Raw genomic sequence first — 113,680 nt, 5'->3', positions numbered from 1 at the left:
CTGGACCAGCGCGTGGGCCAGGAACTGGCGGAGCTGGGCATGCCCACCATGCAGTTCACCAGCCAGCTTGATACCCGGAACCAGGAGCCCAGCCCGGCAGGCAACGAAGACATCGAATTCCTGATCAGTGCCAACCCCGGCCAGCCCGCACGCCCCCTGGCCAAAGTGGCATCCGGTGGCGAGCTGTCCCGCATCAGCCTGGCCATCCAGGTAGTAGTGGCCCAAACCTCCACCACACCCACCCTGGTGTTCGATGAGGTGGACGTAGGCATTGGCGGCGGCACGGCGGAAGTCGTGGGTCGGCTGCTGCGCTCACTGGGGGAAAGTGGTCAGATCATCTGCGTGACCCACCTGCCCCAGGTGGCGGCGCAAAGCCACCAGCACCTGTTTGTCAGCAAGTTCACCGAAGCGGATACCACCTTCTCGAAGATCGAAACACTGAATGATCAGGGCCGTATCAGCGAAGTGGCCAGGATGCTGGGTGGCGTGGATATGACCGAGCAGACTCTGGCCCACGCCCGCGAGATGTACACCAAGGGGCAAGCGACCCACCATTGAACTGAACGTTGATTTTCAAGTTGCTCTCATCGACTCCCTTCTCACCAGAGAGCTTTTCGAGCGCCGCCCCGGCGCTCTTTTTTTGGCAGGATTCTGAACAGACGAAGGGATGGGCAGCGGTCACGGGTTGCGACCGCTACAGGGCAGGCTGGCGTATCAGGACTTCTTGATCGGCTTAACGTAGAGGATCAGGCTATGGTCCACGATTTCATAGCCGTGCTCTTCCGCGATCTTTTTCTGACGCTCTTCAATCACCTCGTCCACGAACTCGATGACTTCACCAGTCTGGGTACAGACCATGTGGTCATGGTGATCGTCCCCGGCCATTTCAAAGACCGCGTGGCCACCCTCAAAGTTATGACGCAGCACCAGTCCCGCTGCCTCAAACTGGGTCAGCACCCGGTAAACCGTCGCGAGCCCAACGTCGTCACCCTGGTCCAGCAACTTCTTGTAGACATCCTCAGCGCTCAGGTGGTGCTCTTCCGACGTCTCCAGGATATTGAAGATCTTCACTCGTGGCAGAGTGACTTTCAGGCCCACCTTGCGCAGTTCGGCGTTTTCAGATGACATAATGCTCTTCGCTCTTTGGTGTGTTCAGTGCTTCCGGTATTATACCGCCATATTTTGACTCATAAACCGTTTCATTTCCGGCTATAAGGACTTCTGTTCCTGATGCACCCGATCCGTAAAGTTGTACCCATCCTCCTGCTGACCCTGCTTGCCGGCTGCGTATTTCCCGGCGTCTACAAGATCAATGTCCAGCAGGGCAATATCGTCACCGACGAGGAAATCGCCCAGCTTGAACCGGGCATGTCACGCTCCCAGGTGCATTCCGCCCTTGGCACTCCCCTGACCCTGAATGCTGCGGACACGTCCGTCGAGTATTACATCTATACGTTCCAGGAGGCTGGTGGAAAAATACGGAAACAGAAAGTGACCGTCCACTATGACGACGATAGGTTCACCCGCCTTGACAAGGAAATGCTTGAGGACCTACCTGCCTACTGACAGCGACAACCTCAGCCTTCTTTCTTCTTACGGGCCCGGTTCATCCGGGCCTGCTTGGGATCGATCCTGAGCGGCCGATAGAGCTCGATACGATCGCCTTCCCGCAGTATATGCCCGGCTGGCGTTTTTACCACCTTGCCGAAGATCCCCATATCCACCGCCTCGGGATCAAGGCCTGGAAACAGGTCTTCAATTCCGGAACGGCGAACGGCATCCAGCATGGTCGCCCCTTCCTCCACCTTCACCGGCACGATCTCCTGGCGCTCCGGCGTTGCATAAGCCACTTCCACCCACATCAGCGACTCACCACCTCAGCGTAGACTTCGTTCGCCCGACGGCAAAATGCCTCCACCATGCTATTGGCAGCCTGGTTGAATACCGGACCGAAGGTCATCCGGGACAGGGACCCGGAAAACTCGAAGTCCAGTTGCAGGGTAACCTTACAGGCCTGACTGTCGAGGGGTGTGAAGTACCAGTTCCCCTTAAGGTTCCGGAACGGTCCGTCCACCAGGGACATCTCGATACGTTCCGGCGAGGCAAGCTCATTGCGGGTGGTCAGGCGATGCCGGATGCCACCCTTGGCCACGTCGATGGAGGCCAGGACCTGGGAGTCAGTGCGTTCATGCACTTGGGCTCCGGCGCACCAGGGCAGGAAATCCGGATAACTGACAATATCGTCAACCAGCGTAAACATACGCTCTGCCGAGTGCATCACCAGGGCACTCTTGTCTATCTGATGGGCCATGAAAACTGAGAATCCTGTGGGTTGGTTCAAGCGCCAATCATATCCGATTTGGCCGGATTTTTCGGCCCACCTCCATCAGAAATCGGCGGCCCGGCCAGGCCCGCGGGAACGCTGGTCACCGGCGCCGGAATCGCCAGCCCCGCTCTCCGAACCGGATGTTACGTCATGGGTCGACTGCGCACACCAGCTCAGATCGGCGCGCTCGCACACCGGATGCAGCGACGCCGCGGAATAGCTCAGCCCCACCGCCACCACGACTAACGGCAGCAGGTAGCGCAAGGCAAGGTGCCAGAGTCGGGCCAGCCATTCATGGGGCGCCCCCAACAGCTCGGCCAAGTAACCGACTGGTGCCAGCCAGCCCAGGAATACGGCCAGGGCGGCGGCCACAAAGGGTATCAACAGACCGCTGGTGATCAATTCGATCCAGCGGAAAGGCGTCAGCCCCGCAAACTGGACGTCAGACCAGATATTGAATGAAAACAGCGTGATCAGCCCCAGCAACCAGGCAAACACCAGCACCAGTAGCACTGATGCCGGACGGGGCGACACCAGCCACTCCCGCAACCAGGCAACAACTGCCTCCACCAGAACAAGGGCCGATGTCCAGGCCACCAGCAGGATCACGGCAAACACCGCCGTTGAAAGGAGCTGGTGGTACTCGAAACCACCCAGCCCCACAGGCAACGCAATGAAAACCAGCCCGAAGCCACGGGCATCACTGACATCCACCATCGACTGGGCGATGGCGTAGACGACAACGCCCGCCATAACACCCACCGCGGTATCCAGCAACGCCACCATGAATACAGATCGCTTCAGCGGCGCCCCCGGGGCCATCAACGCCCCCAGTACCGCCCAGACGCCGAGACCAATTCCCAGCGTATAGAAGGCATGGGACAGGGCAAACCACACACTCCGGAAGCCCACATCCTGCCAGCGGAATCCCACGACCGCCTCCAGGGAGCCGCTCGCCAGGCCCTGCCACTGACTCCAGCCCACCAGCAGCATCAGCAGGATCAGAACGACGGGCACGACCAGCCGGAAGGCGCGCTCAACCGACACCTGTCGTACTGCAACCACACCGACCAGGGCAATAAAAAAGAGGTGCCACGCCATGAAACCGCGATACTCGTGGGGATTCTCCACCAGCTGACCCAGCAGGCCGGTCATGGAAGCCGGCGTGGCGTCCGCGAACCAGCCCAAAGCCCCATAGAACACATAGGCAAGGCAGATGGAGCCAATAACCAGCGTAATGGACAACACCAGGAACCCGGAGAGCACGCTGATCCGGCCAACCCACCGCCAGCGGGGTGAAAGCCTGCGGGCCTTGGCCTCGGCCCCCATGGCAAGTGACATGTTATGGCGGGAGTGGCGCCCCAGGGCACTTTCCGCCAGCACCAGCGGCAGGGTCACCACCAGCAGGAACAACAGGTACATGAGGACGAAATAGCCGCCTCCGAACTGACTGGCCAGCCACGGAAAGTGCCAGAGGTTGCCCAGCCCGATCGTGGCTGCAGCGGCGCTCCAGAAAAACGTACTGCGCCCGGCCCATAGGCCCAGGGTGGCATTGGTCGATGGTGTCGGCATTCGATTCCCTGTTCAGAATGGATTCTCGATTGTAACTGATATCCGCCCCGGCTCGCCCGGCTGGTGACCCGATATCGGGACCTGGGTTACAATCCGCCTCTTGTCTGCGCCTGGACCAATCCCCATTAACAGACACCGAATGTCCAACGGATAGATTCAATGAGCAAAAAGAAACCGGCCAACTCCGGGGGCACCATTGCCCTCAACAAGAAAGCCCGGCACGAGTATCACATTGAAGAACGCCTGGAGGCGGGCGTCCAGTTACTGGGCTGGGAGGTCAAGTCCCTGCGTGCCGGCAAGGGCCAGATTACCGAGGCCTACGTGCTGTTCAGGGAGGGCGAAGCCTTCCTGTTCAACGCGCAGATCACCCCGCTTGATACGGCCTCCACCCATGTGATTGCGGACCCGACCCGCAACCGTAAGCTGCTGCTGCACGCCAAGGAAATCGCCAGGCTGATGGGCAAGGTCAATCAGACCGGCCACACCTGTGTGCCCCTGGCCCTTTACTGGAAAAAGAACAAGGTGAAGTGCGAAATCGCGCTGGTGAAAGGCAAGAAAATGTTCGACAAGCGGGCCACCGAGAAGGAACGCGACTGGAACCGGCAGAAGCAGCGCATCCTGCGCGAGCACAACACCGGCTGAGGTCGACGCATAAAAGCCTTGAAGTAGGCCGGACTGGCCCCATATACTTACCTGCAAGGGGACGACATGGCTTCGACGCCGGTGGCGAACCCTTGGGTGCATGTCGAGATGGCAGCGAATCTCGTTAATCCAAAGCTGCAAGCAATAGTCGCAAACGACGACAACTACGCACTGGCGGCGTAAGCCGCCGGTCGTCCTGACCCGGGTGCCTGTAAACGGGTATTTCAGGACGTCATAGCTTAACAGGCTGCTCCTTTGACCAGAGCTCACTGGTTAAAGGCTAAGATCCAAAGAGCTCGCCCCCTGCACCCTGACCTTCGGGTCGCTTGGGGTTAAACGAATAGAAGGACACTAAACATGTAGAGCTCAAGGCAGAGTACTGGCGGACGCGGGTTCAATTCCCGCCGTCTCCACCAAACAACCGCAAGAAAGCCCCTGATTTCAGGGGCTTTTTTGTTCATACCCCTGCCAGTATTAAGACACACCCACAACTTTTCGCCTCCCTGACGGCCTGCGCCAGCAGCTCCGGACGTGTGTCATCCAGGCACGCAGATCACCCCAACCAAAACACTTCGTTAACGAACTGTTTCAAGAAAATCCACTCCTTGCCGATAAGGTGTGCACTATAGTATTGCGAGCCCAAGAACAACATCAGGAGTAACCCCTTGAAACGCATGCTTTCCCTGTCATGGCGGCAGAAGTTCTGGCTGTTGATTGCGGCCACGTTTATCGGACTGGTGCTGGTTGCGCTGGCGGCCCTGCGTGGTCTGGATCAGGTGTCGGAGTCCTATGAGGCCCGGGCCACCGCGAACGCCTATGAGAACGCCTCCCTCACGCTCTGGAGCGAGTGGCTGAAGGTGGAAAACCTCAGTTCCTCACTGGATGCCGATGAGGTCGGGACCTATCAACAACTACTGGACGCACTGGGAGAACAGTCCAGCCAGTTGGTGTCGCTGACGGACAACATCGCCGATGACAGCATCCAGTCGACCGCCCGGCAGATCAGGGAGCGGATTACCGGCTATGTGGAACTTCGCCGAGACTGGCTTGAACAACGCCAGACCCTTGGGCTGAGTTCATCGGAAGGCATCCGGGGAGAACTGGCCAAGGCCATGGACGAGGGGCTCCGGGAAATCAGCATCTCGATCATGAACGATGATATCGAGCTGGCAATGACTACCTACGCGGACTATCTGAACAACTTCACCCCGGAATCCGCAGAGCAGACCCACAAGGCCATTGAGGGGATGCGGAAGGTTATTGCCGACATGGACTGGGAAGAGAACGACCTGGGGCTGGCCGTAAAGACGTTCGCGACAGCGTTCGAACGCGCCGAAACCCAGATCAACGCGATCCTCGACACCGAGCAACAGCTTGCCACCCTCGGTGGCGACCTGGAGGCCGTGATCGAACAGCAGAACCAGTCCCTGGAAAGCGGCCTCGTCGCCCAGACCACCGCCAGGGCGGAGCAGGCCCGCCAGGCGTCGGCGTGGCTGATCGTGATTGTTTCGGTCGTGGTCCTGGTGATCTTGGTGGTCACACTCACCCAGGCGTCCCGCACGCTGGTGAGTCGTCTGCGTGATGCCGCCGGACTGCTGTCACAGGTGGCCGCCGGTGACCTGAGCCAGCGCCTGCGTGTGGGGAGCAACCCCAATGATGAGTTCAATGCCCTGGGCAGTGCCTCCAACCAGATGGTGGACGATGTGTCCGGCGTCATCCAGGAGGTGCTCGACGGTAATCGCGACCTGTCCCGCTTGCAGGAAGAACTGCAACAACTGGTGAACCAGATGAGCGCCAGCAGCGAACAGGTGGAGGCCCAGACCGAGCAGGCCGCCGCCGCTGTGCAGGAAATCTCCCACACCGCGTCCGACATCGCCAAACTGACCAACACGGTCAACCAGTCCACCCAGGACGCCAACGAGGCCGCCCAGCATGGCGCCCAGGTGGTTCGCAACAATGGCGAGGTGATGCAGGACCTGTCCAGCAAGATCCGCCAGACCCACGGCCAGGTGGAAAGCCTGAGCAAGACCGGCGAGAAGGTGAACACCATTGTGGACACCATCAACGGGCTGGCCGAGCAGACCAACCTGCTGGCCCTCAATGCCGCGATCGAGGCGGCACGGGCGGGCGAAGCCGGCCGTGGCTTCTCGGTGGTCGCCGACGAGGTGCGCTCCCTGGCGGAGAAGACCGTGTCCGCCACCAGTGGCATCGCCGATATCGTCGACGCCCTGAACCGGGAAACCCGTGAAATCACCACCCTGATGGAGCAGGGCCTGAAGCAGGCCAGTGCCGGTGAAGAAGGCGCGGGTGAGGCGGTATCGGTGATCGAGCGCATCACCCAGTCCATCCAGTCCCTGGCCGGCGATATGGAGCAGGTGGTCACGTCCGTGGAAGGCATCTCCAGCACCACGGAGGAGATTGCCCAGAAAGTGGAGCATATTCACGGCCATACCCTGGAATCCCGCTCGGTCCGGGGTCACCTCGCCAACCATGCCCAGGCACTGGGACAGTGCTCCGATGGCCTGAACCAGGCGTCTTCGGGATTCAGGGTGTCCTGAGCCCGTTCCGGATCAGGGGACGGTTCAGACCGGCCCCTGATTCGCCTGCAACACCTCTCCACCAACCCTGTCTGCTCCCCAGCTACGATGGACCAGGGCAGTGATCCGTTCGATCTCTTCCGCTGATACCGCCTCGGGGTTTCCCCGTTCCAGGGGATCGAAATGGAAGATATACAAGCGGGAGGCAAAGGCCTCGAATAGCAGCGATGCTTCCCCGAAGCGTTCGCCGTTACCGGCGGTGCTGACGATGATATCATCGCCCCAGTTCTGGCCACTGTCATTGTTGGGGTTGAAGAAATAGATCCGCATCCGGTCCTGCTGATCCAGGGCCACCCGCAGGATGGTGATGGCATGCCAGCCAATAAAGCGGGCGGCGCTGTCGGTCACGGCGATGCCCGCCGGTTGCGGATGGATCAGCGGCTGGTTGCCGTTGTAGTAGGGGTGATAACTCACGTAGAAGTGGCGCAGGAACCCCTCCAGATCGTCCAGCTGACCAGTGTCCACATCCACGTTGATCCGGAACCCCCGGCCCGACCACCAGCCGTGGAACTCGGGGTTGACCCAGCGATGGGGGTCTCCCTCACGATCTGCACATAACCGCCCCATCTCGGCGTAGATGCGATCCAGGTGTGGCACCACCAGCAGGGAGACCGGATCCAGGTCCAGCGTGATCTCCTGTGCCACACCAGCCCCGCTCAGACGGGAAGACACCGGCTGACCTTCGAAGTGCATGATGATCTCGTCGTCCCGTGCCGCCCAGGCCACCATCTGCAACAGGTAGTCCGGATCGTTGTAGGCCCACATGGACAATGCCCGCGCCGACTGGCAGGTCGGGTTGTTGCCCTGCCCTACCCCCAGCGGCTGTCCCAGCATGGATAACACGCCCTGGATCAGCCAGGCCCGGGGATCCGGAGCCTCACCGTAGGCCAGACCGATCCGCTCACGGCTATAGGGGGACAGCGGAAGCTGCACCTGGCGCCACAGCGCCGGCGCCACCGGAGGCTGGTACAGGATACCCCGCTCCAGCGTCAACGCCAGCCCGTACAGCCCCTGGCAGGTCTGGGGGTAGATGCCCTGGTCGACCATGGCGTGTACCAGTTCCTGATAGCACAGCAGGCAATCACGCCCCGTACTGGAAAGCCCCAGGGCCTCGGACAGCAGCGACGGCGCATGTTCCTGCAGGTAGCGGACAAGCTCGCCATGGTAGGGGGATACCAGGCCGGTATCGTGCATAGCCCGGGCGCAACCGGTGGCCTCGCTCTGCAGGGCGACGCTGTCCATGGCGGCAAGCCGCTCCCGGTACACCTCAATGCCGGGATCCTCCCGGCAGGCCTGGGTCGGGCCGAACAGGCTGCTGATCAGCCGCTCGGCGCCCTGGCCACTGCTGCCGAGGTCGATATCCGGGTTATTACGGCAGACGGCGATCTGGGTAATCATCTGGTGCACACCCGCCACCTGGATCGGGCGCTGGTTCAGTACCCGCCAGATCTCGTCGATCAGGCGATCGATAATGTGCTCGTAACCAATACGATCCGCCAGGTGACGGATAACGCCACGACTGATGGTAGCCAGCCGGCCCTGCTGCTCCCGCTCGGCCTCCGTGGGCATCCCGAACAGGAGCTCAAGGTTGATGGCCAGTACCTGGGCCAGGTAGTGGTGAGCCTGTTCCATAGACAGATGGGGATGCTGATAGTCTCCCTTGGCAATAGCCAGCAGCCGTAGCTCGCTGAGGGCTTCGATCACCACGGTTTCCATTTGCGGACTGCGCAGGGAATGCGTGGTCAGGGACGGGAGCAGGATCTGGGGCTCGGCCCAGTCCGACCCCTCGAACACCCCACAACGCTCGATCACCCCGGCCCGGACCTCCACCGCTGCACAGCCGCCCTCCACCATCAGCACCTGGCGGGCGCTGTCAATCAGTTGAGGCATCTTCGACAGGCGTGAAAAGGCCGGACTGGCGGACACCCGTTCTATGGCATCGTCCAGGCGCCGGACCCTGACCATCAGCTTCTGTTCGATATTATTTCCCGACGCCTGTTCGTTGTTATTGGTCAAACCCGAAATCCTTAGGGCATTCTGCCCTGTACCAGTAATTCAGGTTGATTATACATAGAAGTCCAGTTCCTCCTGATGTTTCAGAAGGTCCCTCATGCGATAGGGGTCGTCCCCGAAGAAATAGACCAGCCCCCAATGGGTCCCGAAGGCAGTACGCTTGGTCACCGTTTCCTCCAGCGGAGAAGTCAGTTCGTGGGACTCGAAATACTCGTGATCCTCGGTTTCCTCCGGCATTTCCAGCTTGCTGACCACCCGACGGCGTGGATAGACGCCAAAGCAACCGGCGTACCCCTTCGCATCCACCACCTCTTTCGGGAAGAAGGCCTTGACCTCCTCTTCCGTGGTTTTCGGGTCAAACGTCATGATCAGGGCCTGGTAGGCGTTGAAACCATAGGCCCGCTCCAGCAGCTCAAACACCTTGAAGCCCGGCGGCCGGTAGGCCACCTCCCCAAAGTACATGGTGCTGTCGCTGGTCACGAAATACTCGGGGTGAATAAAACCAAAATCGATATCAAAGGTCTTGATCAGTTTTTCGATCTCGCCCCTGATCTGGTCCCGGTATTTCTCCAGATCCGGTGTGGCCGGCACAAAGACGGAATAACCCAGGGTCACGTACTCGGAGATATTCAGGAAGGCGATCTTGCCCTTGTGGATCCAGGCCTCGACGGCAAACTCCCAGCCGTCCAGGTGGGATTCCATCAGCACCGGAAATTCCTCCTCGGGGATGGTATCCACTTCATCAGGCGTCCGGATCACCCGGTGGCCCAGGCAACCGGCCTTGTCAAAAGCCTTCAGGTGGATCGGGTCGTTGGGGTCGCCATCCAGCTTCAGCAGGGTCTGATTCACCCGCTTGAGGAAACGGATAACGTCTCCCCGGTCGTGGGCTTCCTCAAAGATGCCTACCCGGATGCCCCCGAGCTGGGCCCGTCGCTTCATTAGGGCCTTGTCCCGCAGCAGCATGGCCTGACCAAACAGGCGGGGCTTGTCCATCAGCACCGAGTTGATGGCACCGGCCCACTCCACCGTTTCCTCGAACAACGGAATGGCCACGTCTACCCCCATTTCCTGCAGGGTTTGTGCTATCTCCACCGAACGGTCATTGAGCCGCTCGAAGTTCCAGGGTAGGTAGGGAATATCGTGTTCCTTGCAATAGGCCTCTGCCCAGTCCGGCGCAACAACCACATAACGACGGTCGAAGGACTCAGCCGCTTCCACGGCATTCAGGCTCCAGCCCAGAAAGGCCACGAAACCCTTGTCGGGATTAAAGTTCGATTTGCGCTCACTCATAACGGATTCCAGTCATTTGGGAAATAACGCCTTTATCAGGATAGACCAGAATTGGCCGTCCCACTTGGCTGATGAACGGCAGAAATCGGAAAAAACAAAGACTTATCATACAACTAGCCCAGAAAGTTAAAAAACAGACTGGTTGGCTATAAAAACGTGGGGTGGATAACGGAAGGAGATATGGCGGCAAGGAGATGGATTGGCCCGGGCCGGCAAATCACCGACCCGGCACCGGACGAACGGTCAGTTTTCCCTTAGACGGAGGGTGTTCAGGGTACGCTCGCGCACACGGGTGAGCAGTTCCTCGTCGTCCACCAGGGACTGGCCGTAGGAGGGTATCAACTCCCGCAGGCGCGCCTGCCATTCCTCGGTCTGGACCCGCTCGGAGAAACAGCGGTGTATCACATCCAGCATCGCGTGGGCTGCGGTGGATGCGCCGGGAGAAGCCCCCAGCAGGGCCGCCAGGGTGCCATCCTTCGCGGCAACGATCTCGGTACCAAACTCCAGCTTACCGCCGCCGTCCTGGGTGCGCTTGATGATCTGCACCCGCTGGCCGGCGTCCTGCAGCTTCCAGTCCTCCTCCCGGGCATCCGGGAAGAAATTGCGCAGGGACGCCACACGGTCGCCATGGGACTGGAACACCTCGCCGATCAGGTAACGGGTCAGGTCCATATTGGTCCGGCTTACTGACAGCATGGGTCGCAGGTTGGTGGGTTTGACCGAGCCGAACAGGTCGAATACCGATCCCTTCTTCAGGAAGCGGGTGGTAAAGCCGGCAAACGGGCCAAACAGCAGTGCCGGTTCGCCATTGATAATACGCGTGTCCAGGTGAGGCACCGACATGGGAGGCGCACCGATGGGAGCCTTGCCGTAAACCTTCGCCCGATGCTGCTCGACGATATCGGGCTTCTGGCAGACCAGCCACTGGCCGCTGACCGGGAAGCCGCCGTAACCCTTGGCTTCGTCGATATCGGATTTCTGTAGCATGGGCAGGGCCCCGCCACCGGCCCCCAGGAACACGAAACCGGCCTCAACCTTCTTCTGTTCACCGGTCTTCTGGTCCTTCAGCTCCACCTTCCAACGCCCGTTCTTGCGCTTGCGAAGGTCGGTGACGGGGCTGCTGAGCATCAGCTCGAAATTAGGGGTGCTCTCCAGGTACGTCACCATGCTCCGGGTCAGGGAACCAAAGTCCACATCGGCACCATGGCCAATGCGAGTGGCTGCCACCTTCTGCATGGGGTCCCGGTTCTTGACCACCAGGGGCATCCACTGCTGGAGCACTTCCGGGGACTCGGTATATTCCATTTCGCGGAACAGGTGGTGGGCCTTGAGCTTTTCGTGGCGGCGCTTGAGGAAGCTGACGCCGTCGTCACCCCAGACAAAGCTCATATGCGGTGTGCGATTGATGAAGGACTTGGGATCCTGGAGTATCCCCTGCTCCACCAGCCAGGACCAGAGTTGGAGGGAAACCTCGAAGGAGGCATTGATGGTCAGTGCCCGGTCGATGGCCACATCACCGTCTTCGCCTTCAGGGGTGTAGTTCAGCTCACAGTAGCCGGCGTGGCCGGTCCCTGCATTATTCCATCCGTCTGTGCTCTCATGGGCTACGTGATCGAGACGTTCAACCATGACGATGTCCAGGGACGGATCAAGCTGCCTGAGCATCATGCCGAGAGTGGCGCTCATGACGCCACCGCCGACCAGCACTACGTCTGCCTGTCTTACAGCCATTTGCTAGTCACCTTAGCGAGTTGTCGAACCTGTCGGGGCCGCCACGATCAGCAGCGGTTCCCTGAAAAGGAGGTCATTATCCCCTTTTTGGGGAGGATAACAAAATACTGAGCATGACAATCATTTGCATAACGACAGACATGCCCTTGGGAATTCCGGTGTTGGCGCTATCATCCGTACTAATACGTACGGAGTCATCGCAACTTTAGTCGGATGGTCTGGGAAAACGCCAGACCCCGCCATAGGGGATTACCCCGGTGCTTACGTTTGACGCACTTTTGCGGTAACGTCTGCCACCAGTAACTACGACCGCAATAACCAGCCCGTTCAGTGGAATAGGAGTCTGCGCGGCAGAAAGTCCCGCCGCTGCGATCGCCCCACTTTGGCCCCTTTTGAGCGCTCATTTTCGTTACATAGAACCACTATGCGCCTCAAATGACCGTCAAAATGGCCTCAAAGTGGGACGATCTCGCCTGGCGCGATTTCCACCGCGCAGACTCCTAGGCGTGCTGAGCTTTCAACACAGGGAATATTGATGCTGCTTGCCTTGCTCGCTATTGTCGCAGGCCTTGTCCTGCTGGTCTGGAGCGCGGACCGATTCGTGGAAGGGGCCGCTGCCACGGCCGCCCACCTGGGCATGTCACCACTGCTGATCGGCATGGTGGTCATCGGGTTCGGCACCTCCGCCCCGGAACTGGCCGTATCAGCCATTGCCGCCACCGACGGCAACCCCGGGCTGGCACTGGGCAACGCCTACGGTTCCAACATTACCAATATCGCCCTGATTGTCGGCCTGGTCGCCCTGGTCAGCCCGATCGAGGTTCACTCGCAGATACTCCGCAAGGAACTCCCCATCCTGATCGGCATCACCCTGCTTGCCGGCTGGCAGCTCCTGGACGGCCAGCTCACCCGGCTGGATGGCTGGGTACTGCTGGCGGTCTTCGCGGTGATCATGGGGTGGTCCATCGTCCAGGGCATCAAGGGCAAGGGCGACCCCCTCGGAGGCGAGGCCGAAACGGAGCTGGCCGCCCACCCCATGCCCCTGCCAAGGGCCCTGATGTGGCTGGTCATCGGGCTGATACTGTTGCTGGTGAGCTCGCGCATGCTGGTGTGGGGAGCGGTCTACGTGGCCCAGTCCCTTGGTGTCAGTGACCTGATCATCGGCCTGACCATTGTCGCCATCGGCACCTCGTTGCCGGAACTGGCTGCCGGCATTGCCTCCGTGCGCAAGAAAGAGCACGACCTGATCCTGGGCAACATCCTCGGCTCCGGGATCTTCAACACCCTAGCCGTCGTGGGAATAGCCGCCACCATTGAGCCCATGGCCGCAGAACCGGTGGTCCTCTACCGCGACTGGTCGGTGATGATGGCGGTCACGGTGGCGCTGTTCCTGATGGGGTACGGTGCCCTGGGCAGCCGGCGCATTATCCTGCGCTGGGAGGGGGCGGTGCTGATGGCGGCCTATATCGGTTACACCGGTTACCTGGCCTCCACCGTTGTCAGTGCGGCAAGGGCCACCGGGCTGCCGCCCCTGTAGCATCCCGTCGGGGCACTAGCAGGCCTCACCGTCACCCAGCAGGTCTTCAAGCTGGTTGCGGACCCGGGCCATCAGTTCCGGTAGCTGCTCCTTGGTCATCCCCGAGGTATCGATCGGTGTGCCGACCCGTACCTCCACCGGCTGGCCCAGGTTAATCTTCCAGCTTCGGGCCTGCAGGACCCGGTGGATGCCGCAGATCGCCATGGGCACGATCACCGCCTCGGTATCCAGCGCCAGGTGGAAGCATCCTTTCTTGAATGGCTTCAGGCGGGCGTCCGATGAACGGGTGCCTTCCGGCGCCGCCCACAGCACGATGCCACTCTCCATCATTGTCCTGGCCCTCGCCAGGTCCTGGACGGCTCGATTGCGCTGGTGGCGGTCAATGGAGGGAAACTCCGCTGCCCGCATGGCCGGTCCCAGCAGTGGAATACTGAAGAGTTCCTTCTTGGCCAGCATGCGAACCGAGCCTGGCATGGACACGAACGTTACCGGAATATCGTAGTGGCTGGCATGGGTGCTCATGATCATGTAGCGCCGCCCGTCACCGAACTCAGGCACCTCCCCCCGAACCGTCAGGCTGGCCCGGACCATGTGCAGCAGGGTGGCCGACCAGCCACGGGTATAGGCGTCCACCGTCTCCCGATCCAGCCGGCGAACGGCGGCGCGTCCCAGAACCAGCAGGCAGTAAAGGGCGGTCAGCCCGAAGGAACCGAGGATAACCGCGACACGGCGCAGGAGGGTGGCGGATTCAGTAAGGGGGTTGGATCTGAGTCGGATCATGACGGTTCCGGTGGCCGGGCTCCCTGGGTCCATGCTGAAAGGGCGGTGATTATAGCTCGCGGAAGCAACCGGGAGGCAAACCAGAACTGTTTATTCTTTGACCGCCCGCATAAATCGCACTAGACGTAATGATACCCGCCGTCCCATGGCCCTCCTTGGTTGACAGCTCTGGCGGATAACACAACATGGATTAAGGAACTGATCATGGATACCCAACGCTTCCCAGCCCCTTCTACCCTGGCACCCAGTGAGCAAATGGACAGCGGTCGACGACGGTTCCTGCTCGGAAGTGCTGGAGCCCTCGCGTCGGTACCGCTACTGGGCCTGATACCGATAGCCCGGGCCGATGAACCCAGGAGCCTGCCTGACTACGCCGCCTGGAAAGACCGCAGTGCATTGATTGTGCACAGCACCAACACCATGGAAACCCATCGGGATGCCATTGGCGCTGGCGTGGTAACTCCTTCTGACCGGTTATTCGTCAGGAACAACCTGCCCTCTCCCCCTGAGGATATCGTGACCAATGCGGACGCGTGGGAGGTGACCTTTGACGGCGTTCGCAACCCCCGCAGCCTCACCCTGGCCGAACTCAGGCAGATCGGCGTGGAGTCGGTGACCACGGTACTGCAGTGTTCCGGCAACGGACGCGCATTCTTTCCCCACGGCGCAGGCGGCACCCAGTGGAGCGTCGGGGCCGCAGGATGCGTGGTCTGGACGGGCGTTCCCCTGCGGGATGTGGTGCGCGAACTGGGTGGTGTCGAGGACGGCATGGCCTTCATCACCTGCACCGGCGGCGAAGAACTGCCCGCAGGCCTGGACCCGAAAACCGTGGTGGTGGAGCGCTCCGTACCCACCCGCGCGCTGGAGACCGCCATCCTGGCCTGGGGCCTGAACGACGAGCCCCTACCCATCACCCACGGAGGCCCGCTCCGCATGGTGGTGCCCGGCTACTACGGCGTCAACAACGTCAAATACGTCAAACGTGTGGCCTTCACCCCGGAAGAAACCGACGCCAAGATCCAGGCATCCGGCTACCGTATCCGCGACGTCGGCCAATCCGGCTCACCCGAGCAACCGTCCATGTGGGAGATGAACGTCAAGTCCTGGATAACCAGCCCCCTGGAATCCACCCACAAGGGTCGTAACCTGATCTACGGGGTGGCACTGGGTGGTTCGGAAGCCGTCGACAACGTGGAGGTTTCCATCAACGGGGGCAAGGACTGGCAACAGGCGCGCTTCGTGGGGCCGGATCTTGGCCCTTACGCCTGGCGCCCTTTCGTGTTAGCCGCCAACCTGGCTCCCGGTGAGGTCAGGATGGTCAGCAGGGCCACTTCCGTCAGTGGCACCACACAGCCGGAAGGACGAACCGATAACGAACGGGGTTATGGACACAACGGCTGGTCGGACCACGGAGTCACGGTACGGGTCGGCTGATATGAGCACCCGCCCGATCATGCTGCTGGCTGCTGTCATGCTGGCGGCATCGGCCCAGGCTGACCCATTGGCATCTCAGGGACGGGAGGTGTTCATCGAACAGGCCCAGCCCAGTTGCACCCTGTGTCACACGCTGGCCAATGCCGGGGCCAGCGGGACAATCGGACCGGACCTGGATAAGCTGGTCCCGTCCGAACAGCAGGTGAAAGCCGCTGTCAGCAGTGGCGTCGGGGTAATGCCGGCCTATGGGGACTCATTGACCAGCGAACAGATAACCGCTGTTGCCCGCTACGTGTCCAGCGTATCCGGCAAGTAGCCGTATTCGCTCACTCCGGGCGGAATTCCATGGCCACGGAATTGAGGCAGTAGCGCTGCCCGGTCGGGGGCGGGCCATCCGGAAACACATGGCCCAGGTGACTGTCGCAGCGGGGGCAGCGGATTTCGGTACGGGTCATGCCCAGACTGTTGTCCTCCAGGTAGCGGATATGATCCGCATCGAAAGGCTCGAAAAAACTGGGCCAGCCAGTGCCGGAATCGAACTTGGAGCGGGAGCTGAACAGCGGCAGGTCGCACAGACGGCAGTGGTAGACGCCGTTCTGCTTGTTATCCAGCAGGGTGCCGCAGAACGCCCTTTCCGTGCCGTGGTCCAGCAGGACGGAGCGTTCCTCTTCGGTCAGGTCGGCGGCGCGACGGTCAATCTGCCCGGGGGACAGGGGGGTCAGGTCGTATCCTGAAGCGGATGTGGTCATAGGTTCACCTCTGTTGGCAAGCCGGATGGCACCCCACCCTAGTCCAGGCTGCCGGATCAGGCCTGCTTGAGCCTGTCCGGGAAGACTTCCCTGACCTTCCTGAGCTTGGGTGCAGCCACCGCCATGATATAGGGCTGCTGGGGGTGCTTGCCGGCAAAGTTCTGATGATAGTCTTCCGCCGGGTAGAACCGGTCCAGCGGTTCCAGGGTCGTGGCCACCGGATCGGGGTACACGCCTGCCTCATCAATCCGGCGAATATAGTCCTCGGCGACCCGCTTTTCCTCCGGCGACGAGAAGAAAATGGCCGAGCGGTACTGGGGACCCCGGTCATTGCCCTGGCGATTCAACTGGGTCGGATCATGTGCCACGGAGAAAAAGACCCGTAACAACTCACCGTAGCTGATCACTGCCGGATCGTACTGGATTTTCACCGCTTCCGCATGTCCGGTCCTGCCGGTGCAGACCGCCTCGTAGTTGGCGGAGTCGGCGTCGCCACCGGCATAACCCGAGACAACGCCCTGAACCCCATCCAGGGCGAGGAAGACGGCCTCCACGCACCAGAAGCAGCCACCGGCGAACACCGTCGTGGCCAGGCCGTTGTCCGGCGATGGCAGGTCATGCTCAGGAACCGGGAAACGGCTCCTCGGAATGGTCAAGCCTGGAACGCTACAGGTCGTACTCATTGCCTGCTTCCTCCTATGCTCAGGGCCTTCGACAGCATGCCCTGTTCCGGGTTCCCGGGACGGGACTTGCTGCGCACCTCAGGTGACCATTCTGTAACCTTTATAGCCTTATGGCCAGTCTTATTACAGGGGTTGTGACCCGGTCGCGATCCTGCCTGACACCTGAACCACAATCCGCCACCTAAAACAGTACCACACCCGCCAATGCGCTGACCGGCGCAAGTATCCAGACCGGCACCCTGGCAATGGCCAATGCCCACCAGGTTGCCAGTATAAAGGCGACCCCCGCCGGTGAATGCACCGCGGACGTCCACACCGGATCGAACAGGGTCGCCAGCAGCAGGCCCACCACGCCAGCGTTGACGCCAGCCAGCACCGAGCGGGCCGTGTCATGGTGGCGCAGCCACTGCCACAGGGGCAACCCGGCAAACACCAGCAACACCCCCGGCAGGAACACCGCCAGCAGGGCCACAATAGCACCCCAAACACCGCCATTGACGCCCCCCAGGAAGGCGGAAAACGTAAACAGTGGCCCCGGCACCGCCTGCGCCACACCGTAGCCCGCCAGGAAGGTATCGGCAGGCACCTGACCGGAGGCGACAAAGCCTTCCTGCAACCAGGGCAGGACCACATGCCCGCCGCCAAACACCAGCGCCCCCGAGCGGTACATCTCGGCCGCCAGCCAGCCCGTGGAGCCCGGTTGCGATGGCAGGAACGACGCCAGCAGGAACAGACCGAACAGAACCACAAACACCATCGGATGCCGCCCCCTGACCGGCAGCGACAGGGAGGCCTGCTGCTGGCCCGATGGCACCCGAAGCACCCACCCCACCAGCCCCGCCATCGCCAGCGCCACCACCTGCATGGCCGCCGATCCCGCCACCAGCAGGACAATGGCCACCACCAACGCCAGACCCTGGCGCTTCCGATCCGGGCACAGTTTCCCGCCCATCTGCCACACCGCCTGGGCTACCACGGCAACCACAAACAGTTTCAGGCCGGCGACCCAGCCACCCTCGGCGGCATCCGGCCAGACCCCAAGCCCGAAGGCGAACATGGCCATCAGGATGGCTGACGGCAGGGTGAATGCCAGCCAGGCGGCCAGCGCTCCGACGTAGTGCCCCCTCAGAAACCCGATGGCGAGCCCCACCTGGCTGGACGCTGGTCCGGGCAGCAACTGGCAGAGGGCCACCAGTTCGGCATAGGCGCTCTCGCTCAGCCATTGCCGACGGCGGACAAACTCGTCGTGAAAGTAGCCCAGGTGAGCCGCTGGGCCACCGAAGGACGTCAGGCCAAGGCGAAGGAACACCAGGAACACGTCCCGGAATGTGGACATCACGTCAGTAGACCTCCTGCGATAATTCACGTTACGGTGAAGGCAACTCACATTGTCGGTTTATGGCTCAGGAACCATACTGTTTTCGAGACTCCTGTGAAACCGACGGAACCGGGCACTGATCCATGACTGCACAGGCTCCTGCCCCCACTGATGACGATCTACTGCGATACCGCCTCAGCCTCCGCCTGGGGCCGGTACACGCCCGCCAGCGGCTCAGCATAGAACAGGAGGCCGAACAGCGGGTGACTGGTCGCGACCGCCGCTCCTTCCATCTGGAAAACCTCTACTCCGCCCACGGTTTTATCCGTACCTGCCTCAAGCTATCCGGGTTGCTGGGGCGGGGGCAGAGCAACAGCCGTCGCCTGACCACCGTGGAGCACCCGTTCCGGATCGCCTCGCTGCCCGACGCCTTCGAGGGATTCCGCATTCTTCACCTCACCGATCTCCACGTGGATATGGACCCGGAGAACCTGGACGCGGTGCTCCGGCAGATCGAACCACTGGAGTATGACCTGTGTGTATTGACCGGTGATTACAGGAAGCTGACCTGGGGACCGGTCGATGCCGCCCTGGAGGGCATGGCACGACTGCGGGACGTCATCCGGGGCGAGGCCCTGGCCGTGCTGGGCAACCATGACAGCATTCGCATGGTGCCCGGTCTGGAGGACATGGGGTTCCGCCTGCTACTGAACGAACATCACTGCATTAGCAGGGGCGGCCAGTCCCTGTTCGTTGCGGGCGTGGACGATCCCCACTACTACAAGGTCCACAACCTGCAGCGGGCCGGCGATAACATTCCCGAAGGCGCCGTGTCGCTGCTACTCAGCCACAGCCCGGAGATCTGGCGCGAAGCCGCCCATGCCGGCTATGACGTGTTCCTCTGCGGCCACACCCACGGCGGCCAGATCTGCCTTCCCGGCGGCATCCCGGTCACCCTGGATGCCAACTGTCCCCGCGCCCTGGGCCGGGGCTACTGGCGGCATAACGGCATGCAGGGCTACACCTCCCCCGGCGCCGGTACCTCAGTGGTCAACGTCCGCCTGAACTGCCCCCCCGAGGTGACCATCCATGAGCTGACACGGGGACCGGAGTAACGCCGCTATCAAGGCTCTCAGTGGCTCCCGAAGGGCATCACGCAGTAGGTCAGCGAATTACTCAAACGGGGCACTAGTGCGGTCGCTTGCGGATACCCAGCCGAAACAGCAGCGGCGAGGACAGCATGTTTCCGGCCACGAACAGCAACACCACCCCGGTCGCCTGCCAGGCTGGCAGGTCCAGGGAGCCCCACGCATAGGCCACCGGCAGCACCGACTCCGGCAACTGGTCCAGGCCCGAGGCACGGGCACTGGCTTCAAGCCCCATACGGCGCTTGATAAAACTGCTCAGCAGGTCCCCCCCCAGGGCCAGGGCAGCGAAGATGGCCCCAAAGGCCAGGCCCAGCCCCACCACCGGGGCAAACGCCGTGCAAGTCACGAAACCGGCCGCCAGCCCCCGCCAGGTCTTGCTGGCGCCGAACACCGGCTGGCCGTCCCGCCACCGGCGACCACCATCCACGGCACCGGAGAAACGACGGCCCAACAGTCGGGCGGCCACCACGGGCGAGCCATTGGCGAGGATCAACAATACCAGTAACCAGACAATGATCATCCGCCGACGTTCTCCCTTGTCGTTGTTTTCCGGGCCTAAGAGTCCTGGTGTGCCGTTTGGTTAACTCGCTGGCCCTCTCGGCCCCCGAGAGCCTTGAGAGCCTTGAGAGCAAGGTACGGCACACTAGAGGCCGCCCTTGGTCAGCGCCAGCGGGTTGAGCAGCTTTTCCAGCCGTTCCCGGCTCAGGCCGCTCTTCTCCTCGGCCACATCCATGATCGACCGTCCGCTGGCGTAGGCCTCCTTGGCGATCTCCGCGGCCTTCGCATAACCGATCTCCGGATTCAGCGCCGTTACCAGCACCGGATTCCGGCCCACGGCTTCATCCAGGGTTTCCTCGTTCACGGTAAAGCCGGCGATCACCCTGTCCCCCAGTAGTTTTGCGCTGCTGGCCAGCAACCGGCTCATGTCCAGCAGGTTGGCGCCCACCAGGGGCAACATCACGTTGAGCTGGAAGTTGCCGGACTGGCCGGCAATGGCAACCGCGCTGTCCAGCCCCATGACCTGGGCCGCCACCATGGCCACGGACTCCGGAATCACCGGATTGACCTTGCCCGGCATGATGGAACTGCCGGGCTGGAGTGCCGGCAGGCTGATTTCTGCCAGGCCGTGGATGGGGCCGCTGTTCATCCAGCGCAGGTCGTTGGCGATCTTCATCAGCACAATGGCCATGCCCCGCAACTGGGACGACAGGTGCACCGGCGCGTCGACGGCGCTCTGGCCCACGAACTTGTGCTCCATTTCCCGGAACCGGAAGCCGGTGAGGTCATGCATGATCCTGACGAATTCCCCGGCAAAGCGGGTATCGGCATTCACGCCGGTACCCACGGCGGTTCCCCCCTGGGGCACGGGTAGCAGGTCTTCGCCACAGTGTTCCAGGCGTCGGCTGACCCCTTCCAGCTGTTCCCGCCAGGTTCTCAGTTCCTGCCCCAGGGTGACCGGCATGGCGTCCATCAGGTGGGTACGCCCCGTCTTGACCTGGCCTTTGAGCAGGTTTTCCCGCTCATAGATGCAGCCTTCCAGGTGGGTCAGCGCCGGCAGCACCTGGTTCTGGAGTGCCTTGACGGCAGCCACGTGGATCGCCGTGGGAATAACGTCGTTGGAACTCTGGCTCATGTTGACGTGATCGTTGGGGTTCACCGCCAGCTCTTCAGTACTGGCCAGGTTAGCGATCACCTCATTGACATTCATATTGGTGCTGGTGCCGGACCCCGTCTGGTAACGGTCCACCGGGAACTGGTCCTCGAATCCCCCCTCGAGAATGCGGTCACAGGCGCCAACGATGGCCCGGTGACGATCGTCATCCAGGTGCTTGAGCCGGTGATTGGCCTCGGCCGCCGCCTTCTTGACCAGCACCACGGCCTCGATGAAGCCAGGGGGCATCGGCTGACCGCTGACCGGAAAGTTATCCACCGCCCGCTGGGTCTGTGCCCCCCAGAGGGCGTCGGCCGGTACCTGGACATCCCCCAGGCTGTCTCGTTCGACCCGTGTATCACTCATGCCGTTACCTCCTGTTGTCGCTGGTTTCCAACGGAATCCCTGAAGAAATCCTGGAGCGCCAGGCACTGCTCCCGGATACCCTCCCCGGGGCCAGGACTTTTGCAGGGATTCACCTACTGTTTAGTTGTAGGGGGACCGGAGAGCAATAACAACCATCCAGGATTATCCATCCGTCAAAGGGAGGGATGCTCAGTCAGCTTTTCCAGTTCGTCCAGACACCGGTCCAGGAAAAGGTCCGGGTCGGTCAGTACCGCTTCGTCCGCCACCACCCCGAACTGCACATTGCCGGCATAGCTGACGATACTCACTCCCAGCCCGATCTCCCCCGCCTGGGGCACCCAGAACATCTGCTCCCGCACCCGGTGGCCGGCCAGGTAGCGGGGCTCGCGGGTACCAGGCACGTTGGAGACCACGGCGCTGGCCTTGCGGAAGAACAGTTCGGAAATAGGCTGACGCAGGGGTGCCGGCAGCAATGACGCAAGGCCACTCAACCCCCATGCAATAACAGGTTGCCAGGTCCGCTTGAGGCGGCGTGTCTCGTGCTTGATGCGCCAGAGCCGCTCCAGGGCAAAGCCGCCATCCACCGGCAGGGGCACGAAGATGGTGCCAAAGTAGTTGCCGGGCATATGTTTTGCCGGCCTCAGGGCCTCCGGCAAGGCCCGGCGTATATCCACCGGCACTGCGGCGTGGACCACGGCCTGGTTAAGTTGTCGCTCCGGAACCGCCATGGCATCACGCATGGCCGCAGTCACACAGGCCAGCAGGACATCGTTGACACTGCAGCCATAACGGCGGGCCAGGGTCAGGAAACGCCTCGCCGACACCGGGGCAGACCAGCGGCAATGGCGGCGCCCCAGCAGGGGGCGCTTGAGGCCGGATGGGGTATCCTCCGGCTCGGTGACCATACCGCTCATCTCGTTCAGTGCCCGCAGACCGGCCATCGCGCCCTGCTCCAGGGCCCCGGCCTGATGGAACTCCGGCAGCTCGCCATCCTGCCGCCCGCCCGGCACACCCTCTCCCGTTCCCGAAGCCTTGCCCCACCAGCCTCTGAGGCCAGAGGAAACAGCGTCCCGGCAGGCCTGCATTACCTGGGGCCACCGGCGGGCGCTTTGATATTCCTGGCTTCCGAACGATTCGGGGCGCCCATCGGGGGATCGTGTGCAGATGCTGTCGAAAACATCCAGCAACGACATGCCATCGCCGTAGCAGTGGTGGATGCGGAACAGCAGCGCTGCCCCGCCTTCGGCGTTGGGCACCAGCCAGAAAGCCCAGCGCGGCCGGTTGCGGCGTAACGGCTGGTTCAACCGAGCGGACACCCACTGCTGCAGCCGGGCCTCATCCATGGCCTCGGGCACATGCACCAGGTGGTTGACCAGGTCGAAGTGCCGGTCACGCTCCCAGCACCAGCCACAGGCCTTCTCCACCGGCATCATGCGGAAGCGCTCCCAGGTCAGCCAGTAACGCTGCAGGAAGGCCCGCAGTTCGGTAAACGAGAGACCATCGACACGCATCAGCACCGTGATGGTCAACGGATTCTGCGGACTCTCCAGATTCAGCCACGCCGCGTCCATCGGCAGTAATCGCAGCGGCTCCCTGTCGTTGGCGGCGTCACTCAAGGTGTCGGGTCCCGGGTTGCCTGATCATTGTCATGATCATTGTGGTAAAGGTGTGAAAACACTGATCCGGCATTGTGACAGAGGCGAAAAACCTGCTCCACTCCCGATCATGGGAAATGCAGTACTGATATAGATTACGTCATGACAGGCAAGTCATCGTATACTCTGGAGCAGGGCGCCATAAGCCAGCCAGTGTGGCCCCGGAGGTGGCACATGAAAGCAAGCCATATACGCAAACTCATCAAGCCCATCGACATTGCCTATTCGGAAATGTTCTCCGGGCAGGTCTATCGCATCGGCCAGGGTGCGGTGTCGGTGCGCAACCATAGTGGCGAGGCCCTGCATACGGTCATCGGCGTTCACGGCTACCTGGAAAACCACTGCTACTTCACCCAGATCTACGATGCGCCCACCACCGAACTGATCCTGCTTACCTGCAGCAACTACCACATTCCGGTCAACGGCGTGACACCGGAGGACGCCGGCTGGCAGTCGGAGATCAACGAACTCGCCGGCACCATCGCCTACGACGCGGAACTGCTGATCCAGGCCATGGAGATTCTGCCCTCCTCCGACCACGTCCGGGTCCACGGCCACTCCCGCGGCGGGGCGGTGATCCTGGAGGCAGCCCGCCGGCGACCCGACCTGTTCCGCAACGTGGAGCTGCTGCTGGAAGCCCCGGCCCTGCCCCAGGGCCGCACCCACGCGCTGGTCACCATGATGCTGGAACCGGTCAGCCACGGCATGTGGCCCTGGCTGATCCGTCTGATCAACAGCGCGCCCTCTTCCGTCTATGGGCAGACCTTCTTCGGTCGCATGAATCCCCGCAAGAAAACCCTCCTCAGCAAACTGTTCTCGTCCACCCGCGACCATCTCACTATCGTGCGCAACCTGGAGGACGTACTGGACTGGATGGAGAGGACGCCCACGGACATCTACCGGAACATCAGCCACGGCATCTTCCTGATTCCCGGCACCGACCGGATCCTGGACAAGTCCGCCATGCTGGAAAGCGCCCGGGCCTGCGCCGCCATGACCATCCAGGAAACCGACGCCCCCAGTCACTTTATCGCCCTGGATGACCAGTCCCTGATCCCGGCACTGGATCACCCGCCGGGAAGTCCGGACGCAGGCCAGTCCGGCACAGCTTAGTGTCACCTGAGCCCTTCAGACGATGATGCGGTCCAGCTCGTTGTGGATCTCTTCCTCGACCCGCCCCTTGAAGGGCCTCAGCATAATGCCGAGTTCCAGGTGAACATGCAGCTCGCTGGGAGAGATATCCAGGTGCCCCTTGACCCCTGAGCGGTGAAACCTCAGCAGGTCGCCGTCCCACTCGTACTGCACGTCAAACTTCCGGGACAGGTCCCGGGCCAGGGATTCAGCCGCCTCACGGGCATGTTCCTGGTCCATGGAATGACTGCGGCGAACATCAATAGCAGACATGAACGATTTCCCTCTGAAAGTTGATTTGTCTCCAGTTTATGGGCAGCGACACGTCCAGACCAGCCTCCGATGATACATATTGCGGCAAAAAACTTTAGACTTGCCCGGAGGTTCCCTAGAATAGGGTCGCTTACGCCCGCCAAAACCGGACTCACGGGTCCGTCGGCGGGTTGCCCAGCGCCCCGATGCGACATTCCACAGGACGCCCCCATGAGCGAACAGCAGTCAGCCCCGGCTTCACATCAGAACCGCCCCGCCCAGGACGACACTACCGACTTCGGCTTCCGCAAGGTGGCCAAAAGCCAGAAAGCGGGCCAGGTGGCCGAGGTCTTCCACTCCGTGGCGAGCAAGTACGACCTGATGAACGACCTGATGTCCATGGGCATCCACCGCCTGTGGAAGCGCTTCACCATCGAACTCAGCGGCGTGCGCCCCGGCCACCAGGTGCTGGACATTGCCGGCGGCACCGGCGACCTGACCATGAAGTTCTCAGACCTGGTGGGCACCAATGGCAAGGTGGTATTGGCGGACATCAACGCCTCCATGCTGGAAGTGGGCCGTGACCGCCTGCTGGACCGGGGCTACGCCGGCAATATCGAATACGTACAGGCGGACGCTGAGCACCTGCCGTTTCCGGACAATACGTTCAACGTGGTCAGCATTGCCTTCGGCCTGCGCAACGTGACCGACAAGGACCAGGCCCTGCGGGACATGGCGCGCGCGCTGAAGCCCGGCGGCAAGGTGATGGTGCTGGAGTTTTCCAAACCCACCAATCCTCTGCTCAGCAAGGCCTACGACACCTACTCATTCAGCGCCCTGCCCCTGATGGGCCAGTTATTTGCGGGTGATTCGGAGAGCTATCGTTACCTGGCGGAGTCCATCCGCATGCACCCGGATCAGGATACCCTCAAGGGTATGATGGAGTCCGCCGGCCTGGTGAACTGCCGCTACTACAACATGACCGGCGGCATTGTGGCCCTGCACGTGGGAACCAAACCCTGATGTCACGGATTCCCACCCTGCACGCGGCCATCACCGGCACGCTTGAGCTGGCGCTGAACCGGGCCCTGGAACTGGACCCGCCCGGTCGCCGCGACCTGCTGCGTGCGCTGACCGGCCCGGTGTGTTTCGAGGTCAGCGAGCCGGTGGCCATGGCCATCTGCCTGCAGGGCACCCGTCGCGGGGTACGGGTATCGGGTCTGCGCCCGGACGATCCGGCTCTGGTGATCCGTGGCCGCCCGCTGGCCATGGCCGCCCTTGCCCTGGGCGATGACCAGGCCATCAGCGACGGTCGCCTGACCGTGGAAGGCGATACCGGCCTTGCCCACCAGTTCCAGCAGGCCCTGGCGCAACTGGCGCCGGACTGGGAGGCGGCCCTGGCCCGCTATACCGGCGACATCCCCGCCCACTTCATCGGTCGTCGAATTCGCGGCAGTGTTCGCTGGAGCCGCCAGGCCATGGCCTCGGTCACCGCCAGCCTGGAGGAGTATATCCACGAGGAAACCGGCACCCTGCCCGGTCGGCGTGAACTGGAGCCCACCTTCGAGGAGATCGACCAGCTCAACCTGCGCACCGAACGCCTGACCGCCCGCATTGAGCGGCTGGAGGCCCAAACCACCGGCGAGTCCGGATCGGAGACGCCGTGACTCGATTGCAACGCCTGTTCCGCATCGCCTGGGTTTTCTGCAAATACCGGCTGGACACCTTCCTGCCCATCGCCGAGCTGCCCGCCCCCCTGAAGCTGTTCTTCCTGTTCGCCCCCTGGCACCTGTTCCCCAAGGGCAAGCTGGATCGCGGTGACCGGCTGCGGCTGGCCCTGGAGGAACTGGGGCCGGTGTTCGTCAAGTTCGGCCAGATCCTCTCCACCCGGCGTGACCTGCTGCCGGATGACATGGCCGAATCCCTGCGCCGGCTGCAGGACAACGTACCGCCCTTCCCCAGTGACGCCGCGCGGGCCATTATCGAGGAATCCCTGGGGCAGCCGGTGGACGAGCTGTTTGCCGAATTCACCCGGGACCCCATGGCCTCCGCCTCCGTGGCCCAGGTGCATGCCGCCACCATGCCCGACGGCCGCCGCGTGGTGGTCAAGGTCATCCGCCCCGGCATCGAGCGGGTGATCCAGCAGGACCTGGCGCTGATGTACCTGATGGCACGGCTGCTGGAGCGGTATTGGTCCGAGGGCCGGCGCCTGCGCCCGGTAGACGTGGTGGAGGACTACGAGAACACCATCCACGACGAACTGGACCTGCAACGGGAAGCCGCCAACGCCAGCCAGCTGCGCCGCAACTTCGAAGGTTCGCCGCTGATCTACATCCCCACCATCGACTGGGACTACACCAGCCAGCGAGTGCTGGTGATGGAGCGGGTGTCGGGCATTCCCATCGCCGACATCAAGGCTCTGAACGCCGCCGGGGTGGATATGAAGGTGCTGGCCGAAAAGGGCGTGGAGATCTTCTTCACCCAGGTTTTCCGGGACAGCTTCTTCCACGCCGATATGCACCCGGGCAATATCTTCGTGGACGCCAGCAATCCGGCGGATCCCCGTTACATTGCCATTGATTTCGGCATCGTCGGCACCCTGGCGCCGGACGACCTCAGTTACCTGGCCCGCAACCTGCTGGCCTTCTTCCGCCGCGACTACCGGCAGGTGGCGGAACTGCATATCCAGTCCGGCTGGGTGCCGCCGGAAACCCGGGTCAATGAGTTCGAGGCCGCCATTCGCACCGTCTGCGAGCCCATTTTCGAGCGCCCCCTGAAGGACATTTCCTTCGGCCACTTCCTGCTACGCCTGTTCCAGACCGCGCGGCGCTTCAATATGGAAGTACAGCCGCAACTGGTATTGCTACAGAAAACCCTGTTGAATGTGGAGGGCCTCGGCCGCCAGCTGTACCCGGACCTGGACCTGTGGAGCACCGCCCAGCCGTTCCTGGAGACCTGGATGAAACGCCGTATCGGCCCCAGCGGCCTGTTCCAGACCCTGCAGTCACGACTGCCATCATGGCTGGAACAGTCTCCGGAGATGCCGCAACTGGTGCACGATACCCTGGTGCAGCTACGCAATTCCGGCAACCAGCCGGGGGCAAAACAGGATACACTGGCAGCCATCAGGGCCGGACAACGCCGTGCCGATCGCCGCTGGCGCCGCCTGGCTCTCGCGGCGGCCCTGGTAGCCGGCGCCTGGCTGGGCGTTCAGGGTGAACTGGAGCCCCTGGCCCGGGACATGCCCTGGTATGGCTGGGCCATGCTGGCCGGCGCCACCTGGCTGGTTGCCAGGGGCAGTCGCTAACCCAACAGACAAACCGTGTCATAAATATGCAAGAATCAACCTCTACCGTGTCCGGCACCGACTGGCTCGACAGCATCCGCTGGAATGCCGACGGCCTGGTTCCCGCCATCGCCCAGGACGCCGAGACCGGCGACATCCTGATGATGGCGTGGATGAACCGGGAATCCCTGGAACTCACCGCCCGGGAACAGCAGGCCATCTACTGGTCCCGCTCCCGGGGCAAGCTCTGGCGCAAGGGCGAGAGTTCCGGGCACGAGCAGCGTGTCAGGGAGATCCGAGTGGACTGCGACGACGACGTTATCCTGCTGAAAGTGGAACAGCGGGGCGGAATCGCCTGCCACACCGGACGTCGCAGCTGTTTCTACCGGGCGCTGGAAGACGGTAGCTGGGTCACCAAAGATCCGGTACTGAAGGACCCGGACGCCATCTACGGAGAGGGAGGCCATCACCATGAGTGACATACTGTCGCAACTCGCCCGCGTTCTGGAGGCCCGCAAGGCCGCCGACCCGGACAGTTCCTATGTGGCCAGCCTGCACGCCAAGGGTCTGAACAAGATCCTCGAGAAGGTGGGCGAGGAATGCACCGAGACGCTGATTGCCGCCAAGGATGCCGAGAACTCGGACAAGACCGACGACCTGGTCTACGAAACCGCCGACCTTTGGTTCCACACTCTGGTTATGCTGTCACGGTTTGGTCTTGGACCGGATGATATTCTTGAAGAATTGGGCCGTCGCTTCGACCTCTCGGGGCTGGAGGAAAAGGCAGCCCGCAACAAACCATAGCCGTCAACTGGACGAGGCACCCCTGGTGTCCGCGTCTCCCTCCATGGGTGTTCGGTTAACGCCAGGGTTGGCGTACAATAACATCAGGTAAGTAAACCAAAGGGGTCCTGAGAGATGGGAATTAGTATCTGGCAACTTCTGATTGTTCTGGGCATTGTGATCCTCCTGTTCGGAACCAAGAAGCTGCGCAATATCGGCACAGATCTGGGTGGTGCTATCCGGGGCTTCAAGAAGTCTATGAGCGACGAGGAAAGCCAGCAGGACAAGGACAAGACCGATGGGGACTCCATCGAGAATCAGGAAAAGTCCACGGTCCAGGAATCCAGCACCGAAAAGACCGAAGAAAAGACCCATAGCTGAGTCGCCCCCACATGTTCGATATCGGCTTTATTGAGCTGGTGATCTGTGCCGTCATCGCTCTGCTGGTCCTGGGACCGGAACGCCTGCCCTCGGCGGCCCGCACCGCCGGCCGCTGGGTGGGTGGTGCCCGGCGCATGGTCACCCAGTTCACCTCGGAACTGGACCGGGAGCTCAAGGCCGACGAACTGCGCAAGGAATTGCGCAAGGCCGGGGATATCGGCCTGGAAGACGTGGAGAAGAGTGTTCGCGGCGCGCTGGATGAAGCCAAACAGTACGAGGACATGATCCTCTCCGACGGCGACACCCGCAAGGCCAGACCCGCCCCGGCCACTCGCCGGGTTGCCGGTGAGCAGGAGAACACATCGGAGCCACCCGAACAGGGTGACCAGCCCCCGCCGGAAGATCCGACTCAGGGCGCCGACCATAGCCAACCCGATGACCATGAGAACCACCGGGATGACGACCGCCAGCGGTTCCGGGACTGGGAACCGCCGGAAAAACCCGGCTATGACCCCCACGCCATGATCCGCAAGGGCAGCCAGACCGCTGACACCACCGAAACCAGCGTCTCCGGTGCCCCGGAGACGCCCAAGGATAAACCGGAACGCGATTCATGAGTTCAGCTTCCCCGGGCAACCCTCCTCCCGAGCAGCAGGAAATGCCCCTGATCGAGCATCTGCTGGAGCTCCGCAACCGCCTGCTGAAGATGGTACTGGCGGTGCTGGTGTGCTTCGCGGTGATGTTCCCGTTCCGCAACGAGCTCTACCTGATCATGGCCGGCCCGCTGATGGAGCTGCTGCCGGTGGGCCAGAGCATGATTGCCACCGACATCACCGCCACCTTCTTCGCCCCCATGAAGCTCGCCCTGGTGCTGTCGGTGTTCGTGGCAATACCGGTCATCCTCTACCAGTTGTGGAGCTTTATCGCACCGGGGCTGTACGCCCATGAGAAGAAACTTGCCTTCCCGCTGCTGTTCTCCTCGATACTGCTCTTCTACCTGGGGGCGATATTCGCCTACTACGTGGTGTTTCCCCTGGTGTTCGGGTTCTTCACGGCCATTGGCCCGGAAGGCATCGTGGAACTGCCGGACATCACCAGTTACCTGAACTTCGTGCTGAAGATGTTCTTTGCCTTCGGGGTTGCCTTCGAAATTCCCATTGCCACCGTGCTGATGATCCTGTCCGGCGCCACCACTCCCCAGGACCTGGCGGCCAAGCGCCCCTACGTGGTGGTAGGGTGCTTTATCATTGGCATGCTGCTGACGCCCCCTGACCTGATCTCCCAGACCCTGCTGGCCGTGCCCATGTGGCTGCTGTTCGAGATTGGGGTGCTGTGTGGTCGCCTGGCAATCCGCCACCGGCCCGACGACGGCTATCCCGAAGACCTATGAACCTGGCCCTGCTGTCGCCACAGGACCTGCTGGACGACAATCACGCAAAACTCACGGGCCGGCGTCGGGATCACCTGGTCTCGGTACTCCGTGCCGGCGAGGGTGACACCCTGCCGGTCGGGCTGGAAGACGGCCCCATGGGCACCGGCACGGTGACCCGCCTGACTGATACCGTCGCGGAACTCCACCTGGAACTGGACCGGTCGCCGCCCTCCCCCCTGCCACTGACACTGGTCCTCGCCATGCCCCGCCCCAAGATGTTCCGCCGTGTCCTGCAGACGGTTGCGGCCCTGGGCGTGAAGGACATCTGGCTGATCAACAGCTACAAGGTGGAGAAGAGCTTCTGGCAGACACCCTGGCTACAACCGGAGCACCTGCGGGAGAACCTGACCCTGGGCCTGGAGCAGGCCATGGATACCCGCATGCCCCGGGTCACCATCCGCCAGCTTTTCAAACCCTTCGTGGAAGACGAGCTGCCGTCACTGCTGCAGGACCGGCCCGGCCTGGTGGCCCACCCGGGTACGAACACCCCGTGCCCGACGCATATCCGGAACCCGGCCACCCTCTGCATCGGCCCCGAAGGCGGCTTCATTCCCTACGAAGTGGACAAACTGGTGGAAGCCGGATGTCAGTCGGTCCATCTGGGGCCCCGCATCCTCAGGGTGGAGACCGCAGTACCCGTGCTGATCAGCCGACTTTACGATCTCTGCGGGTAAAGCCGCCAGCCCGCCATGCCAGCATGACCAGAGCGGGTGCAATCAGTAGCAGAGCGAGCAGCGGTTGCCCCGGGCTGGTCTCCAGCAGCCAGCCACCGGCCAGGGTCCCGATGATGTACCCCAGGGTATGGGTGCTGGTCAGCCTGCCCGCCACCTCGCCCTGTGCATCGGGATGGCACTGGCGTAGCAGACTGCCATACCAGGGCGTTAGCACCGCCGCCCCAAAGGCCAGCGCCGCAATACCGCCAAACATCGCCGACAGATTCTGAGCGTAGGCCAGCAGGGTTCCGCCCACAAGAAGGGAACTCCCCCAGATGGCCCCCAGTATCGGACTTCCCCGGACCCGCGAATGAACCAGGGGCCCGAACACAAGCCCGATCAAGGAAGCCAGGATCAGTGCCGCTGCCGTCAGGGAAGCACCGACTTCCGCAGAGACGCCCGCCAAAGCCGTGAGCCGGGGCCCCAGTACAAACTGAACAGCCCCCACCGCCACCGTCAGCACCAGCGCCATCAGATAGTAGGGCCACCCGGCCCGCCACGGCGGACGGCGATCACCACCGGAATCGCCCCCAGCCGCAAACTCACCCTCCGGTTGCTGCCCCCTCTGCCAGCGAAGGCCGGACACCAGTAGCAAGGCCAACACACCGGTCAGCGTAAGTACCGTCATCATGCCCAGCCAGACCGCCAGTGCGATCAGGGTCGGGCCAGCCAGACGCCCCGCATGAACCGACATCTGCAGACGGGACAGGCGATAGCTCCATTCCCCGGGATCGGCATCCGCCACCGCCAGCCGCTGGGCCGCGGGGAAAACGCCTCCTGCGCCAATGCCATGGGCCAACCGGGCTACCAGCAAACAGCCAAGGCCAATCGCTCCCTGCAGGCCGGCCCCAAGCGCCAGCAAAAACAGCCCGAAGCCAGCCAGCACCATCGCAGAGGCAATAAGGGACACCCGTTGGGCGCCCCTTCGATCCACCAACTGCCCCCATAGCGGGGCCCCCAGAAGAACCGGAATCATGCCGGCTGACAGGATCATCGACCAGAGTCCGGCGGAAAGTCCCGTACGCTCAATCAACCACGGCAGGGCGGCCACCATGGCCGACTGCAGCACCCCCATCATCAATACCGGGCCCCAGGCCTCCCTTCCCCGAATCGTCATCCTGTTCAGATTTCCTGATCTGCGTCACACGAAATGTAATTGCGAATCATTATTATTTATTTTACAGTTATTTGCAATTCGCCGACAAAGGATATTGCCATGATTCCAGTGATGGAAGCGTTAGACCCGTCAGTGAACGCCTATTTCAATGCCCTGTTGCGGGAAACCGGCCCCTGGCCATGGCACCCCGTACCAGGCCACTACTCGATCACCCATGACATAACCGGGGAAATCCTGCTGATTCCCTGCCGGTTTCACAGTCGGGGTGGCCGGCACCTGCTGGGACCGGACCTCTGGCTTGATCGGGGTGACGGCCTGCACCGGATGAACTTTCTGGCGGCCGTGGAATGGACCCTGTCGCTGCCCGAGATCGTCAGCCAGTCATCGGTGCAGGATCGGGAGAATCTGCTTAAGCGCGTGCGAAACAGTCATGACAACCTCCAGCTTGCCGTAGCCTATCGCTCCACATATCAGGCCCCGGCGGGGCTGGCGCCACAGACTTTTATCGACTCGGAGCAGGCCCTGATCAATGGGCACTCCATCCACCCCTGCCCCAAGGACCGCGGCAACATGACGGCTGAAGAAGCCGCCGCCTTTGCCCCGGAATTCACCGGTCGGTTTCCACTGATCTGGTACAGCGTGGCCCGTGACCAGCTGCAATGTCATGGATCCGCGCTCACCTCCCTGTCCGGCGCCATTGAGACACTGCTGCAGCAGGAGTCTCCCACCGTGCGACAGGCTGCGGAGGCCGCTGCCGCAACTGGCCATACCGTGCTCCCCTGCCATCCGTTCCAGCACCGTCACTGGCAGGCCCATCCTGAGTTGCGGGAACTGCAGTCAACGGGACGGCTGCGCCGGCTGGGCATGGGGGCCAGCCGATGGCGAGCCACGTCGTCATTGCGGGCAATCTGGGCGGAAGATCAGGACTGGATGCTGAAGTTTTCCCTGTCCGTGCGCCTCACCAATTCCCTGAGGCACCTGCAGCCCCGGGAAGCCGTCCGCGGGCCGGGACTGGCCGACCTGCTGACCACCACACCGGCCCGGGACTGGCTGAATCGTCACCGGAATTTCCGCATTCTCAATGAACCGGTGACCGTCGCCATCCGCGACCGCCAGGGGCAGCCACTGGCCGAAAGCACGGTGGTCTTCCGCGACAATCCGTTCCGCAACCAAACCGGCCATAATTGTGAGCTACTGGCGTCACTCCTTCAGGACGCACCGGAAACAGGACTTTCACGCCTGGCCACCTGCCTTCGGGCCCGGAGCGCCAGCGAGACAGACGCGGCTGACTGGTTCCACGCCTACCTGGAGCTGGCGGTCAAGCCACTACTGGACGCCCAGAGCAACCTGGGACTGCTGTTCGGGGCCCACCAGCAAAACCTGATCCTGCGGCTGGACGACCATTTCCAGCCGGTGTCCGCCTGGTTCCGGGACTGCCAGGGCACCGGCTTCTCTTCCCTGGCCCACCACCGCTTCGGCCCCGGGCTGGCAACATCGATACAGGCGGGGGAGAACGAGCTGCCTGAGACCCTGGGCGTGCGGCTGTTCTGCTATTACCTGTTCATCAACAGCACCTTCAATGTCATCACCTCGCTGGCAGCCGCCGGGCTGTGTCCGGAAAACCGGCTATGGCACCAACTGCGGCAATGGCTGCAGCAACAACTCAGGCAGGAACCGGCAGACACCAGCGCCTTCCGCTACCTGCTGGGCAGCCCGTCACTGTATGCCAAGAACAACTTTCTGTGCTCCCTGCGAGCCCTGAACGAGAACACCCTCGAGGATCTCGAATCCATCTATCACCCCATGCCCAACCCATTGCGGATTGAACAGCCAGAGACACACAAGGACAGCAACCACCATGAAACACTTGTCTCCCATTGAACTGACACCGTCATCGGACCACCAGCAGTTACAGATCACCCTGGACCGTGAGCATTGGCAGACGAAACGGCAGAGCAGCCCCGCCGGCGAACGTCTGCTGGAGTGGGAGGGACCGACCCTCGACCCGACCACCAGCCAGCGCCTGCTCGATACCCTTTTCCACAAACTGGATACGTCACGGATCGAACTGGGGAAGAGCGCCTGCGAAGCCTTTGACACCCGCCATCCCGCCTGGGAGCACACGGCGGACGGCACCGCCATTGAGCGAGCCGCCTTCTACCAGATCCGCGAGCACTGGCTGGATCCCGGACTGTGGCCGGTCATGCCCGAGATCTCCGTGCAGACAGACCAAGTGCGCCATCCCCGTCGTCCGTCGGTGGGCGACCAGATCCTTTACCGCCGGTTTGCGCCAACTTCGGGAAAAACCATCACGCTACGCCAGGCGACGGTGTCCCAGGATGGCGAACGTTTTCACCGCTGGCAGAACGATCCCCGGGCGGCCAGGTTCTGGGAGTACCCCTGGAGTCGCGAGCGGCTGGACGCGATGCTGGAGGACCGCCGGGCCGACCCGCACTCGCTGCCGCTGATCCTTGAAGCCGATGGTGAGGCTGTTGGCTATTTCGAAACCTACTACGTGCCGGAAGACCGACTGGGCCCCTACTGCAATGCCGGTCCTTTCGATCAGGGCATGCATGTACTGATCGGCGAACGGCGGTTCCTCGGTGAAGGCCTGACCAACTTGTGGCTCAACACCGTCAGCCACTTCCTGTTTCTGTCGGAACCACGAACCCGCTGCCTGTGGGGCGAGCCAAGGTCGGATAACCGGGCGATGCTGCGCTATCTCCGGACCACCACCTGGGAAAACCATGGTGAGTTCGACTTTCCCCACAAGCGCTCGGCGCTGTTGTGCAATCCCCGCCACCGGTTCTTCACCGACACCCGACTGTAAACCAACAGGAATGACCGAGATGGAACATGCCAACCACTGGCAACTCGTCAACCAGCGGCTGATGGCCCGGATACTGGCTGAATGCAGCTATGAAGGGCTGATTACGCCTCAGCACAAGGGCCAGGACCGGTTCGAGCTGGACACCGGCGAGCACCGTTATCAGTTCCAGGCGCGCCGGACACCCTGGGACTTCCTGTGGATACGCCCGCAGACCCTGCTCCGCAACGGTTTTCCCAGCAGTGACGCCATCCAGCTTGTGCTGGACTGCCGCCAGGCCTTTGCCATGGGCGATATCACCCTGGGTAACTTCATCGAGGAACTGAACAATACCCTCGCCGGTGATCTGCTTCGCCAGCGGGCCTTGGCGGGCCGGACAGCCGCACAACTCCTCGACCTGCCACCCGTCAGGCTGGAGACGCTGCTGGACGGCCACCCGAAAGTACTGGCCAACCGCGGTCGCCTTGGCTGGGGCATGGATGACCTGCACCGTTACAGCCCGGAGGCCAGCCAACCGGTAAGCCTGCACTGGCTGGCCGCGCACCGGGCCACCGGGTTAAGGGTTTATGGTCAACCTGCCCCCGAGCAGTGCCTGACGACCGACGACCGGGAGGAACTGGCACCCTACCTGCAGTCCCGGGACTGGCAACTGGTACCGGTTCATCCCTGGCAATGGCAGCACCATATCCAGCCGCAGTATGCCGCCATGCTGGAGGGCGGCAACCTGGTGAATCTGGGCCCCCGGGGGCACCATTATCTGCCCCAGCAGTCGATCCGCACCCTGTCGGATCTCGATGCCCCCGGAGCCTGCGACCTGAAACTGTCGCTGACCATCCTGAACACCTCCTGCTACCGGGGTATTCCGCCGGAACCCATGGCGCTGGCACCGGAACTGTCCGCCTGGCTGGCAACCACCGCCAGCGCTGACCCGCTCCTTGCCGCCACCGGACTGACGGTGCAGCGGGAACTGGGTGGGGTGCATCTGCCCCACCCTCACCAACAGCAGGTTTCCGGCACGCCCTATCGCTACCGGGAAATGCTCGGGGCAGTATGGCGAGAGAGCCTGGCCGGCAAGACCGCCGAAGGTGAACAGGCCTGGATCTTCGCCATGCTGATGCAGACCGATGCCGACGGCACCCCCCTGGTCGCCGAGATGATCCGTCGCTCGGGCTGGTCCGTGGAACGCTGGCTGACCCGACTGTTCGACCGGGTCACCATACCGCTCTACCACCTGCTTTGTCGCTATGGCGTGGGTCTGGTGGCCCACGGCCAGAATCTGGGCGTCATCTTCCGTCAGTGGCAACCAGAACGGGTGGTGGTCAAGGATTTCCACGGAGACCTGCGCCTGATGGAGGGCGACCACCCCATGCAGGCCGGGATGCCGGACTCCCTGGCCGGCGCGCTACCACGACTGCCGGCCGCCCATCTGTTTCATGACCTGTATACCGGTCACCTGGTCACCGGTCTTCGCTTCCTGTCGCCGTTGCTTGAAGACTACCTTGGCTATCCGGAACGGGATTTCTACCGGCTACTCCACGACCGGATTGTCCAGTACCAGAAGACGTACCCGGACCTTACGCATCAGTTCCGCACATTCGACCTGTTTCGGCCCGTGATGGAACGGGTCTGCCTCAACCGCGTGCGCTTCCGGATCGGCTATGGCGACGATGCGGCCCGCCCCACCCCAACCCTCGGGCCGGAATTGCCCAACCCCCTTCACCCGACGAATCATCAGACCCTGGAGATCTGCGATGAGTAAGGATATTCTCGACCTGGCCGGCATCGGCATTGGCCCCTTCAACCTGAGCGTGGCGGCCCTGCTGGACCAGCATCAGGACGTGGACTCTGCCTTTTTTGACAGCAAGCCCCGGTTCGACTGGCACCCCGGCATGCAGTTGCCAGGGGCACGACTGCAGACCTCCTGCCTCAAGGACCTGGTCACCGGGGCGGATCCCTGCAACCCCCACAGTTTCCTGAACTATCTGGTGCAGCACCGGCGCTTCTACCCGTTCCTGAGTGCCGGGATGACGGCCATCAGCCGCCGCGAGTTCGCCGATTACCTGGACTGGGTCGCGGGTCGCCTTTCCAGTCTGCATTTCGGCCATGGCGTGGAGTCGGTGTCCTTTGAGGACGGCCTGTTCCGGCTGACTTTTGAGACGGGACAGAATCCGGTCCGTGCCCGTAACCTCTGCATTGGCACGGGCATCCGGCCTCACATTCCGCCCGCCTGCGAGGCGCTCCCATCCACCCGCAGCCTGCACTGCATCCACCTTATGCAAAAGGGCAGGGATTTCACTGGCCAGCAGGTAGCGGTAATCGGTGGCGGCCAGTCCGGTGCCGAGGTAGTACTGGGCCTGCTCGACGGTCTTTGGGGACAGCCCGCCGGCATCCGCTGGTTCTCCCGCCGTCCCAACTTCGAACCTCTGGACGAGACCCCCTTTACCAACCTGTATTTCTCCCCCGGTTACGTGGATACCTTCCGCCAGCTGCCGGAGCAGCGTCGGCGGGAGCTGGTCCACTATCAGAAGCTGGCGTCCGACGGCATTTCCCCGGACACCCTGCAGGCGCTCTATCAGCGGCTGTACGAATACCCACTGGAAAACCCCGGACACCCGTTGCCCGAGCTGTTGCCGGGGCGGTCCGTCTATGCGGTCACCGATGGCACGCCCATGAACCTGTTGACCCGCAACCGTATGGATGACCAGTTTGAAGAGTTCCAGGCTGACCAGCTGCTGCTGTGTACCGGGTTTGATCATGGCCTTCCACCCTGCCTGGCCCCCATCAAAAACCGGTTCCGCGAGGACAGCACCGGTCGTCCACGGCTGCAGCCGGCGTTCAACCTGGACTGGGACGGCCCCGATGACCGCGCCATCTATACCGTCAATCAGGGCCGCTTCAGTCACGGTATTGCCGAATCCCAGCTCAGCCTGACCAGTTGGCGCTCTGCCGTCATCGTGAACCACCTGCTTGGCCACGAGCACTATCCGGTGTCAGAAAAGGGCCTGTCCGTCCGCTGGGGCAGCAGCACACCCCAAACCACTGCACAGAACCGACAGGTTCCACGCAAAACGGCGCAAATGGGAATTGAATCATTTTGATAATCGTTTACAATTGCGCTTTATTTGCATAGGGAGAAATACTGATGGAAGTACGAACGCGTTTCTCACAAACACTGATATCACTGGCATTGGTCACCCCGCTGGCAGCCAACGCCGCCTCCCAGTCGCTGGACGAGTTGGTGGTGGTCGGCAGTCGGGCACCGGCGCAGATCAGTCAGATTCCGGGCACCGTCTGGGTGTTGGACGGCGAAGAGCTGGAACAGCAGTTCCAGTCCGGGCAGGACCTGAAGACGGTGATTGGCAAGCTGGTTCCGAGTATGGACCTGGCCCCGGAGACCCGCACCAACTATGGCCAGAACATGCGTGGTCGCAGTGTGCTGGTCATGATCGACGGTGTTTCCCTGAATGGTTCCCGGGGGCTGAGCCGTCAGTTCGACTCCATCGACCCGTTCAATATCGAGCGCATTGAAGTATTGTCCGGGGCCACCGCCATCTACGGTGGCGGCAGCACCGGCGGCATCGTCAATATCATCACCAAGAAAGGCCGTGAAGGCGACGCCCGCTTCAGTACCGAGCTGGGCGCCTCCAGCGGCTTCAACAGTACCGAGGACCGCACCTTCCGGGTCGGCCAGTCCATCGCGGGCGGCAATGACACCATCAAGGGCCGGCTGGCCATCGCCGTGCAGGACAATGGCGCCATGTACGATGGTGACGGCGACCGGGTCATGATCGACATTTCACAGACCGACCTGCAGTACAACCGAAGCGTCGACGTGCTGGGCAGCACCCAGATCCGCATTGATGATAATCAGAGCCTGGATCTGACTGCGCAGTTCTACCGGTCCCGGTATGAGGGGGATGAAGGTGTCTGGCTGGGGCCCTACGCCACGGCGATCAACAGTCCTGAGATCCGCGACGGGTTTTCCAGCGACCGGGACCCTGCGACCGAGCGCTACATGGTCAACGCCGCCTACCAGCACCGCGACTTTCTTGGCCATACCGCGTATCTCCAGGCATCCATGCGCAACGAAGAATCCAGTTTCTACCCCTATCCCTACTCTCGCGCGACGGTACCCCAGAGCTACTTCGGTGCCTCCAAGCAGGATACTCGCCAGTACCTCATCAAGGGGCTTCTGACCAAAGACCTGGGCAGCGTCAACCTGACCTACGGCATCGATCTGGACCGCGAGGACTTCTCCGCCAACCAGATGATTTTTGACAACGCGACCGCCATGCCCAGTGGCGGGCTGGTCCTTGACGAGGAATTCACGGTTGACCGTTATCCGGACTACCGGGTTGAAGGGATCGCCGCCTACTTTCAGGCCGAATGGCAGGCAACCGACCGGCTCCAGTTGAATGCCGGCATACGTCAGCGATATGCGCGCCTTGAAATGGAAGACTTTGTTGGCACTCAGCAGGCGGTTGAGTCCGGTCGTGGGCTGGTCAGCGGCGCTGACGCCATTCCCGGCGGGGAAAGCGACTACGACGTGACCCTGGTGAACGCTGGCGCCATCTACAAGCTCACCGATGACCACCAGATCTGGGCAAACTTCAGCCAGGGCTTTGAAATCCCGGATCCGGGCAAGGCAGCCGGACGGGGCAGCTACAGCCTCACGGGCGGTCGTTATGTGCTGACCGACTCCCTGAACATCGACGACAACCCGATCCCGGGCCTGGAAACCAACCAGATCGAGCTGGGCTGGCGAACCTATCAGCCGCAGTGGGACGCCCAGGTAGCCGCCTACTACACCTGGTCCGACAAGGAAGCCGAAACCAACCGGACCACCCTGACCGTCGATGTTGTGGATCGTAAGACCCGGGACTACGGGCTCGAAGGCGCATTGACCTGGTACGCTACTGATCAGTGGTCCATCGGTGGCACCGGCCATTACGTGCGCTCGGAAGTGGAAGACGACGATGGCGACTGGCAGAAGAACGTCGTTACTGCGGCCAGCCTGCCCAACGCCACCGCCTTCGTCCGCTGGCAGGACCGCCTTACCTCCGTCCGCCTGCAGGGCTCCAAGGCATTCGACATTGATGACGACGCCGGTGATGAAATCGAGGGTTACACCACCTTCGACCTGATGGCGGCACGCAACCTGCCCCTGGGCCGACTCAACTTTGCCGTGACCAATCTGCTGGACGAGCAGTACGACACCGTGTGGGGCCAGCGTGCCCAGCTGTTCTATGGCTACGAAGAACTGTTCGACTTCAAGGGCCAGGGCCGCACCTACTCCCTGACCTACTCCGTGGACTACTGATGGCATGCTGACACGCTATCGACCGGGGCCTGCACTGCGGGCCCTGGTGCTTTTCCTGTTCTGCAGCACAGGCAACGCCGGCACCGTGGTCAGCCACGATGCCGGCGAACTGCGTTTTGAGGAGCCGCCCCAGCGGATCGTGGCACTGAACTGGTGGCTGGCGGAACACCTGCTGGCACTGGGTGTAACACCGGTCGGGGTGGCAGACGCCGAGGGGTACCGGGAGTGGGTAGCACAACCGCCCCTGCCCGATAGCGTGAAATCCGTGGGTGCCAGGCAATCCCCCAATCTGGAGGCGATCCGCTCGCTGGAACCGGATCTTATCCTGGCCACCGGGCACCTGATGGCGGCGGTTCCCGCACTGGAAACCATCGCGCCGACGCTGGTGCAGACCACCTACGAGACCGAGTCCAATCCCTGGGAACGGGCCCGCGAACACCTGATCAGCCTGGGGAAAGTACTGGACCGGGAAGAACAGGCCAAAAACGTCCTACAGCAGGCCGAGCAGGAGCTGGCCGACACCCGGCGCCGGCTTGCGGACGCTGGCCTGGAAAACCAGAGCGCCTTTCTCGTCCGTTTCCTGGACGATCGCCGTCTGCGCATTCACGGCAACAACTCCATGCTCCATCAGGCCCTGGAGCAGGCCGGGCTCAACAATGCCTGGCAGCGTTCCACCAACCTATGGGGCTTCACGCCCGGCACCCTGGCAGACCTGGGCGGCCACCCTGATGCATGGCTGATCTATATCCGGCCATGGCCCGAGGCCGACCGGCAGCGGCTGCTGGCCAGCAATCTCTGGCCTTACCTGCCCATGGCCCAAAGTGGCCGTATCACCGGTGTGGGGCCGGTATGGACCTTTGGCGGCGTACTCAGTGTTCCGCTGATGGCCCGCATGCTGGCGGACCAGCTGATTGACGGCAACGGGGAGGTCAGCGAATGAGCCAGCCCATGACACGCCAACAGCCCTGGGCACGACTGACTCTACTGGTGCTGACGCTACTGGCCACCGGCCTGCTGCTCTCGCCCCTCGCCAGCCCGGACAACCTTGCCAGGCTGCCAGGGGCATTATGGCTGTCCGCATCCGCCAGTTTTGAACAGGCGGTACTGCATTACACGCAACTGCCACGACTGACCATGGCCCTGCTGACCGGGGCGGCACTTGGTTTCGCCGGTACCCTGGTACAACAGGTGCTGCGCAACCCCCTGGCCGCCCCCACCACCCTGGGCGTTGCCGCCGGCGCTCAACTGGTACTCGGCCTGGTGATGCTGCTGGCCCCTGCCCTGCTCGCCTGGCGGGAGGTGTGGGCCATGGCCGGGGGCATGGCCGCACTGTTACTGGTCCTGCTGATGGGCGCGCGGCGGGGCTTTGACCCGCTGACACTGACCCTGTGCGGCCTGATCGTCAGTCTGTATCTGGGCGCCATCAACACCGTCATCCTGCTGTTCAACCAGGAGCAACTCGCCGGACTGTTTATCTGGGGCGCTGGCGAACTCAGCCAGAACGACTGGCGCAGCACCCTGGAACTGCTACCCCGGCTGCTGGCAGTTGCCGGCGTCACTCTGCTGCTATGGCGACCGCTGCAGGCCCTGGATCTTGGTGCGGAAAGTGCCCGTTCCCTGGGACTGTCGCCGGGTGTCACACGGGTGCTGGCCCTGTCGCTGGCTGTCTACCTGACCGCACTGACGGTCAGCCATGTCGGCGTGGTGGGCTTTATTGGCCTGGCTGCGCCCGCCATTGTGCGACTGCTGGGCGCCCGCACCCTGCGTCAGCGTCTGCTGGCCAGCGCCCTTTCCGGTGCCCTGCTCTGCCTGGTGGCCGACGGCATTGCGCAACAGCTGACCATGGCCTTTGGTTACCTACTGTTCCCCACCGGCGCGGCGTCCGCATTGATCGGGGGCCCGGTTCTGCTCTGGGTACTGACCCGCACCCGCCTGATCCCCGCCCGTCCGTCTGAAACCCTGTCGGTAAGTTCAGCGCAACGGAAAACCAGGGTGCCGCTCATCGGACTGGCCGTTCTATGCCTGGCGACCCTGGCCAGCCTCACCGTCACCCTGAACCTGGGCCCCACCTGGGATGGCTGGCAATGGATCGGCCTCAGCGGGGACCCAGCAATAATGGCCATGCGACTGCCACGCATGGTCACCGCCTTGCTCGCTGGCGGCCTGCTGGCAGGCGCCGGTGTGATCGTGCAGAGACTGACCCGCAATCCCATGGCGAGCCCGGAACTGCTGGGCATCAGCACCGGTGCCGCCCTGGGCATGGTGATACTGGTGCTGACCCTGGGCACCAGCAGTCGACCGTTGCAGATCCTGGCCGGTGGACTGGGCGGCACTCTGGTGTTGCTGACGCTACTGTTACTGAGCCGACGCAACGGCTTTTCTCCCCAGCGGCTGCTGCTGGGAGGGATTGCCCTGTCAGCCTTGCTGGATGCGGGTATCCGCATGGTGCTCGCCATGGGCGATGCCCAGTCGGTCACCCTGCTGAACTGGCTGTCCGGCTCCACCTGGCTGTCCGGAGACACCGATGCGCTGGTGCTACTGGTGGTGACACCACTGCTCATGCTGCTGACACTGTTGTCGATACGGTGGCTCGACCTGCTCCCTCTGGGCGACAGCACCTCACAGTCACTGGGGTTACCGCTTGCCCCGGTACGCCTCGCGCTATTACTGCTGGCGGCCCTGATGACGGCAGCTGCCACACTGGTGGTGGGCCCCTTGTCGTTCGTTGGTCTTATGGCGCCACACCTGGCTCGACTGCTGGGCTACCAGCGAGCACTGCCACAGTTGCTGGCGGCCTTTGTGATCGGCAGTCTGCTCATGCTATGGGCGGACTGGCTGGCCCGCTCTGTCGTGTATCCCTATGAACTGCCCGCCGGCCTGGTCGCCACACTGATTGGCGGGGGCTATTTCCTGGTGCGGATGATGCGACTGCCGGCAGCCCGTTAGCCGGCCCTGACGGCGACCCGGCAACGGCGGTTATTGATAACCATTTACACTTGAATTAGTATCTGATCTTTCAAACAACAGGTCTGCTTCCATGTTCACACTGGACGCCGTCAGCTATCGGCTACCGGAGAAAACCCTTCTGCATCCCATTGATCTCACTATTGAGCATGGTCAGGTCGTGGGGCTGATCGGCCACAACGGTTCCGGCAAATCGACGTTACTGAAACTGCTGGCCCGCCAGCTACACCCCTCCGCCGGTCGGATCTTCCTGGAGGGCAAGGACCTGCATCGCTGGGGGGACCGCCCCCTGGCCAGGCAGGTCGCCTATCTGCCCCAACAACCACCGGCCACTGACGGCCTGACGGCCCGGGAACTGGTGAGTTTTGGGCGCTACCCCTGGCACGGCGCCCTGGGTCGATTCTCCCGGGAGGACCAGGAACAGGTGGAGCGGGCCATGGCCCTGACAGACACCGAACGCTTTGCCGACCGCAGCGTGGATGAGCTGTCGGGCGGCGAGCGCCAGCGTGTGTGGCTCGCCATGCTGCTGGCCCAGAACGCCCGTTACCTGCTACTGGATGAACCGACATCGGCGCTGGACGTCGCCCATCAGGTGGAGGTCCTGTCGATGGTGCGCAAACTGGGCAAGGAACTGAAAATGGGCGTGGTCGTGGTACTCCACGACATCAACATGGCCGCCAGCTACTGTGATCACCTGGTGGCACTCCACAGCGGACGACTGTTGACCGAGGGCACCCCCGACCAGTTGATGAACCAGGATACCCTGAAAGATATTTACGGCATCCCCATGTCGATCCTGGCTCACCCGAGGCAGGATGGTGCCCGCATCGCGGTGGTCTGAGCCTCGGGAAACGGTGTGACTACAGGCGCTATACCTCTTCAGGTAACCGCGCGCCCTTGGGGGGCCGGTCAATGTGGGGACAGTTCCTGCACAGGGGAAGATCGGGCAGGCGGTAGCGGATACAGCAGTGGCGTCGTTGCCGCAGGGGCTCACAGCCTTCCCCGCGTTCCACGTAACGTACCGGATTGGCCATGGGGTTGGGCCCACCATCGGGGCGTCGCTCCCGCTCAATGATCCCACGCCCATCCACGAGCATTGCCTCTGGCACGCCGCCCGCAGCCATGGTTTCAATGAGCCAGTCAAAGTAATTGGCGGCGTTGTTCCAAAGCACCCGACGTGACAGCTTGACCTGGCTGCACCAGCCCTCGATCAGCGGCTCGAAGTTGCCCTCCAGCAATTCCCGGAAACGCTCGAACGGCCCCTCCGGAGACACCTCGAAGGGGTGCCCTTCGTCTGGCAGGCGGAAGGCCTCCGGCACCCCACCTTCGCCCAGGATGACCTCGATACGGTCGAGGGCAACCGGCAACTCCCGCCCCAGCACCAGATTGGCGGCGACCACCGGCACCGTGAGTTTCACGAAGTAATACCGGGACCAGAGTGACAGCAGGGCCCGATCGTCATCACCGGACTGGGATCGTCGATACTCGGACAGCAGCCACGACAGGCCGTCGCCGGAAATCAGGTCCCTGGCCGGTATGCCCGGGCGCTGGTCCTGGCCCGGCAGAACCAGCATATCCCGATAGTATTCGAAATCCCCGATAAACAGGGGAGCAAGGGCAGGAATCGTCATGAGGTATCCGCACCGTGGTTCGTTCAGGCTCCGGCATGAACCCAGTATGAGTACCGGCAATCCTGGTGAAAACGGTTCTCATTATACGCAACACAACACAGATAACGAGGGTATCCGGCCACCGACGGTGAGGTCGATACCCCGGACAGAATCAGGCTCTCAACCGCTGGACCCCGGATATCACCGCCACCAGCACCGCCCCGGCCAGCACCCCAATCAGGCCATCAATCAACATCGGGCCCACGGTCGCCATTATGGAACCCAGGCCGGCGGTGAACTCACGGATCCATTCGTACAGTGGATGGATACCGTGCACCAGGATGCCGCCGCCCACCAGGAACATGGCGGCGGTACCGACGATGGACAGGGCTTTCATCAACCAGGGGGCGGCCCGCAGGATACCTGCCCCCATTGACTGGGAGAATGACGACTTGCGCTCTGTAAGGTGCACGCCCAGATCATCCAGTTTGACGATGGCCGCCACCAGGCCATACACGCCCACCGTCACCGCCACCGCAATTACCACCAGTACCGCCAGTTGCATTGTGATGGGCTCGGCACTCACGGTGCCCAGGGTGATGGCGATGATCTCGGCGGAGAGGATAAAGTCGGTGCGGATGGCCCCCTTGATTTTGTCCTTCTCCAGCGCCTTGAGGTCCTTCTGCGGGTCCGCCATGGCCTGTCGCAGGTCCTCACGATGGGCCTCCTCCTGTTCCCGGTGCAGCCACTTGTGGACCAGCTTCTCGAAGCCCTCATAACAGAGGAAGGCGCCCCCCAGCATCAGCAGGGGCGTGATCAGCCATGGCAGGAAATAACTGATGACCAGGGCCAGGGGTACCAGGATCACCTTGTTGATGGCCGAGCCCTTCGCCACCGCCCACACCACTGGCAGCTCCCGGGCCGGCCTGACGCCGGTCACCTGCTGGGCGTTCAGGGCCAGGTCATCCCCCAGGACACCGGCGGTTTTCTTGGCCGCCACCTTGGTCATCACCGAAACGTCGTCAAGAACGACACTGATATCATCAAGCAGGGTAAGCAGGCTGGCGCCGGCCATGGCATAGGACTCCTATTCAACAACTTCCGGGACAGTGAAAACTATCGGGCACTATATAGCGTCCCGGGACGAATGTAATGGCTTTTGCCCACGGTTACTCTGGCGAACCGGTCACAGCCCCATTGCCTGTGCGGCTACCCGGTTCTTGAGCGGAGTAGCCCGGTCCAGCCAGCGCATGCCGGTGCTGCGCAGCCATTTCAGTGGCAGTTCATCCCGGGCAAAGAGTTGTCTGAATCCTTCCATGGCGGCCATCATCGACAGGTTCTCACCCTTGCGTCGGCGCTGGTAGCGCTGGAGGAGCAGCAGGTCGCCCGGTGACTGCCCTCGCTGGAAGGCGGTTTCCAGTTCCGCCAGCAGGGCTGAGACATCGCCATACCCGAGATTGGCCCCCTGCCCCGCCAGGGGATGGATGGTGTGGGCCGCATCCCCCACCAGGGCCAGACCTGGCTGAACGTACTGCTTGCTGTGACGCTGCCGCAGGGGGAACGAGAAGCGGCGGGAGACGGCTTCCACGGGGCCCAGTCGTCCCTCCAGGGCACTGGTCAGCTCCGCCATGAAGGCATCGGCATCCAGGGCCAGCAGGCGGCGGGCCTCCGGCGTATCCTGGGACCAGACAATGGAGCAGAACCGTTCGCCCTGCTCACCCTCTTCACCAGGGTCAGGCTGCAGCGGCAGGAAGGCCAGGGGCCCGGTGGCGGTAAAACGCTGCCAGGCGGTGTGCTGGTGGGACTGCGCGGCCTGCACGGTGCAGACGATGGCTTCCTGGTCATAGTCCCACTCCCGGGTGGGCAGGCCCACCCACTGGCGGATACGGGAATGGCCACCGTCGGCGCCCACCACCAGGGAGGCGGTAAACTTCTCGCCACCGGACAGGGTCAGTTGCCAGCCTTCCCCGTCCTGTTCCAGGGCATCCACCGACTGGCCATCCAGGCAGGTAAGGTCGCAGTCCCGGACCGCCTCGAACAGGCTGCGGACCAGGTGACGGTTCTCGATGATGGTGCCCAGGGCAGGCACCCCCAGCTCGGCGGCGTCGAAACGGATGCGGCCGATGGCCTCACCGTCCCAGACATTCATGGCGATGTAGGGGCAATGGCGGGATTGCGTCGCCCGCTGCCAGGCCCCGAGGCGCTCCAGCAAGCGCTGGCTGGCCACGGAGATGGCACTGACCCGGGGCTCGAAATCATCCACCGTGCGGGCCGGTAATGGCGACTCCACCAGTTTCGCCACCGGCGCGGCTTCCACCAGCGCGACCCGCCAGCCCTGTTGAGCGGCCCCAAGGGCCAGGGCGCTTCCGGTCATGCCACCACCAACCACGACAATATCAAAATCACTCATTGCCAATGCTCCCGGTCGCGGTCCGATGGCTGCCTGGGCGTGCCCCCCGTCACCATCCCCATGGCCTGTCGGGCAAACCACTGCTTGGCACCGGGCATGATGTCCAGCCCCGCCAGTCCGGCGTTGCGGGCCGGCCCCAGGGCAGGGTAGCCGCCACCAAACAGGCGCACCAGGGAATCGGAGAACCCGATGGTCTGCCGCTGATCCGGGGCATGCTGCCGCCGGTAACGCTCCAGCACCCGCAGATCCCCCGGGGACAGGTCGTTGTCGTGGGCATACCGGAAGGCATCCACCAGCGCCATCAGCCCCCGCAGGGCCAGGTTGAACCCCTGCCCGGCCACCGGATGGAGGGCATGGGCAGCATTGCCCACCAGGGCCACACCGGGACGAATGCACTCGTTGGCGGTGGTCAGCGCCAGGGGATAATGGTGGCTCTCACCAAACCGGGTGAACCGCCCCAGGCGCCAGCCGAATACCCGCTGCAGACAGGCACAACGGCCAGCCTCGTCCAGGGCCAGCACGTCATCCAGGTCGTCCGGCGACAGGGTCCATACCAGGGCGGAGCGATGACCGTCCTCCGGACCGCCCACCTGTGGCAGCAGGGCCATGGGCCCCCGCTCGGTGAAGCGCTCCCAGGCGATGCCCTGGTGGGGCTGTTCGGTACTGACATTGGCGATCAGCGCGGACTGGCCGTAATCCTCCTGCCGGATGCCGATCCCCAGGGCCTCCCTCAAGCCGGAACGGCCTCCGTCCGCCACCACCAGGCAACGGCTGGTGAGGCCGCGTTCCTCGCCATCCTGCCGGATCGCCACGCGCACGCCGCCCCGCAGGCTGGTCACGCCCTCGGCCCGGGCCGGTGCCAGCCAGCGGATGTTCGGCTGCCGTGCCAGGGACTCCATCAGGCACAGGCCCAGCCAGCGGTTGTCGGCGACATAACCCAATGCCGGCTGCTGGTGCTCCGATGCATCCAGGCGGGTAACGCCGAAACGGCCTCTCTCGGAGACGTGGATATGCCGGATAGCCGCCGCCTGCCCACTGATGGACGACCACAGGCCCAGGCGTTCGAAGATCTGGCGGGAGCCCCAGGACAGGGCCGTGGAGCGGGCATCGTAGCTGGGCTGGTAGTCGCTGGGGGCGGGGTCACCGGACAGGGGGAAAGCCTCCACCACGGTCACGCGGTAGCCGGGCACCAGCCGGCAGATGGCCAGGGCCAGGGTCGCCCCCGCCAGTCCACCACCGGCAATCAGTATGTCCGTGTCCCACGCCTGCATGTCAGCCACCTGTCCGGGTCATTCCGCCATTAAGGCTTCCACCTCGGCGATGTTCTTGGGCACCGCGTCCGTAAGCACCTTGCAGCCCTCTTTGGTGACCACCACATCGTCCTCGATGCGCACGCCAATGCCCCGCCACTTCGGGTCCACATCCATGTTATCCGGAGCGATGTAGAGCCCCGGCTCCACGGTCATCACCATGCCCGGTTCCAGCACCCGCCAGGCGTCGCCCACCTTGTAGTCGCCCACATCGTGGACATCCATGCCCAGCCAGTGGCCGGTGCGGTGCATGAAGAAGGGGCGGTAGGCTTCCGTCTCCAGGGCCCGGGTCAGAGGCCCCTCTATGATACCCAGATCGATCAGCCCCTCGGTCAGCACTTCCAGCGCCGCCTCGTGGGGCATGTTCCAGTGGTGGCCGGGCTGCACCGCGTCGATGGCGGCGTACTGGGCCTCCAGCACCACTTCATAGATGGCCCGCTGGGCCTCGCTGAAGCGACCACTGACCGGGAAGGTACGGGTGATGTCGGAGGCGTAGCAGTCCACCTCGCAACCGGCGTCAATCAGTACCAGGTCCCCTTCCCGCAGCGGCGCACTGTTCTCGATGTAGTGCAGCACGCAGGCATTGGCGCCGCTGCCCACGATGGAGGGATAGGCGGTATTACGGGCACCGTGCTCCATGAAGGTGTGGATCAGCTCCGCCTCGAGCTGGTACTCGTAGCCCCCCTTACGGGCCCGTTTCATGGCCCGGCAGTGGGCCTCGGCACTGATTCGGCCGGCCTCGGCCATGACCTTGATTTCCTTCGGGCTCTTGTACAGGCGCAGGTCGTGGAGCAGGTGCTCCAGAGCCACGAACTCGCCGGGGGGCTGGGCACCCGCCCGCACCTTGCTGCGGATCAGCTTGACCCAGTCCATAACCCGGGCATCGAAGGCCTGGTCGCGGCCCAGGGGATAGTATACCCGGCTGCGGCCCTCGATCATCCCCGGCAGGATGTCGTCGATATCCGCGATGGGAAAAGCGTCGTCCAGCCCGTAGGTTTCAATCGCCCCTTCCGGGCCGGTAATGGAACCGTCCCACTGCTCCTTCTCCGGGTTCCGTTCACGGCAGAACAGTACCGATTCACCATGTTCGCGGCCGGGAATCAGCACCACCACGGCTTCCGGCTCATTGAAACCGGTCAGGTACTGGAAGTCACTGTCCTGCCGGAACGGGTAGAGCACATCCCGGTTGCGGGTGCGTTCCGGGGCCGCGGGCAGGATGGCAATGCTGTCCTTTGCCATCACATCCATCAGCCGGCGACGGCGCTCGGCGTGTTCACTCATCGGAATCCACGGGCTCATAGGGTCTCCTGATCATCAAACTCAGTGCAGGGTCTGGCCTGCGGAAGGTGTCGGCGGCTCCGGGGGATTGAATTCCGTGAATACGGAAATCACGCCCAGGCGGACGTACTCGGTAATGTCGATAAGCTGCACTTCCGCTGCCTCGTCACCCTCATCGGATTCTTCCACCTGACTGATGGCCACCATGTCCTCGATCAGTTCCCGGATCTCATCCGGAGCCTGACCCAGTTTCTCGCCGGCCGCCAGCGCCATGCCCTCGAGGAAGCCACGCACCCAGGCCGCCAGGGCCTGCAGGCGTTGCTCGAACGCATAGTCATCTTCCGGCAGCAGGGGCTCGAAGGCCATGTCAGAGGCCCGCAACTGGTCCAGGGTCTGCTGGTAGGCCTCGGCCATGAACTCCGGCAGTTCCGCCGGCAGGTCGTCGCCCTGTTCCAGGGTTTCCGGCGCGATGCCGATATGCTCGCATACCACTTCCAGCCATTGCTGCTGGTTCAGGCGGGCGCCGGCGGCAAGCCGGCCACAGAGTCCGCCGTGTAGCTCGGAGGGATGACTGAACGCCCGGCAGCGGGTAAACAGGTTCGCCCAGCCCTCGAAATCACCAGCGCTGGCACCGGGTTCTGCGTTGTCGGTCATGAAGTCGCTGTACCTGTCAGTTGAATGGGTCTCCAATCCTAGCATTTCCGCCGTGGCAGCGGCATATCCATCCGCCGAAAGACATCATGCTTGACCTGGCAACGGATTCAGGTAACTTACGTTATAACATATCAAAAGGAGATCAATTCCATGGCTACTCCAGGCATCTACAGAGCCTCCCTGCTCGCCCTGGCCTGCGCGGGGTTTGCTACTACCGCTACTGGTGACGAGCACGGGCACCATCAACAGGCCCATGTCCATGGCGATGCAAAACTCCAGGTCGCTGTCGATGGCCGGACCGCCGAACTGATCCTGCAATCACCGGCAGCCAACCTGCTGGGGTTCGAGCACAAGCCAAAGAACGCCGAACAGGAAGCCGCGGTCATGGAAACCCGGGAGTGGCTGACCGCGAATCCGCTGGTGCAGACCACCAGCAACGATTGCACCGTGACCGCTGGCAGCATCCATCACAAGGGGGGCGTTGAGGGTGAGCACGAGCACGAGCACGAGCACGAGCACGAGCACGAGCACGAGCACGAGCACGAGCACGAAGAAGAGGGTAACCACAGCGATTTCGAAGTCACCCAGAGAATCGAGTGCGACAGCGAACTGACCGATCCCCTGGCCACCTCCCTGATGACCCGGTTCCCCGGTATCGAACACCTGTCCGTGGACTGGCTGGGTTCCGGCGGCCAAGGGCATACCGAGCTGCACGCGGGGGAGGACGAGATCCATCTCGACCACTGACCGGGACAAACCATGGGGCGGCGTGACGGAACCTTGGATCCCGTCGCGTCGGCCCATCAGCCCTCGTAGGGCTCCACGTTCTCGCTGATAAGGGTATAGGAGGCGGCACCGATATCGTTCTCCACCGACTCCGTCTTCAGGGTGCCCTGGACCCAGACAGGTTCGTAGAGGGCGTTCAGGGTGAAGCCGGGCTTGTAGGTCACATGGATAATCTGGTTCGGCGGCGGTGGCGGCACGTGGATGCAGGCACCGTAGTAGGGCACCAGGAAGAATTCGACAATGCGCTGATCACCCACCGTCTTCAGGGGTACCACGAAGCCGGGGATCCTGGCGCGGGTGCCATCCATTTCCGGCACCACCCGACCGGTGAGGATCTCATCCGGCAATGCGGCGGGGCCACTGCCCTCATGCTCCACCTCCGGCAGGTTCTCAAGCAGTCGCAGATCCTCCTCGGGCATCAGTTCCAGCCAGTCCAGCTCGCGCCATTGTTCGTCGGCAAGGCTGGTGCTGGCGATCATCACCAACAGGCAGGCCACCAGGACCTGTTTTGTCGGCGCACGAAGGGATGTTATGGACATTGATGGTCTCCAGGTATTCGGGGAGGCACCTGACGGACGATAGCCGGGGCCGGTCACGATGATTCAGGTTATCATGCCACGACCCGAATCGGCTTCACAGACTACGACGATTACCATTTTGACGCACACTACAGCTCCCATAGCCCGATACTCCGGACATCCATCACAGGCACGATCAGACCATGGTGATTCATACGACAAACCTGAGCTGGCACTGGCCCGACCAGGGTGGCAGCCTCCACTTTCCAGACATCCGGCTGCAGGCGGGGGACCACCTGTTTATCCGCGGCCCCAGCGGCAGCGGCAAGAGCACCCTGCTCAGCCTTCTGAGCGGCCTCAACCGAGCGGTGGACGGGCACATTGAAGTCCACGGCCAGGACTTGAAACGGCTGGGCGGCGGCGCCCGGGACCGACTGCGGGCCGACTGCACCGGCGTTATCTTCCAGCAGTTCAACCTGGTGCCCTACCTCAGTGCCCTGGACAACGTCACGCTGCCATGTCGCCTCTCCACCACCCGGTGGCGGAATGCCGGACACCCCGAAGACACCGCCCGACGCCTGTTGCGGGCACTGGACCTGCCCGATGACAGCCTGGGGCGCAAACCCGCGGCCCTGAGCACCGGCCAGCAACAACGGGTGGCCGCAGCCCGGGCGCTTATCGGCGCGCCGCCACTGATCCTGGCGGACGAGCCCACCTCCGCCCTGGATACAGATAACCGCGACCGGTTTATCGACCTCCTGCTGGCACGGGCGGCCGACCATGGCACCAGCGTCGTCTTCGTCAGCCATGACCCCGGGCTTGCGGCCCACTTCCCTTATCACCTGGAGCTGGCCGCCGGCGGGGAGGTGCAGCCATGAGACTGCCCCTCGCCCTGTCACTGGCGGCCGCCAGCCTCTGGCACCGCCGCCGGGTCCTGCTGCTGGTCACCCTGACTCTGACTCTGAGTGTCACCCTGCTGCTGGGCGTGCAATACCTGCGCACCGAGGTCCGCCAGTCCTTCAACCAATCGGTGTCCGGCACCGACCTGATCATCGGCGCCCGCAGCGGAGAACTGAACCTGTTGCTCTACTCCGTGTTCCACATTGGCCATGCCACCAACAACCTGCGCTGGTCAACCTTCCAGGATCTTGAACAGGATCAGCGCATCGACTGGCTGGTCCCTCTATCGCTGGGAGACAGCTACCAGGGTTACCGGGTGGTAGGCACCGACCGGCGCTTCCTGGAACATTACCAGTACGGGGATGAACAGGCCCTGGCCATGGACGAAGGCCAATGGTTCAGCGACCTGTTCGATGTGGTGCTCGGATCCCAGGTGGCCCGCAAACTCGAACACGGTATCGGCGACGAGGTCATCCTGTCCCATGGCGGCGGACGTACCAGCTTTGTCAGCCACGACCAGCACCCGTTCCGGGTCAGCGGCGTCCTGGCGCCCACCGGCACGCCGGTGGACCGGGGCGTCTATGTCAGCCTGGAGGGACTGGAGGCCATCCATGTGGGCTGGGAGGCCGGTGTGCCCTCGCCGGGCCGGACACTGTCCGCCGATGCCGCCCGTGAGCGCGGCCTGACACCACAGACCATCACTGCGGCCCTCGCCGGCGTGGAACGACAGATCCTCACCTTCCGCATCCAACGGGATATCAACCAGATGTCAGCGGAACCCCTGTCCGCGATCCTGCCCGGTGTTGCCCTGTCACAGCTCTGGCAGGTGCTGGGCCAGTTCGAGTTCATCCTGCTGGGTATCACCACCTTCGTGGTGGTCACCAGCCTGGCGGGACTGGTCACCGTGCTACTGACCCTGCAATCCCACCGTCACCAGGAAATTGCGGTACTGAGGGCCAACGGCGCCTCCCCTGCCCTGATTGCCGGCCTTTACCTGCTGGAGTGTACCGGGCTGGCCCTGCTGGCGGCGGTGCTGGCCAGCGGCCTGTGGTACCTGGCCATGGCCATCCTCGCCCCCTGGCTGCTGGAAGTGTGGGGCGTGGCCATCGCCTTGCGGCCACCCACACTGGCGGAATGGGGCCTGCTGGCGGCGGTGCCTGTGGCCGGGCTGCTGGTGGGGCTGATACCCGCCGTCAGGGCCTGGCGAATGGGCAGCCGTCCGGGTGGATGGGGAGCCACGGAGGATATGACAAGCTAGCCCGTCGTCTCCGCCCCCTGGTGCCGGGTGATTGCCAGACGTGTGGCGCCGACTTACCAGGTTGGGACAGGAGTCACAGCAAGATGACAGACTGGCAAATTGACCCTTTCCCATCGCCCACTTATAGTGATTGCAGGCGGTCGCCACGGTGGCCAGTGTGCCGTGCGGTTAATTCGCTGATCTACTGGGCCACTGAGAGCGTTGAGAGCAAGGCGCGGTGGCGAAGGTTTGGTGGTTCCAAGTCGAGCCGGCGCAACGCGGCTATCAACGCTCTCAGTGGCTCCCGAAGGGCGCGACGCTGGGGCCTCTGGCCGGTGTTGCCAGCCCTTGATGTGGAACCACCACACCGGCGGACTGGCGCCTTGGCCAGAGGCCCCAGCGTCACGCAGTAGGTCAGCGAATTAACCGCACGGCACACTAGGGTCCTTGCCGACCCGGGCCATTACAAACCAGAGTGCCAGACCGCGAACTGTAAGACCGAAAGGGGCCGCCGGTGTCAGACGGCCCCGCCAAGTACCGGAATGTCTATGGAACAGTCAGAATTGCAGGCCATGGCGGAGAAACTGGACCGCCTGATCGAGCGCTGTCGCAAACTGGAGCAGGACAACGCTGCCATGAGGGAGCTTCAGGACGAATGGAACCGGGAACGGGCCCAGCTACTCCAGCGCAACGACCAGGCCAAGAACCGGATTGAAGCCATGATCGGCCGGCTCAGAGCCCTGGAGCACCACTGATGTCTAGATCCCCCACCACGGTTGAAGTCACCATCCTCGACAAGGACTACCTGGTTGCCTGCCCTGAGGACCAACAGGATGCCCTGCGCCGGGCCGCCCGCCACCTGGACAGCAAGATGCGGGAAATCCGCACGACGGGTAAAGTCCTGGGCACCGAGCGCATTGCAGTCATGGCCGCCCTCAACATCACCCACGAATTGCTGGAGGACAGCAATGTCTCCGGGGCTGCGGACCAGGTGCTCCGCTCGATGGACGACAAACTGGACATGGCCCTGGGCGGCTCGCACCCCGGCCCCGGGAACAGTCAAGGCACCGAGTAACCGAAAAGTCACACACGGCGGTTGCAAAGGCCCCGGCCAATGCCCGTATAATGAAGCCAACTTCCTGGGCTGTTCGCTGGTCGGATACGTCCTCGAGCCGATGCGCAACACCCAGGTGGCTACTTCAGGGCATTGTGAGCAAGTCCCCCGCGAAGGGGAAAGCCTAATGTGTCACAGCGGCCACCACCTTGAACTTTGGGTTCAAGGGCCACATCCGATAACGGCAGCCCGGGAAGCTTATTCCACCTGATCCCTGACCCATCGTGAGTCACACGTTCCAGAATCTCTCAGAATTCGAGCCGGAATCCGCCAGGGACCGTAAGGCCCTCAGACGGAACCTCCGTGACGCCAGGCGGGCGCTCAACCCCGAGCAACAGACCCTCGCCGCCATCAACCTGGCTAACGCCCTGCGCCGACACCCCAGGGTCATGGGTGCCCACAACATTGCGCTCTACCTGCCCAATGACGGCGAAATCGATCCGCGGACGTTCATGGAGCAAAGCCGTCGTCGGGGGGTTCACTTCTACCTGCCGGTCCTGCATCCCATACATTCCGGGCAACTGGCTTTCTGCCGCTATGACGACCACACACCTATGGCGCCCAACCGCTTCGGCATCCCGGAGCCGGTATTCCATCATCGCCTGATACGACCGGCCTGGTCGCTGGATGTGATCCTGATGCCCCTGGTGGGATTCGATGAACAGGGCGGGCGCCTGGGGATGGGCGGGGGATTCTATGACCGCACCCTGGCCTTTACCCGGGTGCGCCCACGGCTGCGCCCCACCCTGATCGGGCTGGCTCACGAACTGCAACGGGTAGAAAGGCTGCCGACGGAGCCCTGGGATGTGCCGCTGGATGCGGTAGTAACGGACAGAAGGATAGTCCGGACCGGCTGACTCAGCCTTCGTTGCGCGGATCCTGACTGCGCTGGGCCTGAAACCACTGGCCCTGGGAACTGATATCGGCGGGCACCGCGCGAGGCTCATCCTCCGACGCCTGGAGTGATGTTAATCCGGTCACCGCCAACCCAATGAAAAATAACAGGACGACCGTCCGAAGTGTATCCGGCCTGCGCCTCATTGCTTCTCCTCCATTGGTAACCCCTGCCGCTTGTTATTTTCGTTTAAAACGATCACTTTGCTTTCAAAAACAGCTGGATGTTGCCGTTTCCCAGAATTGACAAAAAGCGTAACACGTATCTGGCCATTTACAATTTTTTATAATTAAAATTTGTAAAGGCTATGGGCCGCCGCATTACCTTTGGTAACACGGCGTAACCCGGAGGCACCCTGGAAAGACATCCTGACAGGCGATCAGTGCCCGTTGCCCGCCCCCAGGAACAGGCGATAAGCCTCGTTGTCGGTCTCGTTGGTGTAGCTGAATCCCACCTGGTCCAGCATGGCCTCGAAGTCCGCCAACTCCCCGTCCTCCACCTGGGCCCCCATGAGGACCCGGCTGTAAGCAGCGCCGTGGTTGCGGTAGTGGAACATGGAAATGTTCCAGCGTGTTCCCAGGGACAGCAGGAACTTCAGCAGTGCGCCAGGGCGTTCGGGGAACTGGAACTGGAACACCTTCTCGTTATGCACCGACGGCGCATGACCACCCACCATATGCCGGATGTGCTGCTTGGCCAGGTCACTGTCGGTGAGGTCCATCACCTGGTAGCCGGTTTCCCGCAGACTCTGCACCAGGTCCTCGCGGCCATGGCCGCCGGCCTGGATCTGGATGCCCACGAAGATGCTGGCGGATTCCGGGTCGGAGTAGCGGTAATTGAACTCGGTGATGTTGCGCTTGTGCAGAGCGTTGATGAAAGTCTTGAACGCCCCCGGCTTCTCGGGGATGGTCACCGCCAGGATGGCCTCACGCTTCTCCCCGATCTCAGTGCGTTCGGAGATGTAGCGCAACCGGTCGAAGTTCATGTTGGCACCACTGAGGATACCCGCCAGGTTCTCCCCTTCCAGTTGTTCCCGCTCCACGTACTTCTTGATACCGGCCACGGACAGGGCCCCGGCAGGCTCGCAGATGGAACGGGTATCCTCGAAGATATCCTTGATGGCCGCGCAGATCTCGTCGGTGCTGACGGTGATCACCTCATCCACATGGTCCTTGCAGATCTCCCAGGGCGCTTCCCCGATCTGTTTCACGGCGACACCGTCGGCGAAGATGCCCACCTGGTCCAGCACCACCCGCTCACCGGCCGCCATGGCCGCCTGCAGGCAGTTGGAATCCGCCGGCTCCACCCCGATCACCCGGATCTCCGGGCGCAGGTACTTGATATAGGCCGCCATGCCGGCAATCAGGCCACCACCGCCCACGGGGATGAACACCGCATGCAGGTTATGGGAGCATTGCCACATGAGCTCCATGGCCACGGTGCCCTGGCCGGCGATCACGTCCGGGTCGTCATAGGGCGGGATATAGGTGTAACCGTGTTTGGCAATCAGTTCCTGGGCATGGGCGGCGGCCTCATCGAAGGCATCGCCCCGGAGCACCACCTTCGCGCCCCGGTCCCGCACCGACTTCACCTTGATGTCCGGTGTGGTCTGGGGCATGACGATGACCGCCTTGATGCCCAGCTTCTTCGACGCCAGCGCCACGCCCTGGGCATGGTTGCCGGCTGAGGCGCAAATCACGCCTTTTGCCTTCTGCTCATCGGAGAGCTGGGCAATCCGGTTGTAAGCACCACGAATCTTGAAGGAAAACACCGGCTGCAGGTCTTCACGCTTGAGCAGGATGTTATTGCCCAGGCGTTTGGTGAGACTGCGTGCTTCGGTCAGCGGGGATTCGATGGCCACATCGTATACCCGCGCATCAAGAATCTTTTTGATGTAGCGTTGCGGCATGGTGCTGGAGTCCAGTTCTGGGTGATTGGGCTAGTGTTCCGTCTGGGCATTGACCGCCCCGGTGTGCGAGGCAAACGCACAGTGTAGAAAGTTTGCACGGTCCGCGTCTATAACTGGGCTCCGCAGGAAGGGTATAATACGTCGTCTCGCGCCGCCCAGGCGCCTTCCTTTTACGACCAATGACGACCTAACCGGAGGCCAGCATGACGCAGGACGAACTCAAGCAGGCGGTGGCCAGGGCCGCCCTGGATCATGTTGCCCCCCGCCTGGACCGGGACAGCGTGATCGGCGTGGGCACGGGCAGCACCGCCAATTTCTTTATCGACTACCTGGCCGACATCCGCAATGACTTCGACGGCGCCGTGGCCAGTTCCGATGCCACGGCCGAACGGCTGAAGCAGCACGGCATTCCGGTGTACGACCTGAACAGCGTCAACGAGCTGGAATTCTATGTGGACGGCGCCGACGAGACCAACGATCACCTGGAACTGATCAAGGGCGGGGGCGCCGCGCTGACCCGGGAAAAAATCGTCGCCGCCGTGGCCCGGACCTTTATCTGCATTGCCGACGACTCCAAGCGAGTGGACATCCTCGGTGACTTCCCGCTGCCGGTGGAGGTGATTCCCATGGCCCGCAGCCACGTCGGTCGCGAGATCGTCAAGCTGGGCGGCGACCCTGTCTACCGGGAGGGGGTCACTACCGATAATGGCAACATCATCATCGACATCCACCACATGGACCTGTCGCGCCCCATCGAGATGGAAGAGCGCCTCAACCAGATTGTCGGCGTGGTCACCAACGGCCTGTTTGCCCGCCGGCCTGCGGACCTGCTGCTGCTTGGCACGAGCGACGGCGTGCGGACCATCGAGCGGCCGGCATAGGCCAACGTTACGGACGGGCAACTCACCCGACGTTGGTTGAGTTTCGGATGTGGCCGCTTGCCCGTATAATAGCGCGCACTTTTTCCGAGTTACTCCAATTACCGCAGAAAAGGAACCGCCATGAACTTTGATCATATCCCGGCCGGCAAGAACCCGCCCGAAGACATCTACGTGGCCATCGAGATCCCGGCCAACAGCTCGCCGGTCAAGTACGAGATCGACAAGGACATGGGCGCCGTCATGGTGGACCGCTTCATGACCGCTCCCATGTTCTACCCGGCCAACTACGGCTTCATCCCCCACACCCTGGCGGATGACGGCGACCCCCTGGACGTACTGGTAGTCACCCCGTACCCGGTGCAACCCGGCTCGGTTATCCGCTGCCGCCCGGTGGGCATCCTGAACATGGAAGACGAAGCCGGCGGCGACGCCAAGCTGGTGGCCGTTCCCCATGACAAGCTCACCAAGGCCTACACCGACATCAAGGATGTCGACGACCTGCCGCAACTGCTGCGGGACCAGATCCAGCATTTCTTCGAGAACTACAAGACCCTGGAGCCCGGCAAGTGGGTGAAGGTCCAGGACTGGGCCAACGCCGATGCCGCCCGCAAGGCCATCGAGGATTCCGTGGCCAACTACCAGGGCAAGTGATCTCGCCCTGAAACAGAAAACCGGGCTCAAGGGCCCGGTTTTTTTTGTGTCTGACGATCAGCCACGCCCTACCCCTGGGACAGCAGCTCCCGCAGATCCGAGATGGCCGAGTTGGCCCTCGCCAGGTACGCCGCCATGGTCAGGGAGTGGTTGGCCAGCACCCCGAAACCGCTGCCGTTCAGGATGACGGGGCTCCACATCTGGGCCTGGGATTCCTCCAGTTCGATAATGATCTGCCGCACGCTGGCCTGGGCATTCTTATCCATCAGCACCTTGCGGAAATCCACCTCAATGGCCCGGAAGATATGCAGCAGGGCCCAGGAGGTACCACGAGCCTCGTAGAACACGTTGTCGATCTGGGTCCAGGGAGTCTTCACATCCGCCCCCCGCTCTTCCTCTTTTAACGGGTCAAGGTCGTCGATACCGGCCAGGGCCTCGGTGACCTCCGGCTTGCCGACGCTTTCACTCAGGGTCCGTGACAGGCTGCCCAGACGGGTCTCCAGATCCGCCAGCCAGTTGTTCAGGTTATCGGCACGGGCGTAGAAGTGCGCCTCCGGGCCCTCCGGGGCGGACAGACGGTCAAGGTAGCTTTCCAGTGCCCGGATGCCACGGCGATATTCGCCCTCGGTGGAGGGCAGCGCCCAACTGTCGCTGTTGAAGTGGAACTGGGGCTCCGCCACCGTCAGGTCCGGATCTTCCGCGGACTGGCTCTGGGAGCGGCTGATGTTCTGGCGCATGGCCCGGGACAGGTCCCGGAGCTGAACCAGTACGCCGTATTCCCAGGCCGGCATATTGTCCATCCACAGCCCCGGGGGAAAGATATCGTTGGAGATGTAACCACCGGGTTTATCCAGCAGGGTCTCTGCGACCCGGATCATGGTCGCCGTGGTGGCGAAGCCGGTGACCGGCTCCCGTCCCATGTCCTGCGCCACGGTGCGGGTATGTTCACGCACGGAGAACGTATCCGGCTCACTGCTCCAGATCATGCCCAGGATGATGGTGACCAGCAGGTAGAGCAACACCACAACTGCAATAATCCTGCCGATGGGGCGGGATTTTCCGGAGCTGGCCGATGAACCCTGGTAGCCGGATCCGCTACCGGAGAAAACGGATTTGAGTCGGTTAAACATATGCGCCTGTCCTTTGCCGATAAACCGGAAGCCGGTCTCAAAGATGAATGATTTGTCAGATTTATGCAACGCCGCCAGTAGCTTAACTGGTTGGCGGATCGCCAACCGGGCCCGGCCTGCCCAGGTGATAGCCGGTGGCCCCATCAATGCCGATGGACTGGAGGACCTGCCATTCCGACTCCGTTTCCACGCCGGCGGCCAGCACCTTCACACCACGACCATGGGCGATGGTGATCACGGATTCCAGGTAGAAGCGGTTTTCATCGTGCCGATCAATACCATGGATAAAGCTGGAATCAATACGCAACGCCTGGATAGACAGATTCTTCAGGTAACTGAAGGGGATCCCCCCCACCCCGAAACGATCCACCAGCAGGCGAGCACCGGTCCGCCGTAGCTGCCGGATAAAAGTCTGGGCCTCCTGCCGATGGTAGTGCAATGCCTGTTCCGGAACACCGATCCAGAGCCGTCGCATATCGGTGCCGGCCGCCCCGGCCAGTTCCAGGATACGCTCCGGAACCCCCGGCAACACCACGGAGGAAGCTCCCAGTGAGAACCCGATTTCCACCGTGGGGTCCTCCCTCAGCCTCTGCAGTGCCCGCTGGAGCACCATCAGATCCAGCCTTCCGATCAGCCCGAAGCGCTCGGCCAGGGGCGCAAAGACATTACCACGCACCCAGTCCCGTTCGATCAGTAGACGGGAGAACACCTGATGGTATAGCGGGGAACCGGTCGCTGCGGTCATGACCGGCTGCTCCCACAACCACACTGCCTCCCGGTCCAGGGCATGTTCCAGCAATCGCCGCCAGTCTTCGGCACCGTGATGGACATCGGCACCGCTGTCCGCCAGCTCACAATGGGGCACGCCCTCGGTCTGAGCGCGCCGGAGGGCGGCATCCGCATATTCGAACAGGGTCCGCACCGAGATCCCTTCACCGGTGCCGGCCACACCACCGTGGACCGCCATTTCCACCAGGGCATCGCTGCCCTCACCGGCAAACTCGGCACAGATGGACTGCAGGGCATCCACCAGCTCCCGCCCCCAGATCAGGGCATCGGCCGGCGCCCCACCAGGAATGAAGAGGGCAAACTCGGCACCACTGCGCCGACCGGCAAAACTGCCGGCATGAATATCCACAAACTCATGCAAATCTTTCGACAGCCGCACCAACAGGGCATCGGCCTCCAGCCGCCCTGCCCTCTGGTTAAAGTCGGCAAAGCCGGTTATCTGCACCAGTATCAGCCCCCCCGGGCGGCGACCTTCCTCGGTGACAGCTTCCACCGCCAGCCGCTGGTCAAAGGCACTGCGGCTGGCCAGGCCGGTCAGGGCATCCTCGTTGTTCAGCTTGCGGAGGTGGGCAATCAGTGCCGCCTGGCCCGCAAACAGCTGCTCCAGGTCATCAGTCATCTGGTTCATGGCCCCGGTGACCTCGTTCACTTCACGGGTCGAACGGACATGGGTACGCATACGGAAATCCCGGCGACCGATAGCCCTGGCCTGTAGCTCCAGGGCCTGCAACGGACGCAACAGCCGTCCCAGCAGAAAATAGAGCACCAGTATGGCAACAACACCAATCGCCACGGAGGCCAGGGTCAGCCACTGGGTTATCCGCCACAGGTCCTGGTAGGCATTGCCCGGGTGGCCCACCACCCGCACCTCTCCCAACCACTGCCAGCCGCTCATAACGGACGCCGTACCCACCGGCCGGGGCAGATCAACGGCGCGCACGAACCACAACGGCACATCCAGATCGGTCAGGGCCTGGGAGCGGCCGGCCACCTGGCTGCCATCGTGGTCCAGAAACTCCACCACCAGGTACTCTCCACTATCGAATACCGAGTCGATCAGGGAGCTCACCGCCACGGTGTCAGTGGCATCAACGGCATTGGACAGGGACAGCCCGATGGCAGTGGCCGCATCCCGGGTCCGGCCCTCCAGTTCCTCCACCAGGTAGTGGTGGAATCGACTGAAACTGATCGACATGCTGACCACCAGCAACAGCAACACCAGGCCGCCGGTGAAGATCAGCAACAGGGTGCGCAGTGTCACGGCGCGGTCTGGACGGTTCTTTTGGCTTTCCTGCTGCATCCGTGCCATACCTTGGGCTTGGAACGTTTTAGCCACCAAATTCCCGGCCTGGATCGTACCCAGGTCTCAGGTTCACAAAGATTTACAGTTCGCTGCCTGCGTCTTCGGTTACAAACACTATAGACTGCAGCAACAGAGACATCCTGCATTCCATGGCAAAGGAGCCAGAAAAACAGGCCGATTCTTCCGCCAGGGAGGCTCGGTGCGGTTCTTTTCGGCATTCCAGAAAAATCAGGACAGACTGACAACACCATGACTGACGAGTCCCAAAAAGAAAAACTGCGCCAGCACTTCGCCCGACGGGTGACCAACCAGGCCCGGGTCGTGCTGGACACCTGGCAGAAAATCCATGCCGACCCGGCAGCCTCGGCGCCTTTCCGCGATGACCTCTATTCCGCCGCAGACAAGCTCGCGCGTTATGCCGGCCGCTTTGAAATGACCGCCTACGTGGAGGCCGGCAAGGCCATCATGAACGCCATCCGGCAATGGCCGGAGGGACAGGCGCCGGACAGCGACGCCATACAGGCCCTCCGGGAAGCGGTCATATCCCTGGAACAGAGCACCCAGCGCCGATCCGACCGCCAGAGCAGCGAACCTCCCCGGGTCTATCGCAAAACCCCGATCTACGTGGCCCTGAGCAGTAACGAGCTGGCAACCCGACTGGTCCGGCAACTGGAGTTTTTCGGCTTCCGGGCGGAGGCCTTCGACACCCCCGAAGGCCTGATGGACGCCTGTGGCCTGCACAAACCGGAAACCATCCTCATGGATATCGCCTTCGGGGGCGAGCCGGACAGCGGCCTGGCCACGGTCGAGACCCTGCAGCAGCGCCACGACACCCCCATCCCCATCATCTTCGTCAGTGATGAGGACGGCACCATCGAAACCCGCCTGCGGGCATCCCGCTGTGGCGGCGAAGAATTCTTCTACCCGGCGGTGGATCCGGGCCAACTGATCGAGAAGATCGAGACCTACACCCACAACAACGCGGTGGAACCCTACCGGGTACTGGTGCTGGACGATTCCCGGGCCCAGGCCAAGTTCATGGAAACGGTGCTCAAGAAGGCGGGCATGACCGCCCACATCATCACCGACCCGATGCAGATCATCATGGCGCTGGAAGAGTTCAACCCGGAAATCATCATCCTGGACATGTACATGCCCGGCTGCACCGGCATGGAAATCGCCCGGGTGATCCGCCAGCAGGACCGTTTCCACAGCGTTCCCATTATCTACCTGTCCGCCGAGGACGACGTCCAGAAGCAGCTCCATGCCATGAGCCTGGGGGGCGACGACTTCCTGACCAAGCCCATCGACCCCAAGCACCTGGTGGCCACTATCCACAACCGGGGACGACGGGCCCGCTCATTGCTGGCCCTGATGATTCGCGACAGCCTTACCGGCCTGTACAACCACACCCACACCCTGTACCTGCTGGAACAGGAAATCATGAAGGCGCAGCAGAAGGATCAGCCCCTGTGCTTCGCCATGATTGACGTGGACTATTTCAAGAAGGTGAACGACACCTTCGGCCACCCCATCGGCGACCGCATCCTGCGGGCGCTGTCCATGTTCCTGAAGCAGCGGCTGCGCAAGACCGACCATATCGGTCGTTACGGTGGCGAGGAGTTTGCCATCATTATGCCTGACACCCGGGAAAGCGACGCCCGTGCGGTGATCAACGATATCCGGGAACGCTTTTCGGAACTCACCCAGTCCGCGGGCGACCGGGAATTCCACGTCACCTTCAGTTGCGGGGTCGCCCACTGGCGGGGGGAAGCGGCATCCGCCTTCTGCGAACGGGCCGACCAGGCCCTGTACCAGGCCAAGGCATCAGGCCGCAACTGCGTGATCGGAGCCGAGGATTACGACACGTCACGTTCCCTCTGACCTATAGTAAGGGAGGAGGGAACCCCGGCATCGGAGTCCGTTGCGTAACCGTCATCCGCGCGCTGCGAACTGGCTGGCATTTTTCTCCTTTCGTCGATGAAACCATCGTCTTATGGACGGATCTCCCGCCAACATCGAGAATATGGCGCAAGACGCAACGAATCCTGCCCGCGGCCCGGAATTCATACGGTCGTTTGTCAAAAACTGTTGAACCAACAGCGTTCAAGACGCATTATGGGCACAAAATTCGACAAAATACGGCATTTTTACAAAACACCAGCAAGGCAAGACTGAACATGGCCACCATACTCGTTCTCCACGGGCCCAACCTGAATATGCTCGGCGTCCGCGAGCCTGACGTCTATGGTCATGAAACCCTCCAGGACATCAATGACCGGCTGCATGCCACCGCATCCGATCGTGGCCACCACCTGCTGCACCTGCAATCCAATGCCGAATATGAACTGATCGAGCGACTCCACGATGCCCGGGCAGAGGGCATCGACTACCTGATTTTTAATCCTGCGGCCTTCACCCACACCAGTGTGGCCCTGAGGGACGCGGTACTGGCCTCGGGCATTCCGTTCATCGAGGTGCACCTGTCCAACGTGCACTCCCGGGAGCCCTTCCGGCACCATTCCTTTTTTTCCGATATCGCCGACGGCGTTATCTGCGGTCTTGGCAGTCAGGGATACGACCTGGCGCTTGACGCCGCCCTGCGAAGAATCAACTCCAACTGATACCGATAAGACGGGACGTTAAACACCATGGATATTCGCAAAATCAAGAAGCTGATCGAACTCCTCGAGGAATCCGATGTTGAAGAACTGGAGATTCAGGAGGGTGACGATTCCGTTCGTATTTCCCGCCGTCGCGAGCACGCCGGTGTAACCTACGCCGCGCAACCCATGCCGGCACCCCAGCCCCAGGCAGCCGCCCCGGCGCCGCAGGCTGCGCCGGAAGCCGCGCCGGCTGAACCCGAGGCACCCAAGGGCCATGCCGTGAAATCGCCCATGGTCGGCACCTTCTACCGTGCGCCATCCCCAAGCGCTGCCGCCTTCGTTGAAGTTGGCCAGACCGTCAAGGCCGGGGATGTTGTCTGCATCGTCGAAGCCATGAAGATGATGAACCAGATCGAAGCCGACAAGAGCGGTACCGTTTCCGAGATTCTGGTGGAAAACGGTCAGCCCGTGGAATTCGACCAGCCACTGGTAATCATTTCCTGAGCAACAGGTGACACGACATCATGGCCATGATTGAAAAAGTTCTGATCGCCAACCGCGGCGAGATTGCCCTGCGGGTGCTCAGGGCCTGCAAGGAGCTGGGCATCCGGACGGTTGCCGTGCACTCCCAGGTCGACCGCGACCTGATGCATGTGCGACTGGCGGATGAGTCCGTCTGCATCGGCCCCAACAGCGCCTCCGACAGCTACCTGAACATTCCCACCATCATCAGCGCGGCGGAAGTGACCGACAGCGTCGGCATCCACCCGGGCTACGGCTTCCTGGCCGAGAACGCCGACTTCGCCGAGCAGGTGGAGAAAAGCGGCTTTACCTTTATCGGCCCCCGGGCGGACACCATCCGCCTGATGGGCAACAAGGTCTCCGCCATCAACGCGATGATAAAGGCCGGTGTGCCCACCGTACCCGGCTCCGACGGCCCCATCGACAACGACGATGAACGGACGCTACGCATCGCCCGTGAAATCGGCTACCCGGTGATTATCAAGGCCGCCTCCGGTGGTGGAGGCCGTGGCATGCAGGTGGTTCACTCCGAAGCCGCTCTGCTCAAGGGTATCCAGGTCACCCAGAGTGAGGCCAGGAACTCCTTCGGCGACGCCACCGTGTACCTGGAGAAATATCTGGAGCGCCCGCGCCACGTGGAAGTCCAGGTGCTGGCGGACACCCACGGCAATGTTATCCACCTGGGGGACCGGGACTGCTCGATGCAGCGCCGTCATCAGAAGGTTCTGGAAGAAGCCCCGGCGCCGAACATTGACCCGGAAGCCCGGGAAAAGACCCTGAAGGCCTGTGTCGACGCCTGCAAGGAAATCGGCTACGTGGGTGCCGGCACCTTCGAGTTCCTGTACCAGGACGGTGCCTTCTACTTCATCGAGATGAACACCCGGGTCCAGGTGGAGCACCCGGTCTCCGAGATGGTGACCGGTGTCGATATCGTCCGCGAGCAGCTTCGTATCGCCAGCGGTCTGCCCCTGCAATACAGCCAGGATGACATCCGCATTTCCGGTCATGCCCTGGAGTGCCGGATCAACGCCGAAGACCCGAAAACCTTCGTGCCCAGCCCCGGCAAGGTGAAGCATTTCCACGCCCCCGGCGGCAACGGCATCCGCGTGGACTCCCACCTGTACAGCGGCTACACGGTTCCGCCCTACTACGACTCCCTGGTGGCCAAGCTGATCACCTGGGGCGACGACCGGGAAATCGCCCGCCGGCGCATGAAAAATGCCCTGGACGAGCTGGTCGTGGAAGGCATCAAGACCAATCAGCCCCTGCACCGTAACCTGGTGCGGGACGGCGGCTTCAAGAGCGTGGATTTCACCATCCATTACCTCGAAAAGCTGATGCGGGACTGACATGCCCTGGATCCAACTGCAGATCCCGGCTGATCCGGATAACGCGGATCAGCTGGAAGATCTTCTCATGGAGATGGGCGCCGATGCCGTCTCCATGGAAGATGCCGCCGACCAGCCCATCTTCGAACCGGACCCGGGCACAACGCCCCTGTGGAGCGACACCCGGGTGACCGGCCTGTTCGATGCCGACCAGGATATCGAACGCATCTGTGCCGATATCCGCGATGCGTGGCACCAGCAGACCCAGCAGGAGTTACCCGGCATTGAGGTCACCCTGGTGGAGGACAAGGACTGGGAACGGGCCTGGATGGACGATTTCAAGCCTCTGAAGTTCGGCGAGCGCCTGTGGATTGTCCCCAGCTGGCATGACGCCCCCGCCCCCGATGCCGCCAACCTGCTTCTGGACCCGGGCCTGGCCTTCGGCACCGGCACCCACCCCACCACGGCCCTGTGCCTGGAGTGGCTGGACGGCGCCCGGGTGGAAGGCACGCAGGTCATCGACTATGGCTGCGGCTCCGGCATCCTGGCCCTGGCGGCCCTGTTGCTGGGTGCCGACCATGCCATTGGCGTCGACACCGATGCTCAGGCCCTGGAGGCCAGCCGCGACAACGCCCGTCGCAACCAGGTGGAAGACCGTCGTCTGGACCTGTACCTGCCAGGGGACGATCCGGACACCCGCGCGGATATCCTGCTGGCCAACATCCTCGCCGGACCACTGGTGGAACTGGCACCCACGCTGGCGGGCAAGGTCAGGCCCGGTGGCCACCTGGTACTGTCCGGCATCCTGGCCCAGCAGGCCCGCGAAGTGATGGCCGCCTACGAGCCCTGGTTTGTCATGGATGAGCCGGAACAACGCGAAGAGTGGATACGCCTCACAGGTCGCCGGATTGACGGATGACGAACGACACCCGTGTCGCTAAACTGCTGAGAGTCTGACACCTTACAGGATTTAGGGATGGCCGATACCTCCAGTCTGTTGACCCGCTGCCCGCACTGCGATACCCGCTTTCGGGTAACCGATGGACAGCTCAGTATAGCCAACGGCAGGGTGCGTTGTGGCCACTGCATGGAAGTGTTCGATGCACGCTCTCATGCCGATTCCGGCGAGGGGCCGGACACCGCTCCCGATACCGCCGAAACCCATGAGAGTTTCAGTGCCTCGGCGCCGGAAGACGACCTGATCTTCCAGGACAACCCCGAAGAAGATGCCGCCGAAGGCCACTATGCCGGCCAGAAGACCAGCTTCGCCGACGACGAGCTCAGCGACAGCTTCCGGGATGCTGGCATCCACGACGGCAGCCTGGATCCCATGGATGAGGACGAGGACAGCGAGGTGGACGAAAGCTGGGCCGAGGCCATGCTCCAGGAGGAGTTGCCCGATACCACCCCCGCTCGCACCAAATCCCGCTCCCCCGATCATGGAACCGGACCGGAAACCCCGCAGGAACCACCGACCTACCCCACACGCCCGGAAACAGAGCCGGAGCGGGGCAACCCGGCTGAGGTGCCTGACCGAGACCATCATGCCACGCCATATTCCACCGACGACCTGGAAATGACCGAGATCACCGCTGCACCACCTCCCAACGAGGCTCCGGCGGGACCGGGCCGTCAGCAGGATGGCGTTACCGGTGGCACCTTCCCGCCGCTGGATGACCTGTCACCCTATGAGCAGCTATCCCGGGAACCGGTGGCGGTGCAGCCCACCCGCGGAGGCAGCCTGCGTGGCTGGCTGTGGACCCTGGTCATCCTGGCCCTGATTGGCGGCCTGGTGTCCCAGGTGGCCTGGTTCCAGTTTGACCGCCTGGCGGCAATCCCCGAACTCCGGCCCTGGTATGAGCAGGCCTGTGAGTATGCCGGCTGCGAACTGGAACCGCTGGTGGCCATGGACCGCATCCAGAGCCGCAAGCTGGTGGTACGCACGGATCCGGAGAACCGCAGTGCCCTGCTGGTGGATGCGGTAATCATCAACCAGGCCGAATTCGAGCAGCCGTTCCCGTCCATCGCCCTGACCTTCTCCAACCTGAACGGCGACGTGGTGGCACAGAGCGTGTTTCCGCCGGAAGACTACCTGGCCGGGGACGGCACCGACCTGGAGGCCATGCCCCCGGGGACGCCGGTCCGCATCGCCATCAGCATCCGCGACCCGGGCCGGGACGCGGTTAACTATAACCTGCGCTTTGTTAACCGCCGTAACGACTCCTGAGGCAGTCTGATCCTGTACCGGTTCAGGGACAGCAGGCTGCCTGAAAGTCAACCAGACAGAACGAAAAATAATCAATTTTTTCCATGCTCCCGGCCTTCAATACCCTTGCCCCTGGCGGTATCATTGTCGCCCCCTGAATTTACCGCCCCGAACTGACCGACTCCCCGCCGGAGTCCGCCGGTGAGGTATGGTAGTTTCAGACGGAACGCTGGTAACCGACGACGGACACTGACGTATGCTGCCCACGGTGAAGATCGGGCCCTACACCCTGCCCAACTCCCTGGTGGTCGCGCCCATGGCCGGCGTGACAGACCGCCCGTTCCGGCTACTCTGCCGGCGCATGGGGGCGGGGCTGGCCGTGTCCGAGATGGTGATTGCCGACTCGTCCCTGTGGCATACTCGAAAATCGCGCCTGCGCCTGGACCATACCGGCGAGCCGGAACCCCGGTCGGTCCAGATTGCCGGCGGTGACGCCGACATGCTGGCCAACGCCGCCCGCATGAACGCCGCCCACGGCGCCCAGATCATCGACATCAACATGGGCTGCCCGGCGAAAAAGGTCTGCAACAAGGCGGCCGGCTCCGCCCTGATGCGGGACGAGGCACTGGTAAAGGAGATCCTCCACGCCGTCGTCCAGGCGGTGGAGGTTCCGGTGACCCTGAAGATGCGCACCGGCTGGGACCGGGACAACCGCAATGCCGTCACCATCGCCCGCATGGCCGAGGATGCCGGCATCCAGGCCCTGGCGGTGCATGGCCGCACGCGGGCCGATGCCTACAAGGGCGACGCCGAGTACGACACCATCGCCGAGGTGAAGTCCGCCGTGGGCATTCCGGTATTCGCCAACGGCGACATCACCTCGCCGCAGAAGGCGCAGGAGGTGCTCCGGCATACCGGTGCCGACGGCCTGCTGATCGGCCGGGCGGCCCAGGGGCGACCGTGGATCTTCCATGAGATCCACCACTTCCTGGCCACTGGCGAACCGGTAGCGCCACCGCCGCTGGATGAGGTGGAGAGCATCCTGCTGGAGCACCTGGAGCAACTGCACCAGTTCTACGGTGACCCCATGGGCGTACGCATCGCCCGCAAGCATGTGGGCTGGTACCTGCAGTCCCACGATGCCGGCAAACAGTTCAGAAAGCGTTTCAATACGCTGGAGTGTGCCCAGGCACAGTCCGACAGTATCCAACAGTATTTTGCAGCCTTACGAAATGGAGAGGTATTCGCAGCATGAGCGCTGAAACCCTGGCAAACGACAACCTGGCGTCTTCCGCCAACGACGACCAGCCCACCCTTCAGACGGTCAGCAGCACGGGCAACTCCGTGACCCTGCGTGACAGCGTTGAAGTGGCCCTGAAGAACTACTTTGCCCAACTCGACGGTGCCCCCGTCACCGAGGTCTACCAGCTGGTGCTGTCGGAAGTGGAAGCGCCCCTTCTGGAACAGGTGATGAAGTACACTCGCAACAACCAGACCAAGGCGTCCACCATGCTCGGGCTGAACCGCGGCACGCTGCGGAAGAAGCTCAAGCAGTACGGTCTGCTATAATCCGTTCGTCATCCCAAGGCCTCCCGGACATCCTTCGCGAGGCCTTTCCTGTTTCAAGAAGGCATCGAAAATGGCACACCCGTCTAGCACCCCTGTTCGTCGCGCCCTGATCAGCGTTTCCGACAAGACCGGCATTGTGGAGTTCGGTCGCAAGCTGGCCGACGCCGGCGTTGAACTCCTCTCCACCGGTGGCACCTTCCGGCTGCTGAAGGAAAACCAGGTGCCCGTCACCGAAGTCAGCGACTACACCGGCTTCCCGGAAATGATGGATGGTCGGGTCAAAACCCTGCATCCGAAGATCCACGGCGGCATCCTCGGACGCCGGGGCACCGACGACGGGGTCATGGGCGACCATGGCATCAACCCCATCGACATGGTGGTGGTCAACCTCTACCCCTTCGAGGAAACCGTCGCCAACCCGGACTGCGACCTGGCCACTGCCATCGAGAACATCGATATCGGCGGCCCCACCATGGTCCGTGCCGCCGCCAAGAACCATAACGACGTGGCCATCGTGGTCAACGCCTCCGACTACAGCCGGGTGCTGAAGGAACTGGCTGACAATGACGGCCACCTCACTCACGCCACCCGTTTCGACCTGGCGGTCAAAGCTTTTGAACATACCGCCGGTTACGACGGTGCCATCGCCAACTACCTGGGTGGACGCACACCGGACAACGACAACGCGGACTTCCCCCGCACCTTCAATGCCCAGTACGTGAAGGTCCAGGACATGCGCTACGGCGAGAACCCACATCAGCGCGCCGCGTTCTATGCCGAACGCCACCCGAAGGAAGCCTCGGTGGCCACCGCGAAACAGCTCCAGGGTAAGGCACTGTCGTTCAACAACGTCGCCGACACCGACGCCGCCCTGGAATGCGTCAAGCCCTTTGCCGACCCGGCCTGTGTTATCGTCAAGCACGCCAACCCCTGCGGCGTGGCCATCGGTGCCGACATCCGCCAGGCCTACGACCTGGCCTTTGCCACCGACCCCACCTCTGCCTTCGGCGGCATCATCGCCTTCAACCGTGAGCTGGACAGCGAAACCGCCCAGGCCATTATCGACCGCCAGTTCGTGGAAGTGATCATCGCCCCCACCATTGCCCCGGAGGCCGTGGAACTGGTGGCCGCCAAGAAGAATGTACGCCTGCTGGCCTGCGGCGAGTTCGATGGTGAACGGGCGAAAGCCATGGACTACAAGCGAGTCACCGGCGGTCTGCTGGTACAGGACCGTGACCTGGGTATGGTATCCATGGATGACGTCAAGGTGGTCACCAACCGCCAGCCCTCCGAGGACGAGCTCAATGACATGCTGTTTGCCTGGGAAGTGGCCAAGTACGTCAAGTCCAACGCCATCGTCTATGCCCGCGCCGGTCGCACCATTGGCATCGGCGCCGGCCAGATGAGCCGGGTCTACAGCGCGAAGATCGCCGGCATCAAGGCCGCAGACGAAAACCTGGAAGTGAAGGGCTCGGTGATGGCCTCTGACGCCTTCTTCCCGTTCCGGGACGGTATCGACGCCGCCGCTGCGGCGGGCATCACCGCCGTCATCCAGCCCGGCGGCTCCATGCGCGACCAGGAAGTGATCGACGCCGCCAACGAACACGGCATTGCCATGGTCTTCACCGGCATGCGTCATTTCCGCCACTAATCATTTCCGCCACACAAGGTTTCAGCCAGAGGACACAACAAGATGAATATCCTGATCATCGGCAGCGGCGGACGTGAACACGCCCTGGCCTGGAAAGCCGCCCAGTCACCGGACGCCGACCGGGTGTTCGTGGCCCCGGGCAACGCCGGCACCGCCCTGGAGCCTCGCCTGGAGAACGTCTCCATCGACGTGATGGACCTGGACGCCCTGGCGGACTTTGCCGCCACCCACGAGGTGGGCCTGACCATCGTCGGCCCGGAGGCGCCCTTGGTCGCGGGCATCGTCGACCGGTTCGAAGCCCGCAACCTGCGGGTGTTTGGGCCCACTGAAGGCGCGGCGCAACTGGAAGGCTCCAAGGCCTTCACCAAGGACTTCCTGGACCGCCAGAAGATTCCCACCGCCGCCTACGCCAACTTCACCGAGGTGGACCAGGCACTGGCCTATGTCCGTGAACAGGGCGCGCCCATCGTGATCAAGGCCGATGGCCTGGCCGCGGGTAAGGGCGTGATCGTAGCCATGACCCTGGAAGAGGCCGAAGAGGCCGTGCGCGACATGCTCGCCGGCAATGCCTTCGGCGACGCCGGCAGCCGCGTGGTGGTCGAGGAATTCCTGGATGGCGAAGAAGCCAGCTTCATTGTCATGGTGGACGGAGAGAACGTACTGCCCATGGCCACCTCCCAGGACCACAAAAGAGTGGGCGATGGTGATACCGGCCCCAACACCGGCGGCATGGGCGCCTATTCCCCGGCACCGGTGGTCACCGCCAATGTACACCAGCGCATCATGGACGAGGTGATCTATCCCACCGTTCGTGGCATGGCAGCGGAAGGGCGCCCCTACAAGGGGTTCCTGTACGCCGGCCTGATGATCGACGCTGCCGGCGCCCCCAAGGTGATCGAGTTCAACTGCCGCTTCGGCGATCCGGAAACCCAGCCCATCATGCTGCGCATGCAGTCCGACCTGGTTGAGCTGTGTAACGCCGCTATCGATGGCAGGCTTGATCAGTGCGACTCCCGTTGGGATGACCGCGCTTCCGTTGGCATTGTCCTGGCTGCGGGCGGCTACCCGGGCAGCTACAACAAGGGCGACGCCATTACCGGCCTGCCGGAGCAGGAAACCGAAGGCGAGAAGGTCTTCCACGCCGGCACCCGTATGCAGGGTGAGCAGGTGCTTACCAACGGTGGCCGCGTCCTCTGCGCCACGGCCCTGGGAGGCTCTGTCACCGAGGCCCAGCAACGTGCCTATGCACTGGCGGCCCGCATCCACTGGGACGGCGCTTTCTACCGAAAGGACATCGCCTTCCGGGCCATTGCCCGGGAATCCACCTGAAACTTGAGCCGACTCAAGGCCCGGTGGCTGCACCGGGCCGTGGTTCACGCTAGACTCGGTAGGTAAGTCACTGCCCAGTTTTCAGTCAGGACCCTTCCTTTACATGTCAGAAGCCCTCTGGATCACTTTTGCCTTTTCACTGGGCCTGCTCGTCAAGGGCATCGGCCTGCCACCCCTGGTGGGCTACCTGGCGGCCGGCTTCGTGCTCAGCGGTCTGTCGGAATTCACTCCCCTGGTGGTGGAGGACACGGACGTCCTGGCTCATATCGCACATCTGGGTGTCCTGCTGCTGCTTTTCACCGTGGGCCTCAAGCTGAAGCTCAAGTCTGTGATCAGCCCGGAAGTCATTGGTGGCAGCCTGCTGCACTTTGGTATTACCTGCACCATCTTCGCACCCGGGCTCTACTACATCGCCGGGCTCGACTGGAAAACCGCTATCCTGCTGGCCATCGCCCTGTCGTTCTCGAGCACGGTGCTCGCAGCCAAGGTACTGGAGGCAAAGCGGGAGTTAAGGGCTTTCCACGGTCGCGTCGCTATCGGCATCCTGATTATGCAGGACCTGATCGCCCTGGCAGTAATGAGCGTGGCGGCGGGCAAAACGCCCTCCGCCTGGGCATTGGTGGTGTTCGGGCTCCCCCTGCTGCGACCTTTCCTTCACCGCCTGCTGGACGTCAGCGGCCATGACGAGCTGCTGGTCCTGCTGGGGCTGCTGCTGGCGCTGGTCATCGGCGGCCTCGGCTTCGAAGCGGTCGGCCTGAGCTCGGAGCTGGGCGCGCTGATCTTTGGCGCCATGCTGGCCAGCCATCCCCGCGCCCAGGAGTTGTCCAAGTCCCTGTGGAGCGTGAAGGAGGTCTTCCTGGTGGGGTTCTTCCTGCAGATCGGCATCGCCGGCCTGCCGGATGGCACAGCCCTGGGCTATGCCCTGCTGGCCACCCTGGTGCTGCCACTCAAGGGCATCCTGTTCTTCTTCGTGTTGCTGCTGTTCCGGCTGCGCTCCCGCAGCAGCTTCCTTTCCAGCCTGGCACTGACCAACTACAGCGAGTTCGGGCTGATCGTCGCCAGCGTGGCCCTGCCGGATTGGCTGGTCCCACTGGCCATTGCCGTCTCCATCTCGTTTATTGTGTCGGCCCCGCTCAATCGCCTGGCCCACCCGATCTACGAGCGCCTGGCTCATCGCCTGACACCACTGGAGGGCAGTCGTCGCCATCCCGACGAACAACCCATTTCACTGGGTAATACCCGTTTCCTGGTGATGGGTATGGGGCGTACCGGTACCGCCGCCTATGACGAGCTGGCCCGATACGAGCCGGACGTGATGGGGCTGGACTCGGACCCGGCCAAGGCCGAAAAGCATGCGGCCGAAGGGCGCAACGTGGTGTTTTCGGACGCTGAGGATGTCACCTTCTGGGAGGGGCTGCACATGCCGAAACTGGAAGGGGTAATCCTTGCCATGAGCGATCTGGAGGGCAAGCTCATTGCCGCACGGATGCTGCGCAAGAAAGGCTTTACCGGCCATGTGGTGGCACACACCGGCTTTGTGGAGGAAGCGGAGAAGATCCGCGAGGCCGGCGCCGACGAGGCCTTCCTGACCATGAACGAGACTGGCGTGGCGCTGGCCAGTCACCTTCACGACCAGCACGGGCCGGCGGCGGAACGCGCCTCTAGTAGTAGCGCCTGACACAGCCTCTGAAATGCTGCGAACTTAGGTTAAGGGACACTAGCGAGGGGCGTACTCCAGCACATCGGAATGGAAGTCGCCTTCGGGCAACCCAGCTCCCACCAGTGCATCCATCAGGGTATAGACCATGACCGGTGAGCCGCTGGCCATGACCTGAACGTTCCGCCAGTCGAAGCCGGAACGCAGCACCGCATCCACCAACTGGTCATGGTGGCCACTCCAGTCGTTGTCCTCGTCATCCCCCACCACCGGCACAAAGGTGAAGGGCTCCCACTCCCGCTGCCAGGTTTCCGCCAGTTCCCGCAGGTACATGTCTTCTGGCCGGCGCACGCCCCAGTACAGGACCACGGGCTGGTCAAAACGGGTCTCGCGGAGGTAGTCCACCATGCTCTTGACCTGGGCAAAGCCAGTGCCGGCCGCCACGAACAGCAGGGGCTTCTCGGGGGCGGCCGCCAGGCAGGCCTTGCCGTGGGGCATCTCCACCGTCACTTCCGGCCCCTGGATCAGGGCATCGATCACCTTCTGGGCCGAGACCCACTCCGGCGTCGCCTGGATATGCAGCTCGACGGCCTGGGCCAGGGGGCTGCTGGCAATGGAAAAGTAGCAGGGATCAGTATCCGGCAGGTTGACGGAAAGATACTGGCCGGCGTGGAAGGAAAGCTCCCGGCGACGGTTCAGTTGCAGCTCCACACGATAGACATCGTGACTGATGGCACGTACATCGGCGACTTTGGCCTGAAAGGTCTTGGGCGGGTTCTGTCCAGCGGCCATAACGGCGTCTATCTCCAGTTCCAGGTCGGTGAGTGCCTTGGTGCGGCACATCATCAGGGATTCACCGACCATGATGGTCTGTTGGTTTCGGGTATTGAGGGCGCTACCCGAGAGCAGGCGAGCCTCGCAGATTTCACACACACCATTGCGGCACGAGGCGGGTACGGCAATGCCGGCCCGGGCGGCGGCGGTCAGCAAATCGTCGGCGGAATGACAGTCAAAGGACAATCCGGCGGGCTGCAGTAGCGCCTGTTTTACACCCGTGGCCATATCAGTCGGGGCGGTGACCGGGAAGTTCAATCCCCAGGCTGTCCCACTTTTCGTCCACCCGGCGCTTCACCTCGTCGTCCATGGTGATGGGCGTACCCCACTCCCGGTCGGTCTCACCGGGCCATTTGCTGGTGGCATCCAGCCCCATCTTGGACCCCAGCCCCGATACCGGCGAGGCGAAATCCAGGTAGTCGATGGGAGTGTTCTCCACCATGGTGGTGTCCCGCAGCGGGTCCATGCGGGTGGTCATGGCCCAGATCACGTCGTGCCAGTCCCGGGCGTTGACGTCGTCATCGGTCACGATCACGAACTTGGTGTACATGAACTGTCGCAGGAAGGACCACACGCCCATCATCACCCGCTTGGCGTGGCCGGGATACTGTTTTTTCATGGTCACCACCGCCAGCCGGTAAGAGCAACCTTCCGGCGGCAGGTAGAAATCGACGATTTCCGGGAACTGCTTCTGCAGGATCGGAATGAACACTTCGTTCAGCGCCACGCCCAGGATGGCCGGCTCATCCGGTGGCCGACCAGTGTAGGTGCTGTGGTAGATCGGGTCCTTGCGATGGGTGATTCGCTCCACGGTGAACACCGGGAACTGCTCCACTTCGTTGTAGTAACCGGTGTGGTCGCCGAAGGGGCCTTCCGGCGCGGTATCATCCGGATAGATAAAACCTTCCAGTACAATCTCGGCACTGGCGGGCACCTGCAGGTCACTCAGGCCGGCCTTGACCAGCTCCGTGCGCCCGCCCCGAAGCAGCCCGGCAAAGGCGTATTCCGACAGGGTGTCCGGCACCGGCGTGACCGCCCCCAGGATGGTGGCCGGATCGGCACCCAATGCCACCGCGATGGGGAAGGGTTCCCCCGGATGGGCCCGCTGCCACTCCTGGAAGTCCAGGGCGCCGCCGCGATGACTGAGCCAGCGCATGATCAGGCGGTTCCTTCCGATCACCTGCTGCCGGTAGATGCCCAGGTTCTGCCGTTCCTTGTGGGGGCCGCGGCTGATCACCAGGGGCCAGGTGATCAGCGGACCGGCATCCCCGGGCCAGCATTGCTGGACCGGAATGGTGGACAGGTCCACGTCGTCCTTGTCGATCACCACGTCCTGGCAGGGTGCGGAGCGCAGGACCTTGGGGTTCATCCGCATGACCTGCCGGAACAGGGGCAGCTTCTCGATGGCGTCCCGGAAGCCCTTGGGGGGATCCGGTTCCTTGAGGTAGGCCAGCAGTTTGCCGATGTCCCGCAGCGCGGTGACACTGTCCTGTCCCATGCCCATGGCCACCCGTTTGGGCGTGCCGAACAGGTTGCCCAGCACCGGCATGTCATAGCCCTTCGGGTTATCAAACAACAGTGCCGGACCGCCGGCCCGCAGGGTACGGTCGCAAATTTCGGTCATTTCCAGGTGGGGGTCCACCTCGGCGGAAATACGCTTCAGCTCACCCATTTGTTCCAACTGGGTGATGAAGTCTCTCAGGTCATTGTACTTCATGCCGGGCTCCGTTGGTTGCTCACCGCGATGTCAGCCGGTTCTGGTACGGTCGCGCCTGCTGATTGCGGAGTATGGAACAAGATGGGGGACGGCTTGTTCTGCAAACCTCGAGCAACTGCCTGAATACAGGTGCGCGTATAGGGCTGGTGGCCAGTGCCGGGGAGCCCCTCCCCGGACCGTTAAATTTTGCCATGGATGGCAAAACCGAGCCTACAGGGACGTACTAACGGCGTGTCCGGGGAGGGGCTCCCCGGTGCTGGCCCTTTCACAAGTTCCTGCGCCTGGAGCCCCCACACTGACCGGGATCAGCGACGCTTCATGGACTGGAAGAACTCGTCGTTGGTCTTGGTGTCCTTGAGCTTGTCCAGCAGGAACTCGATGGCGGCGGTGTCGTCGTCCATGGAATGCAGCAGCTTACGCAGGATCCAGATTCGCTGGATGTCGGCTTCGCTCATCAGCAGGTCTTCGCGGCGAGTACCGGAGCTACGGATATTGAGGGCCGGGTAAACCCGCTTCTCGGCAATCTTGCGATCCAGGTGCACCTCCATGTTACCGGTGCCCTTGAATTCCTCGTAGATCACCTCGTCCATCTTGGAACCGGTATTCACCAGCGCCGTGGCCAGGATGGTCAGGCTGCCACCCTCTTCCACGTTACGGGCAGCACCGAAGAAGCGCTTGGGCTTTTCCAGGGCGTGGGCGTCCACACCACCGGTCAGCACCTTGCCGGAGGACGGAATCACGGTGTTGTAGGCCCGGGCCAGACGGGTGATGGAGTCCAGCAGGATAACCACATCCTTCTTGTGCTCCACCAGGCGCTTGGCTTTCTCGATGACCATTTCCGCCACCTGCACATGACGGGCCGGCGGCTCGTCGAAGGTGGAGGCGATCACTTCACCACGGACGGTACGCTGCATCTCCGTCACTTCCTCCGGACGCTCGTCAATGAGCAGCACCATCACATGGCACTCGGGGTTGTTACGGGTGATGGACTGGGCAATGCCCTGCATCAGCAGCGTCTTACCGGCCTTGGGCGGGGAGACAATCAGACCGCGCTGGCCCTTGCCGATGGGGGCCACGAGATCCAGCACGCGGGACGTCAGGTCTTCGGTGCTGCCGTTGCCCGCCTCGAGCATCAGTCGCTCTTCCGGGAACAGCGGCGTCAGGTTTTCAAACAGAATCTTGTTGCGGGCGTTGTCCGGCTTGTCGAAGTTGATCTCATTGACCTTGAGCAACGCGAAGTAGCGTTCGCCGTCCTTCGGAGGCCGGATCTTGCCGGCGATGGTGTCGCCGGTACGGAGGTTGAAGCGGCGGATCTGACTCGGGGACACGTAGATGTCGTCCGGGCCCGCCAGGTAGGATGCATCAGCGGACCGGAGGAAGCCGAAGCCGTCCTGCAGGATTTCCAGTACGCCGTCGCCATATATGTCCTCGCCGCTCTTCGCATGCTTCTTCAGGATCGTGAAAATCACGTCCTGCTTGCGCGAACGGGCGAGGTTTTCCAGGCCCATTTCCTGCGCAATATCGAGCAATTCGGGCATGGACTTCTGCTTGAGTTCAGTAAGATTCATAGTTTGTTGATTTTCAGGAATGGAAGTAAGCGATAGTTGGGATGACAGGAAAGCCCCTGAACGGATTGATCAGAAAACGCTAGTAAATATTGATGCTGGCCAGATGGAGCAACCGGTAGTGATGGAATCCGGAAAAGTATTGAGGCCAGGGACAGGGAGAACAACCGTTCGCCAGGCAAACAGGATAATCGTCCAGACCCCGCACCCGTGTCAAGTGCCACCAACCAGTTTTTCAACAGTTTTTGAACTTTGGCGCCTGATTCCCGACGAATTCCCGGTGACACCCCGCGTGCCCCCTATTCCTGTTGGGGTATTCCCTTCCCTTGCCCGGCGCCAATACGGATACTGTAGTGCATCATCCTATTTGGCACATACAGACAGTTTTCGACGCGGAGATCGCCATGAGCAGCACACCCACCGGTGACCTGACCCCTCTCAATATTGCCCTGCTGACCGTATCAGACACCCGGGGCCCGGGCGAGGACACCTCCGGGCAGTACCTGGAGGATCAGTTGCTGGAGACGGGGCACCGGCTGGCGGCCCGGCGCCTGCTGCCCGACGACATCTACCTGGTACGGGCCCTGATGGCCCGCTGGATTGCCGACCCGGCGATCCATGCCATTATCATTACCGGCGGCACCGGCTTCCATGAACGCGACAGCACCCCGGAAGCGGTGGCGCCATTGCTGGACAAGACCATCGACGGCTTTGGCGAGGAGTTCCGGCGCCTGTCCCAGCAGGATATCGGCACCTCCACCATCCAGTCCCGGGCTTTCGGCGGCCTGGCCAACCACACCGTGATCTTCTGCCTGCCAGGCTCCACCGGTGCCTGTCGCACTGGCTGGGAAGGCATCCTCAGTACGCAACTGGACAGCCGCCACGGACCATGCAATTTCTCGGCACTGGTACAACGTAAGCCGGACCGCCCCCTGCACCGGGTTGACGAAAAGATCGGCGACAGGGCGCAGCACTGATGGCAGGCCAGAACCTGACGTCCCTCGACGACGCCCTGGACCACCTGATGGCCCGGGCCCGTACAGTGACGGAAACCCAGACCCTGCTCCTGCACCGGACCCTGGGCCGCGTGCTCGCTGAAGATATCACCGTGCCGGCGGATGTCCCTCCGGCGGACAACAGTGCAGTGGACGGATACGCCGTACGCGCTGCGGACCTGTCCGCGAATACGGTACTTCCCGTGTCCGCCCGGGTAGCCGCCGGGGAAGCACCCGGTGTACTGGAGCCCGATACGGCGGTGCGCATCTTTACCGGCTCGGAGATCCCGGCCGGGGCGGATTCCGTGGTGATGCAGGAGCGGACTGAGTCGAAGGATGGCGGTATCGCGATTACGGCCGAGGTAGAGACTGGCCAGAATATCCGTCGCCAGGGGCAGGACCTGTCGAAGGGAGCCATTGCCCTGAGTGCCGGCACACCGATCCGCCCGCAGGAAATGGGGCTGCTGGGGTCCATGGGTATCGGCGAGGTCACGGTACTGCGTCGCCTGAAAGTGGCGGTGTTCTCCACCGGTGATGAACTGGTGGAACCGGGCCGCCCGCTCCAACCCGGCCAGATCTACAACACCAATCGCTTCACCCTGAACGGCCTGCTGGAGGCAGCCGGCTGCGAGGTTACCCTTTGCGAAACGCTCCGGGATCGCCGGGAGGCCACCCGCGCCAGCCTGGAGGCCGCGGCGGACAAGGCCGATCTCATTATCACCAGCGGTGGCGTATCCGTGGGTGAGGAGGACCATGTCCGTGCCGTACTGGAAGAGGCCGGCGAACTGTCCCTGTGGCGGCTGGCCATCAAGCCTGGTAAGCCCCTGGCCTTCGGGACCATCGGCGGCACACCGGTACTGGGCTTGCCCGGCAATCCCGCCGCCGTACTGGTGACCTTCCTGGTGGCGGGCATGCCCTATATCCGCCGGTGCCAGGGTAACCACCGTTACCGCCCCCTGGGCGAGCCGCTGCCAGCCGCCTTCCCGGTGGATAAACCGTCCATTCGCCGGGAATTCCTGAGGGCACGAAAAGAACCGGGCGACAAGGGCGTAACCATCACCGCCTACCCCAACCAGAGTTCCGGGGTGCTCAGCTCCGCCTGCTGGGGCGATGGCCTGGCGGTGGTACCCGAGAACACCACCATTGCCACGGGTGATATCATTCACTATTACTCATTCAGCGAACTGCTCGGGTAGCACCATGGCCGACGATACCCTCACCATCCGTTTCTTTGCGCGTCTTCGGGAAGAGCTGGATACCGACTGCGAAACCCTGCCCTGCACCGGTGCCCAGACCGCCGGCGACCTGCTGGCGCAACTGGCCGGTCGAGGTGGCCCCTGGCAACAACTGGTGGATGGTCAGCCGGTGATGATTGCCGTGAACCAGACCATGGCCAACCCGCGGACCCCGGTGCACCCCGGGGACGAGGTGGCCTTCTTCCCGCCGGTGACAGGGGGCTGACCATGGGCGATGAGGTACGCGTAGGTGAAGCAGATTTTGATCCATCAGGGGAATATGCCCGACTGCGTAACAGCGGCGCCGGTACCGGCGCCATTGCCACCTTTACCGGGCTGGTGCGGGACAGCGGCGACCTGAGCGGGGTGACCGGCCTGTATCTGGAACACTACCCCGGCATGACCGAGCAGGTTATCGAAGACCTGATTCGCCAGGCACGGGAGCGGTGGAACCTGCGGTCCGTAAGGGTCATCCACCGGGTCGGCACCCTGAAACTGACGGACCAGATTGTGTTCGTGGGGGTCGCCAGCGCCCACCGGGAAGACGCCTTTGCCGCCTGCCAGTTCCTGATGGATATCCTCAAGACCAGTGCGCCCTTCTGGAAGAAGGAACTGACCGAGGAGGGTGAGCATTGGGTGGAGCAGAAGGATGCGGATGTTCAGCTTGGGGATCGTTGGTCCTCGTAGCCTTCCGACTTTGGGGGCTGATCCTGGGGCGGGGAGGCCTTTCTTCTGGGAAAAGAACTCGCGACGCTCAGACACCTTTTCCCGGCAGAAAGACCTCCCCACCCCGGGACTGGTCAACTGGCTGCTTTTCTCTGGTTTGCTGATATTGCCTTCAGCTCTCCAGTCGGTTGATGTTATCCAACAGCCTTTCCGGCCCGACCATAACCGGTCTTGCCCCTGCCGCTTCGGCAAAGACCATGACCTTTCTCTCGCCGTTTTCCAGTCTCTGCTCCAGCATCGGCACCGGGGTGACCGGGTAGACGCCGTGCAACGGATGCTGCCGATCCCCGCACTGGGCAATGACCGGTTCACCGGGATTGTTGCGATAGGCGTCCAGGAGTTGGCGGAAAAGGTCGGCGGTCACGTTGGGGGTATCGCAGGGTGACACCAGCACGGCATCGGCGCCCTCTTCCGCCGCAGCCCGCAGGCCCGCCAGCAAACCGGCCAGGGGGCCCTGCCACCGGAACGCTTCCGGGTCGCTGACCAGTTGGGGACTGTAGTGACGGTACGGTTCCAGGGACCGGTTGGCGCTAATCCATATTGGCGAGACGACCGGCGCCATGGCATCCAGCACCCAGGCCACCAGTGGACGGCCCCCCCAGTCCACCAGGCCCTTGTCGACACCACCCATACGGCGGCCTTCGCCACCGGCCAGGATCAGGCCGGCGATGCGGGGTGCGCGGTTTCCGTCAGCCATAAAAAAACCGCCCGTGAACCTGACGTCCAGGGGCGGCCTGGTGTCCGGTCCGGAAAATCCACGAATTCACCGGACGGTACACGGGGACCAGCAACCGATCAGAGGTTGCTGTCCAGGAAGGCGGCCAGTTGGCTCTTGGACAGCGCGCCCACCTTGGTGGCATCCACGTTGCCGTTCTTGAACAGCATCAGGGTGGGAATGCCCCGGATGTTGAACTTGGGCGGCGTCTGCTCGTTCTCGTCGATGTTCAGCTTGCAGACCTTGAGCTTGCCCTCATACTCCTCGGCAATTTCTTCCAGTACCGGCGCAATCATCTTGCACGGGCCACACCATTCCGCCCAGTAGTCCACCAGTACGGGGGTGTCGGCGCCCAGAACGTCCTGGTCAAAGGAATCGTCGGTTACGTTTACGATATTTCCGCTCATTGCTGTTTCCTGTGCTTTCATCGGGCTCCCACCAGCCAGGGGAAGGACTCGGCCCGATGCTCTGGATCTTTTGACGGTGGCAACACCGCCGCGAATAAAACGTTGGCTGTTATGAAATGACGTTGCTCATTACTTTACGCGATTTCTCCTCCACCTGTGAAGCTCTGGCAAGCGTATAGGTATGAGTCACTACCCGTTACTGACAGGCCCGTCGCGTTTCGCTTATAGTACCGGCAGCGACGTTCCACGGGCAATGCCGACTAGTGTCCCGTCTGGGTAATTCGTTAACCTACTGAGCCACTGAGGCTAACGAATTACCCAGACGGGACACTAAACAGGCTGGCAATAGGATTTCAAGACACGTGACGGCTTCAGACAATGCCAATCCTCCCGAGCTGCTTGCAGCCATCGATATGGGCTCCAACAGCTTCCACATGGTTGTTGCCCGTCAGGTCCACGGAGAAATACGCACCCTCGAGAAAATGGGCGAGAAGGTCCAGCTTGGTGCCGGACTGGATGAGAACAACTACCTCACCGAAGACGCACAACAACGGGCCCTGGACTGCCTGAGCCGGTTTGCCCAGCGCCTTAGCGGCATGCCCCAGGAAGCGGTGCAGATTGTCGGCACCAATGCCCTGAGGGTGGCCCGCAATGCCAGTTCGTTTATCGCCCGGGCCGAGGAGGTACTGGGCTACCCGGTGGAGATCATTGCCGGCCGGGAAGAGGCGCGGCTGATCTACCTGGGGGTGTCCCACACCCTGTCCGATGATACCGGGCGACGGCTGGTGGTGGACATCGGCGGCGGCAGTACCGAGTTCATCATCGGTGAGCGCTTCGAGACCCAGGCCCTGGAAAGCCTTCACATGGGCTGTGTGTCCTTCCGCAACCGCTACTTCCCGGACGGCAAGATCAGCCGCCGGCAGATGGACCAGGCGGTCACCCACGCTTCCCAGGAACTGCTCAACATCCGCTCCCGTTACCGGGAACTGGGCTGGCACAGCTCGGTGGGCTCGTCCGGCTCCATCAAGGCGGTGGCCAGCGTACTGTCCAACCTGCGCATCACCGACGGACAGATCGACCTCAAGAGCATGCGGGAGCTTCGCCGGCGGCTGATCGACATGGGCCATGTGCGACGGCTGGCGGACCTGGGCGTCCGCACCGATCGCCAGAGCATCTTTCCAGCGGGCTTCGCCATTCTGCTGGCGGCGTTCGAATCCCTGGGTATCGAGAGCATGACGTACGCCGACGGAGCCCTGCGGGAGGGCCTGTTGTACGACATCCTGGGCCGGATCCAGCACGAGGATGTGCGGGAACGCACCATCACCGCCCTGCAGGAGCGATATCACCTGGACCAGCGCCACGGCGAGGCGGTGGAAGCCTCCGCCATTGCCCTCTGGCAATCGGTGTGCCGGGACTGGGATATCGACACGCTCGCGGACGAGGAGCTGCTGCGCTGGGCCTCCCGGCTCCACGAGATCGGCCTGACCATTTCCCACAGCCAGTACCACAAGCATGGCGCCTACCTGTTGCGCTATTCCGACCTGCCCGGCTTCACCCAGCAATTCCAACTGGAGCTGGCCACCCTGGTGCGCGGCCACCGCCGCAAGTTCAACGCCTCGATCTTCGAGGATTTCTCCCCGGACGACGCCACCCGACTCAAACGCCTGTGCGTGCTTGTCCGCCTGGGTGTCCTGCTGCAACACGCACGCAACTACGATGCCCCACCGGTGGTTGTGGCCCAGGCCTCCGGGAAACGCCTGCAGCTCACCTTCGAGGAAGACTGGCTGAGTGAGCGCCCGCTGACCCTGGCGGACTTCGAAAACGAGCGGGAATACCTCGCCCGACAGGGCTTTGACCTGGTCATCCAGACCCGCTGACACACGCCCTGCGAGTTACCGTTCGAGCTGGGCCTCCAACTCCTCCAGCTTTTCACCGGTTTCCAGCCAGGTGGCTTCCGCTTCTTCCAGGGCCGCCCTGGTGGAGGCCTGCTCCGCCAGCAGCTCCCTGAGGCGGCCCTTGCTGGTCTCCTCATAGAGGGAGGCGTCGGACAGCGCCTGCTCCAGCTCCGCCAGCCTGGCCTGGCTGGTTTCCATGGTCTTTTCTGCCCGGGCGAGTTGTTTCCTCCAGGGACTGAGTTGTTGCCTCAGTTCCGCCTGCTCCCGCTTGCGGGCCTTGCGCTGGTCGGCGGTGAGTCCCGCACCGGCGGCCATGACCGTGGCCTGACTGTCCCGTCGCGGCGGCTGGTCGTCGTCCTTACGGCGGTCCGCCAGCCAGCGTTCGTAATCCTCCAGATCACCCTCATAAGCGGTAACCGAGCCATCGTTCACCAGCCAGAACTCGTCCACCGTGTTCCGCAGCAGGTGACGGTCGTGGGAGACCACCACCATGGCACCGTCAAAGTTCTGCAGCGCCATGGTCAGGGCCTGGCGCATCTCCAGATCCAGATGGTTGGTGGGCTCGTCCAGCAGCAACAGGTTGGGTTTCTGCCAGGCAATCACCGCCAGGGCGACCCGGGCCTTCTCGCCCCCGGAGAAGGAATGGATCGGCGACAGGGCCTCATCACCGTGGAAATCAAAGCCCCCCAGGAAGTTGCGGATGCTCTGCTCGGAGGCCCTCGGCGACAGACGCTGCAGGTGCAGGAACGGGCTGGCATCCAGGTCCAGGGATTCGAGCTGGTGCTGGGCAAAGTAACCGATGGCCAGGTGCTCACCGCCGGTGCGCTCGCCGCCCAGCAGGGTAGCTTCCCCCCGCAGGGCATCCATCAGTGTGGACTTGCCGGCACCATTGGGGCCCAGCAGGCCGATACGGCTGCCAGGCAGCAGGGTCAGGTTCAGCCCCGTCAGGATCACCGCCTCTCCATGACCAGCCTGGCCATTGCGGATGGCCAGCAACGGGTTGGACACCTTGTCCGCCACCGGGAAGGTAAAGCTGAAGGGCGAGTCGATATGGGCCGGCGCAATCTGCTCCATGCGCTCCAGGGCCTTGACCCGGCTCTGGGCCTGCCGGGCCTTGGTGGCCTTGGCCCGGAAACGGTCGATAAAGCGCTGGATCTCCGCCACCCGGGCCTGCTGCTTCTCGTAGTTGGCCTGCTGCTGGGCCAGGCGCTCCCGGCGCTGGTCCTCGAAGGCGGAGTAGTTACCGGTGTACTGCACCAGCTTGTTGCGATCGAAGTGGATCACCTGGGTGGCCACCCGGTCCATGAAATCCCGGTCGTGGGAGATAAACAGCAGGGTACCGGAATAACCCGCCAGCCAGTTCTCCAGCCACAGGCAGGCGTCCAGGTCCAGGTGGTTGGTGGGTTCGTCCAGCAGCAACAGGTCCGATGGCTTCATCAGGGCCTGGGCCAGGTTCAGGCGGATCCGCCAGCCACCGGAGAAGGAGGCCACCGGGCGGTCGGCATCCCCGTCGGCAAAACCCAGCCCGCGGATCAGGGCTTCGGCCCGCCGGGACGCGGACCAGGCTTCGTGCAGGTCCAGGTCACCGTGAATCCGAGCCATGGCGAGGTCATCGCCGTTGGCCTCGGCCTGCGCCAGTTCCGCCTCCAGCTCCCGCAGGCGGGTGTCGCCGTCAAGCACGAAATCCCGGGCACTGCGGGGAGAAGCTTCCACCTCCTGGGCCATATGGGCAATCCGGCAGCCCCCGGGCAGGCTTGCCTCCCCCTGCTCGGGACTCAATTGCCCCAATAAAAGCTGGAACAGACTGGATTTGCCGGCGCCGTTGGCACCCACAATGGCAGCACGCTGGCCGGGCTGAATCGTGACGCTGGTGGAGTCTAGCAACCAGACACCGCCGCGTTGTAAACTGAGATTGGTTATCGTAAGCATCGCGGGATTATAACGTCCTAGCGTTCCGTTTAGTGAATTCGTTGACCTACTGCGGGACACCAGCCCGACCAACGACGAGCAAAGAATGCCAGAGAACGACGACCATGACACGACAGCGGGGACAGACACGCCGCTCTGGCGCTTTGCCCTTGCACTCTGGCAACAGGACGCCGCCCGCGACCTCTGTCTGCAACTGCAGGAACAGGGCTGGAGTGTGACCCGGCTGCTCTGTGCGGGCTGGATGGCCCGCCAGGGGCGACACTACTCCGGTGCCGAGCCCGAGTCGCTTCAACAGTGGCGCCGGAATGTGACGGAGTCGATACGAAGCCTGAAGAAATCCCTGGGCAAATCGGATAGTCTGCTCGCCCCCCTGAGGGAGAGCCTGGCCAGGGCCGAACTGGAGGCCGAGCGCATCGAACTCTACCGGGCATGGCAGGCCCTGCGGGACAGCGACCCTGCCGACAGAACCCGCCCGGGGCATTCGATAACGGAGTCCAACCTCCGGCAGGCAGCCCCGGCAACCAACGGCAGCATCAACAGCATGACGGAGCCCATGATCAGACAACTGGCAAAGCTTATAGGCACCGTTCCCGCCGGGCAAAGTCAGCCACCAGGGAGTACGGAGCCATGACCCGCTGGCTGATCCGGCTTGCCTTTCCCGCACTGGGCCTGTTGGTGGCGCTGATCGTGTACGGTGTCAGGGCACCTGAGTCCGCCCCCGAAAAGCCCGAGGAACCCAGGCAATCCAGGGCCATGCCATCCTTCGAGGAACTGGTGCCGGCACCGGTGGTGCCGGAGGGGCCCGACATTGTCTTCAAGTGGCAGGATGACGATGGCAGCTGGCACTACGCCGACCAGCCCCCGAAGGAAGGGCCCTGGTATACCCTCGCGATCGAGTCCGGCCGGAAAACCCAGCCGGTCACCCCCGACAGCCCGGATCCGGCGGAAGAAGACCTGACGTCCCCCTACTCCGCCCCGTTTGCCCTGGAACCCCATTATCCGGAGAACGGTAGCTGATATTCCCACAAGCCGCCCCGACCGGTTTCAGGATTAAGACACCGTCAGTGGTATCAAAGCCTTAAAGGGGTTACCTTTGGCCTTCGTTATGACTCTTCAGACAACACAACCACTGCGACAGGAACCATCATGAAGAAATCGCTTATCGCCCTCTCTGTTGCCGGTATTCTTGCCGGATGCTCGGCAGGCACCCAGACGCCGGAAGTCACCCAGGCGCCGCTGGAAACCAACGGCGAGAAAGTCAGCTACGGCATGGGCATGGTATTCGCCGAACGCATGAAGAACGACCTGCCTGACCTGGAGCTGGACCAGTTCATCGAAGGCTTCCGCCAGGGTCACTCCGGCGAGGGCGAGCCCCGTCTCAGTCGGGAAGAGATCCAGCAGGCCATGATGGCCTACCAGCAGGAGCTGCAGGCAAAACAGCAGCAGGAAATGGATCAGGCCGCCACCGACAATCTGGAGAAAGGCGAAGCCTTCCTGGCGGAGAATGCCGAGCGGGAGGAGGTCATGACCACCGACTCCGGGCTGCAGTACGAGGTACTGGAAGAAGGCGATGGTGAAAAGCCCACCCCTGAGGATGAAGTGAAAGTTCACTACACCGGCGAGTTGCTTTCCGGCGAGGTGTTCGACAGCTCCCGTGAACGGGGCGAGCCGGTCACCTTCCGCCTCAACCAGGTCATCGAGGGCTGGACCGAAGGGCTGCAGCTGATGAGCGAAGGCAGTCGCTACAAACTCTACATTCCCTCCGACCTGGCCTATGGCCCCGGCGGCAACATGAGCATCGGCCCCAACGAAACACTGGTATTTGATGTGGAACTGCTGGAAGTCAACCCGGAAGCAGCCGCGGAGTAATCCGCACGGGATTGAAGATACAAAAAAAAGGGGCAGCGAAGAACGCTGCCCCTTTTTTATGTTCGCTGTCCCGTCCGGTCAACTATCCGGTCACGGTCAATACGGTCAGGCCGAGGACGGCACCTTGCCGGCATGAACATTGTGCAGGTGCTCAATCAGGAAGTCCTCCAGCTCGAAACGGGTCTCCAGGGCCTCGCCCAGCCGGGACAGCTCCGCCATCAGATCATCCATTTCCGACTCGGAAGGCCGCTTGCCGTCCACCCGCTCGTTGAAGTCCAGTACCACCTCGGTGGTCTCGCTGATGCGGGGATAGACTCGACCGGCCAGTTCAATGCCGCCATCGTCAAATTCCCTGGCTTCCTGGATTAACTGCTCGTAGACCTCGAAATGCCCCGCCGAGGTGTAGTCCACCAGGATCTCGCAAAGCCGCTCAAGCTTGTTGCCCAGGTCCTCGGATGGTGTACTCCTGGCCGTATCCGAAAGGTCACAGTAATGGACCAGCAGTTCCTGGCGCTCCTTCAACCAGCGGTCAATCAGCTGATGGACGCCTCCCCAGCGTTCCTTCGCGTCGCGGCAATTGTCTAACATGGTGCCTCCCGGGCAGATTTATTATTGGCCTGTACAGCCGATGTTGACGTAGTGTCCCGTGTCCACGTGAACCAAGTTACCCCAATTCCGATCAGCCGGGCAAGCATCAAAAACCACGCCATAAACGACAACGCCCCGCGGGTGTGGCGGGGCGCTGGTACCTAGCCTGGCAGCATGGATCAGCGGGCGGCGGAACCTCCCCTGATCAGGCCGAACAGGATGCCCAGGGAGGCCACCAAGATCAGGGTGAAGAACATCGCGGTCCACCCCGGGATGCTGATGCCCAGGAAGGTCCACGCCACCTTGGCGCAGTCGCCGGTACCCTTGATCGCCATGGCCAGAACATCCATCAGCGGGAACATCTCCAACATGAAATCCACGGATCCGCCACAGGCAGGCACCTGGTCCGCCGGCAGGCTCTGGAGCCACAACTGGCGGCTGGCCAGACCAATCCCCGCCCCCGCCGACAGGGCCAGCAGAAAACCGTAGAGTCGACCGCCTATGTCGCCGGGATTATGGACCACCGCGACCAGGCTCACCGCTGCCACCGCCATGAACGCAAAACGCTGCAGCCAGCACAGGGGGCAGGGCTCCAGGCCCATGACATACTCCATATAGAAGGCCACAGCCAGCAGCCCGGCGGACACCAGGAACGCAAAGAGAAACACCAACCTGCGCATACAACTCCTTCCTCCTGTCAAAGACCGGTTCCGCGCCCGCCAATGGCTGCATCAACCGGCGGGGCCTGCTATTCTGCGGACCAGACTTCCAATTAAAGTGAACCAAGAACGCCGATGATGAATCGACCCTTTGCCCTCTGGACAACCCTGCTGCTGACCTGTGCCCTGTCATTCCCGGCCCTGGCCGCCGATGAACCCGCGGATGGGGATGAAGCCACCACAGAGTCCTTCACCGAGTACGTGGAAATGACACCACCGTTCGTCACCCATGTTGGCGAACCCACTGAGAGCCCTGCCTACCTCAAGGCCGAGGTCAGCCTTCGGGTTGGTACCGAAACCGCCAGGGATGCCATTGAAACCCACATGCCGCGCCTGCGCCATGAACTGGTCATCCTTTTTGGCGAACAGGCCGACCTCGACACACTGGCCAGCACCGAGGGCCAGAGTGCCGTGCGGCAGGAAGCCCTCAAGCGTCTGAACCAGGTGCTCGCAGACCAGCAGACCGGCGAGGAGATCGTGGACGTACTGTTCACGTCCTTTGTGATTCAGAGACGCTAACGGCAACTGGGACCGTCAACTGGCCAGATAGTTCTCCAGGAATCCGGCAAACGTGCCGGTATCCTCCCGCTCCATGGCCCGCTGGTCGTCCAGGGAGGCCCGGGTCATGCGCTCGAATTCCGCCCTGACCTGCTCGTCCGGCACCGCATCCCGCAGCGACTGCTGGTGCCCGGCGGACAGCGCGAGGGTCCATTCCCGGTGCCCCTGCCCGGTCTCTTCCATGGCGCCCAGGACTCGGGCCGATGGCAGCAGTGCCGGCTGTTCCAGCTTCTGGCGCTGGACGTGCAGGGCTTCCCGGTACACCTTGCCCCCCTGCCAGTGATCAAGCTTTTCCGCCAGCCACTGCAGTTCGTCCAGGGCCTCGGCGGCCGCCGCCATGATGGGTGTTGAGCGATCACAACGATTGATCCGCAGCTCCGGATTACGGCCCTCGTTGACCACATCCTTGTAGTTGTCGTCCAGCCGCTCGCACTCGGCGTCACCAATGCGTGGGCTGTCCTTGAGCAGGCAGCCCAGCAGGAACAGGTCCAGAAAATCCACCTGGGGGGCATTCAGACCCACGGGCGAGAACGGGTCCAGGTCCAGGCAGCGCACCTCGATGTATTCCACGCCCCGGGTATCCAGGGCCTGGATGGGCTTCTCCCCCCGCTCCGTGGTGCGCTTGGGCCGCACGGCACTGTAATACTCGTTCTCGATCTGGAGGATGCTGGTGTTGATCTGGATGAACTGGTCGCCCCGGCGGGTACCGATCTTCTGGTATTCCGGCCAGTCGGTGTGGATGGCCCGGTCCAGGGTCTCGGTGTAGGTCTTCAGTTCGTTGAAACAGATGTTCAGGGACGACTGGGCATTGTTGTGGTACCCCAGGTCCCCCATGCGCAGGGAAGTGGCATGGCGACCGAACCAGGAGTCGTTACCCAGGGGCGCGAGCTGGTGCTTCACGTCCCTCACGAAGCTGGCATCCAGGGCCGGAGAGGCGCCGAAGAGCAGCATCAATAGCCAGCTTTGGCGGCGGAAGTTGCGGATCAGCCAGAAGTACTGGTCCGACTTGAAGTCCTTGAGAGACTGGCGGTTTTCCAGAACATCCTGCCAAGTCTGCCAGAAGCTGTCCGGCAGCGACAGGTTGTAGTGGGCCCCGGCGATGCTCTGCATCATGCGACCGTAACGCACCGCCAGGCCCTGACGGTAGACGTGCTTGAGCTGGCCGATATGGGAGCTGCCATACTCGGCAATGGGAATGCTGGGATCGCCGTCCAGGCCACAGGGCATGCTGGCGGACCAGAGCACCTCGTCCCCCAGGTGCTGGTGCACGAACCAGTGAATATCCCGCAGCGAGGCCAGCATCTCTTCGGTGCTGCGACACACCGGCGTGATCAGCTCCAGCAACGACTCGGAATAGTCGGTGGTAATGCGGGGGTGGGTCAGCGCCGAGCCCAGTGCTTCCGGGTGCGGCGTCTGGGCGATAAACCCGTTGCGGTCAACCCGCAGTCCTTCCTTCTCGGCTCCCTTCAGGAAACCGTCCCAGTCACTGGCCGTCAGCTGTGAAAACAGCGCCTGGCGTGATGCACCCATGGTTGACTCCTCTGATCACCAGGTAAACGGCCTGCTTGCCGTTCCGGACAACGTTTCGGAGCTTCTGGAAAGGGCCCGGACCATTTGATGGGCCCAGGACGTTTTCGGAAGCTTCAGGGCATATGGGGGCAATTGCCCCCAACTCAATAGTTAGCGCTTGTCCTTGGCTGACGCCAGTGCCTGTGCCAGCGCACCGGCCATGGCTCCCTGGGGCTGTTGCTGCGGCTTGCCGCGACCATTCTGGCGGTTGCCGGCCTGCCTCGGCTTGCGGTCGCCCTGCCCCCGTTGCGGCCGGTTGCTCTCGCCAGGCTTGTCATCCAGCCGCATGGACAGGCCAATGCGCTTGCGGGGGATATCCACTTCCATCACCTTGACCTTGACGATATCGCCAGCCTTGACCACCTCGCGGGGGTCCTTGACGAAGTCATGGGACAGGGCCGAGATATGCACCAGGCCGTCCTGGTGGACACCGATATCCACGAACGCCCCGAAATTGGTGACGTTGGTTACCGAGCCTTCCAGGGTCATGCCCGGCTTCAGGTCGTTCAGGGTTTCCACCCCTTCCTGGAAACTGGCAAAACGGAACTCCGGACGCGGGTCCCGACCCGGCTTCTCCAGCTCCGCGATGATATCGCGGATGGTGGGAACACCGAACTGGTCGGTCACGTAATCATTCGGATCCAGGGAACGCAGGAAGCTGACATCACCGACCAGGTCGGCCACCTTACGGTTGTTCCTCGCGGCAATGGCTTCCACCACGCCGTAGGCTTCCGGATGCACGGCGGACCGGTCCAGCGGGTTCTCCCCCTGGCTGATCCGCAGGAAGCCGGCGGCCTGCTCGAAGGTCTTCGGCCCCAGGCGCGGCACCTCCAGCAACTGCTGGCGGCTGCGGAAGCCACCGTTGCGACTGCGGAAATCAATGATGTTCTCGGCGGTGCCGGGATTAAGGCCGGATACCCGGGCCAGCAGTGGTGCGGAGGCGGTGTTCAGGTCCACCCCGACGCCGTTGACACAGTCTTCCACCACCGCGTCCAGGCTGCGGGCCAGTTGCACCTGGGAGACATCGTGCTGGTACTGACCCACGCCGATGGACTTGGGCTCGATCTTGACCAGTTCCGCCAGCGGGTCCTGCAGGCGGCGGGCGATGGACACGGCACCGCGGATGGTCACGTCCAGGTCCGGCAGTTCACGGGAGGCGAACTCGGAGGCGGAATAGATCGAGGCACCGGATTCACTGACCACAATGCGGTTGAGCTTCAGCTCCGGGTAACGTTTGCACAGGTCCGCCACCAGCTTCTCGGTTTCCCGGGAGGCGGTGCCGTTGCCGATGGCCACCAGCTCTATGTTGTACTCGCGGCACCATTTCGCCATCTGCTCGATGGACGGGTCCCACTGATTCTTCGGGGCGTGGGGATAGATGGCGCCATGCCCCGCTACCTGCCCGGTACCGTCGATGATGGCCACCTTGACCCCGGTACGCAGCCCCGGGTCCAGGCCCAGGGTGGCCCGCGGGCCGGCGGGAGCCAGCAGGAGCAGGTCTTTCAGGTTATTGGCGAACACCTGGATGGCCTCGGCTTCGGCGGCTTCGCGCACCTGGGCCATCAGATCGGTTTCCAGTTGGGTGGACAGCTTGACCCGCCAGGTCCAGCGCACCACCTCTGCCAGCCAGCGGTCCGCCGGGCGACCGTTGTCGCGGATGTGCCAGTGGGCGGCAATCTTCGCTTCCGCCGGATGCGGCACGCGGCGATCCTCGCTTTCTCCCTCCACGGCGATACCGTAGGTGAGGATGCCCTCGTTGCGGCCCCGGAGCACGGCCAGGGCCCGGTGGGACGGCATCTTCTTGAGGGGTTCCCGGTGGTCGAAGTAGTCCCGGAACTTGGCCCCCTCGCTCTCCTTACCCTCGATAACGGAGACTTTCAGCTCACCGTCGTTCCACAGGTAATCCCGCAGCCGGCCCAGCAGTTCGGCATCCTCGGCGAAACGTTCCATCAGGATATTGCGGGCACCTTCCAGGGCGGCCTTGGTGTCTTCCACGCCGGCTTCCGGGTTGAGGTAACCGGCGGCCACCGCCTCCGGATCCTGGGTCGGATCGTCGTACAGGGTATCCGCCAGGGGTTCCAGCCCCGCCTCGCGGGCAATCTGGGCCTTGGTGCGGCGCTTGGGCTTGTAGGGCAGGTAGAGATCTTCCAGGCGGTTCTTGGTGTCCGCCTCATCAATGGCCGCCTTGAGCTCATCGGTCAGCTTACCCTGCTCGTCGATGCTCTTGAGGATGGTATCCCGGCGCTCCTCCAGCTCCCGCAGGTACCTCAGGCGCTCCTCCAGGTTACGCAACTGGCTGTCATCCAGGGCGCCCGTCACCTCCTTACGGTAGCGGGCGATGAAAGGCACAGTGGCGCCTTCGTCCAGCAGGGCAATAGTGGCGTTTACCTGTTGTTCACGGACACCGAGTTCTTCGGCAATACGAGCGGGGATACGGATCATTCTGTGTTACCTGAAAGGGGGAATCCCTGGCTGCCACGGCAGTGGGAGATCCCTGACTGTTTTGGATCAAGGGGCAAAAGGTACAGGGCCTTACTCCGGCAGGCAAGCCAGGCGATTACGGTCGTGCAGGAAAGTGATCAGGTCGGACCAGGGCATGGGGCGAGCGTAGTAGTAGCCCTGCACCTCATCGCAGTGCTGATTCCGCAGGAACTCGAGCTGACCCTCGGTTTCCACACCTTCCGCCACCACACTCATCTGCAGGCTGTGGGCCAGGCTGATGATGGCGCGGATGATGTGTTCCGAATCCCCGGACTGGCCCAGGGCCTGCACGAACGACTTGTCGATCTTCACCAGCGAGATGGGCAAATGCTGGAGGTTGGTGAGTGACGAATAACCGGTGCCGAAGTCATCCAGGGCAAAGCTGATACCGAGCTGGCTCAGTTCCCGCAGGCAGCGCTGGGCATAGTCCGGGTCATGCATCATGGCGCTTTCGGTGAGTTCCAGCTCCAGCAGCGTGGTGTCCACATTGGCATTGAAGATTATGCGGAAGATGGTTTCGGTCATCTTGCGGTCGTGGAACTGCCGGAACGACAGGTTAACCGCGACCACCAGACCCGGGAAGCCAAGATCGGCGGCTTCCCGCAGGCGCTGGCAGGCCTGTTCGATCACCCAGTAACCGATGGGCACGATCAGGCCGCTGCGCTCGGCGGCGGGGATGAACTCGTCGGGCATGACCAGGCCCCGGGTGGGGTGGTTCCAGCGGATCAGGCACTCCACACCGCGCACCTCAGCGGTGATCAGGTCAATGCGGGGCTGGTAGTAGAGCTCCAGCTCCCCGGCCCGGAGGGCGTTACGCAGGTCTCCTTCCAGCTTGAGCTGGTGGCCGGCGGAAATGTGCAACTGGCGATTGTAGAAACGGTAGCTGGTACCGGCGTCGCGCTTGGCCTCGAACATGGCACGGTTGGCCCGGCGCAGCAGGGTCTCCGGGGTATCGCCGGCTTCCGGGAAGGTGGACACCCCCAGGCTGGCGGTCACCCCCACCATATTGCCGCCCACATTCACCGGCTCACCCAACACACCCACCAGCTTGCGGACGATGTGGGACAGGTCCAGGGAGTCATCCACATTCTCGGCGATCACCGCCAGTTCGTCACCGCCGATGCGCATCAGCGAGTCCACCCGGCGCATAACCTGGCGCAGGCGCTCCGCCAGCTTGAGCACGAGTTCGTCGCCCCGCCGATAGCCCAGGGATTCGTTCACCGTACGGAAGTCGTCAATGTTGATATGGATCAGCGCCAGTCGGTGATCACCCCGCTCCGCCCGCAGGATGGCCTGCTGTAACCGGTCGAAGAACAGGTTGCGGTTGATGAAGCCGCTGGCCACCTCCCGGCCAAGCTGGCCTCCGGCACTGTCCTCCAGTTGCCGGCGGAACCAGACACAGCGCACCGCACGCCCCAGGGCCCATCGGTCCAGGCGGCCCTTGCTCAGGTAATCGGCGGCGCCACTGGCCAGCAGTTCCGCAGTGACGTCATCCTCGCTGGCTGCGCCGAGGGCAATCACCGGCTTTTCATTACCCGCCACGGACAGGTATTGCAGGAACCCGGCGCCGGAACCGGCATGGAAAGTGGCATCCCAGAGCAACACATCAAAATGGGCATTGTTGAGCAGGTCGCCCACGGCGTCGGGGTCCGGACACCAGGTCAGTTCCGGTACAAAGTCTCCGTGGCCACGGAGCATGCTGCCGTACCAGAGATAGTCGGTTTGTTCCCCGGTCAGGACCAGGATTCGCAGGTTATCGGACTGCATGAAGATTCAGGTGCTCTCTTGATCCGGAGCGTCGCCGCTGCAGGCTCCCGAGGAAACCGTCACGGCCATCATCCGGGAGGTGTCATATCGCCCCACACCAGTCTCCTTAACACTGGTGTCAGCGACTCCGTCCCGCATTTCCATGATTCAGACTAAAAGATAGCCGAAAGCCAGGGAAGATACAGGTTTTACTCTCAGGTAGAATACGCCTTTATGCTATAGGAGCCTCTGACCAGCTCCTGAATCGCCTCTGCTCGCCGCAACGTTCCGAAAGATGGACGCTTCCGTCAAGTCACGCCCTGATTGTGCATGGCCCCGGAAGCCAGAGGCAATCGCCGAATTGTGCAGAGGCCCCATCATCCCGCGCCAGGTGAAATGTGTCACAACTGAACCCGCGTCAACGCGAAGCCGTCCACTACATCGATGGCCCCCTGCTGGTACTGGCCGGGGCCGGCAGTGGCAAGACCAGCGTGATCACCCGCAAAATCGCCTACCTCATCGAGCAGGCAGGCATCCCGGGGCGACATATTGCCGCAGTGACCTTTACCAACAAGGCGGCCCGGGAGATGAAGGAACGGGTCGGCAAGCTGGTGGACCGCAAGCTGACCCGGGGCCTGACGGTTTCCACCTTCCATAACCTGGGCATGCACATCATCCGTGAGGAGCTGGCCCACCTGGGCTACCACCCGGGCTTCTCCATTTTCGATGCGGAAGACGCCAAGGCCCTGCTGCAGGACCTGATGCTGCGTGAAGCCAGCGCCGATGCCGGTGACGAGCTGGCTGACATCCAGAACACCATCTCCACCTGGAAGAACGACATGAAGGGTCCGCAGGACGCCTGGAGCAAGGCGGCGGACGAGCGTGAGCAACGTATCGCGCTGATCTACAAGAGTTACCAGCAGTACCTGAAGGCCTACAACGCGGTGGATTTCGATGACCTGATCCTGCTGCCGGTGCAGTTGTTCCGCACCGTGCCCGAGGCCCTGGCCAAGTGGCGCCGCAAGATCCGCTACATGCTGGTGGACGAGTACCAGGACACCAACCTGTGCCAGTACGAACTGGTCAAGCTGCTGGTGGCGGAACGGGCCGCCTTTACCGTGGTGGGCGATGATGACCAGTCCATCTATGCCTGGCGCGGGGCGCGACCGGAAAACCTGGTCCAGCTCAAGGAGGACTTCCCCAGCCTGAAGATCGTCAAGCTGGAGCAGAACTACCGCTCCACCTCCCGTATCCTGCGCTGTGCCAACGAGGTCATTGCCAATAACCCCCACGTGTTCGAGAAGGCCCTGTGGAGTGACCACACCATTGGCGACGAACTGCGCATCGTGCGCTGCCGCAACGAGGATGCCGAGGCCCAACGGGTAGCCTCCGAGATTATCGATCAGAAGCTGAAGAAAGGTCTGCAGTTCCGGGATTTTGCCGTGCTCTACCGGGGTAACCATCAGGCCCGGCTGCTGGAGATGAAACTGCAGGCATTCCAGATTCCTTACCGCATTTCCGGCGGCCAGTCGTTCTTCTCCAAGAACGAGATCCGCGATGCCATGGCCTACCTGCGGCTGCTGATCAACCCGGATGACGATGCCGCCTTCCTGCGGGTGGTCAACGTGCCCCGGCGGGAGATTGGCCCGCGCACCCTGGAACAACTGAGCCACTACTCGCGATCCCGTGACATCAGCATGCACCGGGCCCTGGACGAAATGGGCGTGGAAACCCATGTCACCGAGAAGGGCCTGGACCGACTGCGGCGCTTCCGCCACTGGGTGGAAGCCACCTGCCGCCGGCTCTATGAAGAGGACCCGATACCGGTTCTGAAGCAGCTATTCACCGATATTGAGTATGAGGAATGGCTGCACCAGCACGCCAGCAGCCCCAAGGCCGCCGAGCGGCGGATGGAGAATATCTGGTACCTGATCGAGTCGGTCCAGCGCATGCTCGACAATGACAAGGGCACCGCCAATGAAACCACCATCGAGGACGCCATCAGCCGCCTGATCCTGCGGGACCTGATGGAGCAGCAGGAGGAAGAGGACGACAGCGACAAGGTGCAGCTGCTGACCCTGCATGCCTCCAAGGGGCTGGAGTTTCCCCACGTCTTCATCATGGGCCTGGAGGAGGAAATCCTGCCCCACCGCTCCAGCATTGAGGAAGGCAACATAGAGGAAGAGCGTCGGCTGATGTACGTAGGTATCACCCGGGCCCGGGAAACGCTCACACTGACGTTTGCGGCCCAACGTCGCCAGTACGGCGAGAAGATCGAGACCATTCCCAGCCGGTTCCTGGACGAACTGCCGGAGGGCGATGTCCTGCGGGAAGGGATGGGCGACCTGGACCAGGAAGCCAACCAGCAGAAGGGCAAGGCCACGCTGAGTGCGCTATTGGGAGACCTGGAAGGGTAAGCGGAGTAAGGCAGAAAACGGGCCAGCGCATGGCGCCGGCCCGTGAATGATGTTACTGGACTTCGTTCACCATATGCTCAACGGCAGCCTGGATTTCCTCATCGGAACAGCCGCTGCAACCACCCTTCGGCGGCATGGCATTGAAGCCGTTGATAGCATGATCAACCAGGGTTTCCAGGCCCTTGTCGACCCGGGCGCCCCAGGCATCGGCATCACCGAATACCGGCGCACCCGCCACACCGGAAGCGTGGCAACTCTGGCAGGAAGAACTGTAGACCTCTTCACCGGAACGGGGCCCATCACTGGATGCGGCAGCCGGCGCCGCGGTGCCACATTCCTCACCTTGGAGGCAGACTTTGCCAACCGGCGCGATGCGCTCGCGGATCTGATCCTCGACACTCGCCATTACAGCGCCAGCGGTCAGGCCGAATGCAACCAGTACGGCCGCCAGAACTTTCGTTATTTTCACAGTGCACCTCTCATCAGAGCCTATTGGGAAGCCAGACGTTGTACAGGGCGGATATCCAGAGGCCCCCAAAGTTATATGTGGGCGCATTATAGCGGGTGAAGCCGGGCAAAAAAACCAACAAACCGCTAAGATGGGTCGGAGTATCCCGGTAGCCGCTTCCAACAGACAACCACAGGACCTCCATGACAGACAGACCTTCCCAGGAAACCCATCCGTGGCGTAAACCACTTGTTGTCATCGAGACGCTCGCCCTGGTCGTGCTGATTGGCTCGATGGCGCTGCTGGGCCGCCAGGGATCGGAAGGCGATCCGGTTCACGCGGCCTGGCTACTGTTGCCCGCCGTCGCCAGCCTGGTGGTGTTCCTGTGCTTCCTGGGGCTGATGTACCTTCGCTGGATCGCGTCTGCCGGAGGCACTGCTGGCCGTCGCCAGAAACTGCTATTCTCACTACTGGCGCTGACCCTGCTGGGATTGTGGGCCTATGCCATTGCCCAGACATGGCATAGCCTGCCCTAGTTTTCCGTCTGTGAACTCAATAACCCGGACACTTGGTAATGCCCGGTTCATACCCCCTTCACACCATGACGTCCATACTCCAGATTCATTGCCGAAAGGATCCCACATGATAGAACGCACACTGGCGGCAGTCGTGATCACCATGATCGGCGCCGGATGGCCCCCGGAGGCATCGGCCCAGGAAAACGAGAAAAAGCCCGGGGAAAACCTGCCGGAACTGGCCCAGGACGTGGAGCAGAAAAAGGAAGAAGTCGACAGGAACACCACTGGCGACAGGGCAATGAAGCAGGAGGTGGAAGAGTACGAGGCCCGGGAAAAACTGATCGGCAGCCTGATTGGCGGCTTCGTGCCCTACAAGCCCACTTATATCCTGCCCTACACCTACGTGGATAACCCGAACCAGAACCCCACCAGCCCGACCCTGGGGGAGGCAAGCTATGATGCCCGCCTGCAGAGCGAGGAAGCCAAGTATCAGATCAGTTTCCGGGTGCCCCTGTTCACCGGAATACTGGATGACAGCACCACACTCTGGTTCGGCTATAGCCAGAAGTCATTCTGGCAGGTCTATAACACCGAGGATTCCGCCCCCTTCCGGGAGACCAACTACGAGCCCGAGATCTTCCTGCGCCAGCGGCTGGGCTGGGACATCGGTCCCGGCGAGGTCACCAGCGTCGCCCTTGGCCTCAACCATCAGTCCAACGGCCAGTCGGAACCCCGCTCAAGGAGCTGGAACCGCATCAGGGGCAGCGTCGCCTATGCCTACGATCGCTGGCTGTTCATGGTCAGCCCCTGGTACCGATTGCCGGAAGACGAGAGCGACGACGACAATCCGGATATCGAGGAGTACCTGGGCTACGCCGACTACCTTGCGGTGTATAAATGGAATGACAACCATGTGCTCTCTGCCAGGCTGATGAACAACCTGCAGGAGGATGACAACCGGACCTCCGTGGAGCTGGGCTACAGCTTCCCCATGGGCAACACCATCAAGGGCTACATCCAGTACTACAACGGCTATGGCGAGAGCCTGATTGACTACAACGAACGCACCCACCGGATCGGTATCGGCATTATGCTGAACGACTGGCTGTAAGGAGAGAGGGGCAAATTCAGTGTCGGCCCCAACAGTCCCCCTCCCTTGGCGGGAGAGGGACTTTAGAAGGTCAGCTGTTCAGCCGGTCCATCTCCGCCAGCAATTCGGCGGTCTTCTGCTCCATCAGCGCCTTGTCAGCCCGTGACTCCACGTTAAGCCTCACCACCGGCTCGGTGTTGGACATGCGCAGGTTAAAGCGCCATTCCGGAAACTCGATGCTGACCCCATCCACATGATTCACAGACACGGCATCACCCGCGTAGGCCTCCTCGATGGCCTGGATCACCTTTGCCGGATCATGGATGGTCCGATTGATCTCGCCGCTGGCCGGGTAGGCCTCGATCCGGGCATCGATCAGTGACGACAGGGGCTGTCCCGACTGACACAGGCGCTCCGCCACCAGCAGCCAGGGAATCATGCCACTGTCGCAGTAGGCGAAGTCACGGAAATAGTGGTGGGCGCTCATCTCGCCGCCGTAGACGGCATCCTCGTCCCGCATGCGTTGCTTGATGAAGGCGTGGCCGGTCTTGCTCTGCACCGCCTCGCCACCGGCGGCCTTCACCAGATCCAGGGTATTCCAGGTCAGCCGTGGGTCATGGATCACCTTCCCGCCACCGGTCTTGCGCAGGAACTGGTCCGCCAGCAGGCCGACGATATAGTACCCCTCAATGAATCGGGCATTCTCGTCGAAGAAGAAACAGCGGTCGAAATCACCGTCCCAGGCAATGCCCATGGCCGCCTTGTGTTCCAGCACCGCCTCGGCGGTCACCGCCCGATTCTCCTGCAGGATGGGGTTGGGCACACCATTGGGAAAGCTGCCATCCGGCTCGTGGTGGAGTTTGATGAATTCGAACGGCAGGTGTTCCTCCAGGGCATCCACTACCAGGCCAGCGCCGCCATTGCCCGCATTCACCACGATTTTCAGGGGTTTCAGGGAGCCGGCATCGATATAACCCAGCAGGTGGTCCACGTAAGGCGCCATGACCTCCAGGGGCTCATGGCTGCCCTGCTCCGGCGCATCGGCGAAGGGTTCCAGCACCCGGTCACGGATCTCGTTAAGACCATTGTCGGAACTGATAGGACGGGACTCCGGCCCCACCATTTTCATACCATTGTGGTCCTTGGGGTTGTGGCTGGCCGTCACCATGATGCCGCCGTCCATTCCGAAATGGCTGGTGGCAAAGTAGACATGCTCGGTACCACACAGACCGATATCAAAGACATCCGCCCCGGCGGCCATCAGGCCGGAACTGAGGGCATCGGCAATTTCCGGGCTGGACTCCCGGATATCGTAACCAACGATTACCTTGCGGGCGCCGGTCACCTCCACATAGGCCCGACCGATCTTTTCAGCCAGGGTGGCATTGAGCTGGTCCGGTACGCGCCCGCGCAGGTCGTAGGCTTTAAAACAGGACAGGTCCATGGCGACTGTTTCTCCCAGTTGGTCTGCGGTATGGATTCGAGTGATCGCCCGTTACTCGGGTATAAGAACATCAGGCAACAACCGGGCCCATTCTAGCCCCTTACCTGTGACAGCGGCAGGAAATAGCTGAAAAATGAAGAAATAGAAACCCGGCGGATGCTGCCGGACGGGGATAGTATGGCCATTGGCGCGCATTGCGCACGCCAATGGTGCCCGGTGGCAGCGGCTTACTCCGCGGCGCCGGACTGAAGCTGGATATAGTTCTGGATGCCCATCTGGTCGATCTGCTCCAGTTGGGTTTCCAGCCAGTCGATATGCTCTTCCTCGCTATCGAGGATGCTGCGAAACAGCATACGGCTGGTGTAGTCCTGGACCTGCTCACAGTAGACAATGGCTTCTTTCAGGTCCTTGTGGGCGGTCATCTCCAGCTTGAGGTCGCACTCAATCATTTCCTGGACATTCTCGCCGATCAGCAGCTTGTTCAGGTCCTGCAGGTTGGGCAGGCCCTCCAGGAACAGGATCCGCTCGATAAGCTGATCCGCATGCTTCATCTCGTCGATGGACTCCTCATATTCCTTGTCCGCGAGCTTGCTGATGCCCCAATCCTTGTACATGCGGGAATGCAGGAAATACTGGTTAATGGCGGTCAGCTCGTTCCCCAACACCTTGTTCAGATGCTGAATGACTTTCTTGTCACCTTTCACGGCCGGGGTCTCCTCATCCTGTTATCGGTTATCCACTGTCAGGCAGCGGACTTTGGATAAGGATAACCCCTATTCCGGAGAGAAAAAATCGCGTAAGAGAATGGTTTACGTTTGATACAGGGCATCGACAACGCCCGGAAGGGAGCGTTGTTTCAGGCCGGCTGGGCGAGCATATCCGCCAGGGCGAGGTAATCGGATGACCGGCTTTCCCGAAGGATTTCCCGGGCGGTGCAGGCACAGCGTCCGCACTGGCGCCCCACTCCCAGCTCCTTGCCCAGTTGTCGCATGGAACTGATGCCATTTTCAGCCGCTTCGCGGATTTCCCGATCGGTCACACCGGTGCAGAGGCAGACGTACATAGATAGAAACTCACACGCCGATTAAAGTTAGTGATAATTATTGTTATTCGCAGGAGAGATTGCAACCCAATTGAGAAAATTTGTACAAATCGTCACAGAACGGTGCCCGCTCCGGAAATCCGCTACACTCTGCTCCATCCAGAAACCCGACCGGAGCATGCCATGGCCCTCAAAGCCACCGTATTCAAGGCAACCCTGAGCATTGCCGACATGGACCGCCACTACTACGCAGACCACCACCTCACCATCGCCCGGCACCCGTCGGAAACCGATGAACGCATGATGATACGACTGCTGGCCTTTGCCCTGAATGCCGGCGAGCATCTGGAGTTCACCCGTGGCCTGAGCACCGATGACGAGCCCGATCTGTGGCGCAAACACCTGACCGGGGAGATCGAACACTGGATCGAAGTGGGACTGCCGGAGGAAGACCGGATCCGCAAGGCCTGCAACCGTGCCGACCGGGTGACCATCTACGTTTATGGCGGACGTGCCATGCCCGTATGGTGGGAGAAACACCACAACCGCCTGGGCCGTTTCGGGCACCTCCAGGTCATCGCCCTGGAACAGAACAGCACCGACGCCCTGGCGGAACTGGCTGACCGCTCCATGACATTGCAGGTGAATATCCAGGACGGCGAGGTCACGATCAGTGACGAGTCCCGGGTGGCAAGCCTTGAACCCAGGACACTCAAACGGGTGTAACTCCGAGACCAACGGAAATCGCGGTCAGAAGTGAATGCCCACCATCTCCCGGGATCGGCGCCGAACGGGAAAACCCTGACTTTCCAGCAGGGTCACCAGCTCCCGGGAGTCCCGGGGATTGAGGAAATCCGCCAGCGGCACCTCCTCCCCGTTGCAGCACAGACAGATCCGCTCCCGGAGCCAGGGATGGGGCTTCTCATCCAGCAGGATACGGACCGACGGACGCGGCCAGTCCCACTGCTGCTCGCAGTGCTCGTGCCCCTTTTCGAGCCGCACCCGGGACGGCCCAAAGGTAATGACCTCCTGACGACAACACTTGCGGGCGGTATACCAAAGTCCGGCCCCCACCGCGACCAGTTCCAGCCCGGCAAAGGGAATGACCAGCCAGGCCCCGGCCAGGCTCATACCCACCACCACGGTGGACGTCAGCAACACCAGCCCGAGCCACACCCGCACCAATGCCGGCCAACTGATGGAGCGATTGGGGGTGAGGCGGTAACGCATGCCGTCGCTGTCGGATAAGCGCTCAATCATGGGAAAACCCACCGGGGCTTCGCCCGGACGATTGCCTTTTATCAAGTATACGCGATGACGACAAAACGGTTTCAAGGAGGGCTGGACAGAGTAACGCTGCGCAAGTAAGATTGCGCACTCGAAATTGACGCATACAGCGCCCGTTTCTTCCGCCCGTAGCTCAGCTGGATAGAGCGTTGCCCTCCGGAGGCAAGGGTCAGAGAAAAAATCCGGAACCGAAGGCAACGGTCAAACATGCCAACTTTGTTGAAGACCGCCCGTAGCTCAGCTGGATAGAGCGCCGCCCTCCGGAGGCGGAGGTCAGAGGTTCGAATCCTCTCGGGCGGGCCATTTTAATGGCAAATCAGCACCTTACACGCCTAGCCTTTTCCAGTTACTTTCAACCTCTGAAACTGAAACCACTCAAGCTCCTAATCAGGCAATGACCTTTGCCCAGATTCTGCAATCACCCTGCTTGGCGCACGAAACCAGGCTTGTGTCCAAATTGTGTCCACGGTGTGTCCATGTCTTAGCCGGAATCGTCCTAAGCGATACAAAGCCGACCTTTGCCCTGAGCCCCCTCAGAAGTCCTAACCAGATTCTTGATCGTTTAAAAAAGAACCTTGACGCTTTGCCGTTTTATAAGTGATGTTGATCGGCTACACTTCTTCAGAATTTGCGATAGTCGATAAAATTCACCGTAAAACGAGCAGAGACCCAAGGGATTTGGAACTAGCATTTGCCAATAGAGAGATCAGAGCACTCTGCCTGAGCGGACATCTCGCAGAAGAAGACCTTGGCAGACAGCTGACATCCATGCTTAGGCGCCGTCTGGCGGATTTAAGCGCGATGGTCAACGTATCAGAGCTCTCGGCAACGCCCTGGTGGGGCTTCGAGGAGCTTGATAAATGCGACGGCAGAGGCCTTATAAAGCTAGGTGACGGATACGCGCTCTTATTTGAATCAGGCCATCGCAAAACACCACATTTGGAAAACGGGATGATAGATTGGTCTAAGGTTCGACGCATCAAGATCCTTGGCGTGGAGAAACGCAATGATGGAAAGCGCTAGCTTTTTACCCGACTGGGTCAGCCCCCCCGGCGAAACAATCCTAGATTTTCTGAATGAACAAGGACTTTCGCCATACGATCTAGCCGAAGAAATCGACACCTCTATCGAGAATACCCGTCAACTGCTCCGTGGAGAGCGGGCAATTAACTCAGATTTGGCGATTAAGCTTACAGGGATCGTTGGAGGCTCACCTGACTTTTGGTTAACTCGCGAAGAACAGTTCCGCGCGGGGCTGGATAGACTCAAAAACAACGAGGAATGGGCAAATCAGTTCCCAGTGAAGGAAATGGTAGAATTAGGCTGGGTTCCTCCTGTCAAAAAAACCTCCCAAAAAATTGCTGCTTGTTTACGGCACTTTGACGTACCGTCCGTCGCTGACTGGTTTCAACATTACGAAGGGAGTCATCGACTTCCCGCATTCAGGACGTCACCGACATTTAGCTCAGACGAAGGCGCAACTTTGGCTTGGCTGCGGAAAGGTGAGATTGAAGCCTCAAAAATCAAATGCGAAGCGTGGGATCAGGATCAATTCTTCGGGGCACTATCCAAAATAAGACAACTAACTCGCCAGAAGAGGCCGGAGACTTTCCTTCCTGAGCTGGGACGCATATGCGCTAGTGCCGGGGTGGCATTGGTCATCGAACCATCTCCCAAAGGTTGTAAGGCCAGTGGCGCGACTAGGCTTTTGAGCCCGCAAAAAGCCATCATAATGATGAGTGGGCGCTATTTATCTGACGATCATTTTTGGTTTACTTTCTTTCATGAAGCGGGGCATTTGATTCTTCACAAAGATTTTATTGAGAATTGCGAGCAAAACCAAGGCAAGCAAGAAACAGAAGCGAACCAGTTTTCTTTTGACATTCTTATTCCTGAGGAACACCAGCTCGAATTTTTACGACTGCCAGTGAACACCAAAACAGTGATGAGATTCGCGAGAAAGATCGGCATTTCGCCAGGAATTGTCGTAGGCCAAATGCAAAATCACGGGCACTGTCCCTTTAACATGCTTAACAGGCTTAAAGCCCGTTACACGGAAGAGCAACTAACCTCTGCATAACGGGGCAATGAGCATCTGCTCTAACCTCGAAAATATTTATATCGGCTCGGGCTTTTTTGCCAGTTGCAAATAGCATCCTCAATCTCTTGCATCCCGACTCCCAACGAGTCCGCCAACTTAACGACCTCGGCATCAACCTCGCGGGGCATCATATCGGAACCAGCACGCCCAGAAAAAAGAAGTTTTGCGCCTCTCAGCGGGCCGGTTGCATTGACGATGTAGGGCGAATCAGCCTCGATTGGAGCAACCCCAAGCTTAGCTAACATAGTTAGATAGTCGAACTTAGCCAAGCGTGCAAATCTTAGAACATTCATTCCTTTATAGAGCCAATGAAATGCTGCTCTTGTATTCCCCTCCGCAGCCCTAAAGGCGGAATCGAACATTGCCTGATGACTTCCATATTGAGCAATCCAGGCCACGTAACTCTCCACAACCTGACCAGTCGCTCTAGACTTACTTGGATCAATAGTCTCGAACTTTCTATGGTTTCCAAATTTGCGAGCTACGCCGTCTTTACGCATTGACTGAAAGTTGGCCTTCAACCAACGATTGATCCCCTCAGGATCAACGAACACCCTGTCCCAGGTCCATACGCCTTGACCCAAGGCACCGTAGACATCTTGAGCCAGTCTCCAGCCCGATTCTTTATTCTTGCCGAAATGAGTAGCCAAGAAAACTAACCAGCTGGCCTCTTCAATATCACCATTAATTCTATACCAGACTGCAGCCTTAAGCGGGTCAAATAGGTCGCTGTTCGGATCAGTCCGGGATCGGTTTATCGGACGAGATCCCAGCAGTCTTGCGAACTCGACTCGCCGGATACTATCAATAACTTGATCGATGAATACCACACGATTCTCTGGCGCATTTAGCCCTTGAAGCTCTCGCTCATTGGCAATGTAATCTGTGAGGGCTACATCAAGCTGCTCAAATAACTCTTGTCTTGTAACACTCAACAGAATACCTCCATAGCACTAGTGGAAATCCATTTCTGAATTCCTTGACGAACTTTCGAGGTCACACCAAAACTGCTCTGAAGGTTATGGTTATAGCCCAGGAGTGACACTTCCCTGCCGAGGTCTATTCCAGATATACGAGTCAATCGTCCGGTGTATGCGAAGCCCTCAACTCCTCTGCTGTTCTTTCGCGGCAACATCCAATCTTGGACGGGCACTTTTCTGAATGAACACTCCGCTACTGCCTTCAAGTTCTCAATCACTGATTGGCCATTGAGAACTATCACTTCAACCTCCGACTCTCTAAGCAAAACACCCAGAACATCACCAGACTCTCTGATTAACGAAGAACGCTGCGTGTTACTCAGCGCACCCCATTTAGCAGCAGTGGCATACGGGACAAGGTCTAAGTGACAAGCATTGGCGAACATCCCGTAATAAGATGCACCAGCGTCAACAAACAGCCGCTCCAGCGCCTTAAACCAAGAGTCGTATGGGTTGCCGTGAAAATAACCCCTACACGCGTCCAGAATTTTTTCTAGGTGCCCGTCATCTGCCTGAGACCAACGATCCAGCCCCAAAGACGTTAAGGTATGAAACCGCCGATCGTCACCTAACAGTTCCTCTCCCTGGGCGTTCACAAACTCGCGATTACTTGGATTCAGCCCGAGTGTCGCAACCCTTGAAGAAAACACATCACCAAACGAAATAACTGGAGCTGCCCACTGAATAACGCTGGCGTCTTCCATCGCGGGGCGACTGAGGCGGCACAGAAGGTCCCATAAAATACTCTTTGCGTCCATATCACCACCCTTATCCGAAACTTTAGCATGCTTATGAGTTCATAGCAGAAGGCCCAACTGTTTATATTCCGCCCCTAAGACCAAGGACTGCTCCGCCTTTAGCTTTTTAGCACAGCAAATAATGTGCGTTCGGGTGCCAGCGAGCGCTCCCTTGTTCAGCGCTAGCTGTCTTCTTGTCAGCGAAACATCGTAATGTGGGTAAGAGGCACCAGCTTGAAACCATTCTCGCCGCAGCCCGATACCTTGTGCAAATTGGTGCAACTCACTTAGGCTATCTGCAACCATGTGGCACCACCTCTTTCCGCGCCATGGAACTCGCGCATTATCAACATAGACCGCCATCAAAATGGAACCTTTAAAATTGTCATTTTCTTCAATATATTATGCAAAAAGACCAAAAAATTCAACAAAAACGACTCTAGAGATCTCGCCTAGGCAATTTATCAGAAGAGGCTACACTTGGGCATTACACTGATTGATCTGTTAAAATTTACAGGAGTCAACAGCGGAAAAATCTCTAGGTTTGAATCAGGCCAATTCAAGTTTGCCTCAAAGAATTTTCAAAAAAATATTAGATTTTTTACAATTCCAGCCGTTAAGGAAAACTTCAAGCAATGATCTAGGGGCGAGAGTTGGAAAACTTTCAGCGAAATCCCCATTGCATCAACTAGTCGTAGAAGATTTCCTACAAGCGATCGTGCGTATTGACTCGATCAATCCTGCCGATTAGCCAATTTGTCTTCAATAAAGATGTGGTAAGCCCGGTCCTTAATGTCCTTTTTGAGCTCTGAGCATTTTTGGTAATTCTTATGCTTGAAGCTGTGGAGCCACATCAACAAAAAACAAATATCACGCCAGTATGGCTCGAGCCCAATCGGGTTTAGTTCAGTAACGCCGTGGCACCTCACCATTTTGGCAATTCTTTTAACTTCATCGATGGAAGGCCAGGGATCGCCTGCTGGCATTCGATCCATGGCGATCTTATTCATCCAGCCTTCTTCTAGATAGTTGGAGGCCTCATCGAATTTATCCTCATATAGATGCAAGCTACCAGCGCAATGTTGGTAAATCCCAACATCAACCCCTACCGAGCGAGCAATTATCTCTTGGAGCATTGTGAATGCGAAAACGTCGTGTGGCAGTCCCCAAAAGGCGTCATTCGACCTCATGTTTACCAAGAGATTGAGCTGATCACCTCGAATTAAGAACTGAAGCGTACAAGTACAAGGGATGGACTTGTAGGGCGCCTCTAGATCCGAAGCATCAAACAATTGAATTACAGCTCGCCTTGAAGAGGGCTTCTGTTTTAACAGATCGATTACATTTTGAACCTGATTTATCGATCCCGTATGGTTGAACATCCTTTCGCCGTAGCCGCTGCGGACTGTAATTCCGTCCTCCGATTCTCGCTCGTAGAACGGTCCGACGTAATATTTGATAAACTCGAGATCATTCTCCCCCGTCAAATACCACAGCAGCTCTCCCAGAGCACTGAAAAGCTTTCCCTTGCTCTCACTTCTACTCAACCTAGCACGAGGGTTCGTGAGCAGGAGAGTCGCTCCGAACATCTCCTTCATCCGCCCGCGGCTGGCCTCGACATAACCCTCTAAAGAAAAAAGTTTCTCTAAAACTTCATGCATTAGATCGTCGAGCGTTTCGGCTTTAAAAAAGTTCTCCGACATGCCTCTCCAAAAAGAAGTTTTACTTCAAATATTCACTCGATGAACTCGAACAATTCACCAACTTCACACCCTAAGTAGCGGCACAGAGCGTCAATCACTTCGAGCTCTACCCTACTTGCTGTCTCGTGATAAAGCCGTGTAACCGTTCCTCGGTTCACCCCAGTTTCCCTCGCTACATCAACGATCTTGAGCTTCTTCTCACCCATCAGCCTGGACAGATGGCACTTAATCATTTGGCCCACCAAAGAACATATTAACCCGCAGGAGATCAAAAAGACTTGAAAAAGGTCTTTATGAGTGCATAATGATCTACAAGAGGACATTTTGAGGCGCTAGTCATGCGGTATGTCCTCCAGCACTCAACGATATCAGAGGTGATTAGTCATGTCACAGGAGTATCTGACTACCGAGGAACTCGCCCAACGCATCAAATATGACGTGCGCACCATTCGGGAGAGATTGAAAGACTCTGTACTGATCGAGGGGACTCACTATGTGCGGCCCTTCGGGGGACGGAAGATCCTATATATCTGGAACGTGATCGAGCGAGACATGCTAGAGCAGTCCGCAGAGGAGGCATTGGCGGTCCCAATGGCTGGTGGAGGTGTGTGCCATGGGTAAAATTGTCGCTCGCCCGGAATCCGGCAAGTTGTTCTTCGATTTCAGATATAGGAACAAACGCTGCAGAGAACAGACGACCCTGGATGACTCGCCCGCCAACCGCAGGAAGCTGGAGAGCATTCTGAAGAAAATCGAAGCGGAAATTACCCTGGGCACCTTCGACTATGCAAGTTACTTTCCCAGCAGCCCCCGTGCAAATAATTTTGCACCGGACACCAAGCGGGAAGCAGCCGAAGTGGTTCGTGCTCAGGCAGAAACACCACTGTTCGCTGACTTTGTTCGCGACTGGCTCAATGAAATGCGGATCCAGTGGCGCAAATCGCACATTACCACGGTGGAGGGAACACTGACGAACTACCTGAATCCAGAATTCGGAGAGAAAGAAGTTGGCCGCATCACCAAGAAAGACATTCTCGACTTCCGGGCTTCACTCGCCAAAGTAACCACCCGGAGCGGGAAGCAGCTTTCCACTAGTCGTATCAACCGAATCATGACGCCTTTGCGCATGATTCTGGGAGAGGCAGCCAACCGGTACGAGTTTAGCTCACCCTATCACGGGATCAAATCCCTGAAGGTGCCCCGCACGGATGTGGAGCCCTTGTGTAAACACCCCCGTTTCAGTTGCACCGCTGATTAGAGTTTTCCGCCCGTTGGTGTTTCGCCAGGTATTCCCATGGCGTCAGGTCTTCCAGTGAATCGTGGGGACGCTCATCGTTGTATTCCGTTATCCAGGACTCGGTCAGTTCTCGGACTTCGGTGAGGTTCCGGAAGACATACATGTTCAGGATCTCGTCCCGGTAAGTTCGGTTGAAGCGCTCCACGTAGGAGTTCTGAGTCGGCTTCCCTGGCTTAATAAACTCCAGCGATATGCCGTGCTGTTCCGCCCAATCTGCCAGGGCGATGGAGATGAACTCCGGGCCGTTATCCATTCGCAATCTGGCCGGGTAGCCTCGCCAGGCGATGATGCGCTCCAGAACCCGGATGATCCGTGGGGCCGGCAAATTAAGGTCGATCTCGATGGCCAGTACCTCCCGGTTAAAATCGTCCACCACGTTGAAAGTGCGGAACCGGCGACCACAGAACAGACTGTCGTTCATGAAATCCATCGACCAGCACCGATTAACGGTGACTGGTACGCTCAATGGCTCCGGGTTTCGGGTCGGGAGTCGTTTCTTACCCCGTCGTCGTTTATTCAGGTTGAGTGCACAATACAGCCGGTGTACCCGCTTGTGATTCCATCCGTGACCCCAGCGTCGCAGCACCTTGAACAGTTTGCTGAAGCCGTAGGCGGGATAGCGTTCAGTCGCGCTCTGAAGCGCTGCAATCACTGGTTCATCCCGGGAAGTATCCGGCCGATACCGGTACACAGAGTCACTGATGCCAGCGATTCGACAGGCTCTGCGAATGCTGACGCCGTGAGCCTGCTTGAGGTAATCCACCAGTTCTCGTCGAACGGCTGGCTTTACAGCTTTTTTTCGATCACATCCTTGAGCAGTTTGTGATCCAGGCTCAGCTCCGCGTACATCTGCTTCAGCCGGCGGTTTTCCTCTTCAAGCTCCTTGAGGCGCTTCACATCAGAGGCTTCCATGCCGCCGTACTTGGATTTCCAGTTGTAGTAGGTCGCATCGGAGATGCCGTACTCCCGGCAGACTTCCTTGACCAGGCGACCGCCCTCGACCTCCTTCAGGATCTTGACGATCTGGGACTCGCTGTACCGTGATTTCTTCATGTCGTTCTCCGTTTGCCTCATTGTAGGCCGGAGAACTCTAATTACGCATGCACCGATTTTAGGGGATGGTTACA

The 113,680-nt window shown here is 61.6% G+C and carries 109 protein-coding genes, 1 tRNA gene, 2 other RNA genes and 1 pseudogene (1 of these 113 cut by a window edge); 65 read left to right on the top strand and 48 right to left on the bottom strand.

From position 1 onward, the window contains the following. A protein-coding gene (recN, locus tag ACJO3T_RS11175; protein ID WP_406963720.1) for a DNA repair protein RecN crosses the window boundary here: on the top strand, positions 1-558 show its 3' portion. It extends 1,119 nt beyond the left edge of the window; only the last 558 of its 1,677 coding nucleotides appear in the window; the start codon falls outside the window, past its left edge; it ends in the stop codon at positions 556-558. A gap of 156 nt (positions 559-714) precedes the next feature. Here the strand turns inward: recN and fur are convergent, their stop codons facing one another. Next, complete coding sequence (gene fur / locus ACJO3T_RS11170) at positions 715-1,128, bottom strand: ferric iron uptake transcriptional regulator (RefSeq protein WP_328184861.1); 414 nt, start codon at positions 1,126-1,128, stop codon at positions 715-717. A 102-nt stretch (positions 1,129-1,230) separates the two neighbouring features. Between fur and ACJO3T_RS11165 the strand changes: the two genes are divergently transcribed. Further along, on the top strand, positions 1,231-1,566 hold the full coding sequence (locus ACJO3T_RS11165; protein ID WP_406963719.1) for an outer membrane protein assembly factor BamE: 336 nt from the start codon (positions 1,231-1,233) through the stop codon (positions 1,564-1,566). A gap of 11 nt (positions 1,567-1,577) precedes the next feature. On the opposite strand, the gene ACJO3T_RS11160 is transcribed toward ACJO3T_RS11165, so the two are convergent. The 3 genes from ACJO3T_RS11160 to ACJO3T_RS11150 form a co-directional block, all read right to left on the bottom strand. Next, positions 1,578-1,862, bottom strand: coding sequence for an RnfH family protein (locus ACJO3T_RS11160; RefSeq protein WP_406963718.1), 285 nt, complete (start codon positions 1,860-1,862; stop codon positions 1,578-1,580). Next, positions 1,862-2,311 (bottom strand): type II toxin-antitoxin system RatA family toxin, encoded by a 450-nt coding sequence (locus ACJO3T_RS11155; RefSeq protein ID WP_406963717.1) that lies wholly within the window; start codon positions 2,309-2,311, stop codon positions 1,862-1,864. The genes ACJO3T_RS11160 and ACJO3T_RS11155 overlap by 1 nt, the downstream gene beginning before the upstream one ends. A gap of 75 nt (positions 2,312-2,386) precedes the next feature. After that, positions 2,387-3,898 (bottom strand): sodium-dependent transporter, encoded by a 1,512-nt coding sequence (locus tag ACJO3T_RS11150; RefSeq protein ID WP_406963716.1) that lies wholly within the window; start codon positions 3,896-3,898, stop codon positions 2,387-2,389. Between the two features lie 159 nt (positions 3,899-4,057). On the opposite strand from ACJO3T_RS11150, the gene smpB reads away from it, so the two are divergent. From smpB to ACJO3T_RS11135, 3 genes are all read left to right on the top strand, one after another. Continuing rightward, the gene (gene smpB / locus ACJO3T_RS11145; RefSeq protein ID WP_406963715.1) at positions 4,058-4,540 is read left to right on the top strand and encodes an SsrA-binding protein SmpB; all 483 of its coding nucleotides are present in this window, start codon (positions 4,058-4,060) and stop codon (positions 4,538-4,540) included. A gap of 57 nt (positions 4,541-4,597) precedes the next feature. Next, positions 4,598-4,956, top strand: a transfer-messenger RNA (tmRNA) gene (ssrA, locus tag ACJO3T_RS11140). 258 nt (positions 4,957-5,214) lie between these two features. After that, a complete protein-coding gene (locus ACJO3T_RS11135) occupies positions 5,215-7,098 on the top strand; it encodes a methyl-accepting chemotaxis protein (RefSeq protein ID WP_406964129.1) in 1,884 nt (627 codons plus the stop codon). Between the two features lie 24 nt (positions 7,099-7,122). Here ACJO3T_RS11135 and ACJO3T_RS11130 read toward each other — a convergent pair whose 3' ends face one another. The 3 genes from ACJO3T_RS11130 to mqo form a co-directional block, all read right to left on the bottom strand. Further along, complete coding sequence (locus ACJO3T_RS11130) at positions 7,123-9,102, bottom strand: hypothetical protein (protein ID WP_406964128.1); 1,980 nt, start codon at positions 9,100-9,102, stop codon at positions 7,123-7,125. A 99-nt stretch (positions 9,103-9,201) separates the two neighbouring features. Then, positions 9,202-10,440: an ATP-grasp domain-containing protein gene (locus tag ACJO3T_RS11125; protein ID WP_406963714.1), complete on the bottom strand. Its 1,239-nt coding sequence runs from the start codon at positions 10,438-10,440 to the stop codon at positions 9,202-9,204. Between the two features lie 243 nt (positions 10,441-10,683). Next, positions 10,684-12,171 carry a malate dehydrogenase (quinone) gene (gene mqo, locus ACJO3T_RS11120; protein ID WP_406963713.1) on the bottom strand — a complete coding sequence of 496 codons (1,488 nt, stop codon included), beginning with the start codon at positions 12,169-12,171 and terminating at the stop codon, positions 10,684-10,686. Positions 12,172-12,706: 535 nt separating this feature from the next. On the opposite strand from mqo, the gene ACJO3T_RS11115 reads away from it, so the two are divergent. Then, positions 12,707-13,708: a calcium/sodium antiporter gene (locus ACJO3T_RS11115; RefSeq protein WP_406978496.1), complete on the top strand. Its 1,002-nt coding sequence runs from the start codon at positions 12,707-12,709 to the stop codon at positions 13,706-13,708. A 15-nt stretch (positions 13,709-13,723) separates the two neighbouring features. Here the strand turns inward: ACJO3T_RS11115 and ACJO3T_RS11110 are convergent, their stop codons facing one another. After that, positions 13,724-14,488, bottom strand: a complete 765-nt coding sequence (locus ACJO3T_RS11110; RefSeq protein WP_406963711.1) for a lysophospholipid acyltransferase family protein — start codon at positions 14,486-14,488, stop codon at positions 13,724-13,726. A gap of 204 nt (positions 14,489-14,692) precedes the next feature. On the opposite strand from ACJO3T_RS11110, the gene sorT reads away from it, so the two are divergent. Beyond that, positions 14,693-15,922 (top strand): SorT family sulfite dehydrogenase catalytic subunit, encoded by a 1,230-nt coding sequence (sorT, locus tag ACJO3T_RS11105; protein WP_406963710.1) that lies wholly within the window; start codon positions 14,693-14,695, stop codon positions 15,920-15,922. A 1-nt stretch (position 15,923) separates the two neighbouring features. Continuing rightward, a complete protein-coding gene (gene sorU, locus ACJO3T_RS11100) occupies positions 15,924-16,238 on the top strand; it encodes a SorU family sulfite dehydrogenase c-type cytochrome subunit (protein ID WP_406963709.1) in 315 nt (104 codons plus the stop codon). A 10-nt stretch (positions 16,239-16,248) separates the two neighbouring features. Here the strand turns inward: sorU and msrB are convergent, their stop codons facing one another. The 3 genes from msrB to chrA form a co-directional block, all read right to left on the bottom strand. Then, entirely contained in the window at positions 16,249-16,671 is a 423-nt protein-coding gene (gene msrB / locus ACJO3T_RS11095) for a peptide-methionine (R)-S-oxide reductase MsrB (protein ID WP_406963708.1), read from the bottom strand. Between the two features lie 56 nt (positions 16,672-16,727). Next, a complete protein-coding gene (gene msrA, locus ACJO3T_RS11090) occupies positions 16,728-17,354 on the bottom strand; it encodes a peptide-methionine (S)-S-oxide reductase MsrA (protein WP_406963707.1) in 627 nt (208 codons plus the stop codon). A 181-nt stretch (positions 17,355-17,535) separates the two neighbouring features. Continuing rightward, the gene (chrA, locus tag ACJO3T_RS11085; protein ID WP_406964127.1) at positions 17,536-18,690 is read right to left on the bottom strand and encodes a chromate efflux transporter; all 1,155 of its coding nucleotides are present in this window, start codon (positions 18,688-18,690) and stop codon (positions 17,536-17,538) included. Positions 18,691-18,815: 125 nt separating this feature from the next. Here chrA and ACJO3T_RS11080 point away from each other — a divergent pair, with 125 nt between their 5' ends. Continuing rightward, a complete protein-coding gene (locus ACJO3T_RS11080) occupies positions 18,816-19,787 on the top strand; it encodes a metallophosphoesterase (RefSeq protein WP_406963706.1) in 972 nt (323 codons plus the stop codon). 73 nt (positions 19,788-19,860) lie between these two features. Here ACJO3T_RS11080 and ACJO3T_RS11075 read toward each other — a convergent pair whose 3' ends face one another. The 3 genes from ACJO3T_RS11075 to ACJO3T_RS11065 all read right to left on the bottom strand — a co-directional run bounded on the left by ACJO3T_RS11075 (position 19,861) and on the right by ACJO3T_RS11065 (position 23,453). Continuing rightward, positions 19,861-20,340 (bottom strand): CDP-archaeol synthase, encoded by a 480-nt coding sequence (locus ACJO3T_RS11075; protein WP_406963705.1) that lies wholly within the window; start codon positions 20,338-20,340, stop codon positions 19,861-19,863. 123 nt (positions 20,341-20,463) lie between these two features. Continuing rightward, positions 20,464-21,837, bottom strand: coding sequence for a class II fumarate hydratase (locus tag ACJO3T_RS11070; RefSeq protein ID WP_406963704.1), 1,374 nt, complete (start codon positions 21,835-21,837; stop codon positions 20,464-20,466). A 173-nt stretch (positions 21,838-22,010) separates the two neighbouring features. Continuing rightward, complete coding sequence (locus ACJO3T_RS11065) at positions 22,011-23,453, bottom strand: WSD1 family O-acyltransferase (protein ID WP_406963703.1); 1,443 nt, start codon at positions 23,451-23,453, stop codon at positions 22,011-22,013. Positions 23,454-23,666: 213 nt separating this feature from the next. On the opposite strand from ACJO3T_RS11065, the gene ACJO3T_RS11060 reads away from it, so the two are divergent. Then, positions 23,667-24,605 (top strand): alpha/beta fold hydrolase, encoded by a 939-nt coding sequence (locus ACJO3T_RS11060; RefSeq protein WP_406963702.1) that lies wholly within the window; start codon positions 23,667-23,669, stop codon positions 24,603-24,605. Between the two features lie 15 nt (positions 24,606-24,620). Here ACJO3T_RS11060 and ACJO3T_RS11055 read toward each other — a convergent pair whose 3' ends face one another. Continuing rightward, positions 24,621-24,896 (bottom strand): polyhydroxyalkanoic acid system family protein, encoded by a 276-nt coding sequence (locus tag ACJO3T_RS11055; RefSeq protein ID WP_406963701.1) that lies wholly within the window; start codon positions 24,894-24,896, stop codon positions 24,621-24,623. A gap of 210 nt (positions 24,897-25,106) precedes the next feature. Between ACJO3T_RS11055 and ubiE the strand changes: the two genes are divergently transcribed. The 9 genes and pseudogenes from ubiE (at position 25,107) to ACJO3T_RS11010 (ending at position 31,431) form a co-directional block, all read left to right on the top strand. Next, positions 25,107-25,898, top strand: a complete 792-nt coding sequence (gene ubiE, locus ACJO3T_RS11050; RefSeq protein WP_406963700.1) for a bifunctional demethylmenaquinone methyltransferase/2-methoxy-6-polyprenyl-1,4-benzoquinol methylase UbiE — start codon at positions 25,107-25,109, stop codon at positions 25,896-25,898. Then, positions 25,898-26,542, top strand: coding sequence for a ubiquinone biosynthesis accessory factor UbiJ (locus ACJO3T_RS11045; protein WP_406963699.1), 645 nt, complete (start codon positions 25,898-25,900; stop codon positions 26,540-26,542). The genes ubiE and ACJO3T_RS11045 overlap by 1 nt, the downstream gene beginning before the upstream one ends. Continuing rightward, the gene (gene ubiB, locus ACJO3T_RS11040; RefSeq protein WP_406963698.1) at positions 26,539-28,182 is read left to right on the top strand and encodes a ubiquinone biosynthesis regulatory protein kinase UbiB; all 1,644 of its coding nucleotides are present in this window, start codon (positions 26,539-26,541) and stop codon (positions 28,180-28,182) included. Before ACJO3T_RS11045 ends, ubiB begins: the two co-directional genes overlap by 4 nt. Before the next feature lie 26 nt (positions 28,183-28,208). Continuing rightward, the gene (gene hisI, locus ACJO3T_RS11035) at positions 28,209-28,640 is read left to right on the top strand and encodes a phosphoribosyl-AMP cyclohydrolase (protein ID WP_406963697.1); all 432 of its coding nucleotides are present in this window, start codon (positions 28,209-28,211) and stop codon (positions 28,638-28,640) included. Further along, complete coding sequence (locus tag ACJO3T_RS11030) at positions 28,633-28,965, top strand: phosphoribosyl-ATP diphosphatase (protein ID WP_406963696.1); 333 nt, start codon at positions 28,633-28,635, stop codon at positions 28,963-28,965. The genes hisI and ACJO3T_RS11030 overlap by 8 nt, the downstream gene beginning before the upstream one ends. 114 nt (positions 28,966-29,079) lie before the next feature. Next, positions 29,080-29,325 (top strand): Sec-independent protein translocase subunit TatA, encoded by a 246-nt coding sequence (tatA, locus tag ACJO3T_RS11025; RefSeq protein ID WP_406963695.1) that lies wholly within the window; start codon positions 29,080-29,082, stop codon positions 29,323-29,325. An 11-nt stretch (positions 29,326-29,336) separates the two neighbouring features. Continuing rightward, positions 29,337-29,612 (top strand): annotated as a pseudogene (tatB, locus tag ACJO3T_RS11020) (Sec-independent protein translocase protein TatB); the annotation flags it as partial. 326 nt (positions 29,613-29,938) lie between these two features. Continuing rightward, on the top strand, positions 29,939-30,715 hold the full coding sequence (tatC, locus tag ACJO3T_RS11015) for a twin-arginine translocase subunit TatC (RefSeq protein ID WP_406963694.1): 777 nt from the start codon (positions 29,939-29,941) through the stop codon (positions 30,713-30,715). Beyond that, positions 30,712-31,431: a 16S rRNA (uracil(1498)-N(3))-methyltransferase gene (locus ACJO3T_RS11010; RefSeq protein WP_406963693.1), complete on the top strand. Its 720-nt coding sequence runs from the start codon at positions 30,712-30,714 to the stop codon at positions 31,429-31,431. The genes tatC and ACJO3T_RS11010 overlap by 4 nt, the downstream gene beginning before the upstream one ends. Here the strand turns inward: ACJO3T_RS11010 and ACJO3T_RS11005 are convergent. Continuing rightward, positions 31,403-32,587 (bottom strand): MFS transporter, encoded by a 1,185-nt coding sequence (locus ACJO3T_RS11005; RefSeq protein ID WP_406963692.1) that lies wholly within the window; start codon positions 32,585-32,587, stop codon positions 31,403-31,405. The two genes, ACJO3T_RS11010 and ACJO3T_RS11005, sit on opposite strands and share 29 nt — an antisense overlap. A gap of 99 nt (positions 32,588-32,686) precedes the next feature. On the opposite strand from ACJO3T_RS11005, the gene ACJO3T_RS11000 reads away from it, so the two are divergent. The 8 genes from ACJO3T_RS11000 (at position 32,687) to ACJO3T_RS10965 (ending at position 44,539) form a co-directional block, all read left to right on the top strand. Then, the gene (locus ACJO3T_RS11000; protein WP_406963691.1) at positions 32,687-34,468 is read left to right on the top strand and encodes an IucA/IucC family protein; all 1,782 of its coding nucleotides are present in this window, start codon (positions 32,687-32,689) and stop codon (positions 34,466-34,468) included. Then, positions 34,446-35,417 carry a GNAT family N-acetyltransferase gene (locus ACJO3T_RS10995; RefSeq protein ID WP_406978495.1) on the top strand — a complete coding sequence of 324 codons (972 nt, stop codon included), beginning with the start codon at positions 34,446-34,448 and terminating at the stop codon, positions 35,415-35,417. The genes ACJO3T_RS11000 and ACJO3T_RS10995 overlap by 23 nt, the downstream gene beginning before the upstream one ends. A gap of 19 nt (positions 35,418-35,436) precedes the next feature. Next, positions 35,437-37,173: an IucA/IucC family protein gene (locus tag ACJO3T_RS10990; RefSeq protein ID WP_406978494.1), complete on the top strand. Its 1,737-nt coding sequence runs from the start codon at positions 35,437-35,439 to the stop codon at positions 37,171-37,173. Continuing rightward, complete coding sequence (locus ACJO3T_RS10985; protein ID WP_406978493.1) at positions 37,166-38,512, top strand: lysine N(6)-hydroxylase/L-ornithine N(5)-oxygenase family protein; 1,347 nt, start codon at positions 37,166-37,168, stop codon at positions 38,510-38,512. The genes ACJO3T_RS10990 and ACJO3T_RS10985 overlap by 8 nt, the downstream gene beginning before the upstream one ends. 44 nt (positions 38,513-38,556) lie before the next feature. Then, positions 38,557-40,734: a TonB-dependent receptor gene (locus ACJO3T_RS10980; protein WP_406978492.1), complete on the top strand. Its 2,178-nt coding sequence runs from the start codon at positions 38,557-38,559 to the stop codon at positions 40,732-40,734. 4 nt (positions 40,735-40,738) lie between these two features. Continuing rightward, positions 40,739-41,674, top strand: a complete 936-nt coding sequence (locus ACJO3T_RS10975; RefSeq protein ID WP_406978491.1) for an ABC transporter substrate-binding protein — start codon at positions 40,739-40,741, stop codon at positions 41,672-41,674. Then, a complete protein-coding gene (gene fhuB, locus ACJO3T_RS10970) occupies positions 41,671-43,680 on the top strand; it encodes a Fe(3+)-hydroxamate ABC transporter permease FhuB (RefSeq protein WP_406978490.1) in 2,010 nt (669 codons plus the stop codon). Before ACJO3T_RS10975 ends, fhuB begins: the two co-directional genes overlap by 4 nt. Before the next feature lie 91 nt (positions 43,681-43,771). Continuing rightward, complete coding sequence (locus tag ACJO3T_RS10965) at positions 43,772-44,539, top strand: ABC transporter ATP-binding protein (RefSeq protein WP_406978489.1); 768 nt, start codon at positions 43,772-43,774, stop codon at positions 44,537-44,539. A gap of 28 nt (positions 44,540-44,567) precedes the next feature. Here the strand turns inward: ACJO3T_RS10965 and fhuF are convergent, their stop codons facing one another. The 6 genes from fhuF to ACJO3T_RS10935 form a co-directional block, all read right to left on the bottom strand. Beyond that, complete coding sequence (gene fhuF / locus ACJO3T_RS10960) at positions 44,568-45,329, bottom strand: siderophore-iron reductase FhuF (RefSeq protein ID WP_406978488.1); 762 nt, start codon at positions 45,327-45,329, stop codon at positions 44,568-44,570. A 151-nt stretch (positions 45,330-45,480) separates the two neighbouring features. Further along, positions 45,481-46,383 (bottom strand): DUF808 domain-containing protein, encoded by a 903-nt coding sequence (locus ACJO3T_RS10955; RefSeq protein WP_406978487.1) that lies wholly within the window; start codon positions 46,381-46,383, stop codon positions 45,481-45,483. A 111-nt stretch (positions 46,384-46,494) separates the two neighbouring features. Continuing rightward, positions 46,495-47,718 (bottom strand): UbiH/UbiF/VisC/COQ6 family ubiquinone biosynthesis hydroxylase, encoded by a 1,224-nt coding sequence (locus tag ACJO3T_RS10950; protein WP_406978486.1) that lies wholly within the window; start codon positions 47,716-47,718, stop codon positions 46,495-46,497. Beyond that, a complete protein-coding gene (gene ubiH, locus ACJO3T_RS10945; RefSeq protein ID WP_406978485.1) occupies positions 47,715-48,989 on the bottom strand; it encodes a 2-octaprenyl-6-methoxyphenyl hydroxylase in 1,275 nt (424 codons plus the stop codon). The genes ACJO3T_RS10950 and ubiH overlap by 4 nt, the downstream gene beginning before the upstream one ends. 18 nt (positions 48,990-49,007) lie before the next feature. Beyond that, positions 49,008-50,327 (bottom strand): Xaa-Pro aminopeptidase, encoded by a 1,320-nt coding sequence (gene pepP / locus ACJO3T_RS10940; protein ID WP_406963679.1) that lies wholly within the window; start codon positions 50,325-50,327, stop codon positions 49,008-49,010. 21 nt (positions 50,328-50,348) lie between these two features. Continuing rightward, positions 50,349-50,960, bottom strand: coding sequence for a UPF0149 family protein (locus ACJO3T_RS10935; protein ID WP_406963678.1), 612 nt, complete (start codon positions 50,958-50,960; stop codon positions 50,349-50,351). A gap of 150 nt (positions 50,961-51,110) precedes the next feature. Here ACJO3T_RS10935 and ACJO3T_RS10930 point away from each other — a divergent pair, with 150 nt between their 5' ends. Next, positions 51,111-51,707: a ZrgA family zinc uptake protein gene (locus ACJO3T_RS10930; RefSeq protein WP_406978484.1), complete on the top strand. Its 597-nt coding sequence runs from the start codon at positions 51,111-51,113 to the stop codon at positions 51,705-51,707. 56 nt (positions 51,708-51,763) lie between these two features. Here the strand turns inward: ACJO3T_RS10930 and ACJO3T_RS10925 are convergent, their stop codons facing one another. Next, positions 51,764-52,285, bottom strand: coding sequence for a DUF3299 domain-containing protein (locus ACJO3T_RS10925; RefSeq protein ID WP_406963676.1), 522 nt, complete (start codon positions 52,283-52,285; stop codon positions 51,764-51,766). A 182-nt stretch (positions 52,286-52,467) separates the two neighbouring features. On the opposite strand from ACJO3T_RS10925, the gene ACJO3T_RS10920 reads away from it, so the two are divergent. From ACJO3T_RS10920 to ACJO3T_RS10895, 6 genes are all read left to right on the top strand, one after another. Further along, positions 52,468-53,142, top strand: a complete 675-nt coding sequence (locus ACJO3T_RS10920) for an ATP-binding cassette domain-containing protein (protein ID WP_406963675.1) — start codon at positions 52,468-52,470, stop codon at positions 53,140-53,142. After that, positions 53,139-54,422, top strand: a complete 1,284-nt coding sequence (locus ACJO3T_RS10915; protein WP_406978483.1) for an ABC transporter permease — start codon at positions 53,139-53,141, stop codon at positions 54,420-54,422. Before ACJO3T_RS10920 ends, ACJO3T_RS10915 begins: the two co-directional genes overlap by 4 nt. 527 nt (positions 54,423-54,949) lie before the next feature. Further along, positions 54,950-55,156: a TIGR02449 family protein gene (locus ACJO3T_RS10910; RefSeq protein ID WP_328187523.1), complete on the top strand. Its 207-nt coding sequence runs from the start codon at positions 54,950-54,952 to the stop codon at positions 55,154-55,156. After that, entirely contained in the window at positions 55,156-55,476 is a 321-nt protein-coding gene (locus ACJO3T_RS10905) for a cell division protein ZapA (protein WP_406963673.1), read from the top strand. Before ACJO3T_RS10910 ends, ACJO3T_RS10905 begins: the two co-directional genes overlap by 1 nt. Positions 55,477-55,534: 58 nt before the next feature. Next, positions 55,535-55,715, top strand: a non-coding RNA gene (gene ssrS, locus ACJO3T_RS10900) — 6S RNA. Between the two features lie 24 nt (positions 55,716-55,739). Next, complete coding sequence (locus tag ACJO3T_RS10895) at positions 55,740-56,372, top strand: 5-formyltetrahydrofolate cyclo-ligase (protein WP_406963672.1); 633 nt, start codon at positions 55,740-55,742, stop codon at positions 56,370-56,372. Positions 56,373-56,789: 417 nt separating this feature from the next. Here ACJO3T_RS10895 and ilvA read toward each other — a convergent pair whose 3' ends face one another. After that, positions 56,790-58,319: a threonine ammonia-lyase, biosynthetic gene (gene ilvA / locus ACJO3T_RS10890; protein WP_406963671.1), complete on the bottom strand. Its 1,530-nt coding sequence runs from the start codon at positions 58,317-58,319 to the stop codon at positions 56,790-56,792. A gap of 203 nt (positions 58,320-58,522) precedes the next feature. Here ilvA and rpiA point away from each other — a divergent pair, with 203 nt between their 5' ends. Both rpiA and ppa read left to right on the top strand, forming a co-directional pair. Further along, a complete protein-coding gene (rpiA, locus tag ACJO3T_RS10885) occupies positions 58,523-59,200 on the top strand; it encodes a ribose-5-phosphate isomerase RpiA (RefSeq protein WP_406963670.1) in 678 nt (225 codons plus the stop codon). A 120-nt stretch (positions 59,201-59,320) separates the two neighbouring features. Next, positions 59,321-59,851: an inorganic diphosphatase gene (ppa, locus tag ACJO3T_RS10880; RefSeq protein ID WP_328187513.1), complete on the top strand. Its 531-nt coding sequence runs from the start codon at positions 59,321-59,323 to the stop codon at positions 59,849-59,851. Positions 59,852-59,919: 68 nt separating this feature from the next. Here ppa and ACJO3T_RS10875 read toward each other — a convergent pair whose 3' ends face one another. Beyond that, entirely contained in the window at positions 59,920-60,981 is a 1,062-nt protein-coding gene (locus ACJO3T_RS10875) for a DUF2333 family protein (RefSeq protein WP_406963669.1), read from the bottom strand. An 82-nt stretch (positions 60,982-61,063) separates the two neighbouring features. Continuing rightward, the gene (locus ACJO3T_RS10870; protein WP_406978482.1) at positions 61,064-63,031 is read right to left on the bottom strand and encodes a bifunctional diguanylate cyclase/phosphodiesterase; all 1,968 of its coding nucleotides are present in this window, start codon (positions 63,029-63,031) and stop codon (positions 61,064-61,066) included. A gap of 291 nt (positions 63,032-63,322) precedes the next feature. On the opposite strand from ACJO3T_RS10870, the gene ACJO3T_RS10865 reads away from it, so the two are divergent. The 11 genes from ACJO3T_RS10865 to ACJO3T_RS10815 all read left to right on the top strand — a co-directional run bounded on the left by ACJO3T_RS10865 (position 63,323) and on the right by ACJO3T_RS10815 (position 75,962). Further along, the gene (locus ACJO3T_RS10865) at positions 63,323-64,957 is read left to right on the top strand and encodes a diguanylate cyclase (protein ID WP_406963667.1); all 1,635 of its coding nucleotides are present in this window, start codon (positions 63,323-63,325) and stop codon (positions 64,955-64,957) included. A 296-nt stretch (positions 64,958-65,253) separates the two neighbouring features. Then, positions 65,254-65,697, top strand: a complete 444-nt coding sequence (gene aroQ, locus ACJO3T_RS10860) for a type II 3-dehydroquinate dehydratase (protein ID WP_406978481.1) — start codon at positions 65,254-65,256, stop codon at positions 65,695-65,697. A gap of 27 nt (positions 65,698-65,724) precedes the next feature. Continuing rightward, positions 65,725-66,183: an acetyl-CoA carboxylase biotin carboxyl carrier protein gene (gene accB / locus ACJO3T_RS10855; protein ID WP_406963665.1), complete on the top strand. Its 459-nt coding sequence runs from the start codon at positions 65,725-65,727 to the stop codon at positions 66,181-66,183. 17 nt (positions 66,184-66,200) lie between these two features. Then, complete coding sequence (gene accC / locus ACJO3T_RS10850) at positions 66,201-67,550, top strand: acetyl-CoA carboxylase biotin carboxylase subunit (protein ID WP_504362694.1); 1,350 nt, start codon at positions 66,201-66,203, stop codon at positions 67,548-67,550. 1 nt (position 67,551) lies between these two features. Further along, the gene (gene prmA / locus ACJO3T_RS10845; protein WP_406978480.1) at positions 67,552-68,448 is read left to right on the top strand and encodes a 50S ribosomal protein L11 methyltransferase; all 897 of its coding nucleotides are present in this window, start codon (positions 67,552-67,554) and stop codon (positions 68,446-68,448) included. Between the two features lie 57 nt (positions 68,449-68,505). Continuing rightward, positions 68,506-69,756, top strand: a complete 1,251-nt coding sequence (locus ACJO3T_RS10840) for a DUF3426 domain-containing protein (protein ID WP_406978479.1) — start codon at positions 68,506-68,508, stop codon at positions 69,754-69,756. A 238-nt stretch (positions 69,757-69,994) separates the two neighbouring features. Further along, entirely contained in the window at positions 69,995-70,990 is a 996-nt protein-coding gene (dusB, locus tag ACJO3T_RS10835; protein WP_406964126.1) for a tRNA dihydrouridine synthase DusB, read from the top strand. Further along, on the top strand, positions 70,987-71,304 hold the full coding sequence (gene fis, locus ACJO3T_RS10830; protein ID WP_328187498.1) for a DNA-binding transcriptional regulator Fis: 318 nt from the start codon (positions 70,987-70,989) through the stop codon (positions 71,302-71,304). Before dusB ends, fis begins: the two co-directional genes overlap by 4 nt. A 70-nt stretch (positions 71,305-71,374) precedes the next feature. Further along, positions 71,375-72,955 carry a bifunctional phosphoribosylaminoimidazolecarboxamide formyltransferase/IMP cyclohydrolase gene (gene purH, locus ACJO3T_RS10825; RefSeq protein WP_406963661.1) on the top strand — a complete coding sequence of 527 codons (1,581 nt, stop codon included), beginning with the start codon at positions 71,375-71,377 and terminating at the stop codon, positions 72,953-72,955. 42 nt (positions 72,956-72,997) lie between these two features. Further along, positions 72,998-74,284, top strand: coding sequence for a phosphoribosylamine--glycine ligase (gene purD / locus ACJO3T_RS10820; RefSeq protein WP_406978478.1), 1,287 nt, complete (start codon positions 72,998-73,000; stop codon positions 74,282-74,284). Positions 74,285-74,387: 103 nt separating this feature from the next. Then, a complete protein-coding gene (locus tag ACJO3T_RS10815) occupies positions 74,388-75,962 on the top strand; it encodes a cation:proton antiporter domain-containing protein (protein WP_406978477.1) in 1,575 nt (524 codons plus the stop codon). Positions 75,963-76,001: 39 nt separating this feature from the next. On the opposite strand, the gene ACJO3T_RS10810 is transcribed toward ACJO3T_RS10815, so the two are convergent. From ACJO3T_RS10810 to rho, 3 genes are all read right to left on the bottom strand, one after another. Beyond that, positions 76,002-77,003: a 2Fe-2S iron-sulfur cluster-binding protein gene (locus ACJO3T_RS10810; protein ID WP_406978476.1), complete on the bottom strand. Its 1,002-nt coding sequence runs from the start codon at positions 77,001-77,003 to the stop codon at positions 76,002-76,004. A 1-nt stretch (position 77,004) separates the two neighbouring features. Next, the gene (ubiD, locus tag ACJO3T_RS10805; protein WP_406978475.1) at positions 77,005-78,492 is read right to left on the bottom strand and encodes a 4-hydroxy-3-polyprenylbenzoate decarboxylase; all 1,488 of its coding nucleotides are present in this window, start codon (positions 78,490-78,492) and stop codon (positions 77,005-77,007) included. 305 nt (positions 78,493-78,797) lie between these two features. Further along, positions 78,798-80,060, bottom strand: coding sequence for a transcription termination factor Rho (gene rho / locus ACJO3T_RS10800; protein ID WP_328187491.1), 1,263 nt, complete (start codon positions 80,058-80,060; stop codon positions 78,798-78,800). A gap of 401 nt (positions 80,061-80,461) precedes the next feature. Here rho and moaB point away from each other — a divergent pair, with 401 nt between their 5' ends. Genes moaB through ACJO3T_RS10780 form a run of 4 tightly spaced genes read left to right on the top strand, consistent with a single transcriptional unit; the run spans position 80,462 to position 82,974 of the window. After that, positions 80,462-81,034 carry a molybdenum cofactor biosynthesis protein B gene (moaB, locus tag ACJO3T_RS10795; protein WP_406963656.1) on the top strand — a complete coding sequence of 191 codons (573 nt, stop codon included), beginning with the start codon at positions 80,462-80,464 and terminating at the stop codon, positions 81,032-81,034. Next, entirely contained in the window at positions 81,034-82,248 is a 1,215-nt protein-coding gene (locus tag ACJO3T_RS10790) for a molybdopterin molybdotransferase MoeA (protein ID WP_406978474.1), read from the top strand. The genes moaB and ACJO3T_RS10790 overlap by 1 nt, the downstream gene beginning before the upstream one ends. 4 nt (positions 82,249-82,252) lie before the next feature. Then, positions 82,253-82,513, top strand: a complete 261-nt coding sequence (gene moaD, locus ACJO3T_RS10785) for a molybdopterin converting factor subunit 1 (RefSeq protein ID WP_406978473.1) — start codon at positions 82,253-82,255, stop codon at positions 82,511-82,513. A gap of 2 nt (positions 82,514-82,515) precedes the next feature. Further along, complete coding sequence (locus ACJO3T_RS10780) at positions 82,516-82,974, top strand: molybdenum cofactor biosynthesis protein MoaE (RefSeq protein WP_406978472.1); 459 nt, start codon at positions 82,516-82,518, stop codon at positions 82,972-82,974. Positions 82,975-83,125: 151 nt separating this feature from the next. Here the strand turns inward: ACJO3T_RS10780 and mobA are convergent, their stop codons facing one another. Both mobA and trxA read right to left on the bottom strand, forming a co-directional pair. Further along, positions 83,126-83,710 (bottom strand): molybdenum cofactor guanylyltransferase MobA, encoded by a 585-nt coding sequence (mobA, locus tag ACJO3T_RS10775; RefSeq protein ID WP_406978471.1) that lies wholly within the window; start codon positions 83,708-83,710, stop codon positions 83,126-83,128. 98 nt (positions 83,711-83,808) lie between these two features. Beyond that, entirely contained in the window at positions 83,809-84,135 is a 327-nt protein-coding gene (gene trxA, locus ACJO3T_RS10770; protein ID WP_328187483.1) for a thioredoxin TrxA, read from the bottom strand. A 362-nt stretch (positions 84,136-84,497) separates the two neighbouring features. On the opposite strand from trxA, the gene ppx reads away from it, so the two are divergent. After that, positions 84,498-86,012 carry an exopolyphosphatase gene (ppx, locus tag ACJO3T_RS10765; RefSeq protein ID WP_406963651.1) on the top strand — a complete coding sequence of 505 codons (1,515 nt, stop codon included), beginning with the start codon at positions 84,498-84,500 and terminating at the stop codon, positions 86,010-86,012. Between the two features lie 15 nt (positions 86,013-86,027). Here the strand turns inward: ppx and ACJO3T_RS10760 are convergent, their stop codons facing one another. Next, positions 86,028-87,959, bottom strand: coding sequence for an ATP-binding cassette domain-containing protein (locus tag ACJO3T_RS10760; RefSeq protein WP_406963650.1), 1,932 nt, complete (start codon positions 87,957-87,959; stop codon positions 86,028-86,030). Between the two features lie 85 nt (positions 87,960-88,044). On the opposite strand from ACJO3T_RS10760, the gene ACJO3T_RS10755 reads away from it, so the two are divergent. The 3 genes from ACJO3T_RS10755 to bamJ all read left to right on the top strand — a co-directional run bounded on the left by ACJO3T_RS10755 (position 88,045) and on the right by bamJ (position 89,828). Beyond that, positions 88,045-88,590: a DUF2390 domain-containing protein gene (locus tag ACJO3T_RS10755; protein WP_406963649.1), complete on the top strand. Its 546-nt coding sequence runs from the start codon at positions 88,045-88,047 to the stop codon at positions 88,588-88,590. Beyond that, complete coding sequence (locus ACJO3T_RS10750; RefSeq protein WP_406963648.1) at positions 88,587-88,976, top strand: DUF4124 domain-containing protein; 390 nt, start codon at positions 88,587-88,589, stop codon at positions 88,974-88,976. The genes ACJO3T_RS10755 and ACJO3T_RS10750 overlap by 4 nt, the downstream gene beginning before the upstream one ends. Positions 88,977-89,105: 129 nt before the next feature. Then, positions 89,106-89,828, top strand: a complete 723-nt coding sequence (bamJ, locus tag ACJO3T_RS10745; protein WP_406978470.1) for a BamJ family beta-barrel-assembly machinery protein — start codon at positions 89,106-89,108, stop codon at positions 89,826-89,828. Between the two features lie 105 nt (positions 89,829-89,933). Here the strand turns inward: bamJ and rsd are convergent, their stop codons facing one another. Then, the gene (gene rsd, locus ACJO3T_RS10740) at positions 89,934-90,416 is read right to left on the bottom strand and encodes a sigma D regulator (RefSeq protein WP_406963646.1); all 483 of its coding nucleotides are present in this window, start codon (positions 90,414-90,416) and stop codon (positions 89,934-89,936) included. A gap of 179 nt (positions 90,417-90,595) precedes the next feature. Further along, the gene (locus tag ACJO3T_RS10735) at positions 90,596-91,096 is read right to left on the bottom strand and encodes a disulfide bond formation protein B (protein WP_406978469.1); all 501 of its coding nucleotides are present in this window, start codon (positions 91,094-91,096) and stop codon (positions 90,596-90,598) included. A gap of 114 nt (positions 91,097-91,210) precedes the next feature. Between ACJO3T_RS10735 and ACJO3T_RS10730 the strand changes: the two genes are divergently transcribed. After that, positions 91,211-91,654 (top strand): flagellar basal body-associated FliL family protein, encoded by a 444-nt coding sequence (locus ACJO3T_RS10730; RefSeq protein WP_406963644.1) that lies wholly within the window; start codon positions 91,211-91,213, stop codon positions 91,652-91,654. Between the two features lie 15 nt (positions 91,655-91,669). Here ACJO3T_RS10730 and gshA read toward each other — a convergent pair whose 3' ends face one another. The 3 genes from gshA to ACJO3T_RS10715 form a co-directional block, all read right to left on the bottom strand. Then, positions 91,670-93,223, bottom strand: coding sequence for a glutamate--cysteine ligase (gene gshA / locus ACJO3T_RS10725; RefSeq protein ID WP_406978468.1), 1,554 nt, complete (start codon positions 93,221-93,223; stop codon positions 91,670-91,672). Between the two features lie 150 nt (positions 93,224-93,373). Then, on the bottom strand, positions 93,374-95,704 hold the full coding sequence (locus ACJO3T_RS10720) for a Tex family protein (protein WP_406978467.1): 2,331 nt from the start codon (positions 95,702-95,704) through the stop codon (positions 93,374-93,376). A 90-nt stretch (positions 95,705-95,794) separates the two neighbouring features. Next, positions 95,795-97,510 (bottom strand): EAL domain-containing protein, encoded by a 1,716-nt coding sequence (locus ACJO3T_RS10715; protein ID WP_406963641.1) that lies wholly within the window; start codon positions 97,508-97,510, stop codon positions 95,795-95,797. 377 nt (positions 97,511-97,887) lie between these two features. On the opposite strand from ACJO3T_RS10715, the gene rep reads away from it, so the two are divergent. Then, positions 97,888-99,906: a DNA helicase Rep gene (rep, locus tag ACJO3T_RS10710; RefSeq protein ID WP_406963640.1), complete on the top strand. Its 2,019-nt coding sequence runs from the start codon at positions 97,888-97,890 to the stop codon at positions 99,904-99,906. 52 nt (positions 99,907-99,958) lie between these two features. Here rep and ACJO3T_RS10705 read toward each other — a convergent pair whose 3' ends face one another. Further along, positions 99,959-100,369 carry a c-type cytochrome gene (locus ACJO3T_RS10705; RefSeq protein ID WP_406964125.1) on the bottom strand — a complete coding sequence of 137 codons (411 nt, stop codon included), beginning with the start codon at positions 100,367-100,369 and terminating at the stop codon, positions 99,959-99,961. A 188-nt stretch (positions 100,370-100,557) separates the two neighbouring features. On the opposite strand from ACJO3T_RS10705, the gene ACJO3T_RS10700 reads away from it, so the two are divergent. Beyond that, positions 100,558-100,890 (top strand): hypothetical protein, encoded by a 333-nt coding sequence (locus ACJO3T_RS10700; protein WP_406963639.1) that lies wholly within the window; start codon positions 100,558-100,560, stop codon positions 100,888-100,890. 106 nt (positions 100,891-100,996) lie between these two features. Beyond that, positions 100,997-101,983 (top strand): phospholipase A, encoded by a 987-nt coding sequence (locus tag ACJO3T_RS10695; RefSeq protein WP_406963638.1) that lies wholly within the window; start codon positions 100,997-100,999, stop codon positions 101,981-101,983. A gap of 70 nt (positions 101,984-102,053) precedes the next feature. Here ACJO3T_RS10695 and ACJO3T_RS10690 read toward each other — a convergent pair whose 3' ends face one another. From ACJO3T_RS10690 to ACJO3T_RS10680, 3 genes are all read right to left on the bottom strand, one after another. Continuing rightward, positions 102,054-103,406, bottom strand: a complete 1,353-nt coding sequence (locus ACJO3T_RS10690; protein ID WP_406963637.1) for a phosphohexomutase domain-containing protein — start codon at positions 103,404-103,406, stop codon at positions 102,054-102,056. 227 nt (positions 103,407-103,633) lie between these two features. Next, positions 103,634-104,110, bottom strand: coding sequence for a bacterioferritin (gene bfr / locus ACJO3T_RS10685; RefSeq protein WP_406963636.1), 477 nt, complete (start codon positions 104,108-104,110; stop codon positions 103,634-103,636). 152 nt (positions 104,111-104,262) lie between these two features. Then, positions 104,263-104,469, bottom strand: coding sequence for a bacterioferritin-associated ferredoxin (locus ACJO3T_RS10680; RefSeq protein ID WP_328187455.1), 207 nt, complete (start codon positions 104,467-104,469; stop codon positions 104,263-104,265). A 162-nt stretch (positions 104,470-104,631) separates the two neighbouring features. Between ACJO3T_RS10680 and ACJO3T_RS10675 the strand changes: the two genes are divergently transcribed. After that, positions 104,632-105,174: a YaeQ family protein gene (locus ACJO3T_RS10675; RefSeq protein ID WP_406978466.1), complete on the top strand. Its 543-nt coding sequence runs from the start codon at positions 104,632-104,634 to the stop codon at positions 105,172-105,174. A gap of 24 nt (positions 105,175-105,198) precedes the next feature. Here ACJO3T_RS10675 and ACJO3T_RS10670 read toward each other — a convergent pair whose 3' ends face one another. Continuing rightward, positions 105,199-105,708, bottom strand: a complete 510-nt coding sequence (locus tag ACJO3T_RS10670; RefSeq protein ID WP_406978465.1) for a DUF2244 domain-containing protein — start codon at positions 105,706-105,708, stop codon at positions 105,199-105,201. A gap of 253 nt (positions 105,709-105,961) precedes the next feature. Here ACJO3T_RS10670 and ACJO3T_RS10665 point away from each other — a divergent pair. The 3 genes from ACJO3T_RS10665 to ACJO3T_RS10655 all read left to right on the top strand — a co-directional run bounded on the left by ACJO3T_RS10665 (position 105,962) and on the right by ACJO3T_RS10655 (position 107,815). Beyond that, a tRNA-Arg gene (locus ACJO3T_RS10665) sits at positions 105,962-106,038 on the top strand. A 297-nt stretch (positions 106,039-106,335) separates the two neighbouring features. Beyond that, the gene (locus tag ACJO3T_RS10660; RefSeq protein ID WP_406978464.1) at positions 106,336-106,758 is read left to right on the top strand and encodes a hypothetical protein; all 423 of its coding nucleotides are present in this window, start codon (positions 106,336-106,338) and stop codon (positions 106,756-106,758) included. Continuing rightward, a complete protein-coding gene (locus tag ACJO3T_RS10655; protein WP_406978463.1) occupies positions 106,742-107,815 on the top strand; it encodes an ImmA/IrrE family metallo-endopeptidase in 1,074 nt (357 codons plus the stop codon). The genes ACJO3T_RS10660 and ACJO3T_RS10655 overlap by 17 nt, the downstream gene beginning before the upstream one ends. Positions 107,816-107,835: 20 nt before the next feature. On the opposite strand, the gene ACJO3T_RS10650 is transcribed toward ACJO3T_RS10655, so the two are convergent. The 5 genes from ACJO3T_RS10650 to ACJO3T_RS10630 all read right to left on the bottom strand — a co-directional run bounded on the left by ACJO3T_RS10650 (position 107,836) and on the right by ACJO3T_RS10630 (position 111,489). Continuing rightward, entirely contained in the window at positions 107,836-108,771 is a 936-nt protein-coding gene (locus tag ACJO3T_RS10650; RefSeq protein WP_406978462.1) for an alpha-glutamyl/putrescinyl thymine pyrophosphorylase clade 3 protein, read from the bottom strand. Further along, complete coding sequence (locus ACJO3T_RS10645; protein WP_406978461.1) at positions 108,768-109,574, bottom strand: hypothetical protein; 807 nt, start codon at positions 109,572-109,574, stop codon at positions 108,768-108,770. Before ACJO3T_RS10645 ends, ACJO3T_RS10650 begins: the two co-directional genes overlap by 4 nt. 39 nt (positions 109,575-109,613) lie before the next feature. Beyond that, entirely contained in the window at positions 109,614-109,916 is a 303-nt protein-coding gene (locus tag ACJO3T_RS10640) for a DUF4031 domain-containing protein (protein ID WP_406978460.1), read from the bottom strand. A gap of 371 nt (positions 109,917-110,287) precedes the next feature. Beyond that, positions 110,288-111,256 (bottom strand): thymidylate synthase, encoded by a 969-nt coding sequence (locus ACJO3T_RS10635; RefSeq protein WP_406978459.1) that lies wholly within the window; start codon positions 111,254-111,256, stop codon positions 110,288-110,290. A 32-nt stretch (positions 111,257-111,288) separates the two neighbouring features. Next, entirely contained in the window at positions 111,289-111,489 is a 201-nt protein-coding gene (locus ACJO3T_RS10630; protein ID WP_406978458.1) for a helix-turn-helix domain-containing protein, read from the bottom strand. Between the two features lie 151 nt (positions 111,490-111,640). Here ACJO3T_RS10630 and ACJO3T_RS10625 point away from each other — a divergent pair, with 151 nt between their 5' ends. Both ACJO3T_RS10625 and ACJO3T_RS10620 read left to right on the top strand, forming a co-directional pair. Then, positions 111,641-111,877, top strand: a complete 237-nt coding sequence (locus ACJO3T_RS10625) for a hypothetical protein (RefSeq protein ID WP_406978457.1) — start codon at positions 111,641-111,643, stop codon at positions 111,875-111,877. Continuing rightward, entirely contained in the window at positions 111,870-112,514 is a 645-nt protein-coding gene (locus tag ACJO3T_RS10620; protein WP_406978456.1) for an Arm DNA-binding domain-containing protein, read from the top strand. The genes ACJO3T_RS10625 and ACJO3T_RS10620 overlap by 8 nt, the downstream gene beginning before the upstream one ends. Here the strand turns inward: ACJO3T_RS10620 and ACJO3T_RS10615 are convergent. Then, positions 112,495-113,606, bottom strand: a protein-coding gene (locus tag ACJO3T_RS10615) for an IS3 family transposase (RefSeq protein WP_406977608.1) whose coding sequence is annotated in 2 segments (ribosomal slippage) — positions 112,495-113,345 and positions 113,345-113,606 — 1,113 coding nt in all. Because the reading frame shifts where the segments join, the coding sequence is not laid out codon by codon here. The two genes, ACJO3T_RS10620 and ACJO3T_RS10615, sit on opposite strands and share 20 nt — an antisense overlap. Positions 113,607-113,680: the final 74 nt, after the last annotated feature.

This window comes from Marinobacter shunpengi, assembly GCF_045449715.1.
Lineage (GTDB): Bacteria > Pseudomonadota > Gammaproteobacteria > Pseudomonadales > Oleiphilaceae > Marinobacter.
This window is presented reverse-complemented; position numbering and strand designations above follow the sequence as displayed.

Coding starts and splice junctions, on each gene's coding strand:
- fur (WP_328184861.1), bottom strand. CDS start 1,128: ATGTCATCTGAAAACGCCGAACTGCGCAAGGTGGGCCTGAAAGTCACT.
- ACJO3T_RS11165 (WP_406963719.1), top strand. CDS start 1,231: ATGCACCCGATCCGTAAAGTTGTACCCATCCTCCTGCTGACCCTGCTT.
- ACJO3T_RS11160 (WP_406963718.1), bottom strand. CDS start 1,862: ATGTGGGTGGAAGTGGCTTATGCAACGCCGGAGCGCCAGGAGATCGTG.
- ACJO3T_RS11155 (WP_406963717.1), bottom strand. CDS start 2,311: ATGGCCCATCAGATAGACAAGAGTGCCCTGGTGATGCACTCGGCAGAG.
- ACJO3T_RS11150 (WP_406963716.1), bottom strand. CDS start 3,898: ATGCCGACACCATCGACCAATGCCACCCTGGGCCTATGGGCCGGGCGC.
- smpB (WP_406963715.1), top strand. CDS start 4,058: ATGAGCAAAAAGAAACCGGCCAACTCCGGGGGCACCATTGCCCTCAAC.
- ACJO3T_RS11135 (WP_406964129.1), top strand. CDS start 5,215: ATGCTTTCCCTGTCATGGCGGCAGAAGTTCTGGCTGTTGATTGCGGCC.
- ACJO3T_RS11130 (WP_406964128.1), bottom strand. CDS start 9,102: ATGGTCAGGGTCCGGCGCCTGGACGATGCCATAGAACGGGTGTCCGCC.
- ACJO3T_RS11125 (WP_406963714.1), bottom strand. CDS start 10,440: ATGAGTGAGCGCAAATCGAACTTTAATCCCGACAAGGGTTTCGTGGCC.
- mqo (WP_406963713.1), bottom strand. CDS start 12,171: ATGGCTGTAAGACAGGCAGACGTAGTGCTGGTCGGCGGTGGCGTCATG.
- ACJO3T_RS11115 (WP_406978496.1), top strand. CDS start 12,707: ATGCTGCTTGCCTTGCTCGCTATTGTCGCAGGCCTTGTCCTGCTGGTC.
- ACJO3T_RS11110 (WP_406963711.1), bottom strand. CDS start 14,488: ATGATCCGACTCAGATCCAACCCCCTTACTGAATCCGCCACCCTCCTG.
- sorT (WP_406963710.1), top strand. CDS start 14,693: ATGGATACCCAACGCTTCCCAGCCCCTTCTACCCTGGCACCCAGTGAG.
- sorU (WP_406963709.1), top strand. CDS start 15,924: ATGAGCACCCGCCCGATCATGCTGCTGGCTGCTGTCATGCTGGCGGCA.
- msrB (WP_406963708.1), bottom strand. CDS start 16,671: ATGACCACATCCGCTTCAGGATACGACCTGACCCCCCTGTCCCCCGGG.
- msrA (WP_406963707.1), bottom strand. CDS start 17,354: ATGAGTACGACCTGTAGCGTTCCAGGCTTGACCATTCCGAGGAGCCGT.
- chrA (WP_406964127.1), bottom strand. CDS start 18,690: ATGTCCACATTCCGGGACGTGTTCCTGGTGTTCCTTCGCCTTGGCCTG.
- ACJO3T_RS11080 (WP_406963706.1), top strand. CDS start 18,816: ATGACTGCACAGGCTCCTGCCCCCACTGATGACGATCTACTGCGATAC.
- ACJO3T_RS11075 (WP_406963705.1), bottom strand. CDS start 20,340: ATGATCATTGTCTGGTTACTGGTATTGTTGATCCTCGCCAATGGCTCG.
- ACJO3T_RS11070 (WP_406963704.1), bottom strand. CDS start 21,837: ATGAGTGATACACGGGTCGAACGAGACAGCCTGGGGGATGTCCAGGTA.
- ACJO3T_RS11060 (WP_406963702.1), top strand. CDS start 23,667: ATGAAAGCAAGCCATATACGCAAACTCATCAAGCCCATCGACATTGCC.
- ACJO3T_RS11055 (WP_406963701.1), bottom strand. CDS start 24,896: ATGTCTGCTATTGATGTTCGCCGCAGTCATTCCATGGACCAGGAACAT.
- ubiE (WP_406963700.1), top strand. CDS start 25,107: ATGAGCGAACAGCAGTCAGCCCCGGCTTCACATCAGAACCGCCCCGCC.
- ACJO3T_RS11045 (WP_406963699.1), top strand. CDS start 25,898: ATGTCACGGATTCCCACCCTGCACGCGGCCATCACCGGCACGCTTGAG.
- hisI (WP_406963697.1), top strand. CDS start 28,209: ATGCAAGAATCAACCTCTACCGTGTCCGGCACCGACTGGCTCGACAGC.
- ACJO3T_RS11030 (WP_406963696.1), top strand. CDS start 28,633: ATGAGTGACATACTGTCGCAACTCGCCCGCGTTCTGGAGGCCCGCAAG.
- tatA (WP_406963695.1), top strand. CDS start 29,080: ATGGGAATTAGTATCTGGCAACTTCTGATTGTTCTGGGCATTGTGATC.
- tatC (WP_406963694.1), top strand. CDS start 29,939: ATGAGTTCAGCTTCCCCGGGCAACCCTCCTCCCGAGCAGCAGGAAATG.
- ACJO3T_RS11010 (WP_406963693.1), top strand. CDS start 30,712: ATGAACCTGGCCCTGCTGTCGCCACAGGACCTGCTGGACGACAATCAC.
- ACJO3T_RS11005 (WP_406963692.1), bottom strand. CDS start 32,587: ATGACGATTCGGGGAAGGGAGGCCTGGGGCCCGGTATTGATGATGGGG.
- ACJO3T_RS11000 (WP_406963691.1), top strand. CDS start 32,687: ATGATTCCAGTGATGGAAGCGTTAGACCCGTCAGTGAACGCCTATTTC.
- ACJO3T_RS10995 (WP_406978495.1), top strand. CDS start 34,446: ATGAAACACTTGTCTCCCATTGAACTGACACCGTCATCGGACCACCAG.
- ACJO3T_RS10990 (WP_406978494.1), top strand. CDS start 35,437: ATGGAACATGCCAACCACTGGCAACTCGTCAACCAGCGGCTGATGGCC.
- ACJO3T_RS10985 (WP_406978493.1), top strand. CDS start 37,166: ATGAGTAAGGATATTCTCGACCTGGCCGGCATCGGCATTGGCCCCTTC.
- ACJO3T_RS10980 (WP_406978492.1), top strand. CDS start 38,557: ATGGAAGTACGAACGCGTTTCTCACAAACACTGATATCACTGGCATTG.
- ACJO3T_RS10975 (WP_406978491.1), top strand. CDS start 40,739: ATGCTGACACGCTATCGACCGGGGCCTGCACTGCGGGCCCTGGTGCTT.
- fhuB (WP_406978490.1), top strand. CDS start 41,671: ATGAGCCAGCCCATGACACGCCAACAGCCCTGGGCACGACTGACTCTA.
- ACJO3T_RS10965 (WP_406978489.1), top strand. CDS start 43,772: ATGTTCACACTGGACGCCGTCAGCTATCGGCTACCGGAGAAAACCCTT.
- fhuF (WP_406978488.1), bottom strand. CDS start 45,329: ATGACGATTCCTGCCCTTGCTCCCCTGTTTATCGGGGATTTCGAATAC.
- ACJO3T_RS10955 (WP_406978487.1), bottom strand. CDS start 46,383: ATGGCCGGCGCCAGCCTGCTTACCCTGCTTGATGATATCAGTGTCGTT.
- ACJO3T_RS10950 (WP_406978486.1), bottom strand. CDS start 47,718: ATGAGTGATTTTGATATTGTCGTGGTTGGTGGTGGCATGACCGGAAGC.
- ubiH (WP_406978485.1), bottom strand. CDS start 48,989: ATGCAGGCGTGGGACACGGACATACTGATTGCCGGTGGTGGACTGGCG.
- pepP (WP_406963679.1), bottom strand. CDS start 50,327: ATGAGCCCGTGGATTCCGATGAGTGAACACGCCGAGCGCCGTCGCCGG.
- ACJO3T_RS10935 (WP_406963678.1), bottom strand. CDS start 50,960: ATGACCGACAACGCAGAACCCGGTGCCAGCGCTGGTGATTTCGAGGGC.
- ACJO3T_RS10930 (WP_406978484.1), top strand. CDS start 51,111: ATGGCTACTCCAGGCATCTACAGAGCCTCCCTGCTCGCCCTGGCCTGC.
- ACJO3T_RS10925 (WP_406963676.1), bottom strand. CDS start 52,285: ATGTCCATAACATCCCTTCGTGCGCCGACAAAACAGGTCCTGGTGGCC.
- ACJO3T_RS10920 (WP_406963675.1), top strand. CDS start 52,468: ATGGTGATTCATACGACAAACCTGAGCTGGCACTGGCCCGACCAGGGT.
- ACJO3T_RS10915 (WP_406978483.1), top strand. CDS start 53,139: ATGAGACTGCCCCTCGCCCTGTCACTGGCGGCCGCCAGCCTCTGGCAC.
- ACJO3T_RS10910 (WP_328187523.1), top strand. CDS start 54,950: ATGGAACAGTCAGAATTGCAGGCCATGGCGGAGAAACTGGACCGCCTG.
- ACJO3T_RS10905 (WP_406963673.1), top strand. CDS start 55,156: ATGTCTAGATCCCCCACCACGGTTGAAGTCACCATCCTCGACAAGGAC.
- ilvA (WP_406963671.1), bottom strand. CDS start 58,319: ATGCCGCAACGCTACATCAAAAAGATTCTTGATGCGCGGGTATACGAT.
- rpiA (WP_406963670.1), top strand. CDS start 58,523: ATGACGCAGGACGAACTCAAGCAGGCGGTGGCCAGGGCCGCCCTGGAT.
- ppa (WP_328187513.1), top strand. CDS start 59,321: ATGAACTTTGATCATATCCCGGCCGGCAAGAACCCGCCCGAAGACATC.
- ACJO3T_RS10875 (WP_406963669.1), bottom strand. CDS start 60,981: ATGTTTAACCGACTCAAATCCGTTTTCTCCGGTAGCGGATCCGGCTAC.
- ACJO3T_RS10865 (WP_406963667.1), top strand. CDS start 63,323: ATGACTGACGAGTCCCAAAAAGAAAAACTGCGCCAGCACTTCGCCCGA.
- aroQ (WP_406978481.1), top strand. CDS start 65,254: ATGGCCACCATACTCGTTCTCCACGGGCCCAACCTGAATATGCTCGGC.
- accB (WP_406963665.1), top strand. CDS start 65,725: ATGGATATTCGCAAAATCAAGAAGCTGATCGAACTCCTCGAGGAATCC.
- prmA (WP_406978480.1), top strand. CDS start 67,552: ATGCCCTGGATCCAACTGCAGATCCCGGCTGATCCGGATAACGCGGAT.
- ACJO3T_RS10840 (WP_406978479.1), top strand. CDS start 68,506: ATGGCCGATACCTCCAGTCTGTTGACCCGCTGCCCGCACTGCGATACC.
- fis (WP_328187498.1), top strand. CDS start 70,987: ATGAGCGCTGAAACCCTGGCAAACGACAACCTGGCGTCTTCCGCCAAC.
- purH (WP_406963661.1), top strand. CDS start 71,375: ATGGCACACCCGTCTAGCACCCCTGTTCGTCGCGCCCTGATCAGCGTT.
- purD (WP_406978478.1), top strand. CDS start 72,998: ATGAATATCCTGATCATCGGCAGCGGCGGACGTGAACACGCCCTGGCC.
- ACJO3T_RS10815 (WP_406978477.1), top strand. CDS start 74,388: ATGTCAGAAGCCCTCTGGATCACTTTTGCCTTTTCACTGGGCCTGCTC.
- ACJO3T_RS10810 (WP_406978476.1), bottom strand. CDS start 77,003: ATGGCCACGGGTGTAAAACAGGCGCTACTGCAGCCCGCCGGATTGTCC.
- ubiD (WP_406978475.1), bottom strand. CDS start 78,492: ATGAAGTACAATGACCTGAGAGACTTCATCACCCAGTTGGAACAAATG.
- rho (WP_328187491.1), bottom strand. CDS start 80,060: ATGAATCTTACTGAACTCAAGCAGAAGTCCATGCCCGAATTGCTCGAT.
- moaB (WP_406963656.1), top strand. CDS start 80,462: ATGAGCAGCACACCCACCGGTGACCTGACCCCTCTCAATATTGCCCTG.
- ACJO3T_RS10790 (WP_406978474.1), top strand. CDS start 81,034: ATGGCAGGCCAGAACCTGACGTCCCTCGACGACGCCCTGGACCACCTG.
- moaD (WP_406978473.1), top strand. CDS start 82,253: ATGGCCGACGATACCCTCACCATCCGTTTCTTTGCGCGTCTTCGGGAA.
- ACJO3T_RS10780 (WP_406978472.1), top strand. CDS start 82,516: ATGGGCGATGAGGTACGCGTAGGTGAAGCAGATTTTGATCCATCAGGG.
- mobA (WP_406978471.1), bottom strand. CDS start 83,710: ATGGCTGACGGAAACCGCGCACCCCGCATCGCCGGCCTGATCCTGGCC.
- trxA (WP_328187483.1), bottom strand. CDS start 84,135: ATGAGCGGAAATATCGTAAACGTAACCGACGATTCCTTTGACCAGGAC.
- ACJO3T_RS10760 (WP_406963650.1), bottom strand. CDS start 87,959: ATGCTTACGATAACCAATCTCAGTTTACAACGCGGCGGTGTCTGGTTG.
- ACJO3T_RS10755 (WP_406963649.1), top strand. CDS start 88,045: ATGCCAGAGAACGACGACCATGACACGACAGCGGGGACAGACACGCCG.
- ACJO3T_RS10750 (WP_406963648.1), top strand. CDS start 88,587: ATGACCCGCTGGCTGATCCGGCTTGCCTTTCCCGCACTGGGCCTGTTG.
- bamJ (WP_406978470.1), top strand. CDS start 89,106: ATGAAGAAATCGCTTATCGCCCTCTCTGTTGCCGGTATTCTTGCCGGA.
- rsd (WP_406963646.1), bottom strand. CDS start 90,416: ATGTTAGACAATTGCCGCGACGCGAAGGAACGCTGGGGAGGCGTCCAT.
- ACJO3T_RS10735 (WP_406978469.1), bottom strand. CDS start 91,096: ATGCGCAGGTTGGTGTTTCTCTTTGCGTTCCTGGTGTCCGCCGGGCTG.
- ACJO3T_RS10730 (WP_406963644.1), top strand. CDS start 91,211: ATGATGAATCGACCCTTTGCCCTCTGGACAACCCTGCTGCTGACCTGT.
- gshA (WP_406978468.1), bottom strand. CDS start 93,223: ATGGGTGCATCACGCCAGGCGCTGTTTTCACAGCTGACGGCCAGTGAC.
- ACJO3T_RS10720 (WP_406978467.1), bottom strand. CDS start 95,704: ATGATCCGTATCCCCGCTCGTATTGCCGAAGAACTCGGTGTCCGTGAA.
- ACJO3T_RS10715 (WP_406963641.1), bottom strand. CDS start 97,510: ATGCAGTCCGATAACCTGCGAATCCTGGTCCTGACCGGGGAACAAACC.
- ACJO3T_RS10700 (WP_406963639.1), top strand. CDS start 100,558: ATGACAGACAGACCTTCCCAGGAAACCCATCCGTGGCGTAAACCACTT.
- ACJO3T_RS10695 (WP_406963638.1), top strand. CDS start 100,997: ATGATAGAACGCACACTGGCGGCAGTCGTGATCACCATGATCGGCGCC.
- ACJO3T_RS10690 (WP_406963637.1), bottom strand. CDS start 103,406: ATGGACCTGTCCTGTTTTAAAGCCTACGACCTGCGCGGGCGCGTACCG.
- ACJO3T_RS10680 (WP_328187455.1), bottom strand. CDS start 104,469: ATGTACGTCTGCCTCTGCACCGGTGTGACCGATCGGGAAATCCGCGAA.
- ACJO3T_RS10675 (WP_406978466.1), top strand. CDS start 104,632: ATGGCCCTCAAAGCCACCGTATTCAAGGCAACCCTGAGCATTGCCGAC.
- ACJO3T_RS10670 (WP_406978465.1), bottom strand. CDS start 105,708: ATGATTGAGCGCTTATCCGACAGCGACGGCATGCGTTACCGCCTCACC.
- ACJO3T_RS10660 (WP_406978464.1), top strand. CDS start 106,336: ATGTTGATCGGCTACACTTCTTCAGAATTTGCGATAGTCGATAAAATT.
- ACJO3T_RS10655 (WP_406978463.1), top strand. CDS start 106,742: ATGATGGAAAGCGCTAGCTTTTTACCCGACTGGGTCAGCCCCCCCGGC.
- ACJO3T_RS10645 (WP_406978461.1), bottom strand. CDS start 109,574: ATGGACGCAAAGAGTATTTTATGGGACCTTCTGTGCCGCCTCAGTCGC.
- ACJO3T_RS10640 (WP_406978460.1), bottom strand. CDS start 109,916: ATGGCGGTCTATGTTGATAATGCGCGAGTTCCATGGCGCGGAAAGAGG.
- ACJO3T_RS10635 (WP_406978459.1), bottom strand. CDS start 111,256: ATGTCGGAGAACTTTTTTAAAGCCGAAACGCTCGACGATCTAATGCAT.
- ACJO3T_RS10630 (WP_406978458.1), bottom strand. CDS start 111,489: ATGATTAAGTGCCATCTGTCCAGGCTGATGGGTGAGAAGAAGCTCAAG.
- ACJO3T_RS10625 (WP_406978457.1), top strand. CDS start 111,641: ATGTCACAGGAGTATCTGACTACCGAGGAACTCGCCCAACGCATCAAA.
- ACJO3T_RS10620 (WP_406978456.1), top strand. CDS start 111,870: ATGGGTAAAATTGTCGCTCGCCCGGAATCCGGCAAGTTGTTCTTCGAT.